Origin of the sequence: Rhodopila sp., from assembly GCF_965277825.1 — a bacterium.
In the GTDB taxonomy this organism is placed as follows: Bacteria; Pseudomonadota; Alphaproteobacteria; order Acetobacterales; family Acetobacteraceae; genus Rhodopila.
In genome coordinates, this window is record NZ_OZ255846.1 from 1799675 (window position 1) to 1915017 (window position 115343).

General features: G+C 63.6%; 96 protein-coding genes, 1 tRNA gene and 5 pseudogenes (2 of these 102 running past the window's edge). 40 read left to right on the top strand and 62 right to left on the bottom strand.

All coding sequences use genetic code 11. The features are described 5' to 3' along the window. A protein-coding gene (locus ACQY4T_RS09095; protein ID WP_428540476.1) for a chromate transporter crosses the window boundary here: on the bottom strand, window positions 1–58 show its start. 521 nt of this gene lie to the left of the window's left edge; only the first 58 of its 579 coding nucleotides appear in the window; the start codon lies at window positions 56–58; its stop codon lies off the left edge, out of view. Between the two features lie 166 nt (window positions 59–224). On the opposite strand from ACQY4T_RS09095, the gene ACQY4T_RS09100 reads away from it, so the two are divergent. After that, the gene (locus ACQY4T_RS09100) at window positions 225–989 is read left to right on the top strand and encodes an AraC family transcriptional regulator (RefSeq protein WP_428540479.1); all 765 of its coding nucleotides are present in this window, start codon (window positions 225–227) and stop codon (window positions 987–989) included. Between the two features lie 5 nt (window positions 990–994). Here ACQY4T_RS09100 and ACQY4T_RS09105 read toward each other — a convergent pair whose 3' ends face one another. The 5 genes from ACQY4T_RS09105 to ACQY4T_RS09125 form a co-directional block, all read right to left on the bottom strand. Next, a complete protein-coding gene (locus ACQY4T_RS09105; RefSeq protein WP_428540482.1) occupies window positions 995–1372 on the bottom strand; it encodes a hypothetical protein in 378 nt (125 codons plus the stop codon). A 221-nt stretch (window positions 1373–1593) separates the two neighbouring features. Continuing rightward, on the bottom strand, window positions 1594–2619 hold the full coding sequence (gene holA / locus ACQY4T_RS09110; protein ID WP_428540485.1) for a DNA polymerase III subunit delta: 1026 nt from the start codon (window positions 2617–2619) through the stop codon (window positions 1594–1596). Window position 2620: 1 nt separating this feature from the next. Further along, window positions 2621–3181, bottom strand: coding sequence for an LPS assembly lipoprotein LptE (gene lptE / locus ACQY4T_RS09115; RefSeq protein ID WP_428540488.1), 561 nt, complete (start codon window positions 3179–3181; stop codon window positions 2621–2623). 8 nt (window positions 3182–3189) lie between these two features. Continuing rightward, window positions 3190–5838, bottom strand: coding sequence for a leucine--tRNA ligase (gene leuS / locus ACQY4T_RS09120; protein ID WP_428540491.1), 2649 nt, complete (start codon window positions 5836–5838; stop codon window positions 3190–3192). Window positions 5839–5877: 39 nt separating this feature from the next. Beyond that, window positions 5878–6333: a DUF29 domain-containing protein gene (locus ACQY4T_RS09125; protein ID WP_428540494.1), complete on the bottom strand. Its 456-nt coding sequence runs from the start codon at window positions 6331–6333 to the stop codon at window positions 5878–5880. 144 nt (window positions 6334–6477) lie between these two features. Here ACQY4T_RS09125 and ACQY4T_RS09130 point away from each other — a divergent pair, with 144 nt between their 5' ends. Next, window positions 6478–7710: a serine hydrolase domain-containing protein gene (locus ACQY4T_RS09130; RefSeq protein WP_428540497.1), complete on the top strand. Its 1233-nt coding sequence runs from the start codon at window positions 6478–6480 to the stop codon at window positions 7708–7710. An 86-nt stretch (window positions 7711–7796) separates the two neighbouring features. On the opposite strand, the gene dnaA is transcribed toward ACQY4T_RS09130, so the two are convergent. The 4 genes from dnaA to oxlT all read right to left on the bottom strand — a co-directional run bounded on the left by dnaA (window position 7797) and on the right by oxlT (window position 12531). Further along, window positions 7797–9374: a chromosomal replication initiator protein DnaA gene (dnaA, locus tag ACQY4T_RS09135; RefSeq protein WP_428540500.1), complete on the bottom strand. Its 1578-nt coding sequence runs from the start codon at window positions 9372–9374 to the stop codon at window positions 7797–7799. Between the two features lie 437 nt (window positions 9375–9811). Continuing rightward, window positions 9812–10081, bottom strand: coding sequence for a 30S ribosomal protein S20 (rpsT, locus tag ACQY4T_RS09140; protein ID WP_428540503.1), 270 nt, complete (start codon window positions 10079–10081; stop codon window positions 9812–9814). Window positions 10082–10215: 134 nt separating this feature from the next. After that, window positions 10216–11115 carry a cation diffusion facilitator family transporter gene (locus ACQY4T_RS09145; protein WP_428540506.1) on the bottom strand — a complete coding sequence of 300 codons (900 nt, stop codon included), beginning with the start codon at window positions 11113–11115 and terminating at the stop codon, window positions 10216–10218. 126 nt (window positions 11116–11241) lie between these two features. Beyond that, window positions 11242–12531, bottom strand: a complete 1290-nt coding sequence (oxlT, locus tag ACQY4T_RS09150) for an oxalate/formate MFS antiporter (protein WP_428540509.1) — start codon at window positions 12529–12531, stop codon at window positions 11242–11244. Window positions 12532–12881: 350 nt separating this feature from the next. On the opposite strand from oxlT, the gene ACQY4T_RS09155 reads away from it, so the two are divergent. Further along, window positions 12882–13349, top strand: a complete 468-nt coding sequence (locus tag ACQY4T_RS09155) for a hypothetical protein (RefSeq protein ID WP_428540512.1) — start codon at window positions 12882–12884, stop codon at window positions 13347–13349. Window positions 13350–13535: 186 nt separating this feature from the next. Here ACQY4T_RS09155 and ACQY4T_RS09160 read toward each other — a convergent pair whose 3' ends face one another. The 3 genes from ACQY4T_RS09160 to ACQY4T_RS09170 all read right to left on the bottom strand — a co-directional run bounded on the left by ACQY4T_RS09160 (window position 13536) and on the right by ACQY4T_RS09170 (window position 17787). Then, complete coding sequence (locus ACQY4T_RS09160) at window positions 13536–14306, bottom strand: Bax inhibitor-1/YccA family protein (RefSeq protein ID WP_428540515.1); 771 nt, start codon at window positions 14304–14306, stop codon at window positions 13536–13538. A gap of 149 nt (window positions 14307–14455) precedes the next feature. Then, entirely contained in the window at window positions 14456–17053 is a 2598-nt protein-coding gene (locus ACQY4T_RS09165; protein ID WP_428540518.1) for an ABC transporter permease, read from the bottom strand. Then, the gene (locus ACQY4T_RS09170) at window positions 17053–17787 is read right to left on the bottom strand and encodes an ABC transporter ATP-binding protein (protein WP_428540521.1); all 735 of its coding nucleotides are present in this window, start codon (window positions 17785–17787) and stop codon (window positions 17053–17055) included. Before ACQY4T_RS09170 ends, ACQY4T_RS09165 begins: the two co-directional genes overlap by 1 nt. A gap of 55 nt (window positions 17788–17842) precedes the next feature. On the opposite strand from ACQY4T_RS09170, the gene ACQY4T_RS09175 reads away from it, so the two are divergent. The 7 genes from ACQY4T_RS09175 to ACQY4T_RS09205 all read left to right on the top strand — a co-directional run bounded on the left by ACQY4T_RS09175 (window position 17843) and on the right by ACQY4T_RS09205 (window position 25202). Next, window positions 17843–18469 (top strand): arylesterase, encoded by a 627-nt coding sequence (locus ACQY4T_RS09175; protein ID WP_428540524.1) that lies wholly within the window; start codon window positions 17843–17845, stop codon window positions 18467–18469. 10 nt (window positions 18470–18479) lie between these two features. Further along, complete coding sequence (thpR, locus tag ACQY4T_RS09180) at window positions 18480–19028, top strand: RNA 2',3'-cyclic phosphodiesterase (RefSeq protein WP_428540527.1); 549 nt, start codon at window positions 18480–18482, stop codon at window positions 19026–19028. 588 nt (window positions 19029–19616) lie between these two features. Then, the gene (locus tag ACQY4T_RS09185; RefSeq protein WP_428540530.1) at window positions 19617–20684 is read left to right on the top strand and encodes an ABC transporter substrate-binding protein; all 1068 of its coding nucleotides are present in this window, start codon (window positions 19617–19619) and stop codon (window positions 20682–20684) included. A gap of 10 nt (window positions 20685–20694) precedes the next feature. Next, window positions 20695–21627 carry an ABC transporter permease gene (locus tag ACQY4T_RS09190; RefSeq protein ID WP_428540533.1) on the top strand — a complete coding sequence of 311 codons (933 nt, stop codon included), beginning with the start codon at window positions 20695–20697 and terminating at the stop codon, window positions 21625–21627. Then, window positions 21620–22441 (top strand): ABC transporter ATP-binding protein, encoded by an 822-nt coding sequence (locus ACQY4T_RS09195; RefSeq protein ID WP_428540536.1) that lies wholly within the window; start codon window positions 21620–21622, stop codon window positions 22439–22441. Before ACQY4T_RS09190 ends, ACQY4T_RS09195 begins: the two co-directional genes overlap by 8 nt. 19 nt (window positions 22442–22460) lie before the next feature. Continuing rightward, window positions 22461–23996, top strand: coding sequence for an amidohydrolase family protein (locus ACQY4T_RS09200; RefSeq protein WP_428540539.1), 1536 nt, complete (start codon window positions 22461–22463; stop codon window positions 23994–23996). Between the two features lie 136 nt (window positions 23997–24132). Continuing rightward, a protein-coding gene (locus tag ACQY4T_RS09205) for an IS630 family transposase (RefSeq protein ID WP_428531896.1) occupies window positions 24133–25202 on the top strand; the annotation gives its coding sequence in 2 pieces (ribosomal slippage) (window positions 24133–24622 and window positions 24622–25202; 1071 coding nt in all). A 190-nt stretch (window positions 25203–25392) separates the two neighbouring features. Here ACQY4T_RS09205 and ppdK read toward each other — a convergent pair. From ppdK to ACQY4T_RS09245, 8 genes are all read right to left on the bottom strand, one after another. After that, on the bottom strand, window positions 25393–28062 hold the full coding sequence (gene ppdK / locus ACQY4T_RS09210; protein WP_428540542.1) for a pyruvate, phosphate dikinase: 2670 nt from the start codon (window positions 28060–28062) through the stop codon (window positions 25393–25395). Between the two features lie 11 nt (window positions 28063–28073). After that, the gene (gene glyS, locus ACQY4T_RS09215; RefSeq protein ID WP_428540545.1) at window positions 28074–30254 is read right to left on the bottom strand and encodes a glycine--tRNA ligase subunit beta; all 2181 of its coding nucleotides are present in this window, start codon (window positions 30252–30254) and stop codon (window positions 28074–28076) included. Next, a complete protein-coding gene (locus ACQY4T_RS09220; RefSeq protein WP_428540548.1) occupies window positions 30254–30649 on the bottom strand; it encodes a type II toxin-antitoxin system VapC family toxin in 396 nt (131 codons plus the stop codon). The genes glyS and ACQY4T_RS09220 overlap by 1 nt, the downstream gene beginning before the upstream one ends. Then, window positions 30646–30906 carry a type II toxin-antitoxin system VapB family antitoxin gene (locus tag ACQY4T_RS09225; protein ID WP_428540551.1) on the bottom strand — a complete coding sequence of 87 codons (261 nt, stop codon included), beginning with the start codon at window positions 30904–30906 and terminating at the stop codon, window positions 30646–30648. The genes ACQY4T_RS09220 and ACQY4T_RS09225 overlap by 4 nt, the downstream gene beginning before the upstream one ends. A 489-nt stretch (window positions 30907–31395) precedes the next feature. Beyond that, the gene (locus tag ACQY4T_RS09230) at window positions 31396–32259 is read right to left on the bottom strand and encodes a glycine--tRNA ligase subunit alpha (RefSeq protein ID WP_428542777.1); all 864 of its coding nucleotides are present in this window, start codon (window positions 32257–32259) and stop codon (window positions 31396–31398) included. Window positions 32260–32655: 396 nt separating this feature from the next. Beyond that, window positions 32656–33810 carry an ISNCY family transposase gene (locus ACQY4T_RS09235; protein ID WP_428538118.1) on the bottom strand — a complete coding sequence of 385 codons (1155 nt, stop codon included), beginning with the start codon at window positions 33808–33810 and terminating at the stop codon, window positions 32656–32658. Between the two features lie 472 nt (window positions 33811–34282). Beyond that, window positions 34283–35242, bottom strand: coding sequence for a D-2-hydroxyacid dehydrogenase (locus ACQY4T_RS09240; protein ID WP_428540554.1), 960 nt, complete (start codon window positions 35240–35242; stop codon window positions 34283–34285). A gap of 296 nt (window positions 35243–35538) precedes the next feature. After that, window positions 35539–36234 carry a glutathione S-transferase family protein gene (locus ACQY4T_RS09245; RefSeq protein ID WP_428540557.1) on the bottom strand — a complete coding sequence of 232 codons (696 nt, stop codon included), beginning with the start codon at window positions 36232–36234 and terminating at the stop codon, window positions 35539–35541. A gap of 227 nt (window positions 36235–36461) precedes the next feature. Between ACQY4T_RS09245 and ACQY4T_RS09250 the strand changes: the two genes are divergently transcribed. Then, window positions 36462–37394, top strand: a complete 933-nt coding sequence (locus ACQY4T_RS09250) for a LysR family transcriptional regulator (RefSeq protein ID WP_428540560.1) — start codon at window positions 36462–36464, stop codon at window positions 37392–37394. A gap of 11 nt (window positions 37395–37405) precedes the next feature. Here ACQY4T_RS09250 and ACQY4T_RS09255 read toward each other — a convergent pair whose 3' ends face one another. After that, complete coding sequence (locus ACQY4T_RS09255; RefSeq protein WP_428540563.1) at window positions 37406–37801, bottom strand: lysozyme inhibitor LprI family protein; 396 nt, start codon at window positions 37799–37801, stop codon at window positions 37406–37408. A gap of 3 nt (window positions 37802–37804) precedes the next feature. Further along, entirely contained in the window at window positions 37805–38698 is an 894-nt protein-coding gene (gene ypfJ / locus ACQY4T_RS09260) for a KPN_02809 family neutral zinc metallopeptidase (protein WP_428540566.1), read from the bottom strand. Between the two features lie 371 nt (window positions 38699–39069). On the opposite strand from ypfJ, the gene ACQY4T_RS09265 reads away from it, so the two are divergent. After that, window positions 39070–40509, top strand: a complete 1440-nt coding sequence (locus ACQY4T_RS09265; protein WP_428540569.1) for a 4-hydroxyphenylacetate 3-hydroxylase family protein — start codon at window positions 39070–39072, stop codon at window positions 40507–40509. A gap of 42 nt (window positions 40510–40551) precedes the next feature. On the opposite strand, the gene ACQY4T_RS09270 is transcribed toward ACQY4T_RS09265, so the two are convergent. Beyond that, entirely contained in the window at window positions 40552–41766 is a 1215-nt protein-coding gene (locus ACQY4T_RS09270; RefSeq protein WP_428540572.1) for an ABC transporter substrate-binding protein, read from the bottom strand. 232 nt (window positions 41767–41998) lie between these two features. Between ACQY4T_RS09270 and ACQY4T_RS09275 the strand changes: the two genes are divergently transcribed. Together ACQY4T_RS09275 and ACQY4T_RS09280 are read left to right on the top strand one after the other, a co-directional pair. Then, window positions 41999–43180, top strand: coding sequence for a 4-hydroxybenzoate 3-monooxygenase (locus ACQY4T_RS09275; protein WP_428540575.1), 1182 nt, complete (start codon window positions 41999–42001; stop codon window positions 43178–43180). Window positions 43181–43335: 155 nt separating this feature from the next. After that, a pseudogene (locus ACQY4T_RS09280) lies at window positions 43336–43698 on the top strand (VOC family protein); the annotation flags it as partial. Between the two features lie 184 nt (window positions 43699–43882). On the opposite strand, the gene ACQY4T_RS09285 reads toward ACQY4T_RS09280, so the two are convergent. From ACQY4T_RS09285 to ACQY4T_RS09300, 4 genes are all read right to left on the bottom strand, one after another. Beyond that, complete coding sequence (locus ACQY4T_RS09285; protein ID WP_428540578.1) at window positions 43883–44242, bottom strand: DOPA 4,5-dioxygenase family protein; 360 nt, start codon at window positions 44240–44242, stop codon at window positions 43883–43885. Then, window positions 44242–45864, bottom strand: a complete 1623-nt coding sequence (locus ACQY4T_RS09290; protein ID WP_428542780.1) for an acyl-CoA synthetase — start codon at window positions 45862–45864, stop codon at window positions 44242–44244. The genes ACQY4T_RS09285 and ACQY4T_RS09290 overlap by 1 nt, the downstream gene beginning before the upstream one ends. A gap of 41 nt (window positions 45865–45905) precedes the next feature. After that, window positions 45906–47078, bottom strand: coding sequence for an acetyl-CoA acetyltransferase (locus tag ACQY4T_RS09295; protein ID WP_428540581.1), 1173 nt, complete (start codon window positions 47076–47078; stop codon window positions 45906–45908). 653 nt (window positions 47079–47731) lie between these two features. Beyond that, entirely contained in the window at window positions 47732–48421 is a 690-nt protein-coding gene (locus tag ACQY4T_RS09300) for an alpha/beta fold hydrolase (RefSeq protein ID WP_428540584.1), read from the bottom strand. A gap of 187 nt (window positions 48422–48608) precedes the next feature. Between ACQY4T_RS09300 and ACQY4T_RS09305 the strand changes: the two genes are divergently transcribed. Next, the gene (locus ACQY4T_RS09305; protein WP_428540587.1) at window positions 48609–49499 is read left to right on the top strand and encodes an alpha/beta hydrolase; all 891 of its coding nucleotides are present in this window, start codon (window positions 48609–48611) and stop codon (window positions 49497–49499) included. A 32-nt stretch (window positions 49500–49531) separates the two neighbouring features. Here the strand turns inward: ACQY4T_RS09305 and ACQY4T_RS09310 are convergent, their stop codons facing one another. Beyond that, window positions 49532–50158, bottom strand: a complete 627-nt coding sequence (locus tag ACQY4T_RS09310; RefSeq protein WP_428540590.1) for a glutathione S-transferase family protein — start codon at window positions 50156–50158, stop codon at window positions 49532–49534. 345 nt (window positions 50159–50503) lie between these two features. Between ACQY4T_RS09310 and ACQY4T_RS09315 the strand changes: the two are divergent. The 3 genes and pseudogenes from ACQY4T_RS09315 to ACQY4T_RS09325 all read left to right on the top strand — a co-directional run. Next, window positions 50504–50737 (top strand): annotated as a pseudogene (locus ACQY4T_RS09315) (DUF3297 family protein); the annotation flags it as partial. 321 nt (window positions 50738–51058) lie between these two features. Further along, window positions 51059–51472 carry a cupin domain-containing protein gene (locus tag ACQY4T_RS09320; protein ID WP_428540593.1) on the top strand — a complete coding sequence of 138 codons (414 nt, stop codon included), beginning with the start codon at window positions 51059–51061 and terminating at the stop codon, window positions 51470–51472. Between the two features lie 174 nt (window positions 51473–51646). Beyond that, complete coding sequence (locus ACQY4T_RS09325; RefSeq protein ID WP_428540596.1) at window positions 51647–54457, top strand: phosphoenolpyruvate carboxylase; 2811 nt, start codon at window positions 51647–51649, stop codon at window positions 54455–54457. Window positions 54458–54491: 34 nt separating this feature from the next. Here the strand turns inward: ACQY4T_RS09325 and ACQY4T_RS09330 are convergent, their stop codons facing one another. Then, window positions 54492–55043, bottom strand: coding sequence for a TetR/AcrR family transcriptional regulator (locus ACQY4T_RS09330; RefSeq protein WP_428540599.1), 552 nt, complete (start codon window positions 55041–55043; stop codon window positions 54492–54494). A gap of 130 nt (window positions 55044–55173) precedes the next feature. Here ACQY4T_RS09330 and ACQY4T_RS09335 point away from each other — a divergent pair, with 130 nt between their 5' ends. Continuing rightward, window positions 55174–56067 carry a CmcJ/NvfI family oxidoreductase gene (locus ACQY4T_RS09335; RefSeq protein ID WP_428540602.1) on the top strand — a complete coding sequence of 298 codons (894 nt, stop codon included), beginning with the start codon at window positions 55174–55176 and terminating at the stop codon, window positions 56065–56067. Between the two features lie 39 nt (window positions 56068–56106). On the opposite strand, the gene ACQY4T_RS09340 is transcribed toward ACQY4T_RS09335, so the two are convergent. Further along, window positions 56107–56823: a GNAT family N-acetyltransferase gene (locus ACQY4T_RS09340; protein WP_428540605.1), complete on the bottom strand. Its 717-nt coding sequence runs from the start codon at window positions 56821–56823 to the stop codon at window positions 56107–56109. A 104-nt stretch (window positions 56824–56927) separates the two neighbouring features. Between ACQY4T_RS09340 and ACQY4T_RS09345 the strand changes: the two genes are divergently transcribed. Next, on the top strand, window positions 56928–58646 hold the full coding sequence (locus tag ACQY4T_RS09345; RefSeq protein WP_428540608.1) for an N-acyl-D-amino-acid deacylase family protein: 1719 nt from the start codon (window positions 56928–56930) through the stop codon (window positions 58644–58646). 7 nt (window positions 58647–58653) lie between these two features. Here ACQY4T_RS09345 and ACQY4T_RS09350 read toward each other — a convergent pair whose 3' ends face one another. Beyond that, window positions 58654–59169, bottom strand: a complete 516-nt coding sequence (locus ACQY4T_RS09350; protein ID WP_428540611.1) for an adenine phosphoribosyltransferase — start codon at window positions 59167–59169, stop codon at window positions 58654–58656. Between the two features lie 120 nt (window positions 59170–59289). Between ACQY4T_RS09350 and ACQY4T_RS09355 the strand changes: the two genes are divergently transcribed. The 4 genes from ACQY4T_RS09355 (at window position 59290) to ACQY4T_RS09370 (ending at window position 62965) form a co-directional block, all read left to right on the top strand. Continuing rightward, window positions 59290–60600 carry an aspartate aminotransferase family protein gene (locus ACQY4T_RS09355; protein WP_428540614.1) on the top strand — a complete coding sequence of 437 codons (1311 nt, stop codon included), beginning with the start codon at window positions 59290–59292 and terminating at the stop codon, window positions 60598–60600. A gap of 39 nt (window positions 60601–60639) precedes the next feature. Continuing rightward, window positions 60640–61392 carry an SDR family NAD(P)-dependent oxidoreductase gene (locus tag ACQY4T_RS09360; RefSeq protein WP_428540617.1) on the top strand — a complete coding sequence of 251 codons (753 nt, stop codon included), beginning with the start codon at window positions 60640–60642 and terminating at the stop codon, window positions 61390–61392. Between the two features lie 137 nt (window positions 61393–61529). Beyond that, window positions 61530–61604 (top strand) — tRNA-Val (locus ACQY4T_RS09365). Window positions 61605–61999: 395 nt separating this feature from the next. Continuing rightward, window positions 62000–62965 (top strand): glycosyltransferase family 2 protein, encoded by a 966-nt coding sequence (locus tag ACQY4T_RS09370; RefSeq protein ID WP_428542783.1) that lies wholly within the window; start codon window positions 62000–62002, stop codon window positions 62963–62965. Window positions 62966–63127: 162 nt separating this feature from the next. On the opposite strand, the gene ACQY4T_RS09375 is transcribed toward ACQY4T_RS09370, so the two are convergent. From ACQY4T_RS09375 to ACQY4T_RS09400, 6 genes are all read right to left on the bottom strand, one after another. Then, window positions 63128–64417: an oligosaccharide flippase family protein gene (locus ACQY4T_RS09375; RefSeq protein ID WP_428540620.1), complete on the bottom strand. Its 1290-nt coding sequence runs from the start codon at window positions 64415–64417 to the stop codon at window positions 63128–63130. Further along, the gene (locus tag ACQY4T_RS09380) at window positions 64414–65628 is read right to left on the bottom strand and encodes an O-antigen ligase family protein (protein ID WP_428540623.1); all 1215 of its coding nucleotides are present in this window, start codon (window positions 65626–65628) and stop codon (window positions 64414–64416) included. Before ACQY4T_RS09380 ends, ACQY4T_RS09375 begins: the two co-directional genes overlap by 4 nt. Continuing rightward, complete coding sequence (locus tag ACQY4T_RS09385; RefSeq protein WP_428540626.1) at window positions 65606–67759, bottom strand: GumC family protein; 2154 nt, start codon at window positions 67757–67759, stop codon at window positions 65606–65608. The genes ACQY4T_RS09380 and ACQY4T_RS09385 overlap by 23 nt, the downstream gene beginning before the upstream one ends. A gap of 102 nt (window positions 67760–67861) precedes the next feature. Next, a complete protein-coding gene (locus ACQY4T_RS09390) occupies window positions 67862–68482 on the bottom strand; it encodes an SDR family NAD(P)-dependent oxidoreductase (protein ID WP_428540629.1) in 621 nt (206 codons plus the stop codon). After that, window positions 68475–69854 carry an ANL family adenylate-forming protein gene (locus ACQY4T_RS09395; RefSeq protein WP_428540632.1) on the bottom strand — a complete coding sequence of 460 codons (1380 nt, stop codon included), beginning with the start codon at window positions 69852–69854 and terminating at the stop codon, window positions 68475–68477. The genes ACQY4T_RS09390 and ACQY4T_RS09395 overlap by 8 nt, the downstream gene beginning before the upstream one ends. Before the next feature lie 409 nt (window positions 69855–70263). Further along, window positions 70264–72198, bottom strand: a complete 1935-nt coding sequence (locus ACQY4T_RS09400) for an alpha/beta fold hydrolase (protein ID WP_428540635.1) — start codon at window positions 72196–72198, stop codon at window positions 70264–70266. Between the two features lie 27 nt (window positions 72199–72225). Between ACQY4T_RS09400 and ACQY4T_RS09405 the strand changes: the two genes are divergently transcribed. Further along, a complete protein-coding gene (locus tag ACQY4T_RS09405) occupies window positions 72226–73716 on the top strand; it encodes a hypothetical protein (RefSeq protein ID WP_428540638.1) in 1491 nt (496 codons plus the stop codon). Between the two features lie 62 nt (window positions 73717–73778). On the opposite strand, the gene ACQY4T_RS09410 is transcribed toward ACQY4T_RS09405, so the two are convergent. From ACQY4T_RS09410 to ACQY4T_RS09445, 8 genes are all read right to left on the bottom strand, one after another. Beyond that, window positions 73779–74807 carry a hypothetical protein gene (locus tag ACQY4T_RS09410; RefSeq protein WP_428540641.1) on the bottom strand — a complete coding sequence of 343 codons (1029 nt, stop codon included), beginning with the start codon at window positions 74805–74807 and terminating at the stop codon, window positions 73779–73781. A gap of 14 nt (window positions 74808–74821) precedes the next feature. Continuing rightward, entirely contained in the window at window positions 74822–76003 is a 1182-nt protein-coding gene (locus ACQY4T_RS09415; RefSeq protein ID WP_428540644.1) for a glycosyltransferase family 4 protein, read from the bottom strand. A 23-nt stretch (window positions 76004–76026) separates the two neighbouring features. Continuing rightward, window positions 76027–77241 carry a glycosyltransferase family 4 protein gene (locus ACQY4T_RS09420; RefSeq protein ID WP_428540647.1) on the bottom strand — a complete coding sequence of 405 codons (1215 nt, stop codon included), beginning with the start codon at window positions 77239–77241 and terminating at the stop codon, window positions 76027–76029. After that, window positions 77229–78308, bottom strand: a complete 1080-nt coding sequence (locus tag ACQY4T_RS09425; RefSeq protein ID WP_428540650.1) for a glycosyltransferase family 2 protein — start codon at window positions 78306–78308, stop codon at window positions 77229–77231. Before ACQY4T_RS09425 ends, ACQY4T_RS09420 begins: the two co-directional genes overlap by 13 nt. A gap of 67 nt (window positions 78309–78375) precedes the next feature. Beyond that, window positions 78376–79017 (bottom strand): hypothetical protein, encoded by a 642-nt coding sequence (locus ACQY4T_RS09430; RefSeq protein ID WP_428540653.1) that lies wholly within the window; start codon window positions 79015–79017, stop codon window positions 78376–78378. Then, on the bottom strand, window positions 79017–80423 hold the full coding sequence (locus tag ACQY4T_RS09435; RefSeq protein ID WP_428540656.1) for a pyridoxal phosphate-dependent decarboxylase family protein: 1407 nt from the start codon (window positions 80421–80423) through the stop codon (window positions 79017–79019). The genes ACQY4T_RS09430 and ACQY4T_RS09435 overlap by 1 nt, the downstream gene beginning before the upstream one ends. Further along, a complete protein-coding gene (locus ACQY4T_RS09440; protein ID WP_428540659.1) occupies window positions 80423–81286 on the bottom strand; it encodes a homoserine O-acetyltransferase/O-succinyltransferase family protein in 864 nt (287 codons plus the stop codon). The genes ACQY4T_RS09435 and ACQY4T_RS09440 overlap by 1 nt, the downstream gene beginning before the upstream one ends. After that, window positions 81280–82560, bottom strand: coding sequence for an O-acetylhomoserine aminocarboxypropyltransferase/cysteine synthase family protein (locus ACQY4T_RS09445; RefSeq protein ID WP_428540662.1), 1281 nt, complete (start codon window positions 82558–82560; stop codon window positions 81280–81282). Before ACQY4T_RS09445 ends, ACQY4T_RS09440 begins: the two co-directional genes overlap by 7 nt. A gap of 715 nt (window positions 82561–83275) precedes the next feature. Here ACQY4T_RS09445 and ACQY4T_RS09450 point away from each other — a divergent pair. Continuing rightward, the gene (locus ACQY4T_RS09450) at window positions 83276–83428 is read left to right on the top strand and encodes a hypothetical protein (protein ID WP_428540665.1); all 153 of its coding nucleotides are present in this window, start codon (window positions 83276–83278) and stop codon (window positions 83426–83428) included. Window positions 83429–83745: 317 nt separating this feature from the next. On the opposite strand, the gene ACQY4T_RS09455 is transcribed toward ACQY4T_RS09450, so the two are convergent. From ACQY4T_RS09455 to ACQY4T_RS09480, 6 genes are read right to left on the bottom strand one after another with little or no spacing between them, the layout of a single operon-like run. Next, window positions 83746–85275: an amidase gene (locus ACQY4T_RS09455; protein WP_428540668.1), complete on the bottom strand. Its 1530-nt coding sequence runs from the start codon at window positions 85273–85275 to the stop codon at window positions 83746–83748. Between the two features lie 18 nt (window positions 85276–85293). Next, window positions 85294–85998, bottom strand: coding sequence for an ABC transporter ATP-binding protein (locus ACQY4T_RS09460; protein WP_428540671.1), 705 nt, complete (start codon window positions 85996–85998; stop codon window positions 85294–85296). Beyond that, on the bottom strand, window positions 85995–86717 hold the full coding sequence (locus tag ACQY4T_RS09465) for an ATP-binding cassette domain-containing protein (protein WP_428540674.1): 723 nt from the start codon (window positions 86715–86717) through the stop codon (window positions 85995–85997). The genes ACQY4T_RS09460 and ACQY4T_RS09465 overlap by 4 nt, the downstream gene beginning before the upstream one ends. Next, window positions 86714–87754 (bottom strand): branched-chain amino acid ABC transporter permease, encoded by a 1041-nt coding sequence (locus ACQY4T_RS09470; RefSeq protein WP_428540677.1) that lies wholly within the window; start codon window positions 87752–87754, stop codon window positions 86714–86716. The genes ACQY4T_RS09465 and ACQY4T_RS09470 overlap by 4 nt, the downstream gene beginning before the upstream one ends. Further along, the gene (locus tag ACQY4T_RS09475) at window positions 87751–88617 is read right to left on the bottom strand and encodes a branched-chain amino acid ABC transporter permease (RefSeq protein WP_428540680.1); all 867 of its coding nucleotides are present in this window, start codon (window positions 88615–88617) and stop codon (window positions 87751–87753) included. Before ACQY4T_RS09475 ends, ACQY4T_RS09470 begins: the two co-directional genes overlap by 4 nt. Before the next feature lie 13 nt (window positions 88618–88630). Continuing rightward, complete coding sequence (locus ACQY4T_RS09480) at window positions 88631–89872, bottom strand: urea ABC transporter substrate-binding protein (RefSeq protein WP_428540683.1); 1242 nt, start codon at window positions 89870–89872, stop codon at window positions 88631–88633. Window positions 89873–90760: 888 nt separating this feature from the next. Between ACQY4T_RS09480 and ACQY4T_RS09485 the strand changes: the two genes are divergently transcribed. The 5 genes from ACQY4T_RS09485 to ACQY4T_RS09505 all read left to right on the top strand — a co-directional run bounded on the left by ACQY4T_RS09485 (window position 90761) and on the right by ACQY4T_RS09505 (window position 98260). After that, window positions 90761–92089 carry an amidohydrolase/deacetylase family metallohydrolase gene (locus tag ACQY4T_RS09485; RefSeq protein WP_428540686.1) on the top strand — a complete coding sequence of 443 codons (1329 nt, stop codon included), beginning with the start codon at window positions 90761–90763 and terminating at the stop codon, window positions 92087–92089. Window positions 92090–92452: 363 nt separating this feature from the next. Then, window positions 92453–93274 carry an FAD binding domain-containing protein gene (locus tag ACQY4T_RS09490; protein WP_428540689.1) on the top strand — a complete coding sequence of 274 codons (822 nt, stop codon included), beginning with the start codon at window positions 92453–92455 and terminating at the stop codon, window positions 93272–93274. Further along, window positions 93271–93753 carry a (2Fe-2S)-binding protein gene (locus tag ACQY4T_RS09495; protein ID WP_428540692.1) on the top strand — a complete coding sequence of 161 codons (483 nt, stop codon included), beginning with the start codon at window positions 93271–93273 and terminating at the stop codon, window positions 93751–93753. Before ACQY4T_RS09490 ends, ACQY4T_RS09495 begins: the two co-directional genes overlap by 4 nt. Then, window positions 93753–96044 (top strand): xanthine dehydrogenase family protein molybdopterin-binding subunit, encoded by a 2292-nt coding sequence (locus ACQY4T_RS09500; protein WP_428540695.1) that lies wholly within the window; start codon window positions 93753–93755, stop codon window positions 96042–96044. Before ACQY4T_RS09495 ends, ACQY4T_RS09500 begins: the two co-directional genes overlap by 1 nt. Before the next feature lie 1328 nt (window positions 96045–97372). After that, window positions 97373–98260 carry a LuxR C-terminal-related transcriptional regulator gene (locus tag ACQY4T_RS09505; protein WP_428540698.1) on the top strand — a complete coding sequence of 296 codons (888 nt, stop codon included), beginning with the start codon at window positions 97373–97375 and terminating at the stop codon, window positions 98258–98260. Between the two features lie 128 nt (window positions 98261–98388). On the opposite strand, the gene ACQY4T_RS09510 is transcribed toward ACQY4T_RS09505, so the two are convergent. The 3 genes and pseudogenes from ACQY4T_RS09510 to ACQY4T_RS09520 form a co-directional block, all read right to left on the bottom strand. After that, entirely contained in the window at window positions 98389–98568 is a 180-nt protein-coding gene (locus ACQY4T_RS09510) for a transposase (protein ID WP_428540701.1), read from the bottom strand. An 84-nt stretch (window positions 98569–98652) separates the two neighbouring features. Beyond that, the gene (locus tag ACQY4T_RS09515) at window positions 98653–99027 is read right to left on the bottom strand and encodes an IS66 family transposase (protein WP_428540704.1); all 375 of its coding nucleotides are present in this window, start codon (window positions 99025–99027) and stop codon (window positions 98653–98655) included. An 89-nt stretch (window positions 99028–99116) separates the two neighbouring features. Further along, window positions 99117–99479, bottom strand: a pseudogene (locus tag ACQY4T_RS09520) (IS66 family transposase); the annotation flags it as partial. Between the two features lie 34 nt (window positions 99480–99513). Here ACQY4T_RS09520 and istA point away from each other — a divergent pair. Further along, window positions 99514–100548, top strand: a complete 1035-nt coding sequence (gene istA / locus ACQY4T_RS09525) for an IS21 family transposase (protein ID WP_428538017.1) — start codon at window positions 99514–99516, stop codon at window positions 100546–100548. Next, window positions 100545–101390, top strand: coding sequence for an IS21-like element helper ATPase IstB (gene istB, locus ACQY4T_RS09530; RefSeq protein ID WP_428531136.1), 846 nt, complete (start codon window positions 100545–100547; stop codon window positions 101388–101390). Before istA ends, istB begins: the two co-directional genes overlap by 4 nt. Before the next feature lie 181 nt (window positions 101391–101571). Here the strand turns inward: istB and ACQY4T_RS09535 are convergent, their stop codons facing one another. The 5 genes and pseudogenes from ACQY4T_RS09535 to ACQY4T_RS09555 form a co-directional block, all read right to left on the bottom strand. Then, on the bottom strand, window positions 101572–102267 hold the full coding sequence (locus ACQY4T_RS09535) for an IS66 family transposase (protein ID WP_428540707.1): 696 nt from the start codon (window positions 102265–102267) through the stop codon (window positions 101572–101574). A gap of 126 nt (window positions 102268–102393) precedes the next feature. After that, window positions 102394–102741 (bottom strand): IS66 family insertion sequence element accessory protein TnpB, encoded by a 348-nt coding sequence (gene tnpB, locus ACQY4T_RS09540; protein WP_428540710.1) that lies wholly within the window; start codon window positions 102739–102741, stop codon window positions 102394–102396. Continuing rightward, window positions 102738–103052: pseudogene (locus ACQY4T_RS09545) on the bottom strand (transposase); the annotation flags it as partial. The gene tnpB and the pseudogene ACQY4T_RS09545, both read right to left, overlap by 4 nt. A 210-nt stretch (window positions 103053–103262) precedes the next feature. Next, window positions 103263–104332 (bottom strand): IS630 family transposase gene (locus ACQY4T_RS09550; protein WP_428531896.1). Its coding sequence is split into 2 segments (ribosomal slippage): window positions 103263–103843 and window positions 103843–104332, totalling 1071 coding nucleotides; the frame shifts between segments, so codons are not numbered across the junction. 927 nt (window positions 104333–105259) lie between these two features. After that, a pseudogene (locus ACQY4T_RS09555) lies at window positions 105260–105689 on the bottom strand (IS5 family transposase); the annotation flags it as partial. Window positions 105690–105739: 50 nt separating this feature from the next. Here ACQY4T_RS09555 and ACQY4T_RS09560 point away from each other — a divergent pair. Both ACQY4T_RS09560 and ACQY4T_RS09565 read left to right on the top strand, forming a co-directional pair. Beyond that, window positions 105740–106069, top strand: coding sequence for a transposase (locus tag ACQY4T_RS09560; RefSeq protein WP_428540713.1), 330 nt, complete (start codon window positions 105740–105742; stop codon window positions 106067–106069). Between the two features lie 197 nt (window positions 106070–106266). After that, on the top strand, window positions 106267–108339 hold the full coding sequence (locus ACQY4T_RS09565) for a carbohydrate-binding domain-containing protein (RefSeq protein WP_428540716.1): 2073 nt from the start codon (window positions 106267–106269) through the stop codon (window positions 108337–108339). A gap of 311 nt (window positions 108340–108650) precedes the next feature. On the opposite strand, the gene ACQY4T_RS09570 is transcribed toward ACQY4T_RS09565, so the two are convergent. Then, window positions 108651–108917 (bottom strand): hypothetical protein, encoded by a 267-nt coding sequence (locus ACQY4T_RS09570; RefSeq protein WP_428540719.1) that lies wholly within the window; start codon window positions 108915–108917, stop codon window positions 108651–108653. A gap of 164 nt (window positions 108918–109081) precedes the next feature. Continuing rightward, window positions 109082–110083, bottom strand: a complete 1002-nt coding sequence (locus ACQY4T_RS09575; protein ID WP_428540722.1) for a hypothetical protein — start codon at window positions 110081–110083, stop codon at window positions 109082–109084. A 96-nt stretch (window positions 110084–110179) separates the two neighbouring features. On the opposite strand from ACQY4T_RS09575, the gene ACQY4T_RS09580 reads away from it, so the two are divergent. The 5 genes from ACQY4T_RS09580 to ACQY4T_RS09600 form a co-directional block, all read left to right on the top strand. Continuing rightward, window positions 110180–111793, top strand: coding sequence for a hypothetical protein (locus ACQY4T_RS09580; protein ID WP_428540725.1), 1614 nt, complete (start codon window positions 110180–110182; stop codon window positions 111791–111793). A gap of 26 nt (window positions 111794–111819) precedes the next feature. Beyond that, a complete protein-coding gene (locus ACQY4T_RS09585) occupies window positions 111820–112713 on the top strand; it encodes a TauD/TfdA dioxygenase family protein (protein ID WP_428540728.1) in 894 nt (297 codons plus the stop codon). Window positions 112714–112838: 125 nt separating this feature from the next. After that, window positions 112839–113909: an alcohol dehydrogenase gene (locus ACQY4T_RS09590; protein WP_428540731.1), complete on the top strand. Its 1071-nt coding sequence runs from the start codon at window positions 112839–112841 to the stop codon at window positions 113907–113909. Then, window positions 113909–114928: an NADP-dependent oxidoreductase gene (locus ACQY4T_RS09595; RefSeq protein WP_428540734.1), complete on the top strand. Its 1020-nt coding sequence runs from the start codon at window positions 113909–113911 to the stop codon at window positions 114926–114928. The genes ACQY4T_RS09590 and ACQY4T_RS09595 overlap by 1 nt, the downstream gene beginning before the upstream one ends. A 56-nt stretch (window positions 114929–114984) precedes the next feature. Continuing rightward, window positions 114985–115343, top strand: partial view of an LLM class F420-dependent oxidoreductase gene (locus ACQY4T_RS09600; RefSeq protein WP_428540737.1) — the beginning only. 511 nt of this gene lie beyond the right edge of the window; 359 of the gene's 870 nt are visible here — the first part of the coding sequence; the start codon lies at window positions 114985–114987; the stop codon falls past the right edge of the window.

Genomic DNA, 115343 nt, shown 5'->3' on the forward strand with positions numbered 1-115343 from the left:
TGCCGACCGACCGCGCCATACCGCCCGCCGCCGCATCCTGGCCGATGTCGATCGACAATGTCCGCTCCTTCTCCCTCACACCGGCCCGACTCCCTCACACCGGCCCGAACCGCGTCTCGCCGGACAGATCATAGCAAGCTGATCTCGGCCTACTTTCGACAGCGGGCCAAATGCTATGAAGTCGGGCCATAACGAGGCAGGTTCGCGCAGAGCAGGTCGAAAGCGTGGCGCGACCGATCGTCGCCGTCGGCAACGACTACCCGAACGGACACCACCACCCGCCGCACCGCCATCGCCGTGCGCAACTGCTGTTCGCCGAACACCGCACGATGCTGGTGCAGAGCGCGCATGGCGCCTGGATGGCGCCGCCCAGCCAGGGCATCTGGATCCCCGCCGGCGTGCTGCACGCCATCATCATGCTGGGTCCGGTTGCAACCCGCAGCGTTTATCTCGACCCGGATCCAGCGCAGAGCCTGTCATCGCACTGCCGCGTGGTCGGCATCGCGCCGCTGCTCCGCCAATTGCTGATCGCGGCCGTCGACCTCCCGGCGGAATACGACGCCGAGAGCCGCGCCGGCCGGATCATGTCCCTGCTGATCAGCGAGATCGAGGCCGCGCCGGACCTGCCCCTCAGCCTACCGCTGCTAGCGGACGGAAAGCTCGCCCAGCGCTGCCGCCGCTTCATCGAGCAGCCGACCATGCGCGATACAATCGACACCTTGTGTCGGGATCTGGCGATGAGCCGTCGCCGGTTCACCCGCGAATTCCGTCATCAAACCGGACTGAGCTTTGCGGCTTGGCAGCGAAGGGCGTGCCTGCTGTCAGCCTTGCCCCGGTTATCGCGCGGTGATCGGGTCACAACGATCGCCTTCGATCTCGGCTACGCCCGTCCGGCCGCCTTCACCGCCATGTTCCGTCACGCCATGGGGATGACACCAGGCCAGTCCCGTCGGAGCGGGGGCTGGGGCGAGCCCGGGCCGCGGCATTAAACGATCTAATGCAGCGTGACCGAGTCCGGCGCCGCCCAGTCCGGAAACACCGCCAGCCGCACGCCAAGCACATTGACAACGTCGTTGAGCGAAGCAAAAACGCCGACCTCGTTCACCGCATCCCAATGCACCTGATCCAACCGGAAACCGAACGTCTCCCGGCTGATCATGAAGCTGGGACCCTTGGCGTCGTCACCGTCATCGGGCAGCACGATCATGAACGCTTCGTCGGCGCACATGCCATGCAGTTCAACCGACAGATCCGGCGCGATCTCCATCATCGCCTGCTCCATGAACGCGAGATCGGTCAGGCCGATCGGCCGCACACCCACGGTGAAGGCCATGTCCTGGATGGTCTGGAACCCGGGTCGCTTGATCGACATCGCACTCTCCCAGAAAGGCCGGCCCAGAACGGCTCGCTCAGAACCACTGGTCCAGAAACTCCGGCGTATAAACTGTCGCAGCGGCCCGCCCCAGAAACGACCCGGAGTCCAGCTGCTGCACCGAAACAAGAACGCAGTTGTTCTGACACACTGGGGAAACAAAATAAAGAATAATTAAACGGTCTGACACCAAAAAATGATACGACCCGTCTCTTAAAAAACTACCGTCTTGAGTTGCGCAACATCGCCGCCGACCGCCGCGCCAGCGTCAGAACCGCGTTCCGGCACAGCGCCTGATCCGGCAAGCCGGTCCGCTTGCAGCCGCGTTCGGCCTCAGCCAACGCCGCCATCGCCGAGGCCAGGGTCGCCGCCGGCCACACTCCCAACGATCGGGTGAACGCCCCCACCTTTTGATAGAACACCGGCGGCCGGATCGTCTTGACCGCATCGGCGGCGCCTAGCCCCTGCTCGTCCATCGCCAGCCTGGCCCGATGCAATTTGCCCAGATGGCCCAGCGCGGCACGCAGCACCTGCACCGGCGCCGCGCCCTCGGCCACCGCCGCCTCCAATGCTCGATCGGCGGTCGCCACATCCCCGGTGGTCGCGGCCATCAGCGCATCGTCCAGCGACAACCCCGCCAAATCGCCGACGCAGGTCATCGCCGCCGCCACATCCACCCGGTTGCCCGGGCCGACATACAGCGCCAGCTTTTCCAACTCCGCCCGCGTCGAAGCCCGATCGGCGCCGAGTTGCTGCGCCAGCCACGACAGCGCGTCAACGTCGATCCCAGCGCCATTGGCCCGCAACGTCTCCCGGATGGTCTCCTCCAGCGCCCGCCCCTGTTCGGGATAGCAGCCGATCGCCACGCCGTCGGCCGCCGCTTCTAGCGCGGTGCGGAGTTTCGATCGCGCCGCCAGCGTTGGCCCCTCCAGCACCACCAGCGCCGGCGCCTGTCTTTTCAGCACCAGTTGCACCGCATCGTTGGCTGCATCGGTGACGTCACGCACCCGAACCACCCGCCGTCCGCCCAGCAGAGACAATCCTGCCGATTCGTCGGGCAATCGCCTGATCTCCTCGCGCGTCAGTTCGGTCACCAGGAACGGATCATCCAGCGATCCGGCCACCGCCCGCACCAGGGTCTCGGCGCGGTCACGGATCATGCCGGCATCCTCACCGAACAGCAGCACCACGCGGCAGCCGGCGGGATCGCGCAAAAACGCATCGATCCGGGCCGGGGCCAGCTTCACGTTACGATCCCGCCTCAACCCGCTGGGCCGCCCGCCGGCGGAACCACACCGCCAGTTGGGTGGCGATCTGGGTGGCGATGTTCTCCGCGATGCGCTTCTGTTCCGTCTCGGTCTCCAAGTCGGAGGCGAAATACTGCGAATCGAAAACGTTCAGCCCATCGACCGCCCGCGCACTACCCGCGGTCAGGGCAGAGCGTTTGTCGTCATGACCAAGCAAGGTCCAGCTCGCGGTCCCGATAAACCGCACCCTTGTGGCGATGTTCGCGGGGTCGACGGCAATGCCTTCGCCGGCGATGCCGAAGGACACCCGCAGGTTATAGCTCGCCGGCGTACCCGAATCGTCGCCGAACCGCTCCTGCAGCGCCTGGCGCAGCAACTGCCCCGGTCGTTCCGGGATGATCTCGACGAACACGTTCGACAGATCGCGCTGCGCTACACCTGGCTTGTTCGAAGCCGTCGGCATGTAAACCGGCTGAAACCCGCATCCGGCCAGCGTCAGCGGGACCAGGACTGTCGCACCCAAGGCCGAGGCAGACCCGAGGCAGACCCGACGGCGACCCATCACCCGCGTCATCCCGCGACCACAAAGTTGATGATCCGGTTGGGGACATAGATCTCCTTGACGACGCGTTTGCCTGCCAACGCCTTGGCCACGTTCTCCTCGGCCTTGGCGACCGCGAGATTGGCCTCCCGCGGCGCATCGGGGGCGACCTCGATGGTGCCGCGCAATTTGCCGCCGACCTGCACCGCATAGGTGACGCTGTCGGCCGCCAACAGCCACGGGTCGGCTTCCGGCCAGGCGAGTTCCGCGACCAGATGGCCGCTATCGGGAAACAGCCGGGCATACACCTCCTCGGCCAGGTGCGGCATCATCGGGCTGGCGAGCCGGACCAGCATCTCCACCGCCTCCCGCCGAGCCCAGGCCAGGCCGGCCTCCGAACCCCCGCCTTGCACCGCTGCGCGTTCGGCCTCGGTGATGGCGTTGGCGAGCTCGTAAAGCCGAGCCACCGCGACGTTGAAGGCGAACCCTTCCAGCGCCTCGGTCAGCGCGGCGATCGCCCGATGCGTCGCCCGCCGCAGTGTGCGCCCGGCTGGGCCAAATCCGTCCGGCATGATTTCGGCACGCACCCCGTCCAGCGCCTCGGCCAGGCGGAACACCCGCTGAGTGAACCGGAACGCCCCGGCCGCCCCGGCCTCGGTCCATTCCATGTCGCGATCCGGTGGGTTGTCGGACAGGATGAACCAGCGGGCCGTGTCGGCGCCGTATCGAGCGATGATCGCGCCCGGATCGATGGTGTTACGGCGCGACTTGCTCATTGCCTCGACCCGCCCGACGACCACCGGCTCGCCGCTATCGCGCAGCACCGCGCTGCCGTCGGCGCGCTTTTCCACCTCGTCCGGATACAGCCAGCGATTGTCCGCCGAACGATACGATTCGTGGTTCACCATGCCCTGGGTGAACAGCCCGGCGAACGGCTCGTCTACCGAGATCTGCCCGGTCGCCTTCATGCCGCGGGTGAAGAAGCGCGAATATAGCAGATGCAGGATCGCGTGCTCGATGCCGCCGATATACTGGTCCACCGGCATCCAGTGATCGACTGCCGCTTTGTCCACCGGAACGTCGGCCAGCGGGCTGCAGAATCGGGCGAAATACCAGGCGCTGTCGACAAAGGTGTCGAACGTGTCGGTCTCCCGCGTCGCTGCCGCGCCGCAGTTCGGACAACGGACGTGCTTCCAGGTCGGATGATGGTCCAGCGGATTGCCCGGCCGGTCGAACGTCACGTCATCGGGTAGCCGCACCGGCAACTGATCGTCCGGCACCGCCACCACGCCACAGGCGGCGCAATGGATCACCGGGATCGGGCAGCCCCAGTAGCGCTGCCGCGATACTCCCCAGTCGCGCAGCCGCCAGTTGGTCAGTCCCTGGCCGACTCCTTCGGCCTCCAGCCTGGCGATCACCGCGCGCTTCGCTGCAGCGACCTCCAGCCCGTCCAGGAAGCCCGAGTTGAAAATCGTGCCCGGCCCGACATAAGCCTCGTTGACCAACGAGAACGTCGCCGCGTCGGCGCCCGGCGGCAGCACCACCGGCGTCACCGCCAGCCCGTATTTGCGCGCGAACTCCATGTCACGCTGATCGTGTCCGGGGCAGCCGAAGATCGCCCCGGTGCCGTATTCCATCAGCACGAAATTGGCGATCCACACCGGATAGCTGGCGCCGGCGATGAACGGATGGGCGACACGCACGCCGGTGTCATGGCCCAGCTTCTCCCCCGCTTCGATCGTCGCCTCCGACGTGCCCCGGCTGCGGCACTCGGCAACGAACGCCGCCACCTTCGGATCGCGCGCCGCCACCGCCGCCGCCAACGGGTGCTCCGGCGCGATCGCCAGGAACGACATCCCGAACAACGTATCCGGCCGGGTGGTGTAGACCTCGACCTTGTCGCCACCGCCCTCCAGGTCGAACGCCAGCCGCGCCCCCTCGCTGCGGCCGATCCAGTTCGCCTGCATCAGCCGCACCCGCTCCGGCCAGCGGTCCATCCGCTCCAGCGCATCCAGCAGTTCGGGGGCGTATTTGGTAATGCTAAGAAACCATTGGCTCAGCAGCTTCTTCTCCACCGGCGCGCCGGAGCGCCAGCCGCGGCCGTCGATCACCTGCTCATTGGCCAGCACGGTGCCGTCCACCGGGTCCCAATTGACCCAGCTCTCCTTGCGTTCGGCCAGCCCGGCGCGCAGGAAATCCAGGAAAAGCTTCTGCTGATGGCGGTAATACTCTGGCTGGCAGGTGGCGAACTCGCGCTCCCACTCCAGCGACAGCCCCATCCGCCGCAGCTCGGCGCGCATGGCGGCGATGTTCTCGAAGGTCCACTTGGCCGGATGCACGCCGCGTTCCCGCGCGGCATTCTCCGCCGGCAGGCCGAACGCGTCCCAGCCCATCGGATGCATCACCGAGAAGCCGCGCGCCCGCTTGTAGCGCGCCACCACGTCGCCCAGCGTATAGTTGCGCACATGCCCCATGTGGATCTTGCCGCTGGGATAGGGAAACATCTCCAGCACGTAGTATTTCGGCTTTCCGTCGGTCGGCACGTCTTCGACCCGGAAGCACGCTCGGTCCGCCCAGGCCTGCTGCCATTTCGGTTCGGCGGCGGCGAAATCGTAGCGCGGCCTACCCTCCGGTGGCACCGGCTCCTGCCGCGGCGGGGTCGTGCTGGTGTCGTTCATGGGCGGATGTATCGGGTCCCGGCGCGCGACGCGCAAGTATTATGCCGACGCGGGCAGGCGGCTGAGCAGGGCGTTCGTGTCATCCTTCAGCAGCTGATCCACGGTAAATGGATTTTCAGCCGGCACGCGAGCCTCAGGGTCACCTGCCCGGATTTGCTCGACCGCATCCGCATACAGCACCGCGATATCGACCCGTTGCCTCATCGAAGGGGCCAACCTGCGTTTTGCATTGTTACGGAAGGCTGCGATTTCGCCGCGCAAGTGGCCGCACGCCGGACTATCCGGCCAAACGTTCAGCTTCAGCAGATGCACCATCATCAGGTTGAGAAAACTCTCCACCGAATGCAATTCGGACAGACCCACGTCCTCGATCTCCTCGGCGACGTTGGCCCAGTCCACGTCATTCACCCGCTCCCCGTGCCCAAGCCGGCGCAGCAGGTCGGCCTGATGCTGCGACCAGGCCAGGACGTCACGCTCGTAGAGACCATCGGGCATGGCAACGACCTTACCAAAACTACGCTGCTATGCCAACAACCCGGCTTGCCATAATCTCGGCATTAGGCGGCACATGGGCCAATGTTGGCCGCCGGCCCGATTCGGACTCGCGCCACTCTGCCACCGCCAGGGGAACATGGGTCAATGTCGAACAACGCCTCTGAGCCGCACCTGATACGCGGGGACGGAACCACGACTGGGCACCTGCTCGCATCGGTGGACGTTCCGGGAATCGCGTCAGCCGTCATCCGCGACGGCCAGCTTGAGCGCACGATCTGCCACGGCATTCGTGACGTTCGCTCAGCCTTCCCCGTCGATGAGGATACCGTCTTCGACGCGGCCTCGCTGAGCAAGCCGGTGTTCGCTCATGCCATCCTGCAGCTCTCGGACCAAGGTGTTCTGTCACTCGACGCCCCACTTGCCAACTACCTGCCCGGATACATGCCTGGCGATCAGCGGGCGTCGTCGATCACCGCCAAGCACGTCCTCAGCCACACCACAGGTCTGCCGAACTGGCGCAACGACGACCTGCCGCTCAAGACATACTTCGCGCCGGGCGAGCGGTTCAGCTACTCCGGCGAGGGCTTCCTTTACCTCCAGAAGGCGGCCGAGGCGCTGACCGGGGAGAGGCTCCACAGTCTCACGGAACGGCTGGTCTTGCGGCCGTTTGCGATGAACCGATCCAGTTTCGTCTGGGACTGGCGCTTCGACCAGAATCGCGCAACCGCGCACGATGATTTTGGCAGGCCGGCAGTCGCATGGAAGCCGGGGGAAGGAAACGCGGCCGCTACGCTCCAGACGACCGCTGTCGATTACGCCCGGTTTCTCCTCCACGTGCTCGACGGCTCGCGGCTTCGGCCCGAAACATCCCACCTTTGGCTGCACCCGCATATCGAGGTGCGGCATGCGAGGCCTCAGTCGCTAGGGTCCGAGGTCGAAGAGGTCGCGACCGGCGTCGCTTGGGGGCTGGGATGGGGTTTGGAGCCAAACGAGAGAACATTCTTCCATTGGGGCAACAACGGTGCCTTCAAGGCATTTACCGTAGGATCGATGCACAGCCGGGAGGCGCTGGTGTTCTTCATGAACGGCGCATCGGGCCTCGCCCTCATGCCTGAGATGGTCTCTGCCCTGATGCCAGGAACTCGGCCTTCTTTGACTTGGCTCGATTACGGGCGCCATGACGCCCCGGCGAGACGGATGCTTCGCTCTGCCCGCACCGGCGGGGCGGCGGCGACTTGGATACAGATGAAGGACGCCGGCTTGAGCCCGACCGACCAACTATGGATCGCCCGAGGGCTGATTGCAGCGGGTCTGGACGAAGACGGCCTCTGGCTTCGCAAGCGGATCAAACAAGCTGTCAGCGACGGTTTCCCGTAACGCTGCCGATCCGGGTCAGGAGTCCGGTTTGCCAATGACAAGGCCGCATGTCCGCGGACTATTCATGGAACAGGTGACTGACACCCCTAGACCGCCTCCAGCAACCGCCGCAGCAGCTCCACATCCTCGGCGAAATTGCCGTCGCGCTGCATCAGTTCGCTAACCCGCGACACCGCGTGCATCACCGTGGTGTGGTCGCGGTTGCCGAACTTGCGCCCGATCTCGGGCAGGCTGCGACTGGTCAACTGCTTGGCCAGATACATCGCCACCTGACGCGGCCGCGCCACCGCCCGCGCCCGCCGCGCCGAGGACATGTCGGTCAGCCGGATACTGTAATGTTCCGCCACCTTCTTCTGGATCTCCTCGATCGTCACCCGCCGGTCGTGCGCCTTCAGGATATCGTGCAGCACCTCATGCGTGGTCTCCAGCGTGATCGGGCGGTTGAACAGGTTGGCGTGCGCCACCAGACGGTTCAGCGCCCCCTCCAGCTCGCGCACGTTCGAGGTGATCTTGTGCGCCAGGAACTCCAACACCTTCACCGGCACGGCAACCCCGGCGCGCGACGCCTTGGCCTCCAGGATCGAGATCCGCAGCTCATACGTGGTGGAGTGCAGGTCGGCCACCATGCCGCAACCCAGCCGGGTGCGCAGACGGTGCTCCAGCCCCGACAGGTCCGAGGGCGACTTGTCGGCCGAGACGACGATCTGCTTGCCCTGCTCGACCAGGTAATTGAAGGTGTGGAAGAACTCTTCCTGGGTGTTGTCCTTGCCGATCAGGAACTGCAGGTCGTCGATCATCAGCACGTCGACGCTGCGCAGGTTCTCCTTGAACTCCATGGTGGACTGGCTGCGGATCGCGGCGATGAAACGGTACATGAACTTCTCGGCAGACATATAGGCAACCGATACCGGATCGGCTTTCCGATCGGTCAGTTCCCAGGCGATCGCATGCATCAGATGGGTCTTGCCCAGGCCGACGCCGCCATACAGGAACAGCGGATTGAACCCCGGGCTGGACGGATGATCGGCCACCCGCCGGGCACAGGCGTAGGCAAATTCGTTCGGCTTGCCGACCACGAAGCCGTCGAACGTGAAGCGCGGGTCGAGCGGCGCCGCCAGATCCGAGCGGTGTTCCGCTCGATCGTCGTGCCAGCCGTTCATCGTAGCCGACGGCGCGAGGGGGGTCGCTGACGGCGGCGCGAAGGAGGTCGCCGCGGGCGGCGCGATGACATTCGCGCCGGGTACCCCCAGCGAATTTTCCGATGGCACGGCCGACGCCGGGCCCAGCGGCCCAGCGGCAAGCTGCGCCCCAGCTATCGTTGCCCCTGGTATCGTTCCTCCATTCGCCGCGACCACCGCCCCGCCCAGCGCCACCGGATGATCGGCACCACGGCCAACCCGAATATCGACGCGGCGGACCGAGGGGTTCTCCGACTGCCACATCTTTCGCAGCCGGTCGCCGTAGCGGCTGGACACCCAGTCACGCAGGAACCGCGTCGGCAGGGTCACAGCAACCTCGTCGCCATCGAGCCCCGCCAGGGTCATCTGACGCAACCAGGTCCGGTAATCCACCTCACCGACCTCGACCTGCAATCGTCCTCGTATGCGGGTCCACTGCAGCGCCAGTTGCGCCACGTCCACGATCTCAGGCTCCGTCGTGGTCATTCAGAAGTCCCCCCGCATTGACATCCCGTATCAGCTCGACGCCGCAGATTCACCAGTCGAACGGCTGGCCGGGCAATCGCTCAGGCAATCCTCCCAGGTCACCCCCCTCCAGGCATTCCCAGGTGCCCACGCGGCATGCAGATTCCCATCCCCTAAACTGGGCTCAGAATTCGTTGTCACTGCTGTCCGGTTGGCAGATCGAAGTATGTCAGACTGACCGTCAGAGGCAATCACAAACTGGCAAAGCCCAGTCGAATCTAAATAAACGAAATAACATTACCATGCCGGATTTACGCCGCGTCTGGCGCAGACACGCGACTAGACCAGGCGAATAAGCATTCGCCTGGTTGCTCAGAAGGCTTGACTTTGGCAATTGGTCCAGCGGCCCGCGCACCGGGCTTCGCGGTCGACCGTTTAAAACGTTGATCAGCCGACCATCAGGCGCTGGGCAGCGCCTTGATCCGAGCCGACAGACGCGACAGCTTGCGCGCCACGGTGTTGGCATGAATCACGCCCTTGCCAGAGGCGCGTTGCATCTCCGGCTGAGCGTCCCGCAGCGCCAACGCTGCGGTCGACTTGTCGCCGCTGGAGATCGCCGTTTCAACCTTCTTGACGAAGGTTCGCATGCGCGATTTGCGCGCCTGGTTTCGCGCCGTGCGGGTCGCTGTCTGACGGATGCGCTTGCGCGCCGATGCGGTGTTGGCCATGCCCTGCTTCGATCAAAACGTTTGGAAACCAGCCCTGACCCAGAGTCCGCGACCCGGAGCCGATCTGGCGGAAGACGCGGTTTCTACGCATCGGCCCCCGAATAGTCAAGGTGATTGGCCGCGCCTCGGCAGGTTCAGCCCCCCGGAACCCCGACCGGAACCCCGACCTGCTTGGCCTTCTCCTCCGGCTCCACGTGGATGGTGATCATCAGGTGTCCCATCTCCTGTTTCAGCGTATCTTCGATGCGGTCGCAGATCCGGTGCGCCGTCGCAACCGTCATGCTTCCGGGCACCACGAGGTGGAATTCCAGGAAGGTCAGCCGCCCGGCATGGCGGGTGCGCAGGTCGTGGACCTCGATCGCCCCGGCCGCGCTGTTGGCCACCAAATCCTTGATCCGGTTCACCACCGCCGGCTCCGGCGCCGCGTCCATCAGCCCGCTGACCGAGGACGAGATCATCCGCACCCCCGACCACAGCACATAAACACCGGTGGCGACCGCCAGCAGCGGGTCGAGCACCAACTGTCCGGTCAGCACCACCAGCCCGACGCCGGCGGCGATCCCGATCGAGGTCACCACGTCGGCCAGCAGGTGGCGCCCATCGGCACTCAGCGCCGGCGAGCGCAGCCGCCGCCCCGCCGCCAGCAGCACCCAGGACCACACCGCATTGATCACCGTCGCCACCGCGTTCAGCGCGATACCGTGCAGCGGCGCATCGATCGGATGCACCCGCCACCAGCTTTGCCACGCCTGTTCGAAAATCAGCAGCGCGGCGACGCTGATCAGCACGCCCTCGACCACCGCGGCGAAGAATTCCGCCTTGTCGTGCCCATAGGGATGATTGGCGTCCGCCGGCCGCGCGGCGAACCGCAGCGCGACCAGGGCGATCAGGCTGGCGGCGACGTTGACGATGCTTTCCAGCGCGTCGGAATACAGCGCCGCGCTGCCGGTCAGCCACCATGCCGCCGCCTTCAGCCCCAGCACCAGGCAGCCGGCGACGATGCTGCCCAGGGCGTAGCGCTCCGCGTTGCTCATGTCGACCGCGCCTAGCACATCGAAATCAGCCCGTCAGCCGATAGCGGGCAGCGCCCAGACCTGCGCGCCCCACGCCTACCGCCATGCGCCCGCCCCCATGCCTGCCATTTCGTCCGGCCGCCGCCTTCAGCCCTCGTGCGCGGTTTCCAGCCGGGCCAGCCGCATCCGGTTGGCGCGCATCGGCCGCAGCACGAACAGCGCCAGCAGAACCACCACGACATTGGTGACCGCCGCCACCTGGAATACCGCCTCCCACCCGCCGGTCGCCTGCTTCAAGACATTCGCCAGCGGCACCAGGAAGGCCGACGTACCCTTCGCGGTGTAAAGAAAACTGGCATTCGCGGTGGCGTATTTCGGCCCGAACGTGTCGGTGCAGGTGGACGGGAACAGAGAGAAGATCTCGCCCCAGGTAAAGAAGATCAGTCCGGCGCACACCACGAATGCCCAGGGCGTCTGCCCGGCAACCGCCAGCAGCCAGTAGCTCAGCGCGCCGAGGCTGAACGCCAGCGCCATCGTGCTCTCCCGCCCGATGCGGTCGGACAAGGCGCCGAAGAACGGCCGGGCGAGCCCGTTCAGCACGTTGTCGATCACCAGCGCCACGCTCAGTGTGCTGGCGCCGAACAGGATCGCCGTGTTGGAAATGCCAAAGTCCTTCGCCACCGGCGCAAGCTGGGCGGTCGCCATCAGCCCGCTGGCCGACACCCCAATGAACATCACATACAGCAGCCAGAACACCGGGGACCGCAGCATCTCGGCGCTGGTCGCGCTGCTGACGCTTTGCTGCAGCCCGGGGTTGGCCTTGTTGGCCAGCACGATCGCCCGCTCCGGCCCGCGCATGAACCAGGAAACGGCCAGGATGATGATCGCCTGGCCGAGGCCGAACCACAGGAACGCTTGCGCATAGCCGGCGGCATGGATGGTCAAGCGGATCGGAACCACGGTCAGCGCCGCGCCGGCGCCGAAGCCGGCGGCGGTCAGGCCCACGGCGAGGCCGCGGCGATCGGGAAACCACTTCACCGCGTTGCCGACACAGGTAGCGTAAATCGCCCCGGCGCCGGTCCCCGACATCGCGGCGCCGACATACAGCAGCAGCAGTGACCCGGCATAGGCGTTGATCAGCCAGCCGATGCCGACCATCAGGCCGCCCACAGCAATCACCAGCCGGGGGCCAAGGCGCGGACCCAAGCGATCGACCAGGGAGCCAGCCGCCGGGGTCAGCCAGGTCTCGGTGGCGATGAAGATGCTGAATGCCCACTGAATCCCGGCCACGCCCCAGCCGTGCGCCACGTGCATCGGATCGACGAACAGCGTCCAAGCGTATTGCAGGTTGGCGATCAGCGCCATGCAGAGCACGCCCAGCCATAGCTGGACCCAGCGCCCGCTCAGAGCGGGTGCCAGGGATGTGGTTTCGGACATCTCGATCCTCCCAGGATGCCGGTTAGGCATTCGTTCTTCTGCTTTTGCCCCGGTTCCGCGTAGGCCCCGTTCTGCTTCGGCGCGCTCGACTGCGTCGGCGGCGGACCGGTCACCCATGCAACCGGTCGAACTCAACGGCCGCCGCCGGCTATCTGCGCCGCCCAGTCAGTAAAGCGCAGCGGGTCGTGCTCGTCCAGGATTGATGCGATTGACCGGACAGGATGCAATTTGGCAGTGGCGGCGGCCGCTAAGCCGCGCTATCTAGCCGCCGGGGAATCGTGGTAAAGGAGAGGCTTATGCGCCGTCTTGTAAGTGCCGTCACCGCTTTGACGATGCTATCCGCGCAACCGGTGCTGGCGCAGCGGCAATGCCCGTCGGTATCCGACCAATCGACGTTCGAGATCCAGGCGCTGCGCAGCGAACTGATGGTATTGGCGACCGGCTGCCACGACGATGCTCGCTACAATGCGTTCATCCACCGCTATCAACCCGATTTGCAGGCCAACGAACGCGCGATCGACGCCTATTTCAAGCACCGTTACGGCAGGTCCGCGCAGGTCGAGCACGATCGGTTCGTGACCGATCTGGCCAATGCGATCTCGCGCGAGGGCAGCGACATGGGCGGCGATTTCTGCAGTCGGAACGGGCTAATCTTTAACGAGGTCCTGGCGCTGCAATCAGCCAACGAACTCACTGACTACGTCGCCGGAAAGGATCTGGTGCCGGCGTCGATGGAGATTTGTCCGCCACTGGCGACCAAGGCAGCGGCGCTCGAACGTAAGAAGCCCGCAATCCTAGCCAAGAAGAAAAAGAAGTAATCACATGACACCTGCCAACCTGAGGGCGCGGTCGGCAGGATCGATCATAGGGCGCGGTCGGCGGCATCATGCTGAATAAGGCCTTGCCAGGTCTCGGGCTACCAATTTCGGGCCACCGTTCCCAACCACGGCACCTGGAAAACTGAAGCGGGCGGCCTCGCAGCGCGCCGACCGCTTCACCGTAGCCTAACTGCTGGAGTTCCGATTGCCCAGCAGTTGCAGCAGCATCATGAAAAGATTGATGAAGTTCAAATACAAGCTCAGCGCGTCATACACGCTTCGCTTGTTCGCCCCGTCGGTGCCCTCGGCGTAAGCAAACTGCAGATAGCTGGCCTTGATACGCTGCGTGTCATAGGCAGTCAGGCCGGTGAAAACCACCACGCCGATGATGCTGACCGCGAACTGCAAAGCGGTGCTCTGGAAGAACATGTTCGCCAGGCTGGCGATGATGATGCCAAACAGGCCCATCATCAGGAAGCTTCCCATCCGCGACAGGTCGGCCTTGGTGGTGTAGCCATACAGGCTGGTGGCACCGAAGGTGGCGGCGGTGATAAAGAACACCCGCACGATCGAGGCATTGGTATAGACCAGGAAGATGTTCACCAGACTGGCGCCCATCGCCGCGCAGAACGCCCAGAACAGCGCCTGAGCCGCTCGGGTCGACAGCTTGCTCACCCCCATCGACAGCACCAGCACGAATGCCAACGGCGCGAAAATCGCGATCATCGCCAACGCCGTCGGATGATGCGCCAATCCGTATTGCGTCTGCACCAGCGGATAGAACGCGTTGATCAGACTGGTATGGGCAATCGCGAACGCGATCACCCCGGTCAGCAACAGACCGGAGGCCATCCAATTGTAGACCCGCAGCATGTAAGCCCGTAGCCCGGCGTCGAAGACGGCCGTGGTAGCGGCGGATGCCCGTGGATAGGCCCCGAATTGCGGACTGTAAGCCATGGTTCCCTGATTCCTTTCGAGCGTAAGCCCGCGTTGTTATAGCCGATCCTGCGCGCCGGTAACAGTCCAGCCCCGATCGGCGTTTGTTGCCCGATCGGCGTCTGTTGATCTTCCGTCAGCGGGGCCGGACGCAGACCAGTCGGTTTGCGCTACTCGTTCCTCAGAAGTGGCGCCGGCCTTGCCCGCAAAGCCGCTGCCGTTCCAGCGTAGCCGAACAGCAGCATGAGTACGAGCGCTCCCGCAAGAGTGCAAATGAGCGTCAGCGGGAGAAAAATCCAGTCGGTGTGCATTATGTAATGAGCGACCCCAAAGCTCGCGGCCGACCCGACCGCCGCGGCGATCAGCCCCGCCACCAGGCCCAGCAATCCGAACTCGGTCAGCCAGGCGACGCGGATCTGGCCGCGCGTGGCCCCAAGCGTCTTTAGGATCACCGCCTCGCGCACCCGCCGGCGCTGCCCGGCGGCGACCGCACCGATCAGCACCAGGGTGCCGGCCAGCAGGGTCAATGCCCCGGTCGCGGTCAGCGCCGCGGCGATCTGGTTCAGCAGGCCGGCGATCGCCGCCAGCACATCCTGCACCCGGACCCCGGTGACATTGGGCAGTGCGTCGGTCACCGCGCGCAACAGCCCGCCTTGGTCGGCGTCGGCGATCCGTACCGTTGCGATATGGGTATGCGGCGCATGCGACAGCAACCCCGGGCTGGCGACCATGAAGTAGTTGATCGACAGCGACTGCCAGGCGATGTCGCGCAGATTGGCGACCGTCAGATCGATGTCCCGCCCCAGCACATTGACCCGGATTATATCGCCGAGGCCGACATGCCAGCCCTTCGCCAGACCGGCGTCGAGCGACACCAGCTCCGGCCCCTGATAGTCCGCCGGCCACCACCGGCCTTCGACCAGCCTGGTGCCCTCGGGCGGCGTGGCGGCATAGGTCAGGCCGCGGTCGCCGCGCAGCGCCCACGCGGTGTCCGCCGTGGCCGCCACCCGTTCGGCCGGAACCCCGTTGACCGCGACGACACGGGCGCGCAGCGACGGCACCTGGTGCATCTGCTGAACGCCCGGTTGCGCGCGCACGATCGCCTCGAACCGATCGAGCTGGTCGCCCTGGATATCGACGAAGAAGAAACTCGGCGCGTTGCTGGGAAGCTGGTCGCTTATCTGGTGCTGCATGTTGCCCTGGATCAGCGCCACGGCGGCCAGCGTCGACAGGCCAAGCCCGGCCGACAGCAACAGCAACGGCGTCGGCGCCCCCGGCCGATGCAGGTTTCCCACGCCCAGGCGAACCGACGGCCAGCGCACCGCCGGCGCCCACCGCGCCACCCCCATCACGCCCGACCCGCCGGCTCGGAACAGCGCCAGCGTCAACCCGGCGCCGATGCAGAAATACAACGCGAAGGCGCGGTCGGTGGCGGTGGCCACCGTCAGCCCGACCAAAGCCGCCGCCAGGCCCAGGTTGACCACGATCAGCCAGGCGGCGGGCCGCGTCGTTAATGGCAGCAGCGCGTCACGGAACAGCGCTCCGCCCGGAATCCGCGCTGCCCGCCCGAGCGGCCACAGCGCAAAGCACAGCGCGATCAGCGCCCCATACGTCGCCGCCAGCAGCAGCGGACCCGGATACACCCCAAGCACCGGGGGCACCGGCAGGATCGGCGCGAGCAACGGCGCCCCAACCACCGGCAGAGCCGCCCCAGCCGCCAGCCCGACCACGATGCCCGCCGCCGACAGCGTCAACACCTGGATCAGGCAGACCGCGAACACCAGCCGCGCCGACGCACCCAGGCAGCGCAACGTCGCGATGGTCCTCGCCCGTGCGTGCAGCCACGCGGCAACCCCGTTGGCCACACCGATGCCGCCGACCAGCAACGAGGTCAGCCCCACCAGGGTCAGGAACAGCGCGGTCTGGTCTATGAAACGGCTGACCCCGGGGGCGGCATCGGTGGGGCCGCGGATCCGCCACCCCTGATCGGGGAACTGCCGCTGAATGCGCCGCGCCAGCCCGCCCGGGTCAGCCCCCGGCCCGGCCCCCGGGTCACTCACCGTCAGCCGGATCGCGTAGCGCACCATCGCCCCGGGCGAGATCAACCCCGTCAAGGCCAACGCGCGGTCCGAGATCAGCACACGCGGACCCAGGATCGATGCGGTGGCGACCCGGTCGGGCTCGTGCGTCAGCGTGCCAGCGATGCGAAACGTGGCGGTTCCCAGCCGGACATCAGCGCCCGGATGCACGCCCAGACGCTGCAGCAGGATCGGTTCGACCAGCAGCCCATACTTACCGTCGCGCAGCCGCAGCGCGTCGGCCACCGGCTCGGGCGGCTCGACGCCGGCCGCCCCGACCAGCGGCCATTTGTCATCCACCGCCTTCAGCTCGATCAACTGCCGCTCACCATTGGCGGCAACCAGCATCGACCGCATCTGGGTCACAGCCGAGATCGTGGCACCCTGTGCGTGCAACCAGTCACGCAAGCTGCCGGGCAGCGGCTGCGACCCGCCGTCGATCTCCAGGTCGCCGCCCAGCAGCGCGCGCCCGTCGCTGGCAAGACCGGCATCGACCGCTGCCCGCAAGGTGCCGACCGCGGCGATCACCCCCACGCCCAAGGCCAGGCACAGCAGCACGATCCACAGCCCGCGCACGCCGCCGCGCAATTCGCGCCGTGCGATCGTCAGCGCCAGCCTGATGCCGTGCGCCCCTCCGCCAGTCATCACGCCGCCAGTCATCACGCCGCCAGTAGCCACGCCGCCAGCCATCAGCCGGCCACCGCCCCATCCACCCGCCCGTCCGCCACCCGCCCATCCGAAAGATGCACCTGCCGGTCGCACCGTTCGGCCAGCGCGCGGTCGTGGGTGATCAGCAGCAGCGTCGCCCCGGTGCGCCGACGCAGCGCGAACAACAGGTCGATGACGCTCTCCCCGGTGGCGTGGTCCAGGTTGCCGGTCGGCTCGTCCGCCAGCAGCAGGGCCGGCTCCGGCGCGAACGCCCTGGCCAGGGCGGTGCGCTGCTGCTCACCGCCCGAGAGCTGGCCGGGCAGATGGGTCAGCCGATGGCCCAGCCCGACCGCCTGCAACGCCGCCCCGGCTCTGCCGTCGGCATCGCGCACGCCGGCCAGTTCCAGCGGGATCGCCACGTTCTCCAGCGCCGTCATGGTCGGGATCAGGTGGAACGCCTGGAACACGATGCCGACCCGTTCGCGCCGCAACCGAGCCAGCGCATCCTCGCCCAGCCCGGTGATCTCCTGCCCACCCAGCAAAACGCTGCCCGAGGTGGCGCGTTCCAGTCCGGCCAGGACCATCAGGAGGCTGGTCTTGCCCGATCCGGACGGCCCGATCAGACTCATCGCCTCGCCCTTGGCGATATCCAGATCGACCCCACGCAATATATTGACCGGCCCGGCAGCCGACGGCACGGTCAGGTGCAGGTTCCTGATCCGCACCAGCGGCATGATCGGCGTGGCTGATAGCGGAGAGCGCGGAATGGCATCCATGAACCCTCTATATTGTGGAGCGGCATGGCGGCGGAAGGCCTGGTGCGCCATTGCAATGGTGTTAGCCGTTACCTCCCTAGCCTCGGCCCCACTGAGTATAGCCGCACGGACGCCGGCCGCCGCGCCCAGGCTGCTGATCCTGGGCGACTCGCTGTCCGCCGGCTTCGGACTGCCGCACAGCGACGGCTTCGAGGCCCAGTTGCAGCAGGCGCTGAAGGCGCGCGGCCACGATGTCAGCATCGTCGACGGCGCGGTGTCCGGCGATACCAGCGCCGGCGGCCGCGCCAGGCTGGATTGGACGGTCGGCGACGGCGTCGATGCCGCGATCGTCGAGCTGGGCGCCAACGACGGCCTGCGCGGCCTCGATCCGAAGGCGATGCAGGCCAATCTGACGGCGATCCTGGACGACCTCGCCGCCCGCCATATCCCGGTGCTGCTGACTGGCATGTACGCGCCGCCCAATCTGGGGCCGGACTATCAGAAAGCGTTCCGCGCGGTGTTCGATACAATCGGCAAGCGGCCCGGGCTGCTCTATGATCCGTTCTTCCTGCAGGACGTCGCCCTGCACCCCGAGCTGATCCAGCCGGACGGACTACACCCGAACGCTGAAGGGGTAAAACGCGAGGTTGCGCGCCTTTTGCCGATGGTGGAACAATTGCTGGCGGAGATACATCCGGCATGAGGTCGACCGCATGAGATTGTTTGTCGGCCTCGATCTGCCCTGGACGCTGCGCGAGCGGCTGTCGATGCTGGCCGGCTCCGGCATCCCCGGCGCGCGCTGGGTGCCGGCGGTGAACTACCATCTGACGCTGCGCTTCATCGGCGAGACCCCGGGCCACCGAGCCGAAGACATCGACACCGCGCTGACCGGCCTACGTGCCCGCCGCTTCGCGCTGACCATGACCGGCGTCGGCACCTTCACCAAGGGCGCCCCCAAAGGCGCCCGCGGCACCGCGCTATGGGTCGGGGTGGAGCGCAATCCGCAGCTCGAGCACCTGCAGAGCAAGATCGAGACCACTCTGCAGCGCTGCGGCCTGGAACCCGAACGGCGCCGGTTCCAGCCGCATGTGACACTCGCCCGGCTCGACAACGTGCCGGAAGCCAGACTGATGGCCTACGTTCAGGCGCACAACCTGTTCCGCGCCGAATCGGTGGCGGTGGACCAATTCACGCTGTTCAGCTCCCGCCTGGGCAAGGAGGCTTCGGTCTACACCGCCGAGGTGGAATACGGGCTGGGGTGACGGCGCCCATTGACCGTCAGCGACGGCATCGCTTCGCGGCATGGTCACGGCGACGCTGCCCAGACGCGGCCCCGAACGCACCAAACGCTGATCGAACGTCAGGAAGCCCTCGCAGGCGGCGGCAGCGGCCAGATGCAGACTGTCAGCGAAATCCAGCCCTGCTTCGGCCCAATCGATCGCCCTGGCAATTAGCGCGGCGTCCTCGACCGATACGCCCGGAAGACCGGCCAACGCGCGTAGAGCCCGCATGATTGGCCTGCTTGGCATCTCGTAAACCCCGCGCAGCACTCACTCGACCTCAAGCAAAACGGTCCGCGACACGAACACCGGCTCGCGGCCGATGATGGTCCGCGCCTTGTCAGCCTGCGTCGGGTCATCACCGGTCAGCAGTTGCGCAACCACCAGATTGCGTACAATCCGTCCGCCGTGGTGACGCTACAACAGCTTCTGACCCTAACGCAGGCAGCAGCGGCAAACGCAATGCCGGAAATCAGGGCGAGTCGGTTGGCACGGCGATTGCGCTCCCCTTCCAGCGTTGTGACACCGCCTAGCCTACACCCGTCACACAGGCAGGAAGGAGGCACCGCCATGTGCCAGCATTGCGACCGCGGATTCCCAAACCTGCACGGCGTGCGTTTCGACCGAAGATCGTTGTTGAAATCCGCCGCGGCCGGGGTGGTGACGATCGGGCTTCCGTTTGCCGAGGCCGCGCACGCCGCGCCCGATACGACGGTCCCCGCTACCACTTTCAAGGGCACCCACGGCACCGGCTTCTGCAACAGCGCGTACTTCATAAGCCACATGCTGCAGCTCGCCAAGAATGACGGCGTGACGCTGCAGTTCGTCAACACCCCGACCAACGCCGACGCGGTGACGTTCTTCGCCACCGGCCAGGTGGACGTCAGCGTGCTGCCCTACACCAGCTTCCTCGCGCTGCACGGAGCCGGCGCGCCGGTGAAGATCGTCGGCGGCGGCGGCATCCAGGGATGCACGGTCATCGCGCAGCCCGGTCTGGACACACCGGCCAAGCTGAAGGGCAAGACCCTCGGCACCTTCCAGCTCGATACGCTGGAAGTGTTACCTTATGACTGGATGAAGATGCACGGCCTGTCGTTCAAGGACATCCAGGTCCGCTACCTAGGCTCGACGCCCGAGCAGGTGGAGGCGTTCAAGGCCGGTGCGATCGACATCGCCGGGGTGATCGAACCCTACGCGACCGCGCTGCTGAACGACGTCAAGGGCTCCGTCCTGCTGTCCGACGGCCTCGACATCTACGGCCCGCAATACACCGACTGCGTCCTGGCTGCCCGCACCGAGCTGATCGAAAAGAATCCGGACGGCGTGACCGCGCTGATCAAGGCGATGCTGCATGGGCAGTATCTGTTCGAGAGCGAGCGCGAGAAGATGCTGAGCGAACTGGTCGGCCCATACTATAAGTTGTCGCTGGAGAATGCCCGCATCGGTGCCACCAAGCAGCCGCCGAAGGTCGATCAGCGCGCCCAGACCGACTTCATCCTGACCCGCGTGCAGTCGGTGATCGAGATGGGCTACCTGAAGCAGGCGCCAAGTAAAGATGCGATCGATTGGCGCCTGCTGGAAGCCGCGATCAAGGACTCGCCGGACGTCTACTCCAAGCTGGAATACAAGTCGGCTTGAGGGTTTTCGCATGAGCGAAGCGGCCACCGACCTGCCCGGGTTGCAGCAACGCCACGCGGCACGGGCAGCGCCGCGTCGCGCGGATGCGATGCTGCGCTGGGGCCGTGACATGGCGCCGCGGCTGTTCTGGACCTGCGTGTCGATCGGCTTCTTCGCCGGGATCTGGGAATTGCTTTGGTCTATCGGCTGGGCCGATCCGCGCCTGCTGCCGCCGCCGCACATCTTCTTGGGGCATTTCGCCGAACAGGCGCAGTTCTTCAACACCGCGGAGCGCTGGCAGATCGGGGTCGATCCGAATTCCGGCCCATCTCCCGGCATGGCGGTGCTGATCACTTGCGCGGCCTCGATCATGCGGGTGCTCGCCGGGCTGTTTCTTGCCACCGTGGCCAGCCTCGCCGTGGGCATCGCCATCCGCTATTGGGCGCCGGTGGAGAAGCTGGTGCTACCCACCGTCACGCTGCTGGCGCCGGTGTCGCCGGTGGCCTGGCTGCCGGTCGCGATCTTCCTGTTCGGCATCGGCAACAAGCCGGCGGTGTTCATGGTTTTCATCGCGCTGTTCTTCACCATGGTGCTGGCGACGATCACCCAGATCGACGCAGTGAACCGCAACTACATCAACGTGGCGCGGATCATGGGCGCCAATCGCCGGCAGATCTTCCTGCGGGTGATCCTGCCGGCGATCCTGCCGGGGTTGCTGATCGTGCTGCGGCTGAACCTGTTCGGCGCCTGGATGGTGGTGCTGATCGCCGAAGCCACCGGCGTCGGCTACGGGCTCGGCCAGGTGATCATGATGGCGCGCAATACCTTCAATCCCGGCCTGGTGTTTTTCACCATCGTGCTGATCGGAGTGATCGGCTTCGTGTTCGATTTCGCGCTGCGCTCGATGCAATCGCGCATCCTGTATTGGGTGCCGCGCGGACAGGGGAACATGGGCGGTGGCTGACGGTGTAATGGCGGCAGCCCACGCTGCCGTTTCGTGCCGCGGCGTGGGCAAGACCTGGGCCGCTGGAACGACACGCGCGCATGAGGCGCTGCGCGGCATCTCGCTCGACGTCGCCCCCGGCGAGTTCGTCTCCCTGCTCGGCCCCTCCGGCTGCGGCAAGAGCACGCTGCTCTATCTGGTGGCCGGGCTGGAACAACCCACCGAGGGCCGCATCGACGCCCATGGCGCGCCGGTGTCCGGGCCGGGGCCGGAGCGCAGCCTGATCTTTCAGGAAGCCTCGCTGCTGCCCTGGCTTTCGGTCTGGCAGAATGTGACCTTCGGCCTGACGCTGCGCGGCGCGAGCGTGGCCGAACGCACCACCGTGGCGCGCGAGGTGCTGGCGCGCGCTGGGCTGTCGGAGGCGTTCGACAAGCGGCCGGATGAGCTGTCGGGCGGCATGCGCCAGCGCGTCGCGGTGGCGCGGGCGATGGCGATGCGCCCCAAAGTGCTGCTGATGGATGAACCGTTCGCCGCATTGGACGTGCAGACCCGCGCCAAGATGCAAGGCTTCCTGCTTGACGTGTGGCACGCCACCGGCGCCTCGGTGCTGTTCGTGACGCACCACATCGACGAGGCGATCGCGCTGTCCGACCGCATCGCCGTGTTCACCGCGCGTCCCGGCCGGATCAAGGCCACGATCGCGGTGGACATGCCGCGGCCGCGCGACCTGGAAGGTCAACAAGCGATCGCGCTGCGCCGCCAACTCACCGCGCTGCTGCAAGACGAGGTGGACCGCGCCTTCGCCGAACAGGAAGCGCTGAGCGGAGCCGGCTGATCATTCGAGGAAACCGCCGATGCAGAGTATCATCCGAGGCAAATACGTCATCACCCGCGCGCTGGACCGGCACGGTTGGGAGCAGATCGAAAACGGCGCGGTGCTGCAACGCGACGGTGTGATAACGGCGATCGGGGCGTTCGATGACTTGATTCGCCAGCATCCCGACACTGCCGTGATGGGCAGCGGCAACGAGGTGCTGCTGCCCGGCTTCGTCAACGGCCACCACCATGTTGGTCTGACGCCGCTGCAGCTCGGTTCCCCCGACATGCCGCTGGAACTTTGGTTCGGCACCCGAATGGTAACCCGCGATATCGATCTTTATCTCGACACGCTTTACTCGGCGTTCGAAATGATCGCCTCCGGCATCACCACCGTGCAGCACATCCACGGCTGGATGCCGGGCAAGCTGCCGGCGGTGGAGGCGCGCGCCGAGCAGGTCATCGGGGCCTACGAAAAGATCGGCATGCGGGTGTCGTATTGCTTTGCACTGCGCGACCAGAACCATCTGGTGTACGAAGCGAACCAGGATTTCCTGGCCCGGGTCCCGGCCGAAGTAAAGCCGCTGCTGGCGCGCTATTTCGACCGCTTTGAACTGGACGCCGAAGACAACATCGCGCTGTTCGGCAGCCTGCACGGCAAGCACCGCGACAAGGACCGCGTGAAGATCCAGTTGGCACCGGCAAACCTGCACTGGTGCTCCGATCAGGCGCTGGAATTGCTCGCGGCGACGTCGGAACGCTACGACGCACCACTGCACATGCACCTGGTGGAGACGGCGTACCAGAAGGAATACGCGCGCCGGCGCGGCGGCGGCACCGCGCTGGACTACATCGCGCGCTTTGGCCTGCTGGGACCGCGACTGACTTTGGGGCACGGCGTGTGGCTATCCGAATCCGACATCGAGAAGGTCGCCGAAACCGGCACCCATGTCTGCCACAACTGCAGCTCCAACTTCCGGCTACGCTCCGGCGTGGCGCCGCTGAACCGCCTGGAAGCCGCCGGCGTGAACGTGGCCATCGGGCTGGACGAAGCCGGCATCAACGACGATCGCGACATGCTGCAGGAAATGCGCATGGTGCTGCGCGCGCATCGGGAGCCGGGCATGGACGATCGGGTGCCGACCATGGCGCAGGTGTTCCGCATGGCCAGTGAGGGCGGCGCGCTGACCACGCCATACGGCGCCAGCCTGGGCCGCCTTGAAGTCGGGCGCGGCGCCGACATGGTGCTGATCGACTGGAACCAGATCAGTTTTCCTTATCTCGACGCCGAGGTGCCGGTGCTGGACGCCGTCATCCAGCGCGCCAAGGTGGAAGGCGTGCGCGCCGTGCTGGTGGCGGGTGAGGTCGTCTACCGCGACGGGCGCTTCACCCGCATCGATCGCGACGCGGTGCTGCGCCAGATCAGCGATATGCTGAAGCGGCCGCTCAACGACGACGAAATGGAACGTCGCCGTCTGTCGAAAGCCGTGCTGCCGCATTTGCGCGCCTTCTACGACAGTTACCATGCGCCGGAGCGTCACGTGCCGTTCTACCGCCAGAGCTCGAAGGTTTAGACAAGCGAACGTTTCGTCTTATACCAGCCGCCACTGAAGACGACTCTCGCTAGATTTCTCGGCCCCCCGATTCTCAAGACCGCGAAAGTACGATTCGCTCTCGCTGCGGCATCGATTCGCTGCATTGGAGGACGCGATGAGCGCAGCGATCAAAATTACTCGCATCGACCACGCGCCGGCGGAACTGCGTGCCCTGGCGGCGAAGAGCGACGACGCCGGCCAGGCCCGGCGGCTGTTGGCAATCGCGATGATCCACGACGGGGTCTCGCGGCTTGATGCCGCGCGCCAGGCGGGCATGGACCGTCAGACCCTGCGCGACTGGGTGCATCGTTATAACCATGCCGGCCTTGACGGCCTGGTGTCGCGCAAGCCACCGGGGGCGCGCGCCAAACTGAGCGAGGCGCAGATGGCGGAACTGCGCGAGCTGGTGATCGCCGGGCCTGATCCGAACATCCATAAGGTCATCCGCTGGCGCTGTGTCGATCTGCGCGCCGAGGTGACAAGGCGGTTCTCGGTCACCGTACCCGAACGCACGATCGGCAAGTGGCTGCACAAACTGAAGCTCACCCAGCTGCAGCCGCGGCCGTATCATCCCAGGAAGGATGCGGCGGCGCAGGAGGCTTTTAAAAAAACTTCGGTGCCAGCCTGAAGCAAGCCCTGAACGGCTGCACCGCGGCCACGCCGGTGGAGATCTGGTTCCAGGATGAGGCCAGGGTCGGGCAGAAAGGCTCGCTCAGTTATGTCTGGGCGCCGGTCGGTTCGCGTCCGCCGATGCTGCGCGACAACCGCCACGACACCGCCTACATCTTTGGCGCGATCTGTCCGGCACGCGGTGTCGGCGCGGCGATCATCGCGCCAGCCGCCAACATGGAATGCATGAACCTGCACCTCGCCGAGATCAGCACGCAGGTCGCGCCCGGCTCGATCGCGGCGATTATCTGTGACGGCGCCGGGTGGCATCAGCGCGGCGGCGACATCAAGCTGCCCGACAACATCGTGCTGTTGCCGCTGCCGCCCTACGCCCCGGAACTCAACCCGATGGAGAATGTCTGGGATTACCTTCGCGCCAACAAACTCTCCGCCTGCGTCTGGGACAGCTACGACGAGATTCTCGAGGCTTGCGCAGAGGCCTGGAACTGGCTGGTCGATGATCCAGATCGAATTCGATCCATTGGCACCAGGGAGTGGGCAACAGTCAGTGTCTAGGGCGGCTGGTATTAGTAAGAACTGCTATGTTTTACCGTCAGGGGTCCCTCGGCGGGGCGGCAAGGGGATTCGGCGTTCATATGCCGTTCGCCTGAAGCAGCTGACGCGCCAACGCATCGACCGACAGCCCGTCGTATGCGATCCGAGAGTCCCTGATGACGGAGCGTCCCCGGAATCCGCGCCGTACGGCTCAAGCCGTGCGATCACTCCCCGCCCCCAACGCCGCCTGCGCCGCCGCCAGCCGCGCAACCGGCACCCGGAACGGGCTGCACGAGACATAATCCAGCCCGACCTGCTCGCAGAACAGGATCGAAGCCGGATCGCCGCCATGCTCGCCGCAGATGCCCAGCTTCAGGTCATTCTTCGCCGCCCGCCCCTTCTCCACTCCGATCCGCACCATCGCCCCGACGCCGTCGACATCAATCGACACGAACGGGTCCTTCGGCAGGATGCCGGCCTCGACGTAATGCGGCAGGAACTTCCCCGCGTCGTCGCGCGACAACCCGAACACCGTCTGGGTCAGATCGTTGGTGCCGAAACTGAAAAAGTCCGCCGCCCCGGCGATCTGGTCGGCCAGCAGCACCGCCCTGGGCAGTTCGATCATCGTGCCGACGCTGTATTCGATCTTGCTGCCGGCCTCGGCGAACACCTCTGCGGCGATCTTGTCCACCTGGGCGCGAGTGATCTCCAGTTCCTTCTTCATGCCGACCAGCGGGATCATGATTTCCGGATGCGGCGCCTTGCCGGTTTCCTTGGCAACCGCGAGCGCGCCTTCAAAGATCGCGCGCGCCTGCATCTCATAGATCTCCGGATACGACACCCCCAACCGGCAGCCGCGATGGCCCAGCATCGGGTTGGCCTCGGCCAGTTCGTCGGCGCGCTGGCGGATGGTGGCGATGTCGGTGCCCAGGCTGTCCGCCACCTCCTGCATTTCCTGGTCGGCATGCGGCAGGAATTCGTGCAACGGCGGGTCCAGCAGCCGGATGGTCACCGGCAGCCCGGCCATGATGGTGAACAACTGGCGGAAATCCTCGCGCTGGAACGGCAGCAGCCGGCTCAGCGCGGCGCGGCGCCCGGATTCGCTGTTCGAGATGATCATCTGGCGCACCGCCAGGATACGCTCCGGATCGAAGAACATGTGTTCGGTGCGGCACAACCCGATGCCCTCGGCACCGAACTTGCGCGCGGTCTCGGCATCCATCGGGGTTTCCGCATTGGCCCGCACCCCCATCCGGCGGTGCTTGTCGGCCCACGTCATCAAAGTGCCGAAATCGCCCGAAACCGCCGGCTCGATCATCGCCACCGAACCCACGAACACCTCGCCGGTGGCGCCGTCCAGGGTGATCACCTCGCCGGCCCGCACCTGCTTGCCGCCGGCCGCCAGCACCTGAGCGTTGTAATCGACGCTGATGCCGCCGGCACCGGCGACGCACGGCCGGCCCATGCCGCGCGCCACCACCGCGGCGTGGCTGGTCATGCCGCCACGCGTGGTCAGGATGCCTTGTGCGGCGTGCATGCCGTGAATATCCTCGGGGCTGGTCTCGATCCGCACCAGGATCACCGATTCACCCTTGGCGGCGCGACTCTCCGCCTCGTCGGAATTGAACACCACGATGCCCGAGGCAGCGCCGGGGCTGGCCGGCAGGCCCTTGCCCAGCAAGGTGCGCGGCGCCTTCGGATCCAGCATCGGATGCAGCAGCTGATCCAGCGATGACGGGTTGACGCGCATCACCGCCTCGGCTTCGTCGATCAGCCCGTCGTGGGCCATTTCCACCGCCATGCGCAACGACGCCACGGCGGTGCGCTTGCCGTTGCGGGTCTGCAGCATGTACAGCTTCTTCTGCTGCACGGTGAACTCGATGTCCTGCATGTCCTTGTAGTGGGATTCCAGCTTCTCGCGCACCGCCATCAGTTCGCGATAGGCTTCCGGCATCGCCTGCTCCAGCGGGATCTCGCCCGACTTGGCGACCGAGGACGACAGCGGCTGCGGCGTGCGGATGCCGGCGACCACGTCCTCGCCCTGGGCGTTCACCAGGTACTCGCCGTAGAACATGTTCTCCCCGGTGGACGGGTCGCGGGTGAAGCAGACGCCGGTGGCGCAGTCGTCGCCCATGTTGCCGAACACCATCGCCTGCACGTTGACCGCGGTGCCCCATGCGGCCGGGATGTCGTGCAGCCGCCGATAGGTGATCGCGCGCGGGTTCATCCACGATCCGAACACCGCCCCGATGGCGCCCCAAAGCTGCTCATGCGGCTGCTGCGGGAATGGCTTGCCGGTCTCCTGGTGCACCAGGTCCTTGTAGCCCTCAACCACCTGGCGCCAATGCGTCTCGGTCAGCGCGGTGTCCTCGATCACGCCGGCGTCCAGCTTGGCGTGCTCGATCAGTTCCTCGAACCGGTGATGATCGACCCCCAGCACCACGGAGCCATACATCTGGATGAAGCGGCGGTAGGAATCCCAGGCAAAGCGCGGATCGTCGGCGGCCTTGCCCAGCCCCTCCACCGTTGCGTCGTTCAGCCCGAGGTTCAAGACGGTGTCCATCATTCCCGGCATCGACACCCGCGCACCCGATCGCACCGAGACCAGCAGCGGGTGCGCCTTGTCGTCGAATTTCAGCCCGACCGCCTTCTCGACGATCGCCAGCGCCGCCTCGACCTGGCCCTTCAGGTCGTCGGGATAGTTCTTCTGGTTGTCGTAGAACGCGGTGCAGACCTCGGTCGAGATGGTGAAGCCCGGCGGCACCGGCAGCCCGATCGAGGCCATTTCCGCCAGATTGGCGCCCTTGCCCCCCAGCAGGTTGCGCATATCCGCTCGGCCTTCCTTGTGACCGGCGCCGAAGCTGTAAACCCACTTGGACATGCGGACCTCACCTAGCCTTCAATTCGGGAAAAATCGGCGATCTGATCCATGATAGATCGCACTTGATTGAGCAAGCGCAAACGGTTGCCGCGCAATTCCGCTTCAGCGGCGTTCACGGTGACTTTTTCGAAGAACGCGTCCAACGACGTGCGCAGCCCGGCCAGTGTGGTCATCGCCGCACCGTATTGCTCCTGGTCCAGCAGCGGGCCGACCCCGTGGCACGCTTGCAGAGCGCGATCCAGGTCGGTTTCGGCCGGTTCGCGGTAGAGTCCCGGCTGTGGCGGCTGGTCGAACGGACCGTCCTTGCGTTCCTCGATGCGCAGGATGTTGGCGGCGCGGCGATAGGCGGTCAGCAGGTTGGCGCCGTCTTCCGACCGGAGCAGGGCAGTGATCGCGCCAGCCCGCGACATGGTTCGAACAAGGTCGTCGTCCCAATGAGCGCAGAGAATTGCCTCTAGAACGTCATGGCGCAGTCCGTCAGACCGAAGTTGGACCCTAAGGCGTTCCTGGAGAAACCCGAGCACGTCGAGCGCTATCCGATCAGTTCGGCGGTCGGATCCGGGCACCGTCGCTTGGTTTAACGACACTGCCAATCCCGTCGAGCCTCCGCTCAGGCCGTTTCGCCGAGCTTCCTGACGGGCTGCGTCCAAGACCCGATGTTGTTGGGTGCGCATGCTCTCGTAAACGCGAGCCACAGCAACTTCACATATGTCCAACAATCTGAGGCGCAAGCCGTTGTCGCGGATGATGCGGATCACGCCCAGCGCGGCGCGGCGCAGCGCATAGGGATCGCCCGACCCGGTCGGCTTCTCGCCGATTGCAAAGAAGGCGGTCAGCTGGTCGAGCTTGTCGGCCAGCGCCACCGCGACCGACACCGGCGCGCTGGGCGCCGGTTCGTTCGGTCCGCGTGGTGCGTAGTGGTCGCGAATGGCGTCGGCGACCGCGGGCGGTTCGCCGTCGTGCAGCGCGTAGTAGCGCCCCATCACCCCTTGCAGTTCGGGGAACTCCCCCACCGTGCCCGACACCAGGTCGGCTTTCGCCAACTCGGCGGCGCGCGCCGCCATCGCCGGATCGGCACCGACCAGCGGCGCAATGGCGGCGGCGAGCGTCCCCAGCCGGCGCACCCGTTCGCCCTGGGTGCCGAGCTTGGCGTGGAACGTCACCTTGTCGAGCGCCGCGATCCGCTGATCCAGCCTAGTGGCGCGGTCGAGGTCCCAGAAATGCCTGGCATCGGCGAAGCGGGCGCGCAGCACCCGCTCGTTGCCGGCGATGATCGCCGCACCGTTGTCCTCGGCCTGGATGTTGGCGACGAAGCCGAACCACGGCGCGGCGGCGCCATCGGGCTCGCGCAGCGCGAAGTAGCGCTGGTTGACCCGCATCGAGACCTGCATCACCTCGGGCGGCAGGTCCATGTACGTCTCGGCGATGCGGCCCAGATGCGGCACCGGCCATTCCACCAGCCCGGCGACCTCGTCCAGCAGGGCGGCATCCTCCACCACCGCCAGCCGCCGTTCCGCCGCCAGCCCGGCGAGGCGTTCGGCGATCACCCACTTGCGGTCGGCGGCATCCACCAGCACGCGATGTTCGGCCAGCTTGCCGCGCCAGTCGGCGGCGGAGGCCACGGCGAAGGCGCCGGGGGCGTGGAAGCGATGCCCCTCGGTCAGCGCGGCGCTGGCCAGACCGTGGCCGTCATCGGCGCCGTCGCGCAGGTCGAACGCCACCACCGCGCCATCCAGCAGACAGACGATGCGGCGCAGCGGCCGCACCCAGACGAAGCCGCTGCCGGCGCCCCAGCGCATCGATTTCGGCCAGGCAAAGCGGCGCAACAGACCCGGCATGGCGCCGGCGATCAGCGCGGCGGCAGACACCGCGGCGGCGGATTTGTCCAGCACCCAGTAGTCGCCGTCCTGACGCAACTGCTCGCGGCTGGCGTTGTGCTTGCGCAGGAAGCCGGCCAGTGCCTGCTCCGGCGCGCTGGCCCGAGGCCCGCGTTCGCTGCTGCTGGCGGCCTGGACTTCCGCGGCGACCTCGGCGCGCAGGGCGATACGGCGCGGCCCGAACCAGCTAGTGAGGTTGCCGGGGTTGATCGCGGCCAAGGTGGTGGCGATCGCCCGCTCCAGCTCCGCCGCCGCGCCGCGCTGCATGCGGGCGGGGATTTCTTCGCTGAACAGTTCCACGAACAGTTCGGCCATCAGTCTTTCAGCGCCGGCTCGATGTCGGTGCGAGCAAAATCGTTGCCCTTGAACAGCAGCGGCTCGCGGGTCTCCTTGGCCAGTGCGTAGGCGAAGCAGTCGCCGTAGTTCAGCCTGGCCGGGTGCACGCCGCGGCCAAACGTCCGCCACGCGAGGCGCGCGATCGCTGCCTGCGAGACCGACACCGGCATCAATTCGATTGCTGCATTCAACATGAATTCCTCAAGGAAGTTCACAGCAAGCGCGTTGCCGCGGCGATCCACCACCATGGTTACCTCAAGCCAATTCGAGACCGACATCCTGCGATGCTCGCCGTCTAATACGGCCGTAAGATATCGCCGACCATCAGGCTCTCGCAAAACGATCGCGAGTATCGCCGATGAATCGATGATCACCCCGGCAGGCCGGTCTCCTGGTCGTACAGCCAGCCGTGGTCAGAGGTCATATCGTCCGGCATGTTGGCCTTTATCTCGCCGGCGATCGACCAGAGTTTCTCCTCCAAGGCGGCTTTGTCGCGCCGACGCTGTTCGCGATCGAGTTCCGTTCGCAGAGCTTGAGTCACCACCGTGGTGAGGCTTTCCCCGGTCAGTTCCGACAGTTGGGATGCCAGACGGTAGGCATCCTCACTTTTGATGTTAAGTTGCGCACCCATGGTCTCGCCTTGGTAGAATAACTGTGACAATGGTAGAACTACAACAAAAGCCCGTGCATGTCATGAGCTTTCAGCAAGGTTCGCGCCTGAGAGGAGAAGGTGTTTCGATGTTCCTCAGGCTCGTCAAGATCCACGATCACAGAGCAAGACCCGTCTCGTCGTCATAAAGCCAACTATGATCGGAACATGGCGGGTGATCAGCCATCGCGGCGCGGGGATCGGCGGTTATCGCGCGGATCCGGCGAATGCGTTCATCGTCGGTGTGGGTTTGCGCTTGCCAATCCGGCGGTTCGCGAAAAGCCTCTGGCACGACCGTCGCAGACTCTCACCGGTCAGTTCGGAGGACCGCGGCGCCGAACGATAGGCGTTCTCGCTTTTGATGTTCAGTTGCGTTCCCATTGTCGTGCCTCGGTAGAACAAACTATGCGGATGGTAGAAATAGGACGTGAGCGGGGGAATGTCATCGGCCTTGCTTTGGCGTCGGGCCGGTCATTCCGCCTCCCCGCCCACCCAGGCGTCGCAGCAGCCCCTCGCCAGCGCCCGAACCCGGGCGATGTAGCTGGCGCGTTCGGTGACGCTGATCACGCCGCGGGCGTCGAGCAGGTTGAACAGATGGCTGGCCTTGATGCACTGGTCGTAGGCTGGCAGCGCCAGTTTGCCCGTCAGTAGCGCGGCACATTCGGCCTCGGCGTCGGCGAAGTGGCGGGATAGCATGGCGGTACCGGCGAACTCGAAATTGTAGGCGCTGTATTCGCGCTCGGCGCGCAGGAAAACGTCGCCGTAGGTCACCCCGGCGGCATTGAAATTCAGGTCGAAGATGTTGTCCTTGTCCTGCACATACATCGCTAGACGTTCCAGCCCATAGGTCATCTCAAAGCTGGGAAAAGTCACCGGAATGCCGCCGACCTGCTGAAAATAGGTGAACTGGCCGACCTCCATTCCGTCGCACCAGACCTCCCACCCCAAGCCCCAGGCCCCGAGCGTCGGGCTTTCCCAATCGTCCTCGACGAAGCGGAAATCGTGCAGCAGGGGATCGAGGCCGATCTCGCGGTACGACGCCAGCAGCAGCTCCTGAGCATCGGCCGGGCTCGGCTTCATGATCACCTGGTATTGGTAATAGTGCTGCAGCCGGTTGGGGTTCTCGCCGTAGCGGCCATCAGTCGGACGTCGGCTGGGCTGCACATAGGCGGCACGCCAAGGCTTGGGACCAAGGGCGCGCAAGGTGGTCGCCGGGTGGAACGTGCCAGCGCCCATTTCGACGTCATAGGGCTGCAGGATGACGCAATCCTGAGCCGCCCAGAACTGGTGCAGGCGGAGGATAAGATCCTGGAAGCTGGGGCCGGCGGCGATCATCGTGGTCCTGGCGGTATGGTGCTGCTGCTGTTCCGCAGCCGGATAAAAGCCGCTGGGCAAGCGCTGCAGGGATGCGAGCGGCGGGACAGCATTAAGCATTCTCACCGATCGGCGACAAGCCGGACCTGGACGGCGGCCGAACCAGGCGGCGGACGCGCATGCTAGCAGCTGCCATTCAGATGAAGCGGCCTCAAGTCGTGGGTTTGAACCGGGCCCGTATCCTTATCGGGGTCGACGCGCAGTCCTCACTTTTCCGCTGCTTCCGCCACCGCAAAAGAACAGATCGCGGCCATCGGATTCGAACCTGTCCGTGACGCGTGAAGATGTCCGCCTGATAAAACAAATCAAATGTCCATCTCGGTGGTTTTTGATGCGCCGGAGTGTTGAATGGCATGGTCATGCGGCGGCCCTCGGAACGGTTGGTTGGATGGCTACGGCGTCGCGGTCATAGCGGCCCAAGCAGCGCGGCCCATCGAAGATCGCCAGACCGCCATCAGGGTATTCATGCACCCGGATCGTCGCCCGGACGTAGTGATGGCGGTGTGTCTGCTCGGGGATCTGCAGCGTTTTGCCGCGCCATGACACGCAGTTGTCCCGCCCGACACGGCGATCCTCTTGCAGGCACAGCGTATCCGCCAACGGAGCGCCGACATAGGCGACAAAGGCGGATCCTGCCTCGGATGCCGCGACGCCGAAGCGGGCATTGAAGTCGGGCATGAAGACCTCTCGTAGATACACGTTCGCAACCTCGGCGCTGGCCAGCCCGCGGATCCGCAGTTGCTGAGGAAGACGACCTTGCAGCGTGCCGAAAGCCCGCTCCATGCGACCGCGCGCTTCGGGCGAATAGGACGGGATGTGGCGGATGCCGAGCTGTGCCAGGGCGCGGCCGACCTGGGTGAGGTTCTGTTTGTCGACTTTGCCACTGGCCTCCGGCGTCAGGAAATAATGCGAGCCGCGATCGGTGTAGAACGCCCCGAAAAGCCCGTGCCGCTGGATCGTTTCAGCCAGTCCCCGCAGGCTCGACATGGTGCCTTCTTGCTCGGTCAGGAAGATCGAGGTGATGTGCCCGGTGGCATCATCGAGGGTGACGATCAGGTCCTGCTGGGCGGCGGTGCCGGGTAGCCAGCAATGCGTCGAGCCGTCCTGGAACAGCAGCATGCCAGGCAGCGGCCGCCGCTCGCGCTTCTTGCGGTGCTTGCCCCGCAGCGTCGCCTTTTGCACCAGTCCAGCCGATTGCAGCGCCAGCCGGGTGACCGTGTAACAGAGCTTGTAGTTGTGCTCGCGGCGCGCTGTCTCGTGGAAGTGCTTGACCGAGAAATCCCGATATCGGTCACGATACAGCGCGCACATCCGACCGATCTCCGTGGTGTCAGCACGCCGCGGCGACGCCGTCCCTAGGCCCCGGTCGCGCAGTCCCTCGACGCCTTCGTCGTCAAACCGGACGCACATACGGCGGAACTGCCGACCCGATACACCAAGCAGGTCCCCGGCCTGATCGGCGCTCAGACGCCGATGGCGAAAGCGCTCCAGCGCGGCCTCGAACCGGCTCACGAAAACACCCCACAAAGCCCGTTGTCGCCGCATGTCCTACCTCTCGAACAGGCGGCGAACATTCCGGACATTTCACGCGCTAACAAACACGGACAGATCACGCGCTCCCAACACCGTGCCGCCGGGGCGCCGCGATGAAGCGCACTGTTGCGCCGTTGCGCACATTCGTGGGACCGCCGATAGGAACCGCCGCTGGGAACCGCCGCTGGGAACCGACGCTGGGGACCGCCGCTAGGGGAACCGACGCTGGGGACCGCCGCTAGGGGAACCGCCGCTGGGGGAACCGCCGCTGGGGGAACCACCGCTGGGGGAACCACCGCTGGGGGAACCACCGCTGGGGGAACCACCGCTGGGGGAACCACCGCTGGGGGAACCACAGCTGGGGGAACCACCGCTGGGGGAACCACCGCTGGGGGAACCGCCGCTGGGGACCGCCGTCAGGGGTCGGCCCTCTGACCAAGGATCGCGGAGGTCAGTAGCCGGCGGTGCGGTCCACGACCTGGGTCAGCGGCTGGTCATTAAGGAAGCGTTCCAGGTTCGCGACGAACAGGCCGGCGACGATGCTGTCACGGTCCGGGTGGGGCCCGCCGATATGGGGCAGCACGAGGATGCCATCGGTGGTCCAGAACGGGTGCTGCTTCGGCAACGGTTCCTCGCGGAAGACATCCAGGATCGCGCCGGCGATCTGTTTGGCGGCCACCGCGGCGACCAGGTCGTGGTCGTTGATCAGGTGGCCGCGGCCGAAATTCAGCAGCCATGCCGACGGCTTCATCTGGGCAAGTCGTTCGGCGTCGATGAAATTATCGGTCTCGGGCGTGGCGGGCAGCAGCAACAGCACGAAGTCGGACTGCGCCAGCACCTCGGCGGTGCGTTCGGACGGCAGCACCTCGGCCACGTCGTGCATCGGCGCCGGCCGGCGCCGGGTGCCGATCACCCGCATTCCGAGTGCGCTGGCCAGCCGCGCCACGTCCTGACCGATCGCGCCGAGGCCAAGAATGCCGAGCGTCTTGCCGTTTAGCGGGGTGGCGACGCGATGGCGCCACAGGCTTTGGCGCTGATCCTCGGCGATCCCGGCATAGGACTTGGTAATGTGAAACAGCGCGCCGAGGATGTTCTCTGGCATCGACTGGCGGTGGGTGCCCCTGGCGCAGGTCAGGGTGAGGCCGGCGGGCAGGTCGGGCAGGCCAAGCCAGCCCTCGACCCCGGCGGTGAGCGACTGCGCCCAGCGCAAATTCGGCATCGTGCGCAACAGCCCGGGCGGGACGCCGGCGGCGAGCAGGACGTTGGTTTCCGCCCGCTGCGCATCGGATGGTGTGGTTTTGCGGGTCAGCGGATCGATCAGCACGCGATCGGCCAGGCCGGTCGCGGCGATTGCATCGGCATAGTGTTGGGACGCGTCGGTCCACAGCAGCAGGCGAGGCAGGTTGCGCATCAACGGGCTCCTGAGATGTGAGCCGAGGTTAGCCCGGTCGCGGCAAGACGCCTATCGCAGGCGCCTCGGGGCGGCGGGTCCGCCGGGCATGTGGTGCCATTCGGGCCGCGCCATGCGGGTAACGCTATTCGGATCGTGCCATCCGGGCCGCGCCATGCGGGTAGCGCTATTCGGATCGTGCCGCCCGGGCCGCGCCATGCGGGTAACGCTATTCGGATCGTAGTGTTGGGGCGGAGCAGCCGACGCCCCGGGGGCGGCATGGTGCGCGGGCCGGTCCGCTCAGCATGCCGCGCGGTTCAAGCCGCGTTGGGGTAGTTCGACGGGAACATCGCGCGCTTGGCGTCGTTGTCCATCTCCTGTTTGAAGCTGTGCTCGGAGCCGACTTTGCGGGCACGCGCCACGGCGGGACGGGCGTCGATCGCCTGGAACCAGCGTTTCAGGTTGGGGTAGGGCGCCAGCGGATCGCTGCCGCCGAGCACGACGGGGGCGCGATCGAGCCAGCCCCAGGCCGAGATATCGGCGATGGTATAGCTGTCGCCGACGATGAACGTGCGTCCCACCAGGTGTTGCTCCAGCACCTGGTAGTGACGTTCCGCCTCGCGGCGATAGCGGTTGATGGCGTAGGGCAGTTGTTCGGGGGCGGCACGCTGGAAATGCACCGCCTGGCCGGAATAAGGGCCGATCCCCGAGGCGATGAACATCAGCCACGACAGCAGTTCGCCGCGATCTGCTGGGGAGCCGGTGAACCGGCCGGTTTTTTCCGCCAGGTAGATCAGGATGGCGGTCGAATCGAACACCCGGATCTCCTTGCCGCCGTCGGTGTCGACGATGGCCGGCAGCTTGCCGTTCGGATTGATCGCGCGAAACGATGCCTCGTGCTGCTCGCCTTGCCGGGTGTCGACCGGCACGAGTTGGTATTGCAGGTCGGCTTCCTCGAGGAACAGGGCGACCTTGGCGGGGTTTGGCGTCGGGTGAAAGTAGAACCGGATCATGTTGAGCCTTTCGCGGGCTTGTTGGAGGTCTGGTCGGGCTTCGGCTGCTTCGACCGACGCGCCGGTCGCTGGAACCGTGGCGGTGGCGCCAGGGCTGGAGGCTAGTGGTTGGTCGTGCCGGCCGGATCGCCAGGCAGCACGTACCGCGCGCGGTAAACAGCGTGTTGCATGCGCTTGCATAAGGGAAGTCCGCTTGGTTGGATAGGAAGCATACGTTCGATGTATGAATGAGGCGCCCAGTGGACCTGCTGTCGGGCATGAAGCTGTTCGTTCGGGTCGCCGAGACGGGTGGCTTCAGCAGCGTGGCGCGGGAGCGGGCCAGCACGCAGCCGACGGTCAGTCGGACCGTGGCGGCGCTGGAGGCCTATCTCGGGGTTCGGCTGCTGAACCGGTCCAGCCGAGCGGTGACGCTGACCGACGACGGGCGGGCGTTCTACATCCAGGCGATGCGAGCGCTGGAGGCGATCACCGAGGCCGAGGCCTGCGTCGGGCGCCGGCACGGCCAGCCGACCGGATCGCTTCGGCTGGGCGCGCCGGTGGCCTTCGGGCGGCTGCACGTGGCGCCTCGGATGCCGGCGTTTCTGGCGCGGTATCCCGAGGTGGAGGTCGAGTTGGCGATGAACGATGCGTTCGTCGATCTTGTGGGCCAGGGGCTGGACCTGGTGATCCGGGTTGGCATGTTGGCGGACCCGTCGTTGATCGCGCGCCGGATCGGCACCACGCGGCGGGTGACGGTGGCATCGGCCGAGTATCTCGGGCGGCGCGGGCGGCCGATGACGCCGGCCGATCTGAAGCAGCACGAGTGCGTGGTCTATACGCGTCTGGCGACCGGCAACCGGTGGCATTTCGGCGGTCCGGACGGGCCGATCAGCGTCGATGTGCGGGGGCGTTTGCGGGTCGACAATTCAGAGGCGGTGCGCGAGGCGGTGGTCAACGGCGCGGGCATCGCGGTGATCCCGGTGTGGATGTTTACCGATGAAATCAGTTCCGGGCGCGTGCAGATCATTCTGGATGCGTTCGAACCGAGTGCGCTGCCGATCCATGCGGTGTATCCGTCGCGTCGGCAGGTCTCCGCCAAGGTGCAGGCGATGATCGATTTCCTGGCGGCGGCGTTCGCCGGATCGCCGCTGTTGCGGGGCGAGGCGCTGGTGGGGGAGTAGCGCTTCGGTGATCAGTGCGGGCCTTCGCGTTGCAGCTCGATCGCCCGGTCCTGGGTCATGTCGCGGTGACAGGCCGCCACTTCGATCATGCGGATGGTGCCGGTTTCGGTCTGGTAGAACGCGCAGTTGTCATCGCGGTAGCGCAGCCATGATCGCTGAGCGGCGCGCAGTGCGGCGGCTCTGGCCGGTTCATCCTGCAGCATCGTCAGCACCTGCCGGTAGGCCTGGTTGAGCCGCTGGTCCCAGAGCTTTGCGCGGGTGTCGATGCAGGTGGCGATATCATAGGTGGTGCTCTGCTGGTTGCAGGTGTCGTGGTCTTGGGTCCATCGTTCGGAGGCCGGAGCGGGACCGCTGGGCATCAGCGCCGCGATGGCGCACAGCGATACGACATGCTTCAGGTTGGCCACCCGTTATGGCTGCTGCGCGGAAAAGGTATCGCAGCTTCTGATGGTTCCGCTGCGCAGGCCGGTGGTCAGCCAGCGTACCCGTTGGGCGGAGGAGCCGTGGGTGAAGCTGTCGGGCACCGCCACGCCGCGGGTCTGTTGCTGCATCCTGTCATCGCCGATCGCGGTTGCCGCGGTGATCGCCTGGCGGACGTCGGCGTCATCGATGTTGGCGTGGCGCTGGTTCATCTTGTTGGCCCAGACGCCGGCGAGACAATCGGCCATCAGTTCGTTACGCACCGACAGCGCGTTGGCGGTGGCCTGGTTCGGCGCATTGCGTTGCGCCGCCTGCACCTTGGACAACAATCCGAGCAGGTTCTGCACGTGGTGGCCGATTTCGTGGGCGATGACGTAGGCGTCGGCGAAGTCGCCGTCGGCCCCGAAGCGCCGCTTCATGTCCTGGAAGAACTGGGCGTCGAGATAGACCTTTCGATCGTTTGGGCAGTAGAACGGTCCGGTGGCGGTCCGCGCCGTGCCGCAAGCCGATGTGGTGGCGCCGGAGAACAGCACCAGGGTGGGTTTCTGGTAGGCGACGTTGGCCTGAGCCGGGAGTTCCTTGGACCACACGTCCTCGGTCTCACCGAGGATCCTGGCGACGAAGACGCCGGTCTTGTCGTTCGGCGCGGTGTGGCGCGCGGACGGCTGCGTCATTGGGGCGGCGCCGCCGCCGGCGACCATTTCGGCGCCGCTGATGAGCACGGCGGGATTGATGCCGAGCGCCCAACCGATCAGGCCGAGGATGACGACGGTGCCGATGCCGAGACCGCCGCGGCCAATCGGCATGCGGCCGCCGGCGATGCCGCCGCCTTGGCCGCGGCGGTCATCGACGTTCTGCGAGGCTCTGAGGTCATCTTCCCGCATCGGGCTTCTCCGTTCCGCGCTGGTGTCCCGAGTCTGAAATTCGCCATATCGAGCGAACATCGGTCGCGCGACGCTAGCGCTCTATTTTCAGTAGCCTGCTGATCGGAGAAGTCCGCCGCGTGATGCGGCGGTCTTCCGGGCAGGACACCAGATCGGCGTTGCCGCCGCACGGTGGACAGGGGGCGTCGATGCGGGAGTGTGCCCGCGTCCGGTGTGCTTGAGCAGTCACGACGTCGTGCGGCTGGGGGTTGGTTGCGGCGGCGGCGGAGTGGCTGCTTGGTGATGGCGTGGCGTGGCGTCGGGAACGGAGCTATCAGTTGTGATCTCGCCGGCGGGCCTTCTTCAAGCGGCGAAACACGCAGGAGATAGCCATGCCAGCTCGGTCCGGTGCAGAGTTTCTTCGCGGTCTTCGAGATCGGCGTGCGCTGTGGGTCGGCGGCCAGCGGGTCAGCGATCCGATGGAACATCCGGCGCTGCGCGGCGCGGCGGAACAGGTCGCCGCGGTCTACGACCTGCACCACCAGTATCCCGACGACTGCCTGATGGCGGACCCCGAGACCGGCGAGCCGGTCGCGGTCAGCCATATCATTCCGCGATCGAAGCAGGACCTGCTGCGGCGGCACAAGGCGCTGCGCCGGGTGGCCGAATTCTCGGTCGGCCTGATGGGTCGGACGCCGGACTACATGAACGTCACCTATGCCGGGTTCGCTGGGCGCAGTGACGAATGGGCAGCCAACGGCAACGAGGAGGGCGCGGCAAACCTGGTGGCGTTCCAGAAGCAGTTGGCCAGGCAGGACCTGAGCCTGACGCACACGCTGATCCATGCGATGTCGGACAAGTCGAAGGGAAACGTGCCGGCGGGGCTCGACGAGACTCAGTTGCACACGGTGGAAAAGACCGCGCACGGGATCCTGGTGCGGGGTGCCAGGGTGCTGGCGACATTGGCGCCGTTCGCCGACGAGATCGCGGTGTATCCGAGCCAGCCGATGCCGGATGCGAGCCGGCGGCATGCGCTGTCGTTCTGTATTCGCATGGATACCCCGGGGCTGAAATTCATCTGTCGCGACAGCGTTTCGCTGCCGGACAACCGGTTCGACCATCCGCTGTCGGGGCGGTTCGACGAGCAGGACGCGTTCGTCATCTTCGACACTGTGGAGGTGCCCCGGGACCGGGTGTTCATCGACGGCAACCTGGCGGTGTACAACTCGGTGATGTCGGCAAGCTGGCGGGCCAACGCGATGCACCAGACGATGGTGCGGGCGTGGACCAAGCTGGAGTTCGCCTGGGGCCTGGCGTGCCGGATGGCGGAGGCGGTCGGTGCTTCGGACCCGGCGACGCTGCAGATGCTGGGGGAGATCTGGAGCTATGCGGAGCTGACTCGATCGGCGGTGCGGGCGGGCGAGGAGGGCGCTTATCATCACGGCAACGGCGCGTGGTTCCTGGATGGACGGCCGATGGATGCGCTGCGCACCACGCTGCCTTACTGGTTCCCTCGGGTGAACGAGATCATCCGGCTGATCGGATCGCACAATGTTTTGGCGACGCCGGCTTCAGCGGCGTTCGCCGATGCCGGGCTGCGTCCGCTGATCGACAAGTATTTATGCGGGGCGGGTGATACCTCGGCGGTGGAGCGGGCGCGGATCTTCCGGCTGGGCTGGGACTTCGCCGGCAGTGCGCTGGCTAGCCGCAACGAGCAGTATGAGCGGTTCTACCTGACCTCGGGCGCGCGCAACCGGCAGAACGTGCAGCTGCGGGCGGAACGCGCCGAGGCGGACCGGCTGGTAGATGGGTTGCTGCGGACGATGGTTTGAAGCGGTTTTCGTTGTTTGGTCAGAAGGCGCCTGGGGTGCGGGTCAGGTCGAGGCGCCTTCGATGATGTCGCCAAACAGGTCCCAGGTCTTGCCGGTCCAGCGCATCAACTGGAGCTGGCGCACCGGGTGATAGTTGGTCGGGCCGGTGTTGAGCTTGATGCCGGGCAACAGCACCGGATTTTCCAGGTCGTGCAGGCTGGTGGCCTGCTTCATGATGTTTTCCCGCGACAGGTCGTTGCCGCACTGGGCCAGCACGTGCAGCATGGTGTGGGTGAAGGCGAAGCCGGAGACGTTGCCGCCGTCCTTGAGGTCGCCGTCGGGATAATATTTTGCCATGAACGCGCGCCATTGCTTCATCCCGGCATCGTTGTCCCAGCGCTGGTCGGTGGGATCCTTCAGGTAGGCCGAACTGATGATGCCGACGCCGTTTTCCGGTCCGGCCGGGATCATCACCGCGCCGACCGAGACCGAGACGCCGGTCAGCACGTGCATCGGCTTCCAGTTCATCTGGGCGACCTTGCGGATCGACTGGGCGGCGAATTTCGGGGTGGCGATGGTCATCAGCACGTCAATGCCGTCGGCCTGCAGGCTGACGAGCTGGCTGTCGATGGTTGCGTCGGTCACCTCGAACGAGACGGTCTTGACCTGCTTTTCGTAATTGCCTTTCAGCACGTCGCGCATGCCGGTCAGGTAGTCTTTGCCGAAGTCGTCGTTCTGATACAGTATGCCGATCTTGGCGTCGGGTTTCTGCTTCAGGATATACTTGGCATAGACCTGGGCCTCGGTGACGTAGCTGGGCTGCCAGCCGATGGTCCAGGGGAAGTGCTTGTAGTCGCCCCATTTGTCCGCGCCCGTTGCCAGAAACAGGTGCGGCACCTTCTTCTGGTTGACGTAGCGCTGGATCGCCGAATTGGTCGGGGTTCCGAGATCGGCGAATAGCGCGGCGACCTTGTCTTCCTCGATCAGGCGGCGGGTCTGCTCGAAGGTCTTGGGCGGGCTGTAGCCGTCGTCGTAGGAGATGAATTTGACTTTGCGGCCGGCGAAGCTGCCTTCGTCGTTGGCCATCTTGAAGCGGGCGGCGATGGCTTTGCCGATGGTGCCGTAGGCCGAGGCGGGGCCGCTGTAGGGCATGGTGTTGCCGAGGCGGATTTCGGTTGCGGTCACGCCTGGGGTTTCGGCGGCGCGAAGGATCGCCGGGGCGGCCGGGACGAGGGTCGCGGCCCCGATCGTGGTTAGCAAGGTGCGCCGATGCAGCATGAAACGTGTCTCCCGTTGAGCGGCCGTCTGGTGAGCCTGGTGTTGTCACGCCGCGTGCAGTGCCGCGGCGTGGCCGCACCGGGATGATCTGGCGCGGTTCGCGGGCAATGTTGCTGACTCGGCGGGTTCGGGATACCTGAAAGCCGTGGTCCGGATCGGCGCGTGATGTCACATCTGTGCGAGGTGGCTAGCTCGGGATTCGCCGGGGCCGGCGCGGGCAGGGGGCGGGCAGGTGCGTGTTCAAGTCGGGATTATCGGCGCCGGACCGGCTGGATTGTTCCTGGCGCATCTGCTGCACCGGGATGGCATCAGTGCCGTCGTGCTGGAATCGCGCAGCCGGGACGAGGTGGAGGGAACCGTGCGCGCCGGGGTGCTGGAGCATTGGGTGGTCGAACTGATGCAGCAGCTTGGGCTTGGCGAGCGGATGCTGCGCGAGGGCCATGTGCATGACGGGATAACGCTGCAGTGGAACCGAGCGCGGCATCACCTCGATATTGCTGGGCTGACCGGGGGCAAGCGGATCATGGTGTATCCGCAGCAAGAGGTTTTGAAGGATCTGATTGCGCATCGCCTGGCGCATGGCGGGGAGATCATCTTCGGGGTCGGCGGCACGACCATCCGGGGGATCGACGGCGATCGCCCGGCGATCGATTTCCGGCGCGACGGCAATGGGCCGGCGGAGACTGTCGCGTGCGACTACGTGGTGGGGGCCGACGGGTTCCATGGACCCGGGCGGCAGGCGATCCCGGCGGCGCGGCGTGGGGAATACCAGAAGGTCTATCCGTTCGGCTGGCTTGGTATCCTGGTGCGGGCGCCGCGGTCCTGGCACGAACTGATCTATACCCATCAGCAGGACGGGTTCGCGTTGCTGAGCACGCGCTCACCCGACGTGCAGCGGATGTATATCCAGTGCGACCCGAACGATGACATCGCCGACTGGTCGGATACGCGGATCTGGGAGCAGTTCCACGCCAGGCTGGGCACCGATGACGGGTGGTCGCTGACCGAGGGGCCGATCGTGCAGAAGGGCATAATCCCGCTGCGGTCGTTCGTTTGCGAGCCGATGCAGTACGGGCGGCTGTTCATTGCCGGGGATGCCGCTCATATCGTGCCGCCGACCGGTGCCAAGGGGCTTAATCTGGCGGTTGCCGACGTGGTGGTGCTGTCGCTTGCATTGGCGGAGAGCTACCGCGGCGGCCGGTCGGATCTGCTGCAGCGTTACAGCCAGTTTTGCCTGCGGCGGGTGTGGAAGGCCGAACGGTTCTCCTGGTACATGACGACGATGCTGCATAGAAACGAAAATGAGAGCGATTTCGAGCAGCGCATGCACTTCGCCGATCTCGATCTGGTGCGGACCTCGCATGCGTCGGCGGTTTCGTTGGCGGAGAACTATGTCGGGTTGCCGTTTGATTGAGGGTGGCGGTGGAATCCCGCGGCACACAGCCTATCTGAATGCGATCGCTGTGTCGGTGAGGGGCCATGAGTTTATCTGGGAAAGCGCGTGCCGTCGGCTTCAACCATGTTGCGCTTGAGGTGGGCGACATCGAGGAGGCATAGGCGTTCTACGCGCGGATCTTCGAATTCTCGCTGCGTGGCAAGAGCGAGGAGATGGCGTTCATCGATCTGGGGGACCAGTTCCTGGCGTTGCAGAAGGGACGCCGGCAGGGGCCCGACGATGGCCGCCACTTCGGTCTGGTGGTGGATGACAAGGAGGCGGTGCGCCGGGCGCTGACCGCGGCCGGGGTCGAACTGGTGGCGGGGCCGTTCCTGGATTTTCGTGACCCCTGGGGCAACCGCTTCGAGATCGTCGGCTATGACAACATCCAGTTCAGCAAGGCGCCGAACGTGCTGCGTGGGATGGGACTGACGCGGCTTTCGAAGAACGAGCAGGCGGTCAAGGAGCTTGCGGACAAGGGGATGGCACCGGATTGAGAGCGGGGGCGTCGCGGTCTGGGGCCCCTGGGTGATGTTGGTGCGGGCTTTTGGTCCGGTTTTAACACGGAGGCACGGAGTTACTGCGTGGTGGCGGGGGCGCTGCGTCGTGGGTCTGGGCCGGAGGCGTGATGGCTAGGCCCGAACGGCGGGTGGGGCCTCAGCGGCGCATGCGGCTTTCGGATCAGTCGGTCTCGCGCAGCACGTCAGTCTTGACCGGCAGCACGGCGCCCATCCAGGTCGCGTTTACCGTATGGTCGTCGCGTGGGCGGCCGGATTGTGGATGCAGCAGCACGGTCAGGCCCATGCGGTTCATCATCACGAAAGGCACCAGCGTGGGGAACAATTCGGGGGCGAACTGGACCTGATACATCCCGACCACGTGTGGGCCGACCGGTTCATCGTGCCAGCTTCCCATGCGCACGCTGAAGCGTTGTTCTATCCATTGTCGTAACGTTGCAGCTCGATCGCGGCTTTCGGGATCGTAATAGACGTGGATATGGTAGTCGCTGATCCGGGTCGGTTCGACGGGTGAGGGCGGCATCACAGGTCCTTTTGCAACAGTTGTTTGACGTCGCGCTTGGTTACCTTGCCATAGCCGGATTTCGGCAATTCCGGCCAGAAGACGAAGTGTTGCGGCCATTTGTACTTGGCCAACCGGCCGTCGAGGTGGGACAGCAGTTCCGCCTCGGTCGCCTGCGCGTTCGGCTGCAGCACCAGCACCGCGACACCGGTTTCGCCCCATTTGTCGTGCGGCATGCCGACGATGCAGGCCTCCGCCAGCGCTGGGTGCAGCAGCAACGCTTCCTCGATTTCGCGCGGATAGACGTTGGAGCCGCCGGAGATGTACATGTCGGAGGCGCGGCCGGTGATGTAGACGAAACCGCTTGCGTCGATGTGGCCGAGGTCACCGGTGTGGAACCAGCCATGCGCGGTGGCGCGGGCGGTGGCGTCGGGGTCGGCGTGGTAGCCGGCGAAGACGCCGGGACCACGGACGCAGATCTCCCCGGTGGTGTCGGGCGGGGCCGGGGTGCCGGATTCGTCGAGGATGGTGACGTCCATGCCGGTGCGCGGGACGCCGCAACTTCCAACCGGCATCTCGGCGTCGTTTTCGCTGTGCAGCGCCGGTGGCAGGACGGTGATGTTGCCGGTGACCTCGCCCATGCCGAAATACTGCACCAGGACCTTGCCCAACTTGCGCAGGGCGTGGACCTGGTCGGCGCGATACATCGGCGCGCCGGCGTAGATCACGTATCGCAACGAACTGTGGTCGTAACGGTCAACCGATTCGTGCCGGGTCAGAATGGTCAGGATGGTCGGCACGGTGAACATGTTGGTGACGCGATGCTGTTCGACCAGGGCCCAGGCTTGCTCGCAGTCCAGCCGTTCGCCGGACAGCAGGATGCTGGCGGCGCCGCGGGCGACCTGCGGCAGGGCGTGGATGCCGGCGCCGTGCGACAGCGGCGCGACCACCAGCGAAACGTCCTGCTCGGTTGTGGCGGGCATCAGGTCGCAGAGATGGTTGCAAACGATATAATCCATCTGGCCGTGCGTCAGCATGCCGGCCTTGGGTCGGCCGGTAGTACCGGAAGTGTAGAAGAACCAGGCCGGATGGTCGCGCTCGACGTCGGCGGGGCGGTCGATCGAGGCGGCGGACCCGGCGAATGCTTCCCAGTCGTCGGGGCCTTCGCCGCCGATGGAGAGCATCAGCCGGCAGGCTGGATTGGCGGCGGCGGCGGCGGCGGCGTGTTCGGCGAAGGCGGTGTCGAAGATATGCGCGGCGGCGCCGGAGGATTGCGCCAGATAGGCGACCTCGGGCGGGGTCAGGCGGAAATTGGTCGGCACCCAGACCGCGCCGAGCATCCAGGTGGCGAACATTGATTCCAGCACGGCGTTGCCGTTGCGGGCGTGCAGCAGCACGCGGTCGCCGTGGCGCACGCCGCGCGCGGCCAGCGCCGCGGCGGCGGCCCGGACCCGGTCTCGGACGTGGGTCCAGGTCCAGGTGGTGTTGCGCCACACAATCGCCGGGCGGTCGGGAAACCGCCTGGCGGTCTGGATCAGCAGGGAGGCGAGGTTGGCGGTGGGGATCAGCCCGGGAGGACTCAGCCCAGGTTGGTTCGGGCCAGGTTGGTTCGGACCAGGTGGGTTCAGCGCCGTTGGATTCAGCCCCGTTGGATTCAGCCCCGTTGGATTCAGCCCCGTTGGATTCAGCGGAGTGGCTCCAGGATCGAGACATAGTTGGCGACCGCGGCGCCCCCCATGTTGAACACCGCGCCGAGATCCGCCTTCGGCAATTGCATGCCGACCGGTGCTTCTCCGACCAGTTGCATCGCGGTGATGGCGTGCATCGATACGCCGGTGGCGCCGATCGGGTGGCCTTTCGCCTTCAGGCCGCCGGAGGGGTTGACCGGCAGCCGGCCGTCTTTCGCGGTCCAGCCCTCCAGCACCGCGCGGGCGCCCTGGCCGGGAGCGGTAAGGCCCATGGCTTCGTATTCCAGCAGTTCGGCGATGGTGAAGCAGTCGTGCGATTCGACGAACGACAGGTCTTCCAGCTTGCGGTCGGCGACGTCGAGCGCGCGGGCCCAGGCCTGCGCGGCACCCTCGAAGCCGGTGATGTCGCGCTTGCTGATTGGCAGGAAGTCGTTGACCTGCACGGCGGCTTTGAAGCGCACTGCTTTGCCCATGGCGCGGGCGGTTTCCTCGTCGGCCATGATCAGCGCGACGGCGCCGTCGGAGACCAGCGAGCAGTCGGTGCGCTTCAGCGGCGGGGCGACGTATGGGTTCTTGTCGCTGACGGTGCGGCAGAAGTCGTAGCCGAGGTCCTTGCGCATCTGGGCGAACGGGTTGTCGACGCCGTTCTTGTGGTTCTTCGCCGCGATCGCGGCCAGCGCGTCGGACTGATCGCCATAGCGCTGGAAGTATGTTTCGGCGATGCGGCCGAATACACCGGCGAAACCGGCGGGAATGTCGGACTCTTCCTTTTGGTAGCTGGCCTTGAGGAGAATATCGCCGACCTCCTTGCCGGGGGTCGCGGTCATCTTCTCGACGCCGATGACCAGGGCGAAGCGGCCGCGGCCGGCGAGCAGGAAATCGCGTGCGCCGTAGACCGCGGCGGAACCGGAGGCACAGGCGTTCTCGAACCGGGTGATCGGCTTGAAGCGCAGTTCGGGGACGTGCTGAAGCACCAGCGAGGCGGGGAAGTCCTGCGCCGAGAAGCCGTTGTTGAACAGGCTGAGGAAGCTGGAATCGAGGTCGTGCGGGGCGATGCCGGCATCGGCGATGGCGGCGCCGGCGACGCGGCCGATCAGGGATTCGATATCGGGGTCTTCGAGCTTGCCGAATGGGGAATGGGCCCAGCCGACGATACACGCTTCGGTCATGATGGTTCCTCCTCGGAGTGCCGTTAGTTCATGAGCTTAGCGGATCGGCATGGAGATAGCGAGGCGGATGGCCTGTTGCTCAGAGGGAGTTGGGAGATGAATTTGGTTCGGATAATTCGATGTGCCCAATGTCAGGACGGTGAGTGGGTGCGTATTGGGGTTGGTTAACGGTCACGCACTCCGGATCGATGTTTGTGCCATTTGTTTGGTCTGATTTAACACAAAGACACGAAAACACGAAGTCTACGGTGCTGTGGCCTTCCAGCGCGGCTATGCCGATTTGCTGTTTGGCCTTGCCTGCGACTGCATACTTTAAATGAGCGTCTGATTGAGCCGCAGGCTGCGGATTGCGGCGACGATAAGTTGGCGATGATAGTTCTGCCGACGAGGCGTGACGGAAGAGCTTAAATCTGGCGATCGTTAATCAAAGCTACTTCTTTTCCTGTTATTCGTTAGGATACTGTTTGCATCAGAATTTATCGGACTGAAGGCCGAGCTATGCTCTGGGATTCCGGGTTGGTTGTGTCGAACCAACGTGCATCGTCTGCATGTCCGCTGGCGGTCAGGACCAGGCTTTGACCGTTTCAACGCGCAGCCCGGCCCTTTGCAGTTGGCATATTGTAGCGAAATCGAGACGAGATTGGATGCGGTTATTAGACGGTCAAGATTAGGGCCGCCAGTGCCTCGGGTTTCGTCAGCATCGGGTAGTGTCCGGTGTCGAGTTCTTGCCATCGCGCGTTCAAGGTTTCGGCGGCGCGTTGCTGATGGCTGAGCGGCGGGTTGGCGCTTTGGCGGCACCAGATCACTGTTGCGTTCCAGTGCTGGCGCCAGAAGCTGTCGAGCTTCACCGGCGCCGTCATCGCGGCGACCGGGTGGGGGGTGTAGCGGGCCATCGCCCAGGCTTTGGTGGGTTCGTCGAGCGAGGCGAACATGCGGTTGGCGGCGTCTTCCGGGGATGGGCCGGTGGCGAGGTCGGTGGTCACCGCGGTCGGGCGCTTGACGTGGTCGGCCACGGTCTCGCCATCGAACAGCGCCAGGGCGTCGGCCAGCACGATGCGCCCGATGCGGTCGCGGGTGGTTTCGGCGACGCGGGCGGCGACCATGCCGCCGCAACTGGTGCCGACCAGGATGATGTCGTGCAGGTCCTGGAAGAACAGCATTTCCGAGATCTCGGCGGCCTGTGATTCGGTGTCGATGCCGGGGCGCAGGGCGTGGCGGCGTTCGGCGCAGCCGTCCAAAGTGGGGGCGAACACGGTGTGGCCGGCGGCGCGCAGATGCGGCGTCACGCGCTGCCAGATCCAGCCGCCCTGGTAGGCGCCGTGCAGCAGGACGCAGGTTGCCATGTCGGTTTTCTCCGCTTCATTGTTGCGTGCCAGTGTCGCGGTTCGGGCGTGCGCCGTATCAGGCGAACATCCGCCTCGCGGCACCGGCTTTTTGTTTCAGTGGCCTGCTGATCCCGGACGTCCGCCGCAAATTGCGGAGAATTTCTGGGGCAGGCCATCAGATCAGCACAGGAACCGGAGAAGCGCCATGCCGAGCCAGGCGGTGAATTTTTATAGTGAGGGGACGCGGCTTGCGGGGGATCTGTTCCTGCCGGATGGGCTGGGGGCGAATGACAAGCGTGCCGGTATCGTGCTGTGTCATGGCTATACCGGGGTCAGGGACCTGTATTTGCCGGACACCGCCAAGCTGTTGACCGCGGCGGGGTATGTCGTGCTGACGTTCGACTACAAGGGCTGGGGCGACAGTGACGGGCCGAAAGCGCGGCTGTCGCCGTATGGGCGGGTGCTGGATTCCCAAGCGGCGCTGACGTTCCTGGGGGCGCAGGCAACGGTGGATGGCGATCGGCTGGGGCTGTACGGCACCAGCTATGGCGGGGCGACAGTAGTGTGGACGGCGGCGGTCGATCCTCGGGTGAAGGCGGTGGTGTCGGTGGTGGGGATCGGGCACGGCGGGCGCTGGATGCGCAGCGTGCGCCGGCCGGACGAGTATGCCGACCTGCTGGTTCGGTCGGAGGCGGACCGCATCCGCCGGGTGATGACTGGAGAGTCCGCGTTCGCCGATCGCAACACGGTGCTGCTGCCGGACCGTCAATCGGCCGAACTGGCGGCCGCCGCGCGGGCCGGCAATCCGGCCGCGGTGGGCGAGATCCCGCTGGAGTTTATCGACGATACGCTGGGGTTTCATCCGGAATGGATCGTCGACAGGATCGCGCCTCGGCCGGTGCTGTTCATCACCAGCGATGACGATCGGCTGGTGCCGGCGGAGCAGAGCGAGGCGTTATACGCCCGCGCCGGCGAGCCGAAGAAGCTGGTGGTGCTGCGCGGGGTCGGGCACTACGAGGTCTATGCCGGGGAGCCGTTTCGTCAGGTGATCGAGCCGACGCTGGCTTGGTTCGCGCAATATATGCCGGCGGGTTAGGTCCCGGCGCGGCCAGCGCCGGACCCCGGGGCCTACTGCGCAAAGCCGTAAGGGCCGCCGCGGGCGATGGCGGCCTGGTAGGCGGGGCGGGCCTGGAAGCGCCGCACCCAGGCATCGACGTTCGGGTAGGCGGCGCGATCGGCGCGTGCGCCGGCGATTTCGCCGACGAAACTGAGCTGGACGTCGGCGCCGCTGAGCTCGCTTCCCATCAGGTAGTCGTGGCCGGCGAGGCTTTGGTTGATGTAGCCGAGGTGGTTGGCGATCTCACTTTCGATGCGTGGCGACAACGGCTTGCCGGCGTCACCCAGCATCGAGACGTAGAGTTTCAGCAAGAGCGGCAGCATCGCCGAACCCTCGGCGAAGTGCAGCCACTGCTGGTAGTCGTCATAGGCCGGGCTGGCGGTGTCGGGCTGTAGCCGGCCGCCGCCATAGTGGCGGATGATGTAGTCGATGATGGCGCCGGACTCGATGATGACCCGGCCGTGGTCGGAGATGACCGGGGATTTGCCGAGCGGGTGGATCGACTTGAGTTCAGGCGGGGCGAGGCGGGTCTGCTTGTCGCGCTGATAGGGTTTTATGTCGTACGGCAGGGCGAGTTCCTCGAGCAGCCAGAGGATGCGCTGGGAGCGTGAGTCGTTGAGATGATGCACGGTGATCATGGGTGGTTCCTTCGGCTGGGTGAAGCCCGGGGATACGGGAGGCGGTGCTGATCGGTCCAGGTGGTCAGGGTAATCGCGTTTGGATTTTCTGTCGGCGCTGTTTGCCGGACGCGGTGTGACCGAAAGAAGCGGTTGGGGACCACGGATGCACACCGATAGGAGTTAGGCTGAAAATTGGTTTCAAAGACCTTGCATATGCTTTCCGCATCCGTGGTTCAGCATCGTCGGTTTGAGGCAAATGCAATAGCCCTGAGCCTAGGCGGTGTGGGTGGCGGGCGCTATCCGGCATGGACAGCGTGGCGCGGGATGGGTATCGGGCAGCGCTTGATCGCTTTGAGGTTCCTGATGTCCGATGTCCCGCCCGATCGACTTTGCAATGACCCCGGCAGCAAGTTTTACGACGAGGCGGCGCTGCGTCGCGGCGTGGGCATTCGGTTCAAGGGTGTCGAGAAGACCAATGTCGAGGAATATTGCGTCAGCGAGGGCTGGATCCGGGTGGCCGTCGGCAAGACGCTGGACCGGCGCGGGAAGCCGATGACGATGAAGGCGAGCGGGCCGGTCGAGCCGTATTTTCGCGACGCGGCGGGGCGTGATGGCGCCGGGAGCGAAGGTGCCCAGGGCGAGGGTGTCCGGGGCGAGGGTGCCCAGGGCGATGGCGCAGGGGGCGATGGCGGTGGGCGCGAGGCAGCCGGCGGTGTTGGTGCGACGGAACAAGGGGCAACGGAATAGGTTGCCAGGGGCGGCGGAGGCCATTGGTGGGCGGCGGCGCGATTGTCCGCGGTTGCGCCGTCGGCGGGATGGGCTGTTGCTGCTCGCGTGGCTTGAACGGATCGCTCTGCGCGATCATGCTGTGTTGATTGCGCCGATCAGCGTGGCGCGGCTCGTGGGAGGCGAATGAACATGAACGACGTGGTGGGAACCGACGGCGGCAAGCTGGCGCATGCGACGCTGGAGAACGCCGACTATCTGCCGGGGCGGCGGTCGTTTTTCAAGTACCGCGATCTTGGGGTGACCCGAGCGACCGGGGGCAAGATGCGGGCGCAGGTGACCACGGCGACGCAAGGGATGGGTGAGCCGACCGGGTGGCACTATCACCTCTGCGAGCAGCAGTTCGTCTATCTGCTGAAGGGCTGGGTCGATCTGGAGTTCGAGGACGGCACCGAGGTGCGGCTGAAGCCTGGGGAGTCGCTGATGATTCCGGGCGGGATGCGGCATAACGAGACCGGGACGGCGGATGAGCTCGAATTGCTGGAGGTTTCGGTGCCGTCGGAGATGAAGACCGTGGCGTGTGACCCGCCGGCCGGGATGAAGTAGCGGCGGCGCAGGTTTCGTCGGCGGCGGCAGCCGTTAGTTTCGCCGCTGACAGCGGCGGGCGTTTTGCTGGTATGGCGGAGTGCTGCGGGGTCCTCTTTGAAATCGGCGTTTGCCGTGTGAGATGCGCCCGGGCTGGTGCTTGCTGCGTTGCACAAAGCGGGTCACACTCGGTTCATGCCGGATGTTTCAGCCGCGCCGTCGACGACTGTCCTGGCCCAGGAACTCCTGGACCTGACGGGCCGACTGGGTGCGCGGGCGGAAGAGGACCCGTTCGGCAATCCGGTGTTGTTGGTGTCGCTGGCGATCACTCGGCGGCTGGACAACGCCAGCCTGAGCGAGGCCGATATCGCCGGCCTGATCCGGTATTTGCGCGATGCCGCGTTCCATGATCGGGCGGCTCGGATACAATCGTATGTCGGCGGCATCGACACGGCAGCGAACGAGGGCATCCTGGCGACGCTGGCCCGGCATCTGTTGCGGCCCGATCCGGACGACAGTCCGGTGCGTTGGGCGGAGTATCGGGCGTTGACCGAGCGGACGCGGTTTGCCGCGGTGTTCACGGCGCATCCGACGTTCTCGGTGCCGTTGGCGGTGAACCAGGCTCTGGCGGAAGCGGCCAGCGGTCGGCCGGGCGGGGATTTCGAATCGCATCGTCCGCCGCCGATCAATCTGCGCAGCGAGTTCGAGCAGTCGGTGGCGGCCATTGCCAATGGGCGGGACGCGATCGACCGGTTCAATACGGCGTTGATTTCGGTGGCGCGCGGTGCGTGGGCCGACCGCTGGACCGAGTTGACGCCGAGCCCGGTGATCCTGTCGACGTGGGTTGGCTACGATACGGACGGGCGGACCGATATCGGCTGGTGGGATACGCTGCGGCTGCGGCTGGAGATGAAGCGGCTGCAGCTTGCTCGGTTGCGGGCGCGGGTGTCGGGGCTGCCGAAAGCGTCGAGCAGTGCGGGGCCGCTGAGCGAACGGCTGGGGGAAGCGCTGGGCGCGGTCGAACGGCAGATCGAGCTGTGCCCGGATCAGCCGGAGCCGGCCAAGGTTTCGGCCTTCGCACATGCTTTGGTGGGTGGCCGGGACGCCGCGTTGACATCGCCGGCGCCGCTGCTGGGGCTGTTCCGTTCGGCGATCGCGGGGGCCTCCGATGACGACAAACTGGCGCTGACGGTGGCACGTGCGGGGCTGGTCTCGCACGGGCTGGCGCTGGCGCATACGCATACGCGGCTGAACGCGGCGCAGATCCACAATGTGGTGCGTCAGCGGCTGGGGATTGCCGATCCGCCGGAGGATCCGTCGCGGCGGCGGGCGTTGTTCGGCGCGATAAACGCCGCGTTGGACGCGGTGCGGGCCGAGCCGGTGGATTTTGGGGCGCTGATCAGCGAACAGGCGTCCGCGGCGCGGCTGATGATGACGGTGGCGCAAATCGTCAAGCACATCGACAGTTCGGTTGCGGTGCGGTTCCTGATCGCGGAGACCGAGACCGGTTATACGCTGCTGGCGGCGCTGTGGCTGGCGCGGTTGTTCGGGATCGAGCGCAATGTCGAGATCTCGCCGCTGTTCGAGACGGCGGATGCGCTGGAGCGTGGGTCGATGGTGCTGGAGGAGGCGCTGCGCAGTCCGCACTACCGGGCGTATCTGAAGCAGACCGGCAAGCTGGCGCTGCAGTTCGGATATTCTGATTCGGGGCGCTATGTCGGTCAGCTTGCGGCCAGCTATCTGATCGAGCGGCTGCGGCTGAAAATCGGGCAGACGCTGGAGCACCATGGGGTCACCGGGGTCGAGGTTATCCTGTTCGATACTCATGGCGAGAGTATCGGGCGCGGGGCGCATCCGGGGTCGCTGGCCGATCGGCTGAAGTATCTGTCGCCGACGGCGTGCCGGCAGGCGCTGGGGCGGGCGGGACTGAAGGTGCGGGAGGAGGCGGCGTTCCAGGGCGGCGACGGGTATTTGCTGTTCGGGTCGCCGGAACTGGCGCTGGCGACGATCACTCGGATCGCCGAACAGACCTATCATCCGGCGGCGGGTCCGATCGAGGATCCGGTGTATGCTGACCCGGACTTTGCCGCCGACTTTTTTGCCACGATTCGCGGCGGCATGGAGGGGTTGGTCGAGGATGCCGGGTATGCCGCGCTGCTGGGTGCGTTCGGGCCGGCGCTGCTGGATCGGACCGGGTCGCGGCCGTCGGCGCGGCAGTCGGATGGGATGGGCGGGGCGGCGCGGATTCGCCATCCGAGCGAATTGCGGGCGATCCCGAACAACGCGATCTTGCAGCAGGTGGGCTGGTGCGCGAACACGCTGCAGGGGATCGGCGCGGCGGCGTCGCGGCATCCGGAAACGTTTACCGAGTTGCGCCATAGCAGCCGGCGGTTCAAGCGGGCGATGGATTTGGCGAGCCACGCGCTGGCGCATTCCGATATCGAGGTGTTGCGGGCCGTGATTGCCAGCCTGGATCCGGGGACGTGGTTGGATCGGGCGGCGCATACCAGGCGGCCGGGGCGGCGCGAGGCGCTGGTCGCGGTCGCCAAGGCGCTGGAGCGGCTGGATATCTGGGCGGCGGCGCAATCGATGTTCCGGCGCATCTCGGCCGATCATCTGGCGTTGCGGGTGACTTGGCCGGATGTGCCGCGGATGGCGAACCGGGAGGTGTTGCTGCATGCGCTGCGGCTGGCGCTGATCCATCGGATCTGGCTGCTGGCGACGGAGATTCCGGATTTCTCGCCGCGCCACGGGGTGACCCGGCTGGCGCTGGAGGCGGCGATCCTGCGGCTGGATATCGATGCGTCGCTGGCCGTGCTGGCGGAGATTTTTCCGGCGGCGGCGGATGCTTCGGCGGGGTGCGATTATGGCGAGCCTTCGCCGCCTCGGGGGGGTGATGCGTATGCGCGGGAGCATGAGGAGATTTTTGCGCCGATGCGGCGGTTGTTTGGGATGGTGCGGGAGATCGCGACGGCGGTGACGCATGAGGTGGGGGCGTTCGGGTAGTGGGGCGGCCAGGCCGTGCGTTCGGGTTGGTGGCCTAATTCTGGATGCCCGCCGCCTGCATCAGCACGTTGGCGGCGTTTCGCGCGTGGTGGGCGACGGCGGGGTCCTGTTGCACCAGCATGGCGGCGATCGCGCCCTCGAACAGCAGCGCGATCTGGCTGGCGAGGGTGTCGGGGTCGGGGGCGCCGGCTTGGGACAGCAGGGATGCGATGTGATGGCGGCGATCGGCTTTGAAGTCACGCGCGATGGCGCGGGCGGTGGCGCAGTCCTCGGCCAGTTCGGTTACCGCGTTGACGAACGGGCAGCCGCGGAAATCGCCCTCGGCGAAGCGCGCTTGCAGACGGTCGAACAGCGCCAGGATCTGGGTGGCCGGCGGCTGGTCGGATGGCGGCACGGGTTGGATGCGCTGGCGCAGGTAGGCGGCGACGAGGGCGTCCTTGGAGGCGAACGTGTCGTAGAGTGAGCGCTTGCTGATGCCGGCCTCGGCGGCGACGGTATCGACGCCGACGGCGCGGATGCCCTTGCGGTAGAACAGCCGGTCGGCCGCCTGCATGATGCGCTCCGCCATGGGAGCTCGTTCGGTCACGCTGATCAGTTCCTGTTCGCGGTGAAAAATTTAACTTGCCGATGGGGGAGTGTACACCAAGTTGGGTTCCACACCGATCGGTGTGTCGATATCAGTGGCGCGGATGCGATCCGCAAGGAGGACAGGTATCATGGACGCGGTCAGTTCCGTTTCTGAGGTCAGTGTTTCTGAGGCCAGTGTTTTTGGGGCCAGTGTTTCTGGGGCTGGGGAGCCGGCGGTTGCCGGTGAGGTGGTGTATCTGGCGAGGACGGCGGACAAGCCGTACGTCTACACCTATGAGCCGCCGGACGGGGTGGCGAAGAGCAACCTGGTTGCCGAGGCGCATACGGTGCCGATTTTCGACATGCGTCCGATCGCGGGCGGGCTGGGGCTGGATGTGCAGGGTTTCGCGCTGGTCGAAGCAGCCACCTCGGTGGCGGATTTTTACGACGAGGGCGCGGTTGAGGCGACGTATTATCCGGAAGCCGAGCGGCTGGTGAAGCAGGCGACCGGGGCGGCGCGGGTGGTGGTGTTCGATCGCACGATCCGGCGGCGGGAGCATGGCGTGGAGGATCGCGCGCCGGGCACGCCGCGTCAGCCGGTGACGCGGATTCATGGAGACTATACGGAAGTTTCTGGTCCGCAACGTGTGCGCGACCTGATGGGTGCCGAGGCGGAGGTGTTGTTGCAGCGGCGGTTTGCCATCGTCAATGTGTGGCGGCCGATCCGCGGGCCGCTGCATGACGCTCCGCTGGCGGTGTGCGATGCCGGGTCGTTGGCTGAGGGCGATCTGGTGGGGCAGGATCTGATCTATCGCGACCGCACGGGCGAAATCTACGGTCTGACCTATAATCCGGCGCATCGCTGGTACTATGCGCCGGCGATGCGGGCGGATGAGGCATTGTTACTTAAGTGTTTCGATTCGCTGAAGGATGGCCGAGCGCGGTTCATGCCGCACACGTCGTTTGCTGATCCGAATGCGCCGGCGGACATGTTGCCTCGGGAGAGCATCGAGTTGCGGACGCTGGCGTTCTTCGACGAGTGAGAAGGTGTCGGTCAGGGTCGTTGCTTTGACCGGTGTCGGTCAGGATAGGTGCTTTAACCAGAAGCGGTTGGTGGTGCCGGCGGTGAAACCGAGCGAATGGTAGAGGCCGATGGCTGGCGCGTTGGCTTGGGTGACTTGGAGGCCGGCGATGTCGGCTTGCTGGTCGGCTGCCCAGGACAGCAGGCCAGTCATGACGGTTCGCGCGCCGCCGGTTTGGCGGCCCTCGGTGATGGTCGCCACGCATTCGGCCACGGCACAGTTGAAGCCGATGACGCAGAGTGCGGTCGAGATGATCCGGCCGTTTTGGCGATGGGCGAAAAACCCGCGCGGGCGTGGCACGGCGCGCAAGATTTCGCGGTTCACCAGGCGGCGGCTTTCGGTGATGGCGCCGAGGTAGACGTCGCACCACTCGTCCCAGGCGTGGTCGCGGCATTCGACGCTGGGCGGGGCGGTGGTGGGTTCGAGTTGCTTGAACATCGTTAGCGTTGCTTCGCCTTCGGTATAACCTCGATCGCACAGGTGGGCGGCGAGGCCGGCCGGGGCGGTTTGGTCGAAGGTTTGGAAGCGCGCCGGCATCGCCGCTGCGTGGTAGCGCGCCTCGACGGAATCGATCGCGGCGGCGGTGTCGGTTGCGGTGAAATCGATGGTGGAGACCGAGTTGGCGCGCTGTGATCCGCCGCCGGATGATCGCCATAACCAGCCGTCGATGACGGCAGTGTCTTGTGCCGGCCATGCCAATACGTGGGCACGCTCCATCCGCACTTGATCCTGGCGACTGATCCGCATCCGGAAGGCTCCGAAACTTGCCAGCCGGGGCAGGCTGGATCAGGATCAGTGCCAAGCATGAAGGAGAAAGTCCAATGCCAGCATATGATCTGGTCATTCGTGGCGGTACTGTCGTCGATGGCACCGGAGCGGCGCCGCGGGAGGCCGATGTTGGGATCATCGGCAACAAGATTGCAGCGGTGGGCGCGGTTTCCGGCGGCGGGGCGGAAGAGATCGATGCCAAGGGCAAGCTGGTCACGCCGGGGTTTGTCGATATCCACACCCATTATGACGCTCAGGCGGTGTGGGACAGCCATATGGCGCCATCGTCCTGGCATGGCGTCACCACGGCGGTGATGGGCAATTGCGGCGTCGGGTTTGCGCCCTGCAAGCCGGCTGATCGCGAGCGGCTGATCGAATTGATGGAAGGCGTCGAGGACATCCCCGGCGCGGTGATGCACGAGGGGCTGAAATGGGAGTGGGAGTCGTTTGGCGGCTACCTTGACGCGCTGGACCGCAAGCAGCGCGACATCGACATTTGCGCGCTGTTGCCGCATGCGGCGGTTCGGGTGTTCGTGATGGGCGACCGAGCGATCAACCTGGAGAATGCGAACCAGGCGGATATTGCCGAGATGCGCCAGATTGCTCGGCAGGCGATGGCGGAAGGAGCGTTCGGGTTCTCGACCTCTCGCAGTCTGTCGCACAAGACGTTGAGGGGCGATCCGACGCCGACGCTGCGGGCGCAGGAGGATGAGCTGCGCGGCATCGCGCTGGGCATGAAGGATGCCGGGTCGGGGATGCTGGAGATGGTCTCGGAATGGGCGCCGGACCATAACGCGGAGTTCGCGATGTTGCGCCGGGTGATCGAGGCGTGTGGGCGTCCGGCGGTGTTCACGCTGACGCAGCGGCATTCTCGGCCGGAGGTTTGGCGCGATCTGATTGGGCATGCCGACAAGGCGGCGCGTGACGGGGTGCCGATCCGCCCGGTGGTGGCGCCCCGCGCGATCGGCGTGCTGCTGGGGTTGGCGGGGAGCCAGAACCCGTTCTCCGGCACGCGGACATATCGGGAGATCGCGCATCTGCCGGTCGCCGAACGGGCGCGGCGGATGAGCGATCCGGCGGTGCGGGCGCGGATTCTGAGCGAGGATCCGAAGGAGGGGAATACCTTCCCGCTGTTCCACCGGATGTCGTTCGAGTTCATGTTCCGCTTCGGCAACCCACCGAACTATCAACCCAAGCTGGAGGACAGCATCGCGGCGATCGCCGGACGGCAGGGCAAGAGCGCGCCGGAGGTCGCGTATGACATGTTGGTGGAGGATGACGGCGGGAACTTCATCTATCACCCGCTGGGCAATTATGCATATGGCGACCTGTCGATGCCCGAGACGCTGCTGGACAACCGCAACTGCATCATGGGACTGGGCGATGGCGGCGCGCATGTCGCGTTCATCCTGGATGCCGGCTACCAGACCTGGCTGCTGACGCACTGGGGGCGGCAGGAGAAGCGCTGGGACGTTTCCGAATTGATCCGGCGGCTCACCTCGGATACCGCTGGGGCGGCGGGGTTGCATGATCGCGGCGTGTTGGCGGCAGGCAAGAAGGCCGATGTCAATGTGATCGACTGGGACCGGCTGGGATCGGATGCGCCATACGTGGTCAGCGACCTGCCGGCTGGCGGCAAGCGGTTGCTGCAGACGGTGCATGGCTACGATGCCACGATCGTTTCGGGACGCGTGACGTTCCGTGGTGGGGAGGCCACCGGCACGCTGCCGGGCAAGCTGGTGCGCGGGCCGCAGGCTGAGCTGGTGTCGTAACGGCGATTCAGTCTTCGTACGAAACAAGGGCCTCGCACGGTATATCGAGGCGGCCGCGGCCGTTAAGGAAGCTGAGTTCGATCAGGGCGGCCGCGGCGGGCACCACGGCGCCGACCTGGCGCAGCAGGGCGATGCCGGCGGCCATGGTGCCGCCGGTGGCGAGGAGATCGTCCACCACCACGACGCGCTGGCCGGGCTGGACGGCGTCGGCCTGGATCTCCACTCGATCCTCGCCGTATTCCAGGGCGTAGTTCAGGCCGACGGTTTCGCCGGGCAGCTTGCCGCGCTTGCGGATCATGATGAAGCCGCAGCCGAGTTTCAGGGCGAGGGGAGCGGCGATCAGGAAGCCTCGGCTTTCGACGCCGGCGACGAGGTCGGGCATGTAGGCGCGCACGGCGCGGGCCATGCGGCCCATGGCCACCTGCCAGGCATCGGCGTCGCGCAGCAATGTGGAGATGTCGTAGAACAGGATGCCGGGTTTTGGGAAATCCGGAATACCGCGAATGTGGTCTTTCAGGTCCATCGGCGGGGGTCCTTCACTACTCAGGTGAGGCACACTATCGCGGTGGCGGAGGCACCGCCAGGGTGCGGATTGCGTTGCGGCGGGGCGGTGCGCACAGTGGATGCGCGGGGAGGAGGGGACATGGGCGGGACCGGCTTGCGCAACACCGACATCGACGCGGCGCTGAACGAGGCGAGGGAGGGCTATGTAACCGGCGCGCCGGCCAGCCTGGCGCGTTATGTCGAGGCGACGACGGTGATGCCGGGCGGTAACACTCGGACAGTGCTGCATTATGCGCCGTTTCCGCTGGCGATGGCGCGGGCGGACGGTTGCCGGATGTGGGACCTCGATGGGCGCGAGTTCGTCGATTTCCTGGGGGAATATACCGCGGGTTTGTATGGGCACTCGCATCCGGTGATTCGGGCGGCAGTGGAACGAGCGCTGGATGGGGGCATCAGCCTTGGGGCCTGCAATATGGTCGAGGCCAGGTTTGCCCGCGCGGTGTGCGAGCGGTTCGGGTTGGGCCGGGTGCGGTTCACCAACTCCGGCACCGAGGCGAACCTGCTGGCGATGTCGCTGGGCCGGATCTTCACTCGGCGCAACAGGGTGCTCGTGTTCAACGGCGGGTATCATGGCACGGTGTTTGGCTTCGCCGGAGGCGGATCGCCGATCAACGTGCCGTTCGACTACGTGCTGGCGCGGTATAACGATGTTGCCGGGACCCAGGCGTTGATCGCGGACCATGGCGAGGACCTGGCGCTGGTGATCCTGGAGCCGATGATCGGCAGCGGCGGATGCATTCCGGCGTCGTCTGACTTCCTGGCCATGCTGCGGCAGGAGACGACCCGGGTCGGGGCGTTGCTGGTGCTGGATGAGGTGATGACGTCTCGGCTTGCGCCCGGCGGGTTGCAGTCGGCCCTCGGGGTGAAGCCGGACCTGACGACGTTGGGGAAGTATATCGGTGGCGGCATGTCGTTTGGCGCGTTCGGCGGCCGGGCGGAGATCATGGATTTGTTCGATCCGCGGCGCGTCGATGCGCTGCCGCACGCGGGGACGTTCAACAACAACGTGCTGACGATGTCGGCCGGATTGGCTGGACTGACGGATGTCTATACGCCGGCGGCGGCGGCGGCGCTGAACGGCCGCGGCGACCGGCTGCGTGGGCAGCTCAACGCGGTGTGCCGGTCGGCTGATGCGGCGATGCAGTTCACCGGGCAGGGGTCGATGCTGGCGGTGCACATGCTGCGGGGTTCGGTGCGCAGTCCCGAGGATGCGGCGAACGGTGATGCGAAGCTGAAGGAACTGTTCTTTTTCGACATGCTGGCGCGCGGAATCTGGCTGGCTCGGCGCGGGATGATGACGCTGTCGCTGCCGATCGATGATGTGGAATGCGACGCGCTGCTGGCGGCAGTGGAGGAGTTTGTTTCGGCCAGACGGTCGTTACTTGAGTGATGTGCCGTCGTCGGGCGGTCAACAACGGAGGAGGCAGTCATGCGTCTGGCAGACAAGGTTGCCATCGTAACTGGAGCGGCGTCGGGGATGGGCGCGGCGACGGCGCGGCGGTTCGGCACGGAGGGCGCCAAGGTGGTCGTTGCCGACATGCTGGAGCAAGAGGGCAGGGCGGTTGCCGACAGTATCGGTGCAGCGGGCGGAACGGCTGTGTTCATGGCGCTGGACGTCACCGATGAAGCCGGCTGGAAGGCGGTGGTGGAGCAGACCGTGCGTGCCTTCGGGCGGCTGGACATCCTGGTGAACAATGCCGGCATCAGCGGCAGCGCGACCAACGACCTGCTGGATTCCGGATTGTGGGAGCGGGTGATGGCGGTGAACAGTACCGGCGTGTTTCTCGGCACCGCGGCGGCGGTGCGGCAGATGCGGCAGAACGGCGGTGGGTCGATCGTCAATCTGTCGTCGATTTCCGGCGTGGTCGGCCAGAGCATGGTTCACATGAGCTACAATGCCGCGAAGGGCGCGGTGCGGATCATGACCAAGTCCACCGCGGTGCAGTTCGGCAAGGAGCGGATTCGTTGCAATTCCGTGCATCCGGGGGTGATGCCGCCGATGCGCACCTCGGGCGCGACCGCCGATCCGGAGGTGCGTGCCAAGATGCTGCGGGCAGTTCCGCTTGGGCGGTCGGGTGAGGTTGACGAGGTAGCCAACGCCGTTCTGTTCCTGGCATCGGACGAGGCGTCCTATATCACTGGGGCCGAGCTTTATGTGGATGGCGGGTATTTGGCGATGTAGGTGGTCAGGGGGTGACGAGGGCGAAATTGGCGTTCAGTGGCTGGGTTATGGGCGTGCATGGTTCGGCATCTCGGCAGGGTCCTTGGACGGTCTTGCGGTGCGGCGGGGTTTTGACTACGAAGCCGGCTTTCCTGGATGGGCGCGTAGCTCAGCGGTAGAGCATCGCCTTCACACGGCGGGGGTCACAGGTTCAATCCCTGTCGCGCCCACCATCCGGGGCAATGGGGTGGCTTTCAACCGCCGCTTGTGATTGCCGGGGTGCCAGGTCAAATAGCGGTGAGGATCTGGAAACAATCGGGGGATCCATGCAGGGGGGGACATGTCGGCGCACGATCTTACGCCGGGGAATCTAGCCGCGCCGTGGTCGATTTTTAGGACTTCGCGACCTTCAGATGCACTCACACAGAGCTTGAACCGAGACTTGCCCGCGTCGGGGCAAGGCAGTGTCCGGAGTTTGCCCTGTCGCGAGGCGTCATGCTAAAGCTGATAAAGAGCAAAAAGTCCGCACTCTAATAATCTCGGCAGGGCGGCGCAGACCACAGAAGAATAGCTGACCACTGACACGAGCATACTATTGACGCCCAAGGGACATCGGGGTTTGGGCAAAATGCCTAAAGTGGATTTCCTGGTCATCATTCCGACTCATAATCGGGTTATTCCATTGCGTGCGGCCATTGGAAGCGCCGACGCACAGACCGGCGTAAGCAAGACAATCATCGTTGCCGACGATCATCCTGAAGCTACCGCACATGATGTCGTGCGCGATTTCCCTGAAGCGATTTACATGAGAAATCCGGTGCCAACCGGCGGTTGGCCGGGCCGGGTCCGGAATTTGGCCTTTGAGCAGTCGCGTCTTATGGGGATCGAAGCCGATTACGTGCATTTCCTGGACGATGACGACACGGCTCCGCCGAACCATTATGCAACCATCAAGCAGACCTTTATGGAGCATCCCAACATCGGTGTCGTGTTTGGAGTGTTGCGACCTTTCTGTGCGTTCTCCGCCAGCCCGGAGGTGCGGCAACGACAGGAACTGCAGTTACAGAGTATACGCCAGTGGCGTTCGACCGCAACCCGGTTTCCATGGTTGTATCAGCGGCTCGGGACGAGATGCCCTAGACTGGCGAAATGGCTGCTAGATTTGCACGCTAGATTTGGCTCCGAGATGTTTCTATGTAGTGGCGGCAGCATTCGTTATCAATCTGTCATAGAGATCGGTGGATTTCCTGACATCCGCATCACGGAGGATTTCGTCTTCTTCACGCAAGCAATACGTCGCTACGGCGGTTGGTTTTTGGAGCGCGAAACGGCGGGCTATGGCGTGGGGGATTCCGGAGCGATGTGGAATCCGCTTGACCAAGATGACGTCGCGAAAGCCGCCCACAGCCAAGAATGGTCCGCACAACTCACCCTCCGCCAAAAAGCGCTAAAAGCGGAGATGGGAACCGCGCGATTCTACATTAGCAAAATCGCATTCCGGCTAGGCAAGAAGGTAATAACCAGCCTTGTCATTCCGACTTTGGATCGGAGAGGTTATTTCCGCGACTTGGATCGGCTGATAGGCCTGAGCTAGTATCAGGCATCGCCCCGATAGCGGCGGCCGGCGAAATTGAATTGCCGGCCCAGGGATTATGGCCCTCACAATCTTGGCCACGTTTGTAATCCGACGATGCGGTAGGATAAAAGCGCGCACACACTACAGTCATCATGTCACGATATTAAAACGATACTGCCTTCAGCGGTCAAATGCCTTGGAACGGCACAGCATCAGGATTTCGCTGCGAGACGAGCAAATGCAATCGAGGAACTTCACCCCACTGACATTAGAGAAAATAAAGATTGTTGCGATGGCTTGCATGAAATAGGCGATGGTGGTGGCCCACGCCGCACCCAGTCCGCCGTATCGCGGCACAAGCCCTACGATCAGGAGCACGCTGACGATTGAACCCCACACCTGTAAGAGAGAGGTGCGTCCTGGATATCCGATGCTGTTCAGTCCAGTGCCCAACAAGTATTCCACCACGTTGGCCCCCGTGCCGATTAACAATATTTGTGCCATCGGCACGGCTGGAGTAAAATCCTTGCCGAAAACGAGCGGCAAGACATACGGAGAGAGCAAGATAGCAGCACCGCACACGGGGAGAAGGCCGAGGAGCGACAACCGGCATGCTTGAGGGGCAAACTGCGACGCATCTCGTCCGGAATTGAAGATTAGCCCGGCAACCGCGCGGGCGGCGGCGGTCGGCAACTCAGCCAACGACACGGCAACAGCGTAATAGCCTAATTGTTCGGCTCCGGCGATCGGCATCATGAGGGCTTGGTCAATGCGCATAATCAGAAAGCAGCTAATGGTGCCCAGCGCCGTCGAGCGTGCATAGCGGAGAACCTCGGTCACGCGGACCGTGGTCGCAGTCTGTTCGGTTGTCCGCAGAAGCGCCGGGATCAGGCTTGCTGACGCAAGAATGCCGCTCAATACAGTTGTCCATACGGCGAGCGTCGGATTGAGTAGGCCAAAAACAAACAAGCCGATTAACACAGCCAAACGAAGCCCCACCCCAACGAACTGTTCTGTATTGATGAATTTAAAGCCCTGGCCGCCGTAGACGATGCCGCGCAGCGCCGCAATGCTCAGGGTGACCGGCAGGGTGATCGCCAGCAGGTCGTATTGAAAGAGGTATGCGCGGGCGTCTCCCTTGAGCAGCCATGGACCGATTAGAACCAGCCCGGCTGAGCCCAGCAGACCAGAGACTATGCCGCCAACCAAGGCCAGGCGCACGGCATCCACATGGCTGACGCGCCCTCGTGCGATGTGCCAGTTGATGGATTCCGGCAACCCCATTGTGAACATCAGGTTGGCCAACGAAACCGGGACAAGCAAAGCGGCCATGATGCCGCGCCCTTCCGGGCCCAGTGCGCGGGCCAAAATCGGTCCGGTAATGATTGCCGATACTGGCAACGCGAGAAAAGCCGCGCTCCCGGCGAAAAACTGTCGGATCAATGCGGGCCGCGACATTGCTTCGTTCACGTGAGGCGCTTTGCTGGCAGATAAACCAGCCAAAGACAGAACGCGGAGAACGTCGGCACAAAAAACTGGTTTTCGAACAGTAGGGCGGTGAGGATATAGGCGCCAACCCATGCCTCGATTGGTCGCGGTCGAGACCATAGGCGCGCTGCGTGCCGACAGCACTGGATCAGGACCAACAGCATCAGCGGCCAGCCGGCGAGCATGGCGAGCTGCGCCCAGCCGTCATGGGTCGCATCGATCCCTGTCCTTTGCTGCAACATCGACTCGTAGCGCGATCCCACTCCGAACGGGTTTTCAAATGCAATATCAAAAGATGCACGCGTGGTGAGTTCGCGATCTTGCATCCCGGATGCAAAGTCGGTGGCCCGGCCGAATAGCCCCTGCTGAGCGGCGGGATCATCAACCTTGACGGTTGCCGCGACCGCAAACACCAAGCCGATGGCGACGATCGTAGCGAGGGCATGAAACCAGGACCGACGGACGAAGTACCAGCCCATCAGAGCGATCGCGATGCCCGATTCAGCTCGACTCTCGGTGGTGAAAAATATGCACCCGATCATGACGGCTGCCACCGCCAGCAGCCCGCGCGGGACGCGTCCTTCGTCAACCAGGCCGAGGATCAGAGGCACGGCCAGAAGCACGGTGGCCGCCGCGGCGTTTGGATGTGAGAAGATGCCGGTCGCACGCCGTGTGTCACCCAAATAGGCAACCTGCTCTTCGGCGAACGCATCGGGCACATGCGCCATCGCATTGAAAAACGCGTAATCCCAGATGACCGTAAGCAGACAGATGAGCAGACCGATCAGCAAACCAACGGTAACGAGGGTCCGCCAGCGGCGATCCTGCATTAGTACGATCAACCAGTAGGCGGTTGGCACGCTCATGAGCCAGCGGACCAGGATCATCCGCGATTGCACGCTTCCCAAATGGAGGGACAGCGCGGAAATTTCGTCAAAGATCCAGAACGTGCTCAGGGCGACGGCGATCAACAACGCGCCGACAGCGCGATGCAGGGATAGTCGTAGCAGAAGACTTGCGAGAAGCGCGACCAGGGCCGCGGAATTGACCAGCTCCGTCGCTCGCGCTCCATTCCCGAGGCCAGGGATCATAACTGGCAGCGTGACCAGCGCGGCCATGCCAAGCACGATCAGTGCTGGAAGGAATCGCTGGCCGGGTCCGGCGGCGACATCAACTTTGATAGTAGTTCCCATGCTCGTAAAACACTCCGGAGTCACTGTAGTGGTCAGCGGCGTGTTCCCGAACGTTCACCTGGGTGAGCACGAGACCGGCGATGCTGATTCCGGTGTCCCGCATGCGTTCGATCTCGGCGGCTACCAGCCCGCGATGGGTTTTGTTCCAATGCACGACAAAGATGGTCTCGTCGCAGCAGCGGGCCACGACGCGTGCGTCAGCCACGGCGGCTGCGGGCGCGCTGTCCACAACGATGAACTCGTAGGCGCTGCGCCACGCTTGCATGCTCTGCTGCATCGTTATCGAGGACAGCAGGCGGATCGCGTCCACGTTGGTGCCTTCGCCCGCCGAGACGATATGCAGCGCTGAGCCGGTGTCGTTTTGCGGGACTGATGCCGCTGTGACGCGGTTCTCCAGCACATCGATGAGCCCTGGAGATTTCATGCAGCCGACTGCTTTATGCAGCGTCGGGCGTCGCAGATCAGCATCTATCAACAGCGTCCTGATGCCCATGTTGGCCGCCAGCCGAGCGAGGGCAACCGCGGTGGAGCTCTTACCTTCATTGGGCAGAGCCGAGGCGACCAGAAGGCTACGAGGGCCCGACCCTGAAGGCAGCACTGTGGTCAGGATACCACGTAGTGATTCAGCAAAGGCTGATTGCGGGCGCTCGATAATATACTTTGATGCCGTGGTTCGACGTGGAAGCTGAGGTATCAGCCCCAATGGCCGCACGCTCAACGCTGGCGCAACCTCATCCATGCTTTTCAAGCCGTCGGATTTCCTTTCGAACAATATGCTCAGTGTACAACCGGCTGCCGCCGCAACGATCGCCGAAACAAACAAGAAGATCTTGGTCAGCGGGTAGGCATGGTGAAGCGGAACACTGGCCGGCGAGAGAACCGTTGCGTCCGCCTGCTGAAGGGCCTCAACCGAGCTCACTTCCTGCTGCCGATTGAGCATGGTTCCCAGCAGGGTGCGGGCGACCTCTGCCTCACGCTCCAGCGCATGCATCCGCACTTGGGCGTCATAACTCTGGCCGAGCTGTTGGCGTAATTGGGTGATCCTTGCCGTCAAGGAAATTTCGTTCAGCCGCTGCACGACCGCTTCGGTGCGCAGTGAGGCGGCGATTTTGTCGATCTCGGTCTTAATCTTCCGCCCGGTTTCGGCAGCCGCCTGCCACAGTTGAACCGCCCGCGCACCTCTCGGCCCGACCGTGGTTTCCGCCTCGATCGCCTTGGCGGTCAGATCGCTTTCCTGTTCCTGCAGCCGGCTGACGAGCTGACTGCCCATTACCTCGGGCAATGACTGCCGCTGCGATGGATCGGCGGCCTGTTGGGCACGCGCCTCGGCTTCTGCATGTTTGAGATGCACGTTAGCGAGTTGCGTCGTTGCTTCTGCGATTTGTTGTTCAACGAGCAAGGTGCCTTTGGTTCCCTCAAAAAGTCCGGCCCGTGCGCGATAGGAGGCAACCGCCAAATCGACTTTTTTCACATCGTCGCGCATCTCGTCGGCCTGGGTGGTGAGAAAGTCGTTGGCGCGATGAGTGGCTTGCAATTTGACGTCGATCTGATCCTTGACGTATGTATTAACAATCGCGTTGACAATTGCCGCGCTCAAAGCCGCGTCTTCCGTGCGCACAGAAACATTGATGGCACGCGATCGGCCGATCGGTTCAACCGTAAGTTTTCTTTCCAGCAGATCGATTGCCAGAGCCCGTTTATCCAGTGGTGCAGGTGCGGTCGAATATAGCACCGACGCAATCTGGTCCTTGACCCAATTGCGGAATTGCTCGGCCAGGGTTGGCTTTTTGAGTTCCGGATTGAATTCCGCGTGCTCGACAAGATTCAATTGATCGACCACTTTACCGGCCAGATCGCGGGATTTGAGCACCTGGACCTCGCTCTGCACGGCTTCCAGATCGACGGGCATGGCGGACAAGACCTGCTGGAATGACATAACCCGGGCTTCACGGTCGTTGATCATGACCGTGCTTTGCGCGAAGTACAGTGGTGTCAGCGAGAAAATGACGGCGGCCAGGATGGTAAAAACAATCAGTCCGGTAACAATCGCAGTATTGCGGCGGCGCAGGATCTTACGCCAAATTTGCTGGGATATGAGGGGTTGCATGGCGCCCACTGCAAGTGTCGTCATCTCACAAACTCCCCGTCCGACTTTGCAGCAGAGCTACACCAGCAAGCCGCTCGTCCATCCCAGGCACAAGTGGCGATCGGCCTTCAAACATCTCGGGCTTAATCATGCGGTGTTTCCCGCATCCACGGTGAGAACCGTTCCGGTGACGTTTAGCGCTCGATCGCCGAGATGGAATTCAACCGTGTTCGCAACATCCTGCAGGTTGGCCATTCGATGCAAGGCGCTACGGCGCTCGATTTGCTGGCGTTGCTTGTCGTTCAATCCATGGGTCATATCGGTGGCAATGAAGCCAGGAGCCACGGCGTTCACGGTGATCCCAATCACACCGACCTCGCGGGCCAGCGAGCGCGTAAACCCGATCATCGAGCGTACAAGATACTTGGTCAGCGTAATCGGTGAGACTACATTCATCGTCATCAAGTCGACGATTTGCGCATTCGGCATGGTGGAAAGGATTCCCGAAGTTCCGATGCCGGCATTGTTGACCAATCCGTAAATCGGACCGGTCTGGCGCAGTCTAAGGGACAGCGCCGAAAGCGTGCCGATGGCCGACAAGTCCCACTCGACATAAGACCAAGCATTGGGATGGGGGCGGATTGCATCCGCTAGTTCCTGGCTGAGCGTGCGGGCCACAGCAACGACCCGGTAGCCGGCGCGGACAAGCGATTGGCAAACTCCCAATCCAATTCCGCGACTGCCGCCCGTGACGACGACGTTACGCACCGCGGGACAACTTCCCCGAGGCTGACATCTCTATCTTTTCCACCCGATGCCATGTCGCGGGGACTTTGTGGCGGGGCAAAGCGGACTGGCAGGCAGACTTCATGGAATTGATGATGGTTGCCGTTGCTTGGGGGTCATTTGGTGCCCGCAGGACCACGTCGGCCGCGACGACTGCCCCAGTGATCGGGTTTTTCCGAGACCAAACCCGCGCCATGATGACATCCGGATGACGAGTGATGATGTCCTCGATTTCTTCCGGGTAGACCTTCTGTCCGCCCACATTGATCACGCCTTCGCGGCGCCCCCTGAAGTAAAACCGGTCGCCCCGCCGCTCCACCAGATCGCCAGTGTCGATGAAACCATCATCCGAGCGCGGCAAGTCGGCCCCGAGGTAGCGGTTGGCCACGCGGCTTGAGCGTAGCCACAACGTGCCGTCCACTAGCTTCATCGTCATTGTCTGATTATCGTTCGGATGCGGAATGAAACTGACGGGAAATCCGGCCAAGCCATCACGCACATCGAATCCCACGCCAGCCTCGGTGGCGGCGAACGCATGGGCGATATTGGCGTTCGGGTATTGGGCGCGCAAACGATTGAGAATTGCCTGGTCGGCGATCTCGCCCGACAGCCGCACATAGGCCGGCGAGACAAGCCCTGAGAACGGGCTGAGCAGGGCGTTGCGCCAGTGTGAGGGGGTTCCGGAAATATGGGTCACGTTGGAGCGCTGAAGACGTCCCATGAAGTCGCTGACCGGCTCAGACGCACTGGATAGAACGATCGAGCCACCGCCGATCAGTGCCCGCAAGAGTATTTGCAGACCGCCATAGCGACGAACGTCGTAGAACGTGCTCCAACGGACGCCGTCCGGAATTGACACCCCGTCATTCAACGGCCCGCTCAGGCTGGGGAGGGTATGGACCACCATTTTTGGACGTCCCGTGGTGCCTGAGGTCAAGAGCACCCATTCAGTGTCAACTTCAGGTTGGGTTTCGAACTCGCGGCAGGCCGTGACCGCGATCGGCATCTGGATCAACGGCAGGCCGAGGCGGGTCAAAGTTGGCGCGAACGCTGCATCCGTGAGGATGATGTCTACTTGGCCCAGTTCGATTAGACCTGACAGATGCGGGGCAAGGTCGGGGGTGGCAAGCACGATGCGTCTGGCCACGCCATCGAGTTCGAGCAGCGCCAGAACGGTCGGAAGTTGGGTTTCAGTGGCAATCAATATACAACGGCCGCGCACTTGCTCAATGGTTTCTGAAGCCAACGGCGAACCGGCGCGCAGATCGGCGATGCTGATGGTCGACCGATCACTAATGATATCACGCCCAGGGATGTCGTGCCCGAGTGTGATCCCGAGCAAGGATTGTCTCATGGCTTTAACTCCGCCCGCGAACTGGGAATAACCTCTTTGACTTCAGCATTGAAGTCGCTTTTCGGGCGGGGGTGGGGATTACCCCGATTTTGCCATATCATTACACAACAGGAATTCCGGCATTTCCATCACTCGCTGACTGTGCACTGTCGTCACCCCACGTGCGACGTCGAATGGATGCCGGCGTTCCCAGCCGCTTCCGCCCTTGGATATTTTCAGACGGGCCCAGCCGAATGCCTGGTGTCCGGTGATCATCGACACGACGGTCGTGAGCGCTCCGTGCATGAGCCACTTTGGTCGCATCGTCACTCTCCGTCAGATCACGGCAGCGTGTTCGTAGACTTGGATAAGTTCTCCCACTGTCGTAGGCAGCACCACGCTGTCATTGCTGAACGGGTCGACTTCGAGTTCATCGTCCAGGCTGGCGACGAGGATTGCTATGCACAGTGAATCCAGACCGGATTCGAGCAGCAGAAGCTCGTCGGTCAGCGGCACAAGCTTCTTGTTCTGCTGCTCCGCGACCAGGTGGATTTGCTGAATGACAGTGGCTCGAATAGTCATGGACTTTTGTTCTCTCATAGTTGCAAACGAAATCGAGCATGATCGGCATAACCATGTTCTGGATGGCCAGGCTGGTGACCGAGTGATCCATTCGGGCAACGGTTTGCGCCGTCGCCCCCTGGTAGTTCGACAGGTCAACAAATCCCGGACCGAACTCTTGTTCAAGGATGTTCGCGCCGCGATCATCGGGCGCGACCATGAACAACGTTTCGACACCGCGCCGCTGCAGCTCCGCCATGCTGCGCCGGGGCCCTTTGGGGGCTATCCGCAATATCCGTTCGGTCAGCCGTTGGCCGCGGTCACGCACCAGCAGAAGTCGCCGTCTTACCTGCGCGCGCGCGATGCTGGGCAGATCGAACTTACCCTGAATGAGGGACAGCCAGACTTCCTTCTGCCGCAGCATGGCCAGGTAACGGTCTGGTCTGGAGGTGAGCCGTTGGACGAATTCAACCGTGTCACCCTTCTTCCATTCAAAGGCCGGGAGATTGAGCAGCAGAAGCGCCTCGATGCGCTGATCGCGTAATGCGGCATGCCAGGCGTGGTACGCGCCCGCGCACAAGCCATTGACCACGAACCGCTTATATCCACGGGCTTGCAGCAGGTCGAGCGCAGCCTGGAAATCCGACAGACGGTCGGTTTCGAACATTGATCCGGGTACCGTTTCCAAACCGGGATGTCCGCGGCTGTCTCCGAATCCGGCGAAGTCGATCCGCAGCGAGGCAATACCTTGGCGAGCCAGGGCGCGGGCAAAGTTGGTCCCGAAGCGGCCGGCGCCGTAATGTGGGTCACGACCAGTGTTCGCAATGATCACGACGAGCCCGGCTGGCCGACTGTCGGGCTCGCACATCATGCCGAACAGATCGCGTCCGTGGGCTAGAGGTGTTTCCACCCAACCTGGTTCGGCAAGCATGACCGGCGTCGGAGGGCGTGCTTGCCTGCATACCGGACGCAACCATACCGGAAGCAACGGAGCCGCGTCTTGCAGCCATTCGAGAATGGCGTGGAAATCGAATGGCTGTCCGTCGCCCTGCTCATTATGCGCCAGCATTGTTTCAAGACCACCGAAATCCGTGCTGACGGTAACAATCAGACCGCGCCGCGACCAAAGACGGGCACAATCGACGAGTTGTTTAGTCTGCGACTGCGCAACGATAAAGCATCGATGATGGGTAGGCAGCGGCAAATTTCGTAAATCAACCTCGGCAATCTGCGCCAGAGTTACGGCGTCAATCTGCAATTCATGGTATACGAGTGCATCACTTGGCGGGGAGCCATGCAACTGAGCCTCAATCTGTAGCTGGCGGACGTAGGACCGGCCTCGCACGACCGGCGCAAGGAGCACCGACGCGATGACATCAGTGCGGTGGGCAGCCGTCGTGGCGGCGATTGTTGCCCCAATGCGCAGGCCAATAAAAACCAAATGACTGGCGCCGGTCGTCGCGCGTATCCATTCAGCCGCGGCATCAGCGCATTCGTTCCAGTGATGCCAATGATCGCCCGAAATATCCAGGGAATCACCAGTTCCCGGATAGTCAAACCGAATTGTTGGATAACCAGCATCGGCCAAAGTATTTGCCATTAGCCGAAACGCATGATGCGAGTCGAGCGCATCGCGAAGCAAGGCTGGGCACAAAACGACGGCCACGTCGTGAACGAGCCCTTGTTCACATGCATGATACCAACCGAAGCAGCCGTTAAAACTGACCGCTATCATAGGCCGGGGGAAGGGTGTTTGCTTATCATTCGAGGCGAATTTACCGCGTCGGTCGGAACCGTGATACATCTAGTCTGCCGCCACAGGAAGAAGTTCATGATGCTTGATTTTTACTATCTGGTCAACTTGATAACGGCCCTTGCGGTCTCTGGTCTCGGCTACCGAACCGTGGGGATGGAACCAACTGCTATTACGACTTCGCCCGTGGCCCGGCTTGCCGGTGATTTTACGAGTTCTTTAAGTATCCAGGTCCATATGAATTATAATGCGGCCTCGGGGCATCCCAATTCACCGTACGGCAGCAACACCATGGTTGCCGATGCGTTGGCATACCTCAATCCCGGCGGGATTGGCACCGGCATCGGCACAGTCCGTGATACCGCATTTTATTCCAATGCCATCCCCGGCCTCGATTATATAGCCGGCCTTGGCTATAGGCTTGATCTCTACATGAGCTACGACGCCCAACACAGCGACTACTCGGCACAATACGCGGCGTTATCGAGATTCGTCTCATCGGGCTTCGTCCGCGTCATCGAAGGCGGCCTTGAGGTGGACGGTTTCCGTCTAGTCAGAGATGACACCTATACTGGGCTCAATGGCACACGTTACACTGGTTGGCAGGCTGCGGTCGCGATGCAAATGGATTTGTGGAGTCGGTTTCATTCCACTGTTCCGGTGGCCCTGTTTAGCCTGGCAACACCCTCCAACGGTCACGCCAACTCCCCGGCCGTGGCGGCCGCGAAGAAGCTTGGAACGTCGCTGACCGAGATTGCCAATTACGGCAATGTACATTTCTATCAAGCCAACGGAGATGCGCCGGCGTCGCCGTCCGGTGGTCAGCTTGCGGGGGTCATAGCTAGCGAAACCGGTTACACACCCGGATTGCCCTTCATGATCACCGAAACCGGTTTCAACGACATTCATGCCGCAGGCTACGCTGGCACCCCGCTTGTCGATGCCAAATATACCATGAACTTGCTCTTGAGCGCTTTCATGGCGGGCTGTGCGTTGACCAATTACTACGAGCTGTTCGATGAAAACCAAGGCTATTCTGGATCCGAGGATTTTCAGGATCACTGGGGCCTGTTCAACGACAACGGCACGCCAAAGCAGAGTGCAGTTGCGCTGCATAATTTCCTCTCGGTGATCAGCGACAGAAAGGCAGCCTCTTTCAAGCCTGGCTCGCTAAAATATCAAATCAGCGGCCTATCCCCCTTAAATGGCCATTCGCTGCTGTTTCAGAAATCGGATGGTTCATTTGTTCTTGCCTTGTGGGCCGAGGCAAATATCTACAGCAACGCGGTTCCGAGGACAGCAACTACGCAGACCGTCACGGTGGCGTTGCCTGGCATCTATGAAATCGACGTCTATGACCCGATGCTGAATGCCGCTGCACTGGCCGGGCGTCAATCTTTCCTAGTAGATGCGACGGATTCCGGTCACCTGACCACAACACAGTCAAATACGGTCAAAGTCTCGGTCGTCGATCATCCGATCCTGATCCGGATTACCGACAAGACCGCGGTCACGCCAACCTCGCCTCCTGGTCGCGATCACCTCGGCCTAACCGACATTCAGAAATGAATCCATGGGCCCGACAACCTGCAGCGACGCCGGAGGGGCGCTTGGTGCTCGTGAATAGGCACTCACCTCTGGTCCTCGTATCTGAAAACAACGATGGATGTCGGCGTTGAGCGGGCCCTACATTGTTGTCTCTGTCGAAGCAGATTGCTCCAGCGCGTCGTATCCTCGCTCCACCGAATTGCGGGATCATAGCCCATGACGAATTTGCCTTTTGGACAGGCTAGATAGTGGGCGCGCAGTGTCTGGGTCAGCAGGAACCATGCGGAGCCACCGTTGTCCTGGGTAGAGGCACCATCGGTGTAATACAGGTGGTCTCCCCAACGCAGACATAGAGCGTAGGCGGTGCAACGGTTTTGGAAGTAAACCCACGAAACGCTGATGTGTTGGCGCAGCATGACTAAGCGACGTAACAGGGTAAATCGCCACGACCCGATGGCCAAACCCTTGCGCTCAAAGACGTCGTGGCGTAACGAAATCATTTGCTTCAGATTAGCCGCCGAGGGAAAGCCCTTTTGCGTCTCGATGCGTATCGCCGGATCAGCCTTGACGGCTTTGGCCACGTTACGCTTCGCATTTGTGCTCATCGACCGGTGATAATGATCCCAGTCTCCGAAGTCTGCGAAGTCAACACTCATCACCCGCCAGGCCTCGGTGCTAATGAGCGTCACGCCTGGCAGGGAAGCCAACTGTTCATCGCGTGGCTCTTCGGCGTTCCACACCGAGCCATAAACATAAACTCCCGCACCGAGCAGATGCAGCACGGCGGTCATCGCGTCGGCCCAGCGGGCTTTATGCTTCGGCTTCAGTTGTATAGCGTCCAAGAATGTGCCTTTGGCTTTGCCGGGAACACGCGAAACGGCCACGGCGCATTGGGCAACCTTCTCGCTCGCGGCGAATACTTCAAACAGATGCACTCGATGCGTGAAACGGTGCGGACGTATATATGCCCGGGCGCAGTAATAGCTCGCCAAACACGCTTGTGCAAAGTGATCCCAATCGTTGCGGGTGCGCAGCCTCCCTACGGGCAAGCTGCGGATCGTCAGTGGAGAAAGGGTGAGGGCGTCGGCCGCAGGGTCGTCTACAACGATCATAGCAGCATGGCCGTCTATGCCACCTGCGCCCGTTGCGCGGCGTAGACACGCTCCAAAGCGGCGGCGGCAATGGACCAGTCGTGATTCTGTACGGCAAAGTTCCGAGCGGTCTCGCCCATTCGCTCGGCTCGCTGTCGATCGCGCAACAGAGATGCCAAAGCCTGCGTGATTTCGTCCGGGGTCTCTCCGTGACGGTAATGCACGCCGTCTTCAACGTTCAAGCCGGAGACTCCTTGTTGCGTGGCGACCACTGGCAGGCCCGATGCCATTGCTTCGATGACCTTCAGCTTCGAACCGGCGCCGGCCCGCAGCGGCGCGACGAACACGCTACTTTCGGAATGTGCATCGGTGACACGGGACACAAAGCCGGAAAATGACACGCGTGGATCAAGCCAACGCTTGCGCCATTGCTCCGGCAACTCAAAACCGCAAACCGATAGCTTAACCTCTGGTTTTTGTTGCCATAACCTAGGCATTATGTCATCGCAAAGCCATTCCACAGCCGACACGTTTGGGGGGTAACGGTAATTGCCAATGAACAAAACCCGATCTGCGTTACGGTCAGGCAGTACTTCGCGATGCGCCGATGTGTCAATACAGTTGGGTACAACGGCCGTCCTGGCACCAAGCGTTTGAAAGAATTTCTCCTCGTCCTGGCTAACCGCCACGACGCAGGACGCCTCGCGGACCGCGGTTTTTTCCCAAAATTGGTATCGCAATCGATCAACCAGGCCGAATGCCCGCAACGGAGCCGGGAAGCGACTGTATGGAACCTGCGCAACCCTACTTTCCACGTTGTGTTCGGTTAGGATGAACGGCAGTCTATGCCGACGCAACGGCGTTCGGAGCGCCCCGAGCGCATAGCTGTGTTCAATCTGCACGATGTGGAAGTCTTGTTGGATCAGGTTTTCGAACTTGATCCGAAAGAGCAGTGAAGCCGCGTTGATACTGGTGATCGCCGGCCGCCGCGATAGCAAAGCTTTGGAAAGCGAAATTGGATGAGCTAGCTTGCGGCGCGGGGCGATCTCAACCCGGTCAAGGAATTCTCTTACGCCCTCTAGAACAGCTTCGGAGGGCGCCTCGTGGGTCAACGACAAGACAGTAATGCGGTGTCCACGAGCGCTTAGTGCCCGCAGCAAGGCATCCTGCCGCGCCATTCCCCCGTTGCGCACGGGCCACGGGAAATAGGGGATCACCCAAAGTATTCGGTACGCGTCCATTATTTTCCCGTGCCAGTCTTTTCAAGACTACGCGTGTATAGGGCGAGATATCGCTGTCCCATGACGTCGATCGTAAAGCGTGATGCGGTTTTCGACGCGCCTTGCGAGAGGTTTGCTGCCAGTGCGACGTTGTCTTGGATTTCACAGGCTGCTCGCGCAAATCCCGCAGCGTCCCCTGGTTCCACCAGCAACCCATTGACTGCGTGCTCAACAAACTCGGGAATGGCCCCGATGGCGCTGGCGATAGCCGGGACGCCGTGCATGAACGCCTCAACCAGAACCACGGGCGCGTTTTCTGTCCACATTGACGGGAATAGCAAAGCGTCGGCGCGGTCAAGCAAACCATACTTCGCTTCGCGTCCCACGAAGCCATGTAAAATCATTCGCGGGTCACCCGCCGCCACTTTCTCCAGTTCGCCGATCAAAACCCCAGCGCCCGCGACATGAAGACGCGCATCCGGCGGCAAGCCGGCCAAGATCTCGGGCAGAAGATGAGCACCTTTTTCGCGGCGCAACTGGCCAAGATAGAGCAGTTCAAGCGGCCGTCCAGGTGGGCGCGGCAGCCGAACAACCGGGTCCTCCGGCAAGCCATTCGGTACAACCAGAGTACGGTCGCTCGCGCCCAAGGCCAACGCGTGGCGATCGCCTACGAATTGTGACGGGCTGCATATCAGAGAGACCGAGCTGGCGCAGGCTGCGTGCCAACGACCATGCAGCTTGCAAACCCGGCACGGCTTGGCGCAGTCAGCCTCTTGCCGGGACATCGTTCCTAACCGGCAGATCAGATGATAATCATGGGCAGTATGAACGATTGGGATCCCCATGCGCCGCGATTCCCGCCAAATCGCGGGCGACATCCCTTTTATATTATGAGTATGCACGACCTCCGGGCGGACTTGCTGGAGAATATTGCGAAAATATCGAGCGGATGCGCCGTTCCAGTAGTCGCGCAGACGCCATCGCGCCCGGGCAAGCCTGCCGCGGCGGTCGTTTGCCGCGAAACGCTCGAAGTTCCACCAGAGATTAGGAGGAAAGTAACGAATTACCCGTACGCCGTCGATGCAGTCCTCTGATCCACTGCCCGAGTCGCAGGTGGTGACAACGGTGATATCATGGCCGGCCTTGGTCAGCCAATTCGCCAGGTGTGCGGCAATCAATTCCGCACCTCCAACGATATAGGGAGGATAGAAATTACTGGCTATCAGGACTCGCATGGGTCGCCAGGCAACAGTGCGGTTATGGGCAATTCAGCGCTGATGTTCGCGGCGTTCGGCGGCCAAAGTGCCGAAAAATACTGCGGATTCATTGCGACACGATTCCTGATGAACGGCGGCAGAAGCTGCTCGCGGTGTCCTAGACGGTAGGCCACCAACTTAATGATTGTTCGCAGCATTGCTTCCGGGATGCGGAGCGGCGTGTGCTGCCATAGATAGCGCAGTTCGGACAAAACGAAACGCTTTCCCTCCTTGTCCGGCATCGCAAACATTTTATAGATGTGCGCGTGATATTTGTGCGCCACTCCGATGTCGAAATAACGACCGAATTCTTCCATCAGAGAATATCCATGCGAATGCTCGACCACCGCGTTACCATCATAAACAATGGTCCAACCCTTGAGCAGAGCACGCGCGACGGCTACGTGGTCCTCACCCATGATGATGCGCGTGGGAAAGCCGTCTATTCCTTCCAGTAGGGCACGGCGATATGCCGAAAATGCATTGGAATTCGACAATACCTTGAATCCGAATTTAGGGGCGTCGGCTAACGTCCGCGTATTACTTGTCGCCGGATAATTGAACAGACGGCCGTGGCGCTCGATCGCCCTGGCCTCAATACGCGGGAGCTGCCGCCCGCCGACAATTCCGACTGATGGATTTTCAAATCGGTCCAGCAATTGCGCAAAACACTCACGGTCATGCGGCAACGTATCCTGGGTGAGGAACATGACGACGTCGGTGTCGCACATCCGCCATCCGAGATTCCGGGTTGCCCCATGGTCAAACGATTTCTGCTTAATTGTTACGACCGTAAAACCCGCCTGCCGAAAACGCTCAGGTGAGCCGTCCGTCGATTCAGAGTCGATGATGATGACACGCTGAGCCTGTCGTGTTTGCCGCTTCAACGCTCGGATCAGCCTATTAGCGTATGGCAATGCATTTCGTACCGGGATCACAACCGATGCAGTTATTGACTGGATCGGCGTTTCGGCGTGCGTGGCGACAACGTCTAAGTCACTGGCAAGTGATGGCAGTTCCAAAAGCCCATTGTGTTTCGGGTCCATTTTGCTTCCTCTGCGCGATCTGCGCAGCCCCCTTTTTGGGTCGTTTTTTTGTGCATTTAATCGGAGGTCAATCGAAAGACGCCTGGTTAGGAACTGCGACCAGCAGCAAGTCGCGGAACGCGACCCACATCGGCCGGATCCTCGCGTCAGGCAGGAAGTGCCGAATCAAAGCTCCGTGTCCTTCTTCTGGATGACTGTCAAAAGCGATGTGCTTCTTGAGAAAATGTCGGAAGCTCGCCAGCAGTGGCGTGTCCAAGTGCTTGGCTCGCAGCATGGCCGAAAATACCGCCTCCAGACCACCGCATTCATAACTGGCGATGGTCATCGCCTTGTAGTAGTCGTCCATCGCGCGTGTAGTCGCCAGATACCGCTCGCCCGCGTCTCGTAGTTTCGACTGGACAGCTAGACTGATCGGCGAAAGCGTCAGAGTGCGGCGCATAAATTCGTCATGGTTCATCGCCTCTTTCGCTTCGGCGACGCCGGGCCAGGGCGACAAGTTTGCCGTTGCACACTCTTCACGGTCGAGCCGTCGCAACTGCTGATCTTCCGGATGCAGTCTGAGCGCGACTTCAAGACATTCGCGGAACTGAATTGAGAAGAAGTAGTAGGCCCAGGCGACTGCCGTCATCTCGTCTTGGGTGAATTGCTCCCAGTCACGGCAACAAATCTCTTCGACGACGGATTGAAATCCAATGGTAATTTCGTCCATTATTGAGTCTCCAAGTGAACCAACTTTTCGGCATCGACCAAGGCGTCGACCAGAATGGCAACGTCGGCGGCTGTCGTCAGACCGCTGGTGATACAGGCTCTGACAACCGTGCGGCCCTGGAACCGAGCCACCGAGACCCAGGCCTGGCCTGATGCGAGGACACGCTCGACCAGGGCACGGGTCGAACATGGTCTGCCAGGACTCATGCAGGCCACGCCGACCGGAGAGCGGTTAAGAACAATCCACCCCTCGTTAACGATCTGAGCCTTCAACCGTTCGGCGAGCAACAGTGTGTGCTCGACATGCCGGGCGTAGCCGTCCCACCCTGCCGCGGCGAGGGCGAGGAACAGGCGTAGTCCGGCAAAGCGTCTCGACCATTGGATGCTGCTGGTGTAGGGATCAGCCGGCGTTGTGGAGGGCATATAGCCGGTGGTAGTCCGGAAAGTGCGATGTAGCGCGTCGTTGTGGCTGGTCAGAAAGATGCCGCATCCCATTGTGGTGGCGAACCATTTATGTGCATCAATGGTTACGGAGTCCGCCAACTCAATCCCGCAGAGCAACGTTCTCCGCGCGGCCGAGGCGATTAAGGCTCCGCTCCAGGCGGCATCGACGTGGAACCAAAGACCCGTCTCGCGCGCGATCCGTGCACAGGCTGGAAGTGGATCAATCATGCCGGCATTGGTCGTTCCGGCCGTCGCCGCAACCATTACCGGGACACGTCCCGCCAAGCGATCTTGCTCGATGGCCGTCCGCAGCGCCTCAGGGTCGAGACACCCCTCTGGGTCGGTGGCTACCAGGTTGACCGCGGATAGTCCTAGACCCGCCTGCCGGGCGATCTTAAGCCAGGCAAGGTGGCTGTCCTCCGAGACATAGAACACCGGCTGCCCGGGGAAAGCCCGCACTCCATCTTCGTTGAAACCCGGGCAGCCTTCAGCTAAGGCTAGGATTACCGCCGTATAGTTGGCCTCGCTTCCCCCCGTCGTGAAATGCCCGGTCGCCCCGCTCGGCAAGCCGGCCCGCTTGGCCACGGAGGCAACCACATGGGCTTCGATGGCTACGGCGGCAGGCGAAGTGGTTGCCGTCGCGAGTTGTGGGTTAAAGGCGGCAGTAATCTTGTCGGCACACTGGGCAGGGTAATTCGGGGTTGGGTTGAACAGACCGAAGTAGCGGGGGTGAGTGACGTGCACCAAGCCGCACTCCATTTGCGCGATTGTCCAAGTCAACGTTTCTTCAAATGGCTGCGGGCGATGAAAATCGAACTGTGCAAGCTGCTCGCTGAACGCAGCGGCGTCGAACGTTGGAGTCACGGAACCGGCTTTTACGCGCTCACACGCGTTTCCCAGCGCACAAGTGAGCGTCTCGTCGATTGCATCCCGGATATTGCGTGGTGGGAACAGTTCATTCATCACGCGGAAACCATGCTTAGTTTCTCATTCTGCATAGTGAGCAGATAATTCAGCCAGTTGTGGTAGAATTCGACGGCGAATGGCTCCCACTCATTGCGGATCTCAATATTATCCCACTCCGAGTAATTAGCTGCTTCCGCTCTCTGGAGCTGGAGCGCGAATTGTCGATCGAAGTAGTTTTTTGGTAGATCAGGGGCCGTTGCAGTTTGACCCGAGGCATAGCGGGCTACATCGCGGCGATATTCTCGCAGTAGAGTAGCAGGTTCGTATTCCGGATGACTCTGAACGAAGACGAATAAACTCTTTTCAAACCGTTTGCAGAATATATCAGCTCCTGCTTCTCCCGAATGGGTCAGCAAAGTGTAGCCGCTGGTCACCAACTCTTTCTCGGGGAGGTCGTTCCAGCGCGAATGAGGTACGCGCCAAGACGCTTGCACATTCTGCATCAGCGCGTGCTCGGTCAACTTCACCGAGTCAAACAGGCCAAAGATCTTCGCACGTTGCGATTTGCGCTCGACGCTATCCAGATACAGCACTGCGGCGTGGGCGGCCAGGCATGACCAGATCACCGACGAAGTGCGCCGCGTTGCCCACTCGATTGTCTTTGTCAATGCTGGCCAGAATGGTTCGTCCGATAAAGCGGATGCTTTCGGTTCTGTTCCGGTGACTATCAATCCATCGAGCTCGCTGGCCCACAGCTCGTCAATCGTCTCATAGTTGAGCGGCCGCGCCCCCGCCAAGCGGAACCGACGCAATTCAAAATGCACTCCCTTCGCGGCTTGCGACAAGATGCGATCGAACTGTCGTTCTGTCCCAGGAAGCGCAGCAGGGGCCATGTTATTCAAAAGACCAATCGTCAGCACAGTCGCGCTCCTTCGAGAGCCTGCTTGAGATCGGCAATGATGTCGTCTGAATGCTCGATGCCAACGCTCATGCGGATCATCTCCGGAGAGACGCCTGCCCTCTTCTGGGATTCCGCCGACATTTGCCGATGAGTGGTGGATGCTGGATGACAAGCCAGCGACTTGGCATCGCCCAGATTCACGCAGCGCACAATCAGTTCAAAGGCATTGTAGACTTTGGTGCCGCCATCCAGGCCACCCTCGACGCCAAACGTAATCAAAGAACAGGCGCGGCCGCCGAGGTATTTCTGCACAAGTCCATAGTAGGGATTGTCGTCAAACCCAGCGTAGTTAACCCATTGAACCTTGGGGTGTTGCTTCAGAAACTTTGCGATGATGGCGGCATTCGCGACGTGCCGTTCGACCCGCAGAGCAACAGTCTCAATGCCTTGAAGCAACAAGAACGCGTTGAACGGGGACAACACGGAACCCGTTATACGCTGATAGAAGCTGCGGCAACGTTCGATGAAGGCAGTGCGGCCAAAATGCGCCGAAAAGATCAAGCCGTGATATGACTCGTCCGGAACGCTGAACATCGGATATTTGTCCGGATACTTATCCCACGGGAAGTTGCCGCTGTCTACGACCGCTCCACCCATGGTAGTGCCGTGACCGCCCATGAACTTTGTAAGTGACTGTACAACGATATCTGCGCCCCAATCCATTGGTCTTAATAGAATCGGGGTGGCGACTGTATTATCGACGATTAACGGAACGCCATGCTTGTGTGCGATTTGAGCAATATCCTCGATATCGCAGATATTGCCGGCTGGATTTCCAACGCTTTCAATAAAAATCGCCCGCGTCTTGTTATCGATCAGCCGCTCCAGCTCGGCCGCTCGATCAGTTTCCGCGAATTTTGCAGTAACCCCGAGCTTCGGGAGTAGAAAGGAAAACAGGGTGTGGGTCGTACCGTAAAGCTGAGGAACAGTGACAAGGTTGTCGCCAGCCTCAACTATATTGGCCACCGCATAATGTAGTGCGGCCTGACCACTAGCAACACAGAGTGCGCCGACACCGCCTTCCAGTACCGCGACGCGCTGTTCGAGCACGTCCGTGGTTGGATTCTTGATCCGGCTGTATCGGAAACCCTCTGCCTCCAAATCGAACAGAGCCGCGCCGTGTTCGGCGCTGTCAAAAGCGTATGCCACTGTCTGGTGAACTGGCACAGCGATCGATTTGGTGCCGATGTCGGGTCGGTAACCCCCGTGCAGAGCAAGTGTCTCACTGCGCATTACTTATTCTGTCCCTTCGAGACACCGGTAGTTCTTGACCATATGCTTCGTCTGTATTGCAGCGGTTGCAACCAGGCCCGCACCGCGCAAGGTGATTTGCGCTCAATGAGTTTTGGATCGGGTGGCTGGCACGGCTTCTTGTTCAATCTTTACACGTCCGGCGAATAGTGCAGCTCGATCGCGGCACGACTAGACTTACTACGCAGAGCAACATCTAACACTTTTGGGTTTGTCGGCAGGGAAGACTGAAGCACAAGGTTGCTGCAAAGACATTTACTATTTTGGGGTAAGCCGACGTGTCTTGGAAAATCATCCTCGTATTAGAGCGCTTGATGGCTCATTCAAGCGCGTTGTTGAGTCTGAGGAAGGGGGCCTAGCTAGTGGTGGTTGCCGCCGTGGCAGCGTTGGGCTGGTGCCAATCCAGCCGACTTTACGTGGCAGCCGGGCAATCCACCGGCGCCTGTGCCTTGGGACCTACGAGTGTGGCTGAAGGGCGTTCTTTAGGGTTTGCCGCGACCTCATAGAAGGGTTTTCCACTGGAAAGGACTTCCGGGATCTACCTAAAGCGCTGAGGCGTGTCCGCCCGGGGTTGGCGCTTTGTGGGTACCCCCAATCCTGCTCGTATGACCTGATTCCGGGGCCAACTGATTTTCATGGTGCTGGCGCGGAATCGTGGGGTTGCTGCCTTGCTATCGTCGGACACTTCCGTCCAGCCGTGGATGAAGTGGTCTTCCCGATGGCCGAGCGCCGGGTCGTCGGCGGCACCGAGGCGAGGGTGCGCGATCGCGGCGCCCTGGCGTGGGCGTCGAGGAAAAGATCGATGAACAGCATCTTGAAGGCGTCGGTGTCGGCGGCAATGCTGACGTAGCGAGTCGGTTCCGCCCTGCTGGTTCCAGGCGGTTCATCCAGGTCGCGCCCGTCTCCCGGTCTTGGCGCCGTTCGTCGCGGTCGTTGAGGCCTTCATAGCCGAGCGCAATGCCGACGATCCATTGCCTCACTGGGAGGGTGCAGGCTGTACTCGACGAAGGGTCAGATCAACGCGGTCCGTAAGGCAGGCGGTGAATCGCGGCAGCTCGGAGACCCGACCGGCAGCGGCGAACAGGCGGTGTTCCGGCAGCGCCTGGTCGCAGCCGTTCCGCTGCCGGCGCAGGTGGGCGGCGCGTGGCGACCCGCCCGCCCGCAACTTCAACCGCGGATCGACTTCCAGTCGACCCCACGCTCGAAGGCCGCAGCGGCGCGGTAGATCGTCGCCTCGTCCAGCATCCTGCCGACCAGCATCAGTCCGACCGGCAGCCCATCGACCATGCCGCAGGGGATGCTCATGGCCGGGTGGTGGGTGCAGTCGAACGGTGCGGTGTTGGGCAGGATCTCGAACGCGCGCTGGATGATCTCCGCAACCGGCGCATTGGCCGCCGGCAGCTTGGTCGCGGTCATCGGCAGAGTCGGCATCAACAACAGATCGTATTTCGCCAGGACATCGTCGTAGGCGCGGCGCAACGTGCGCACCAGGTTCTGTGCCTTGGCGTAATAGCGGCCACGGTGCCGCGTGGTCATCGTGTGTCCCAGCAGCATCGTGTTCTTCAAAGTGTCGGACAGCTCATCCGCCCGGCTGCGCCAGCCGGCATGGGCATCCAGCAGCGAAACGATATACTGCCCCTGCCAGTTGAAGCCAAAACCGTTGCCCGCCATCATCTGCACCGTCGCCCCTTCGGCCGCGATCGGCAGCCAGATCGCCGGACCCAGCAGGTGCATTGGGATCGAAACGGTCTCGACGGTCGCCCCGAGGCCACGCAACCGGTCGGCAGCCTCGCGCACCACAGCATCGGAGGCTTCCAGCGATTGGCCGTGGCCGAAGCCTTCCTGCACGACGCCGATGCGCAGGCCCTGCGCGCCGCGGCCCAGCGAGTCGCGGTAGGCGACGATTGGAGCGCCGTATTGGCGCGGATCGAGCCCGTCCGGCCCGGCCAGCACCTCCAGCATCAAGGCGTTGTCCTCCACCGTCGCGGTCATCGGGCCGGTGTGGTCCAGCGTCAGCTCGATCGGCATGATGCCGGTATAGGGCACCAGCCCGTGCGTCGGCTTCATGCCGTAAATGCCGCAGAACGACGCCGGCATGCGGATCGATCCGCCCTGATCGCCGCCCAGCGCCATCGGCACCTCGCCGGCGGCGACCAGCGCGCCGCTGCCCGAAGAAGAGCCGCCGGCCGAATAGCCGTGACGATGCGGGTTGTGCACCGGCCCGGTGGAGCTGGTGTGACTGCCGCCGGAGAAGCAGAAATACTCGCACACGCTTTTGCCGACAATGGTGCCGCCGGCGTCCAGAATGCGCTGCACGACGGTCGCATCGAGGTCCGGCACGTAGCCCTCCAGCGTCGAGGCGCCGTTCGTCATCGGCACGCCGGCGACGCAGACATTGTCCTTCACCGCGACGGTCTTGCCTTTCAGCTTGCCGCTGGGCGCGCCCTCGATCCGGGTCTTGACGTACCAGGCGCCGTAGCGATTTTCCTCGGCCGATGGGCGCTGGCCGGGCATCCGCGGATAGCGCACCGGCGGGATGTCGTCGGGCAGCCGGTCGACGATGTTGTAGGCCGCGAAGCCGGGCTGCAGGCACTCCAAGTGCGCGGCGAGTTCGGCATCCCCCATGCTGAAGCCGAGCGAGCGGGCAGTGTCGCGAAGCTGGTCCAGTGTGGGGATCTTCACAGTGTCCATTGTCATTGTGGTTGCCTCCTTGTGTCAGGCCATGCCGACGAACTCGTCGATCATGCTGCGGTCGCGCGCGACCTCGGGCGGGATCTCCCGGGTGACCTCACCCTTCTGCAGGATCAGGATGCGGTCGGCCAAGGCGGCGATAAAGTTCAGGTTCTGCTCCACCAGCACCATGGTGACCGGGCGGCGGCGGCGGATCGCCAGCAGGGTCTCGGCGATTTCGTCGATGATCGACGGCTGGATGCCCTCGGTCGGTTCATCCAGCAGGATCAGTCGGGGATGGCCGCACAGGCAGCGGGCCAGCGCCAACAATTGCTGCTCGCCGCCCGACAAGGTACCGCCCAGGCGGTCCACGAGCCGCGCGAGGCGGGGAAAGTCGCCCAGCACATCCTGGATGGTGCGCGCCTCATCCGGCTGGCGCAGGCTGCCCATGCGCAGATTCTCCGAGACCGACAGCGTCGCGAAGATCTCCCGCCCCTGCGGGACGTAACCGATGCCCAACCGCGCGCGGGCGGTGGGCGACAGGCGGGTGATATCGGTTGCGTCAAACTGGATGGCGCCGTCGGTGACCGGCAGGTAGCCCATCAGCGTGCGCAACAGCGTTGTCTTGCCCATGCCGTTATGGCCCAGGATGCCGACGATCTCGCCTTCGTTGACCGTAAGACTGACGCCGGCCAGGATCGGTATGCGGCCGTAGCCGGCGCGCAGGCGGGACACCGTGAGCAGGCTCATGCGGCCTGCTTTCCCAAGTAGACGTCGCGCACGCGCTGGTCGGCGAGCACATGGCCGACATCGTCCTCGATCAGCACCCGGCCCTGGTTGAAAACGGTGACGGTGCGGGCGATCATGCGGATGAACTGCATGTCGTGCTCCACCACCACCAGGGCCTGGGTGCGGTTGATCTCGCGGATCAATTCGGCGGTCCGCTGCACCTCGGCGTGGTTCATGCCGGCCGCCGGCTCGTCCAGCAGGATCAGGTCGGGCTGTTGCGCCAGCACGGTGGCGATCTCCACCCATTGGCGCTGCCCGTGCGCGAGCTGCCCGACCAGCCGGTCGGCGATCAGGTCGAGCTGCAACCGCGCCAGCGTCTCCGCCACGATGCTGCGCGCCCGGCTGGCGGACTTGCGGCGGGCGGCGCCGATGAACACGTTTTCACGCACCGACAGCCCATTGAACACATTCGGCACCTGCGTCTTGATGCCGACGCCCAGGCGGGCGATCGCGTGCGGGTTCGACCCGGTGATGGTCTTGCCACGGAACAGGATGGTGCCCTCAGTGGGCACGAGCTGGCCGGTCAGCATCTTGAAGAACGTGCTCTTGCCAGCGCCGTTTGGGCCGATCAGGCAGCGTAGCTCGACCTCTTGCAGCGTCAGGTCAACGGACTGCACGGCGGTCACGCCGCCGAAACGCATGGTCGCGCCACGCACCTCCAGCAGCGGGGGACCGTTCACCGGTGAAGGTCCGCGGTCTTGGGCACCGGGCGCGCGGCAGATGCCCGGGATTGGCGTAGCATCGGCAGCAGCCGGTCGCGCACCAGCGGCACCAGGCCCTGCGGCACCAGCAGCACGAAGGCGACCAGGACGATGCCAAGGCCGAGGTTGGCGTCGACGAAGTGCTGAGCACCGGCCAGGTTGATCAGGTACTGGATGCCGACCGCGCCCAGGATCGGGCCAACCAGCGTGCCCAGGCCGCCGACCAGGACGAAGATGATGACCTGCGCCGACATGGTCAGGCTGAACACGGTCGGGCTGATGAAGCCGCCCCAGTTGGTGAACAGGCAGCCGGCCAGCCCGGCCACGCCGGCGGCGATCATGAAGGTCAGCAGCTTGTAAAGCCGCGGATCATAGCCGATCAGCATCGCTCGGGTCTCATTCTCGCGGATCGCCACGACGACCCGGCCGAAGCGGCTGGCCAGGATGGCGCGCAGCACGACATAGACGCCGATCAGCGAACCCATCGCGGCGTACCAGGTCTGCACCGGATCGAGCTGACTGGACGGATCGCCGGGCAGGTTCAGCGGCGGGACGCCGGGGATGCCGTTGAACCCGCCCAGCTCGGCCTGGCCGATGTGGTAGGCGTTGCCGGAGGTGGAGTTGATCAGCTCGAACAGGATGACCGAGACAGTCAGTGTAATGACACCGATATAGGCGTCAGTAATACGGCCGTAGAACATGAAGTAGCCCAACAGGGCCGCAAACAGCATCGGCACCACGATCGACAGGACGACCGGCAGCGTGCTGTCGCCCAGGTTGATCACGGAGACCGCATAGGCGTAGCCGCCCAGGCCGAAAAAGGCAGCCTGGCCGAACGACATGATGCCGCCGTAGCCCCACAGGAACCCCTGGCTGAGCGCGAACATCGCCATCGCGACAAAGACGGTCATCTGCACGATGCCGAACAGGTCGAGCACTTGCGGCAGGCCGAATAGCAGCAGCAGCCCGACGCCCAGCATGGCCAGGAAGCCGGCCCAGCCGGCGGCGATCTTCACAGGCTGCGCCTCAGGAAGCGGCCGGTGATGCCCTGCGGCAGCAGGCGGATCATCAGCACGGCGGCAGCCAGCAGGGCGACATCGCCGATCACCGGTGTAGTTTCAAACGATACCAGCGAGTTGATCGTGCCGAACAGGGTGGCGGCCAGTCCGGTGCCGGTGATGATCGCCGGGCCGCCACCCAGCACGGTGATGAAAGCACGCGAGATATAGGCCGCCCCCATGCCCGGCGAGATGCCGGACACTGGCGCCAGCACGCCGCCGGCCAGCCCCGCCAGGGCGGAGCCCAGGGCAAAGGTGGTCATGTAGATGGTGGGCGGAGAAACGCCGAGGGCCGCGGCCATGTTGGGGTTCTGCATCGTAGCGCGCAGGATCAGCCCGAATCGCGTGAGGCGCAGCAGCGCCAACATGCCCAGCAAACCGGCGAGGGCGGCGGCGATGATCACCAGGCTGTATTGGCTGGCGCCGTAGCGGCCGATCGCGAAGCCGCCCGTCGGCACCGGCACCGCGCGGGTGTTGTTGCCGAAGATCGTCGTCATCAGTCCGATCAGGCCCAGGCTGGCGCCCCAGGTCGCCAGCATCGTGTCGATGATGCGGCCATACAGGAAGCGGATCAGCGTGCGTTCCAGCACCAGGCCGACGATGCCGACCAGCAGTGGCGACAGCACCAGCATGGCGATCCAGATGTTGACGCCGGCGCCGACCGCCACGACGGATGTATAGGCGCCTAACATCATGAACTCGCCATGCGCCAGGTTGATAACGCGCATCATGCCGTAGATTACGCCGAGGCCCAGGGTGATCAGCGCCAGCGTGGCGATGCCCGAGACGACGTTGAATCCGAGCAGCCCGATCAGGTCCACGCTTGTCTCTCCGCTAGATACTTGGCTCGAATTGTTTGTCGGTACGCGGGTTTTTTATCAGATCGCAGGCGCCCCCTGTGTCCCCCGGATACTGCTCGGGATAGGTCGCCATGATGTCCCAGCTCCGGTTCTTCGGCTGCGCCAGGTAGGCGTTGCGGACAGTGTGATGCGTCTTTGGGTCCATCGTCACCTTGCCGGACGGGCCGTCGATAGTGATGCCGGATTCGAGCGCGGCGATGACCTTCTGCTGCGCGACCGAACCGGCTTTCTTGACGCCTTCGGCCCAGATCATGATGCCCTCGTAGGTCGCCGAATCGAGCTCGCCCAGGTCGGTGACGCCGGCCCCGTATTTGGCTTGCATGCCCTTGACGAATGCATCGCTGGCCGGAGTGCCGATGTCGTTGTACCAGCCGTAACAGGTGACGATGCCGTCGGTGGTGGCGGGCTCCATGCTGGTCAGCTCGTCGCTGAGGCCGAACACCGTCGAGGCCATCGGGATCTTCGGCTTCATTCCGGCCGCCGCCCATTGGCGGTAGAACCCGTTATGGTTGGCGCCGACCAGCGCCGACAGCAGGAAATTCGGGCCGGCCTGCTGGATGCGGCTGATGGCGGAGGAAAAATCGGTGACATCGAGCGGGAAGAAGTCGGTCCGCGCGACGCTGCCGCCGCCGTCGCGGACGAACTTGGTCATCCACTTGGCGGTGATCTGCCCGTAGTTATAGTCGGCGGCGATGATGTAGGCCTTCTTGCCCCAGGTCTTCATTGCGTAGGCGACGACGTGGTCCACGGTCTGCGCCGGTGTCGTGCCGGTGCAGAAGACATTGCGGTCGCACACACCGCCCTCGTATTGCGTATTGTAGAAATAGAGTGTCTTGAAACGATCCAGCGTGGGACGGATCGCCTCGCGGGAGGCTGAGGTGATGCCGCCCTGTACCACGTCGACCCGGTCCTTCAGCACGAGTTGCTGCGCGTACTGGGAATAGAGCTGCATGCTGGATTGGGTGTCGTAGTTGATCAACTGGATCTGGCGGCCCAGCAAACCGCCGGCGGCGTTCAGCACGCCGACGGCGTACTGCGTCGTCTGGATCATGCGCGCACCGCTGATGCCGATCGGGCCGGAGGCGTCCAGCAGGCTGCCGAGCTTGATTGGCGGTTCGGCCAGGCCATGGCGTGAAACGAACGGCATCGCCAGGGCGGCAGTGGAAAGTGACCCCAGGGCGAGCGCCGAGCGGCGGGTGATGGCACGACGCGTCATCAAACGACTCCGTAATGGGTGACGAGCTGCCGCGGCTGGCGGACAAGCGTCTCGGACGGCGGGCTTGCAAGCGCGGTGCCAGGAAAGGGGTTTTTCTTTGAACAGCAACCGAGCCAGTTTGCGGCGGTTTATGCTTTGTCGCGGGGGATATCGAAGCGGGGGGCGCTGGTTTCTGGCTGGTTGCAACGATTGGGTCGGCTGCCTGCGCCTGTATGCTCAGCAAAACATCAGCGGTCCGCCCGGGCTGCCCAAACCGCGCCCCACGGGTTCGTTAGGACGGGCAGTCGGCTGCCACTGCCAAGTTGGGATTGCGACGCCGCGACGCTCGCATGTGCCGGAAACTCACCGCGCCGATGGCCGAAATAAGCGTGATGAAAGCGCGCGCGCGGGCCGGAGGTCCGACGGCTGAGCAGCCACGCCGGGATCGACGGCGCGGTGCCGCTGCAATGGCGGAGCAGATGGCTAGTGGCCACCGTTGACGCATGTGACGGGCCAATCGCCTGTTCCCATGGCACATCCCTTGCTATGTTATGATCATTGTTTAGTGGGCCTGACGATTACATAGTGAGAAGTGTGACAGGATGTTGTCTCGCCGAGCGATCCTGCACGGCGGTGGGGGCGCCTTTCATCTGTCGCGTGGACCGCGAGCCGCTTCCATGCACACGGTGCGCCTGACCCTGCCGAGTTCATATCCTTCAAGCGCGGCCTAGGGTGCTATATCCTGCTCGCCGGGTTGCGGGCCGAAACCGCGCGCATATTCGCCGCCTCGATCCTATTGTGCGGCATCGGCCTTGGGGCATAGGCATCATCGCCGCGGTGGAGTGGCGGGTGAAGCAGGCGTGGCGTGGATGAGCGATCCTGATTCAGAGCATGAGGGAAGTTAACAGTATGAACGCAACAATATTGCCACGGCTCGGTGCCTGCGATCTTGTCCTGAAGGGCGCTAGGGTCATCGATCCGGCCACCGGCACAGATGGCATGCTGGATGTCGCCATTGCCGGCGGCAAAATCGCCGGGGTTCGTGCAGACCTGCCGGTCCCGGACGGTGCCCAACGCATGGACTTGGCCGGCGCCATCGTCACGCCTGGCCTGATCGATACGCACGCGCACATCTACGAGCATGTGACGGGCGATTTTGGCCTCAATGCCGATCTGGTCGGCGTCCGCGGCGGCGTCACCACGGTGGTCGATCAAGGCGGCCCGTCGGCACTGACCTTCGGCGGTTTCAAGCAGTTCATCGTGGAGCCGTCGCAGAGCCGCGTGCTGTGCTTCCTCTCGAGCTACCTGGCCGGCGGTCTTCTGGGGCACCGCTACGTCGATCTCTATGGTCCGACCGGTATCAATGTCGCTGCTATCGTCAAGATGGCCCGTCAGCACCCGGACCTGATCAAGGGGATCAAGGCGCATGCGGAACCAGGCGGCTTTTCCCGCTGGGGTCTGGAGTCCTTGAAGCTGGGTAAGCAGGCGGGGCGCGAACTTGGGCTGCCGACCTACGTCCATCTCGGCACGCTGTGGCCGCAGAAGGAAGGCAGCGGCGACGTCAACCCACGGGAGATTATCGAGCAGGTCGTTCCGCTGCTGGATGCCGGTGATGTGCTGGCGCATCCGTTCACCCGGTATCCGTCCGGCTTTGTCAATGCGGACGGCTCGATCCATCCGCTGGTGTTCGAGGCGTTGGCCAAGGGCGTCACCATCGACGTCGGGCGTGGCGCGCATTTCAGCTTCGACAACGCGCGTGCGGTGCTTGATGCCGGTATTCTGCCGACCACGCTGGGGGCCGACCTGCACGGCTACAACATCAAGTATCCGGACGGTGGCCGGTGGTATCGCGGCATGTTCACCGACACGCAAGACGTGGTGCCGTCCGAGGACATGGCCGATGACGCCGCCCTGCCGTTCTCGACCCCGTATGGGCTGCACCACGCCATGAGCGAGTTGATGGCGCTGGGCGTCACCCTGCCTCAGGTGGTTGCGATGGCGACGTCCCACGCGGCAAGGCTGTTGCGGATGGAGGAAACGATCGGCGCGCTGAGGATCGGGATGGACGCCGATATCTCGGTATTCCGGGTGCTGGAAGGGGAGTGGACGTTGCAGGACTCGAACGGCAAGCAAGTCGTCACGAAGCAGTTGCTGCATCCGCAATGCGTGGTCCGAGCGGGGAAGGTCGTTGCCACTGATAGCCCGCTGTTGCCGGATGTGGCGCAGCTCGCGGCGTGATCGGCGGGTGGACAGCCGGCCATCCTTGAAGAACCGGATCGCCGCCTATCGAAATGTCTGCCCGCACCTGGGTATCGAGCTGGACTGGAGCCGAAGCGGCTGCTGACCCGGAGCGGGCGGTTTATGCATTGTAACGGGCATGGTGCCCCGATTCGCTCCGGCCAATGGGATAGTGTGTCCGCGGGCCTTGTGAGGGCGAATTGTTGACCGCGCTGCCCGTTCGTGTCCAGAACGAGATGGTGGTGCTGGATGATTGCAGCGCAACGACATTGCCGTGGTGATGGTGACCGCGGTCACGGCCGGCCGCAGGTTGGCACGGAGCTATTGCATTGCGTCCGTCCGCTCAGCGCTAGGAGCCTTGCCATGCTGGTTGCGTTACGCTCGCGCCGACAGATTGCACCGTTCACCCTGCACCGGCCGGTATCGGCGGCCGAGGCGCTGGCACTTCGCGCCGAACCGGGCAGCAGCGCCTTCCTGGCCGGCGGGATCGACCTGATCGATTGGCTGAAACACGGCCATCCGGTCGACCGGGTGATCCGCCTGGACGGCATTCCGGGGCTGACCGACATCGCCGGGGACGCGACGTCGCTGCGCATCGGCGCCATGGCGACCCACGCTGCCATCGCCGCCAGCCCTCTCATCCGCCAGGTTTTGCCCGATCTGGGGGCGCTGTGGCTGGGGGTCGCCAACCCCAGGGTCCGGTTCACCGGGACGATCGGCGGCAATGTCATGGCAGGCAAGCCGGACTATGACGGGCTGCCGGCGCTTATGGCTTTAGGCGCGGAGGCTGACATCGCGATGGGCCACCCGATCAACATCGATGGGCTGGGTGCGGGATCGCTGGTCAGCGGCTTCGTGGTTCCGGAGCCGGCACGCCTCCGGCTGTTCGCCGACCGTTCGCTGCGCCCGGCGGTATCGGTTTGGCTGAGCCTTTCCGAGGCAAACGGTCGGGTCGCGGCGCTGCGGGTGGCGGTTGTGATGGCTCATCCCAAACCGGTCTGCGTCAGTCTGCCGGTCGATCTGCCGGTCGCCTCACTTGGTGCAGCGGCGGCCGCGATCGCCGACCAGGTTGCCGGTAGGCTGCCCGAACCCATGAGCGACGGCAGGGCTGGGGCCACCTATCGCCGCGGCATGGTAAGGGTCCTGACCCGGCGGATCTTGCTACGAGCCGGAGACAGCGCATGAGCACTCGTGAGCGCAGCTACACGATCAACGGCGTGACCCGTCGCCTTGTTGTGGCTGACGAGCAGACCCTTGCCGAGATGCTGCGTGAGCAGCTTGGCCTGACGGGGTGCAAGGTGGGCTGCGACCAGGCTGTCTGCGGCGCCTGCACGGTGCTGGTGGACGGCATTCCGGTGACTGCCTGTGCCTGCTTCGCTGCCATGGTCGAAGGTGCCACGATCGAGACGATTGAAGGGCTTAGTCCGCGCGGGCAACTCGACGCGGTGCAACAGGCGTTCGTCGAGTGCGGCGCGGTGCAGTGCGGCTTCTGCACTGCCGGCATGATCATGTCGGTGCATGCGCTGCTGCGGCGCGACGCCAATCCCGACGAAGCCACCATCCGCCATTGGCTGGAGGCGCATGTCTGCCGCTGCACCGGCTATTCGGCGATTCTGGACGCGGTGCGGATTGCGGCGCGGCGCATGGCGCGGGAGGCCGCGTGATGGAGGGCTTGATCCCGACCGCTCCAGCCGCGGCGCGCGACCGGGTTACGGGTAGCACCACCTACAGCTTCGACGTGGCGCTGCCGCATATGCAGCACGGCAAGCTGCTGCGCAGCCCGCACGCCCATGCCCGCATCCGGCGGATCGATACGGCCGCCGCGCGGGCGATCCCTGGCGTGACGGCGATCCTGACCGGCGCGGATACGGCGGGGCTCGCCGACCCATTCTATGGCGTGGGGCTGCGCGACCAGCCGGTGATCGCGACGGATCGGGTGCGCTATGTCGGCGACACCGTCGCGGCGGTTGTTGCGGTGGACGAGCTCACGGCGTTCCAGGCGGCACTGGCGATCGTTGTCGACTATGAACCGCTGCCGGCGCTGATGACCCCCGAGGCAGCGTTATTGCCAGGCGCGCCGGCGTTGTTCGATGCGCCGGCGGGTGGGATGATTCCGCCGGTCGGTTCGGCGTCCAGCAATGTCGCCGAACCGGCGAACAACGTGCTGAGTGAATACAACTTCGGCTATGGCGATGCCGACGCCGGTTTCGCTGCTTCGGCGCATGTGTTCACCGATCGCTTTGCCTTCACCCGCATCCATCACTTCCATCTGGAGCCGCACGTGAACGTCGCGCGATGGACGGGCGATCGGGTGGAACTGTGGTCGTGCAACCAGGACCCATTTGTCATCCGCGCCGATATCGCCCGCGTGTTCGGCATGCCATTGCACAGTGTCTGCTTCCACACGCCGGCGGTGGGTGGCGGCTTCGGCGGCAAGTCCTATTGCAAGATGGAGCCGCTGGTGGCGCTGATGGCTCGTGCCGCCGGCGTGGCGGTGCGTTTGGGGCTGACGTTCGACGAGAGCATGCTGACGACGACCAAGCACGCTGCGGTGCTGACCCTGACGTCGGGGGTGGATGCGGGTGGCCGGCTGACGGCGCGGCGCGCCGATATCGTGTTGGACGGCGGTGCCTATTCGGACGCCTCGGTGACGGTCGCGATCAAGGCCGGGTATCGTATCGGCGGTCCGTATCGCTGGGCGGCGATCGACAGCAAGGCGCGCATCGTGCGCACCAATTGCATCCCCGGTGGATCGTTCCGTGGCTTCGGTGGAACGCAGGCATCATGGGCCGGCGAGCGGCAAATCGACATGATCGCGCGGCGCATCGGCGTCGATCCGCTGGCATTGCGGATGCGCAACTTCCTGGCACCGATGGAGCCGTTCGCGCCCGGCGACAGCGGCATGGACAGCGATCTGCGGGCCGGCATGACCGAAGTCGCGGAGCGTCTAGCCGTCAGCGGTGCCTGTCCGCCGGACCGCGGCCGGGGTTATGCGGTCGGGCTGAAGGATGCGGGGGGCACCGGGAACCACGCACAGGCGATCCTGAAGCTGACCCAGGGCGGCGAGGCTATGCTGAGTGCGGCGGTCGTGGAGATCGGCCAGAATGCCGGTGCCGCGTTGTGCCAGATCGCCGCCGATGTGCTGGGGTTGCCGGCGCACAACGTCGCCTATGCACGGATCGATACCGATCATACGCCGCCGGACAACGGAACCCATGTCAGTTGCGGCACCATCGTCACCGGCCTGGCGGTGGAGCAAGCCGCGCTGGAGGTCCGCCGGCAGCTTGTCGGTTTTGTAGCGGAACGTCTTGGCTGTTCGCCCGACGCGGTCACTTTGGACGGCTGGACCGCTCGGGTTGGCAATCATGTGCATGCGCTGGAGCCGATGATCCGCGGCCATTACGGTGGCATCGGCTGGGAGTTTGTCGGTCGTGGTGCCTTCAAGGAGCCGTATGACACGACTGCTCCGTTACTTGCAAGAAACATGTGCTGGATGCCCTGCTGGTCGGCGGCGGAGGTGGAAGTGGACCGGGAGACCGGCCGCGTGACGGTCCACCGGCTGATCGTCGGGGCGGATGCGGGCCGAGCGGTAAGCGTGCAGGCGTGCCATGGGCAGATCGAAGGGGCGGCGGTTCAGGCGCTGAGTCAGGCGATGTTCGAGGAACTGCGCTACGATGGTCCGAATCCGGAAAACGCGACCCCGCGAGGGTATCGGGTGGCTCAGGCCTGTGATCTGCCGCTGGATTTTCAGAGTGTGGTGTTTGAACACGGCCTGGGCCGTGGCGTTGGCAAGCTGAAGGGGATTGGCGAGGCCGGCATTCTAGGGATCGCCGCTTGCATCGCCAACGCCATCGAGGACGCCTGTGGTGCCCGGCTGACGAGCCTGCCGTTCACGCCTGAAAAGGTGCTGACGGCGCTGGAGGCTGCGGCGTCAAACCCGCCGTCCCGGATCTGATTGCGCCGTTGTGTTTTTCGCTTCCAGTGGGGGTGGAGCCTGGCTCTTTCACGCGGTAGGGGATGGACGTGACGCATGGCCTGCGCGCGTCGGCATGCGCAACTGTTGAGTAATTGACGTAGCCGCATAGCGCTGTAGTATTGCGGCGTGATGAAGCTCGGCTTCTTCTCCGGTAAGCAACCGAATGCGGTGAGGCCGCCACAGGCTTGTTCGGTGAGACTGGTTCTGCTTCTCTATCATTTTCTGAATGCGGACTTATATTTATTGCTGGCCGCCGCAGTACCGACGGGTCAGCTTTGGGGTGTGCCGCAGGCAGGCTTAATTGTGCGACAGGGGTTCGTTTGCCTCAGTTTCCCCTTCGTCGGGGCATTTGCGGAGGGATTCAATGGACTGTACATGTTGGTCCAGTGCCAGCAAGCGTAGGTTCGGATCCTGGGGCAGGGCAGAAATCGCATGCAAAATGTAGCTCTCGACCCGAGCCAACCGGCTGTTCTCAGCTTTCACGCGATCTTCAGTGTTTGTGCCCGCTGGGCGTTGCCGCAACACGCACCGGATCGCTTCGCGTGCCTTTTGACATTCACGCAGAGTACGTTTCAGTGAACGTTCTCCTTCCTTGATCGCTGTATCCATTACGGTTCTTGGCACAGGAGCCTCCGCCGGCAACGGGTCATCCTGCTTACACTGCCGTGGTCCCGGGAGACAATCTCTAGCAATCTCCCGGCACTGCTCCGTAATCTCCACTGGCTGGCGGTGCCGCGAAAGGAGATCGTACTTTTGGTGTCCGCCCTGCGCACTGGGGACAAGTCGGTTGAGCGCATTCAACCGGCCCTGGAACCTGCCGCTTGTTCGGCGCGCTCCTGCGACTGGGTTGGGCCAGCACGGCGCCGGTCTGCCGGGGTCAAACAGCAACGGATCGTGCGTGACGGGGATTTGGAGGGCTTCGCCAAACAGGGCTCGGTGACAGTCGAAGCCATCCCGGGGGCAAGACCCAAAAGATCCTGGCACCGCAGGCATCCGTCTTTGCGCTTAATCATTTATATTCAGTGTTGTGTTGAATAGCTGACACGACCGCGTGACATCCACCTAGATTGCCTTGACGGGAAGAGTCACTTTGCTAAAACGTGGCCAAATAATGGCGTCTGATCCATCATTTTGATATATGCTTTGACTTGCTTTGGTGCCTGCCCGATCAATCTTGCTTATGCTATGTTATCAGCTAATTGTACCTTATTTAGGGTATTGATATAGCCGTTCTTTTAATTCGTTGAAATTTGACCGAAAGAACCCCGAAATGCCGTGTGTGGGTAGGCGTAAAAGGAGTAAGTCTTATGGCGCGCGCAAATCTTTTGAATGATGCTGCGGCACCGATGGCACACTCTCCCGCCTCGGGCAGCGCTCCGGCTGGTGATATTGCCGGTGAAAGCGTTACTGTAGCAACCCAGGTCTCGCAGCTTGCCAACTTCAAACCGCGCGCTCGAAAGTATCACAATATAGTCCCCGTTGTTCTGGTCGATAGAAGCCCGCTTCTACGTGCCGGACTGAGGCGGGTGTTGAGCGGAAGCCGTTTCCGCGTGACGGCAGATTACACCAGCCTTGAAGACGTTCCGCCGGAGGGATTTGGTCTGACGGCAAGTATTGTCATGTTAGGACTTGACCGTGATGTGGATGCGGTCTTAAGAACTGTTCGGGCGCTGAAGGAGCGTCACCGCGAGCTCCGCGTCGTCATGCTCAGAGAGCGGCTGGATCCGGAACAGCTTGTTGCCGCAATCGAGGCCGGGGTCGCCGGTTATCTTTTGCGCGACGAGGTCAGCCCGAATACAATTTTGAAGTCCCTTGAAATGATCCTGGCCGACGGGGTCGTCGTTCATCAAGGGTTTACCAAGTTTTTGGGTATTACGGCACAGCGTGTAACTACGGTGTCAATAGATGCGCCGCTTGCAGACCAGTCCAACATCCTAGAGTCGGTCCGGACGTCGGCGGTCGTGTCAGACAGCACAACACCAGCGAACAGCGATCTGGCACGTTTATCGGACCGTGAACGTCTGATCTTGAACCACCTAACACTGGGTGCATCAAACAAGCAGATCGCCCGCTCGTTGGATGTCGCTGAGGCTACCGTCAAAGCCCACGTCAAGAGTCTGCTGCGCAAGCTCCGTATCACCAACCGGACTCAGGCCGCGATGTGGGCGATTAATCAGGCTCGGCTGGTTGAGTAAGCTCCTACTCCGCAGTACCTTGTTCATGTCGGCTCAAGCCTCCAACTCGCCGGATCCGCACCAGCGCACCGATCTTCAGCAGCTTGTGTAGGATCGTGCCGCGCGTGGCGGCGGCAAACCGGGTTGCGTCAGGCCCGGTGTAATCCGCCAAGCAGAGCATAGGCTAGCGAGGCAAACCGTAGCCGGAACTGGTTGGCTCGCATGGGCGCTCCCGAAGTGCGGTCGGCCGGCAGCTCGGGCTGGCCCTTCTTGATGCGGTCGTCCATCTCGCCCCAGGCACAGTAGATCGTCTCGGACAGCTCTTGCATCGGCGGCGGGCAGCAAGGCGACGTTGAACCGCAAATTGGCTTCGCCATGATCCGTTGTAAGCGTCGCGCCAGCACCACAGGGCGCTAAGCCGAACTGATCGTCGCTGGCATGCACGCCGGCTTCCAGTTCCACGGCAGCGGCGTGTGCAATTCGTTCCGCTTGGTTTGTCCTGATACGATGCGTTCAAGGACATCGGTCGACCAGGCCAGCGGATCGAGTTTGTTCAGCTTTGCCGTCTGGATTAGCGTTGCGGCCAGCGCCCAATGTTCGCCTCCACTATTGGCGCCGGCGAACAACGCGTTTTTTCGTCCAAGGGCAACCGGGCGCATGGCCCGCTCGACAGTGTTGGTATCAAGCTCCAGGCGACCGTCATCCAGGAACAAGACCAATCCGCTCCAGTGATTGCGCGCATAGCGGATGGCCTGGGCAAGGGCAGAGCGGCCGGAGATGCGGTCCAAGGTCTCTGCCAGCCAAACCTGCATCGGCCGCGGATATCGGCTTCGACCGCATACAACTCGGCGATCCGCTGCAGGGCTTGCTCGGCGAGCGGCAACTTCGTTGCAACGTGGATGTTGTAGAACTTGCGCCGCGTGTGCGCCCAACAGAACGCCAGTTGCACCCCATCATCCGCCGCTGCCTTCACCAGACTGCCAAACCCGGCATAGCCGTTGACCTGAAGCAGTCCGCGGAAACCTTTCAGATGGCTGGCCGGATGCTCTGCCTTGCGATCCTCGCTATAGGCATAAGCGGCAACCGGGTGGCCGGGTCCCTGCCAGGGGCGGTTGTCGACCGCATAGCACCAGAGACGTCCGGTCTTGGTGCCGCCGTTGCCGGGGTCGAGCACGGGCAATGTCGTGTTGTTGCCACCGCTGGAAAACTGACCCACCCCGCCGGTTGAAAACTGACCCATGTGTTTAGTGTGGTGCGCTTTGCCGGAGGGACCTGTGGTTCTGGCGGAGAGCGCGATGGAGATCCGGATTTTGAAGCGGCAGGGCTTGAGCGTGCGGGAGATTGCCCGCCGTACCGGCGTGTCACGCAACACAGTGAAGCGTTATCTCAAATCGACGGAGGACCCGGGCTACACGGCGCGTCCAGCGGTTGAGGGGAAGCTTGACGCCCACAAGGTGTTTTTGTCGGAGCGCATGGCGGCTGCAGATCCGGATCGGGTTCCTGGCATCGTGCTGCTGAGCGAATTGAGGCTGCGTGGCTACACCGGCGGGATCACCATCCTGCGTGAGCATCTGGCATCCTTGCGGCCCGTGGCGGTTCCCGACCCGGTTGTTCGGTTCGAGACCGAGCCAGGTCGGCAGATGCAGGTCGACTGGGCGGTCATGCGCCGCGGCGCGGATCCGCTGTCGGTGTTTGTCGCGGTGTTGGGTCACAGCCGGATGGCCTACGTGCAGTTCGTCACCGACGAGCGGCTGGAGACGCTGATCGCCTGCCACGAGGCGGCGTTCGCATTCTTCGGCGGCACGCCGCACGAGGTGCTGTACGACAACATGCGCACGGTCGTGATCGGCCGGGATGCGTATGGTCCGGGCAAGCATCGGCTGCAACCGGGGTTCCGCGACTTCGCCCATCACCATGGTTTCCTGCCCCGACTGTGCCGCCCGTACCGGGCGCAGACCAAAGGCAAGGTCGAACGTTTCATCCGATACTTACGCCACAGCTTCTGGGTGCCGCTGGACAGCCGGTTGCGTCCGCTCGGCGTCAAGGTCGATGCCGCGACGGCCAACATCGAAGGCCGCAAGTGGCTGCGCGACACGGCAAATGTGCGGCTGCACGGCACGACCGGGCGGGCTCCGGCGGAGCTGCTTGCGGAGGAACTGGAAAGGCTTTTGCCGCTGGCGGGTCCGTGGCAGGGCGATGTACCCCGCTCGGCGCCTGTTGTGTCGATCAGACAGCCTTTGGAGACCATCACGATCCAGCATCCGCTCAGCGTCTATGAGGCTCTCCTGGCCGCGCAGGCGGTTCGGTGAATCTCCAGCACGAGCGGCTGACCCAACTTTGCCTGGACCTGCGGCTGAGCGGGGTTGCGCTGAGCTACGCCGCCGCGGCGCAGACCGCGGCCGCGACCGAGGCATCCTTCACCGACTTCCTGGAGACGGTGCTGCGCGGAGAGTTGGAGACCCGCCGGGCCCGGGCGCGGACGATGCTGTCGCGGGTTGCAGGCTTCCCGGCGATCAAGACACTGGACCAGTTCGACTTCGCGTTTGCGGTCGGTGCGCCGAAGCAGCAGATCCAGCACCTGGCAGGACTGGGCTTCATCGATCGCGCGGAGAACGTGATCCTGCTGGGACCATCGGGGGTCGGCAAAACCCATATCGCCATCAGCCTGGGGTACCTGGCGACACAGGCTGGGATCAAGACGCGGTTCATGCCGGCGGCCGATCTGGTGCTGTTGCTGGAAACCGCGCAGCGCCAAGGTCGGTTAAAGGAAGCCTTGCATCGGGCCGTCTCGATGTATCGGCTGCTGATCATCGACGAGATTGGCTACCTTCCGCTGTCGCGCGATCAGGCGAACCTGCTGTTCCAGGTGGTCGCCAAACGGTATGAGCGCGGGTCGATCGTGCTGACCTCGAACCTGACCTTTGGCAGTTGGGATCAGGCACTTGCCGGGGATGCCGTGCTGACGGCCGCCATGCTCGATCGACTGATGCATCACGCGACCGTCGTGCAGATTGGCGGCGACAGCTACCGGCTGCGCGACAAGAGGAAGGGCGGCATCATGCCAAAGTCCGCGCCTCACCCACCGTCACAGGTCGATGCGGCAACTACGGCTCTCCCAGGGCCGATCGCCGAGAACCGGCCGAACCCATGATCCCGCCGTCGGTCGCCGACCTCAAGCCCGGCGTCTGCGACGCCCCGCTGCGCGGCTGCGGGGCTTGACCTCGGCGCCCAACAGCGAGGCAGGCTTACATGCCGTAACGCACCACTGCGTCCTGAGGCAGCCGGGTGGGTCAACTTTCAACCGGCGCCCCACGCCACCGGTGGGTCAGTTTTCAACCGGCGTTGACAGTGTCGTCAGCAAACACTTTGGGCGACGATAGAACGGTGCTCAGCATCAGCTCGTGCAGAGGGGCGAGCCACCAGCAGGCACGACCTACCCAGTTGCACAATGTGGAACGATCCAGCTCGATGCCCTGACGGGCAAAGATCTGCGACTGCCGACACAGCGGAAGATGGTCGCCGTACTTGCCGATCAGCACCTGCGCTATCAGCGCCTCGGTCGCCATGCCGCCGTCGATTGGACGGTCGGGTGCGGCGGCCTGAACGACAGCATTTTCGCAGACGCGGCAGCCGTAACGCGGTCGGCGGATCAGCCGAACCCGGAACTGAGCGGGGACGTAGTCCAGCATCTGAGCCTGGTCTTCGCCGATCCGATGCAGCGAACCGCCACAGCAGGCGCAGGCTTTGTCTTCCACGTCGACAATGACGCCGACCCGCGGCAAATGGGCGGCCAAGGCGCCGCGATTGCGCTTGGGCGACTGAGCACGCGAAGGAGGGGGCTCGCCGGCAGATGGCCTAGTCTTCGCTTTGCTCGCCGCCTCCAGGCCGGCCATCTTCTCGGCCACGGACTGTTCCAGATCCTCGCTCGCCTGTCGCACCGTCTCGTCGGCCAGCTTCTCCGATCGGCGGCCGAAGCGATTGCGCTGCAGGCCAGCAAGTTGAAACTGCAGCCGCTCGATCTCGGCCAACGCCGCGCGCAGGATCGCTTGCAGCGCGGCGGGATCCTCGGGCAGGTCTGCGGGTGCTTCGAACACCCGCGCAGGCTGAAACGTCGTTGCAAATCGGGTCCAATGAATCTGGCGTGAGCATCGCCGTCAACTCGCCAGTTCCGGACGCCGGGCGCGAGAAGGCATGCGCCAGTCGATGCATTCCAGTAACATCGAGAGCTGGGCGGGCGTCAGCGATACCCGCCCGATGTCGGTGACCGGCCACTGGAAGTGGCCTTTGTCCAGACGTTTGCTGAACAGGCAAAGACCCTGTCCGTCAAACCAAAGCAGTTCAATCAGTCCGCCACGTTTGCCGCGAAAAGCGAACAAGGTGCCGCTGAAAGGGTTCTCTTGCAGCACCAGCTGGGCCAGCATCGCCAGTCCGTCCATCCCTTTGCGCATGTCGGTGTAGCCGCATGCCAACCAGACACGCGCGCCCGATGGCAGAACAATCATCCGCGCAGTGCCGTCAGCACACGGCGCAAGGCACACGGATCGATCCCGGCGTCGACGCGAACCGTCGTGCCGTCGGACAGCGCGATCTCGACCAGACCCGGCCGCGCTGGGATAGCCAAGGGCGCCACCGGCTGAGGTGCCACTTCAACGCGGGCAAAGCGTCCGAACGCTGCATCAGGCTGCGCCGCCCTCAGGGCGTGCCGCCAAGTATAAAGTTGACCCGTGCTAATGCCATGTTGCGGCGTAATGTTCGTGGGTGATGCCCCAGGGGCTAGGCTCTGAGCCGCGATCGTCTGCTTCTGCTCGATTGTCCAGCGGCGCCGGTAGTCCGCGCGGGATCAAATCCACCCGAAGGGTCGGAGCGCTCTTACGACTGGTCGTATGGGCGCTCTCTGCTGATGCCACTGTCTCGGCAGGGGTCGCGTCCGTGTCCATAAGGGGAGGCAACCATACTCAACCCCTGGAAAGCCATGTGGATGCCGCGCAACGCTTACGATCCATTCCATATTATACCAGCCGCCCTAGACACTGACTGTTGCCCACTCCCTGGTGCCAATGGATCGAATTCGATCTGGATCATCGACCAGCCAGTTCCAGGCCTCTGCGCAAGCCTCGAGGATCTCGTCGTAGCTGTCCCATACGCAGGCGGAGAGTTTGTTGGCGCGAAGGTAATCCCAGACATTCTCCATCGGGTTAAGTTCCGGGGCGTAGGGCGGCAGCGGCAACAGCACGATGTTGTCGGGCAGCTTGATGTCGCCGCCGCGCTGATGCCACCCGGCGCCGTCACAGATAATCGCCGCGATCGAGCCGGGCGCGACCTGCGTGCTGATCTCGGCGAGGTGCAGGTTCATGCATTCCATGTTGGCGGCTGGCGCGATGATCGCCGCGCCGACACCGCGTGCCGGACAGATCGCGCCAAAGATGTAGGCGGTGTCGTGGCGGTTGTCGCGCAGCATCGGCGGACGCGAACCGACCGGCGCCCAGACATAACTGAGCGAGCCTTTCTGCCCGACCCTGGCCTCATCCTGGAACCAGATCTCCACCGGCGTGGCCGCGGTGCAGCCGTTCAGGGCTTGCTTCAGGCTGGCACCGAAGTTTTTTTAAAAGCCTCCTGCGCCGCCGCATCCTTCCTGGGATGATACGGCCGCGGCTGCAGCTGGGTGAGCTTCAGTTTGTGCAGCCACTTGCCGATCGTGCGTTCGGGTACGGTGACCGAGAACCGCCTTGTCACCTCGGCGCGCAGATCGACACAGCGCCAGCGGATGACCTTATGGATGTTCGGATCAGGCCCGGCGATCACCAGCTCGCGCAGTTCCGCCATCTGCGCCTCGCTCAGTTTGGCGCGCGCCCCCGGTGGCTTGCGCGACACCAGGCCGTCAAGGCCGGCATGGTTATAACGATGCACCCAGTCGCGCAGGGTCTGACGGTCCATGCCCGCCTGGCGCGCGGCATCAAGCCGCGAGACCCCGTCGTGGATCATCGCGATTGCCAACAGCCGCCGGGCCTGGCCGGCGTCGTCGCTCTTCGCCGCCAGGGCACGCAGTTCCGCCGGCGCGTGGTCGATGCGAGTAATTTTGATCGCTGCGCTCATCGCGTCCTCCAATGCAGCGAATCGATGCCGCAGCGAGAGCGAATCGTACTTTCGCGGTCTTGAGAATCGGGGGGCCGAGAAATCTAGCGAGAGTCGTCTTCAGTGGCGGCTGGTATTAGTAACTATTTGATCGCGTCGGCGTCGGCCGCAATCTTGGCCGAGCGGGTAGCTTAGCGCGAGGCGGTTGAGTGTGCGTTTGCCGGCCAACGCCGCGCAGTCGCTGCGTCGGGCGGCAAGCTTGCCGGGCACACCGCAACCACCGGATCAGGGCGCAACTTGTTGAAGTGGATCGGTCTCGGCCGTCAGGGGGGGGCCGTCGTCGTCACACATCGACGCTCGGGTTTTCTAGGACGGCACGTTGTTTGACATTTTACAACAAATCAGGCGGACAATTGCGTTTTCTATCGGTGATCGAGGATTTGACAGAACGACACTAGAGTGGCCGATGAATGATCCGACAGCGAACCTCACTTGTCTTAGCCGTTTTGATACTGCAGCAATAATCGATGGCTGCTTGCGAAGGTGCATGAGATTTGCTCGCGCGACACGCAAGCAAGCTCAAGACGCGCAGCCCGGTGGCACGTTGTGGCACTAGGAGGCGGCAGGCCAGTTCGATAGGGCGACCTCGCCCGTTTAGAAGGCGTGCCCCGCTGGAGGCGCACAGTTTTCTGGCGCAAAGATTCGGTTTCCGTACCGGTTGGCCCCAGGCGATGGTAGGTGGCACGCAGTCCGGCCTGGGATCGGTTCATCTTTGGCGTTGTCCTTCGGCCCGGCGTCAGGTAGTGCCACATCTCGCTCGCGCCACTGCCCCGTCATTAGGGTTCGATGGCACCCTGACGCGAGATGGTCTCGACTGATCCACCCGCAGCAGTCGCAAGACGAGGTCTCGCTTGCGGACGGCCTTAGAGTCTGTCCGGAAAGTTTAGGCATCAGTCGGATCGAAGCAAGTTTGATGAAGGTGAGGGCGTTACGGCTCAGGTTCTCGAAATCCTTGGCCAGGCGTCGGCATCGGTTGAGCCAAGCAAGGGTCCGTTCCACGACCCAGCGTCTGGGTAAAATCTCGAAGCTGCTGGCAATATCGGAGCGTTTGACGATTTCCACCGAGAGCCGTGGCAGCAGCTTGGCCAGTTGCTGGCGGAATTGCGGGCCCCGGTAGCCGGCATCAGCGAACAGCTTTTTCAGGAACGGGAACAGCCCGAACAATGTCGCCAACACCAGCACGCCGCCATCGCGATCCTGGAGGTCGGCCGGGTGAACCACGGCGTGCCATCAACAAGCCCTCGGTATCGACCAGGATATGTCGCTTCTTGCCACTGACTTTCTTCCCCGCATCATACCCCTTGGGATCGATGCAGGCCGCGCGGTGTCGGCGCGGCGATCATCGCGCCAGCCGCCAACATGGAATGCATGAACCTGCACCTCGCCGAGATCAGCGCGCAGGTCGCGCCCGGCTCGATCGCGGCGGTGATCTGTGATGGCGCCGGGTGGCATCAGCGCGGCGGCGACATCAAGCTGCCCGACAACATCGTGCTGTTGCCGCTGCCGCCCTACGCCCCGGAACTCAACCCGATGGAGAATGTCTGGGATTACCTTCGCGCCAACAAACTCTCCGCTGGCGTCTGGGACAGCTACGACGAGATTCTCGAGGCTTGCGCAGAGGCCTGGAACTGGTTGGTCGATGATCCAGATCGAATCCGATCCATTGGCACCAGGGAGTGGGCAACAGTCAATGTCTAGGGCGGCTGGTAATGAGCCGTCAAGAAATCAAGGTCTAGCATCGTCCTCTGCTGGAAATCATGGCGCCTGCTTGAGCGACCGTGAGTATTGGCCAGCATTACCCCTTCGGTCTTGGCGTTGCAACAAAAAGAAATAATTGCTATGTTGCAAGAACCTAAGGAAAATGCAATACCAGGCGTCGTTTGTTGGGAGCTGTTATGAGCGAGTTTATACCAGTAGCCGCTAAGAATTCTGCAGCGTTTGCAAACACTCTTGGGGTACAGATCCATCTGAATTACAACGCCGCCTGGGGCAAACCGAATTCACCATATGCAAGCATAGCCACCGTACAGGCGGCGCTGTTATACCTTAACCCACAGGGTGTTGATACTGGTATCAGTACGGTGAGGGATACTGCATTCTACAGTAACGCACTTTCGGGTTTGCAGACGCTCGGCTCTGCGGGGTACAAGTTGGACTTGTACATGGGTTATGATGCGGCCCATACGAGCTATAATGCCGAGTATTCCTCGATGCAGTCCCTCATCAACTCCGGCTACGTGCGGGTAGTTGAGGGGGGGTTGGAAGTTGACGGGTTCGGGCTCGTGTCCGGCGACACTTACACGGCTCTGAGCGGAAAATCCTATACAGGTTGGCAGGCTGCCGTGGCGATGCAGCAGGATCTGTATAGCCAGTTTCATAGCAAAGTGCCGGTGGCTCTTTTCAGCTTGTCCATGCCGGCGGACGGCGCGGCAACAAGTGCCGCGGTGCAGGCAGCCTCGCAGCTTGGAACAAGTTTGCCATCTATCGCAAACTATGGAAATGTCCATTATTATCAGCATAATGGGAACGCTCCGGCAGCCCAGACAGGGGGCGAACTGGTTGGAACGGTTCAGGCGGAGACCGGTTATTCGGCGCCCGGGCCCTATATGATAACCGAAACTGGCTTTAACGACAGCAATCAATTGGGGATAAATTATTTCGGAACACCTGCAGTCAACGCGAAATATACCCTGGATCTCGTGCTAGACGCGTTCAAGGCGGGCAGTTCTCTAACCAGTATCTATGAACTGTTTGACGAGAATTACGGCTATTCTGGCGGAAACGCATTTGAAGATCATTGGGGGTTGTTTAACGCCGACGGTACGCCGAAGCAATCGGGCGTGGCGCTGCACAATATGCTGAATGTCCTCAGTGACAACGGCGCCAATGCTGCGAAGTTCACGCCCGGTTCGCTGAGTTACGGGATAACCGGGTTGCCCGCCTCCGGCAATTCCCTGCTGCTGGAAAAGTCAAACGGCGTTTTCGACTTGGTATTATGGAACGACGCTAATATCGATACGAATGGTTCGTTGTCTACAGCAGTGGCACAAAGCGTGTCCGTTTCGCTTGGCAACGCGGCATCTGTGCAGGTTTTCGATCCCATGCAGAATGCCGCGTCCGAAGCTGGAAAGTCGGATTTTGCTGCTTCGACACCTACCTTGCAGGCGACGGCGACCTACGAGAATGCTACGTCCGTGCAGATTTCGCTAACTGATCATCCGATTATCCTTCAGATTACTCCCTCAGCCATAACCCCAACCCCAGCGCCCACTCCCACCCCAGCGCCCACTCCCACTCGTACTCCAGCGCCCACTCCCACTCCTACTCCAGCGCCCACTCCCACTCCCACTCCCACTCCAACTCCCACCCCAGCGCCGTCACCGGACAATACGGTCCTCCACGCCGGATCGAACGGTGCGATAATTGACGCGAGTAGAGACGCATGGACCATCACGTCCACGGGCACTGTAAATGAAAATGGCAGACCGGCTGGCTATACTTACAACGTCAAGGAGTTGGCGTACGAAAAGGGCGCGATTTGGCAGGAAAATGGCGCGGGACTGTGGTGGCAGTGGTCCAATAATAGCTGGACCCCGACTGGGGGCACCAGCACAAGCCCGCTACCATCAACGGTCTCGACTGATACAATCAGTCTGGTGCTTTCGGGCGACTCCTATCAGGGCAGTCCACAATTTGTCTTGCTTATGGATGGCAAGCAGATTGCCGGTCCGACACCAGTCACTGCGTCTCATTCGACTGGGCAGGATCAGACGTTCAGTTTCTCCGGCCAATTCGGCGCGGGAAATCATACGCTAGGCATCAGCTTCGTGAACGACTTGTACGCTGGCACTGAGGTAACCGATCGTAACCTTTATATCGATCACGTCTCCTATAATGGCGCGTCCGTGCTAGGCCAGCCAGCCTCTCTCTATTCCAATGGTATCTACAACATTACCGTGCACAACTGAGGCAAGGGCGAACAGCCCGCTTGTGAAATGGATTTGCTTGGCCGGACAGGTGGCGGCTTGCACAAGCTCGGTTCCGAGCGTTTCAGGCTGCCAATCTCTCCGTCGACGGTATGCCATTTGCCTGGCCAGGATGAACGGGTCTCTGACCTTGGGAAATGGTTGCCAGGACCAAGGCCGGCGTAGACGGCCAGGCTTTGCAGTAAATACGCCAAGTCAAGCAGTCGCCAATACTTTAGTTCCTCTGCCTTCGACGGATTGGACACACCTCGTGCAACGTTTCGAGGCACGCGGCCTCGACCGCGGACAGGCCATCATTCAGCACAATGGTGAGGATTTTGAACCATTTGGCGATCGCAATCGCCGGTGCCCGAAAGCGTGCGGCGGACCCGTTCCAGCCCGGCGGCCAGAATCCAGCCCCCGACCGGGGGAACGTAGTGCCCGGGATCAAAAATTGTCTTGTCACGCCCGAAGTCGCAAAGTGATTGCCGACAACCCGATCGTCCTGATTTGTTCGCGGTCTCTCCTTCGCTGGCGTCACGAATGAAACGTGCGATATCGACCGATGTGGGGTTACGCACCGAGCGCCATCCAAAGGATCGGATTCGTGTGGCCGTTGAGGCGACCGATGTCCGATTGGACGGTCAGAGGTTTCTCAGGAAAGCTCCTCCAGCGCGACCTCAAAGGTTGGATCCCTGTCGCGCCGACCCACCCTGGTCAGCGTCCCCTGGTCAGCGTCCCCTGGTCAGCGTCCCCTGGTCAGACGTCGCACCCGGTGATGTTCGCTGTCGGCGATCAGCACGCTGCCGTCGGGGGCGGCCAGGGCACCGTGCGGGCGGCCCAGGCCGGAGGCGATGGTGGTTATGATCCAGCTCTGGGCATCGATCCGCCTGATGGCGTGGTTTTCGGTGTCCACCACGTAGATGTTGCCGCCGGCATCGACCGCCATTTCCTTCGGCGCGTCGAACACCGCGTGGCGGGCGTCGGCGCCGTCGCCGGCGTAGCCTCGGGCGCCGGTTCCGGCCACGGTCTGGATCACGCCGTGATGGATGCGACGGATGCAACTGCCTTGGCGCTCCATCACGTAGAGCGAACCGTCGGGGGCGAAGGCGACGGCGCGGGCGCCGAAGATGGCGGCCTCGGCGGCTGGTCCGGCGTCACCGTCGTGGCCGGGCTGGCCGGTTCCGGCGAAGGTTTCGATGGTTTGGGTGGTCAGATCGACCGCGCGCACGCGGTGTCCGGCGACATCGGCGATGAACAGACGGGACTGGTCGGGGCTGAGTGCCAGACCGTTCGGTTCGGGAATGCCGGCGAGCGGCGCGGGGGCGCCATCGCCGCTGGACTGGTCGGAACCGTCGCCGGCCAGGGTGGTGATGACGCCGCTGGTATCGATGACCCGAACCCGGCGATTGAGGCGGTCGGCAAGGAACACCTGGCCGGAGCGGTCGATGACGATGCCGTAGGGCTGGTTCACCTGGGCGTGCGCGGCTTGTCCGCCGTCGCCGCAATATCCGGCCTCGCCAGTGCCGCAGATCGTCGATATGACCGAGCTGACGGCATCGATGCGGCGGATGCAATGATTGTAGGTATCGGAAAAAACCAAGCTGCCTTCGGGGGAAAACGCCAGATCGAAGGGATTGTTCAGTGCTGCGGCAAGGGCGCTTGATCCGTCTCCGGAATATCCCTGCTGGCCGGTGCCGGCAACGTCGGTGACGGTCCACTCGGACGCGGATTGCGGGTTGTTCATGCGGAAGTTCCCCCTGCGAACCGGCACGATGGTTGTCGCCGCCATCATGTCAAGCGTAGGATCGATTGAATTGACCGACAGTTGGAGGAAGCCCGGATGGATACGCACGTCGCCTCGGAGAGCAAGCGCAGCAGCGTGGTCCGCGGCCTTTACGACAAGCTGGAGGATCGCTGCCTGATGCGCGACCAGAAGGGCGCCAGCGACGTGTTCTACGAATTGGTGCATGCCAACCGGCCGCTGACCGAGATTGTCGCCGAGGGCGTGCGGATCCATGCGCCGTTTACGCATGTGCCGTATCACGAGCGGATCGACGACGGGTATCCGAATTTTGTCAACAACGACCACTGCCTGTTGAGCGCGCGTGCGACGTTGAACCTGAACCGCATGCTGCCGCCGCATCTGGCGATGCTGCCGATGGCGCAGACCATTTGGTATATTCCGACCGGCCTGGATATCTGGAACCAGAAGATCGACAAGGCGCCTGGTCATTACACGCGTCACCGCGGCAACCAGGGCGAGATCGAAGCACCGCCGGCGCCAGTGGTGTTCTGGCCGGATCAGGAGCCGCTGGCGCAGAGCGGACCGTTGAAGGAACGGTTGAATAACTGGATGACGCTGGTGCATCGCGGCCAGGTGATCGAGGCGTATCGGCTGTTCCTGGGGCTGATGCAGAATCCCACCGAACGGCGCGAGGTGCTGGCGGAGATGGTGTTTGCCGGGCTGATGGATGTGCAGGACAGGCTGTTGCATAACCGTTCCTACACCACCGGCCACAAGGCCTATCGCGCCAGGTCCACGGTGGAGATCGGCAATGCGTTGGGGTGGGACCATGCGCATCAGGTGGTCTATGCCGGCGCGCTGGATATCGCGGTCGGGCCGCGCTGGTATTCCACTTATGAGGTCGCCTGCAACTACATCAAGATGATGATCGAGGGCGAGGCGCTGCGCGCGGTGCCGTATGGCGGGGTCAGCGACGCTGAACTGGCGATACTGCGCAACAATGGGCCGGTGAACCAGCAGGAGGCGGTTGAGCTATCGAACACGGTGCTGCGGCAGGGCGAGATCGAGACGCTGGAGGCGGTGACCAAGCTGCTGAAATCCGGCAAGGACCCGCGCCGCATCCTGGACGTGCTGCAGATCGCGGTCGCGCGGTTGGTGCTGGAGACGCGCGACCCGAACGCGTTCAACATGCCGCACCATTGCTACGAATATCACAACACACTGGCCTGGTTCTGGGACAATTTCGATCATCCGCGGCGGCTGCGGCTGCTGTATGTCGCGGCGATGTTCGCCAATCGGGTGGCGTACAACCAGCAGGGCCTGGGAGAGGTGCATCCGGTGTCTGCTCAGGTGCCATCGGGCGCCGGGTCGCTGAGCGCGGAGCAGATCCTGGACCGGGTGGATCATGCGATCGTTGCACTGCATGGCGATGAGGCGATCGGCTGGACCCAGGCGTACTGCGACGGCGGTGCGGACCGGGACCGCCTGGTGCAGCGGATTGCCGTGGCGGCCTGCAAGATGGGCAACGATCCGCACAACCAGGAGATCGCCCAGTGCATGCTGATGGATTTCGGCACCAACCGCCAGCCCGACCGTGACCTGCTGCTGCTGGCGGCGGCTTATCATACCGCGATGCACCGCAAGTACGGCGATCCGCAGGAGCCGTCACGTCGGTTCGGCCATGCGATGGGGCTGGCGGAACTGCACTGAGGCTGCGCGCTCGCGGGAGGTAATTCATGACAGTATCGATTCGACCAATCGATCCGGTGTCCCGGCCGTTTTTCGTGGCCGAGGTTTCGGGCATCGACATCACTCGCGCGTTGACCGCCGAGCAGGCTGGCGCGATCGAGCGGGGGATGGATCAGTACGGCGTGCTGGTGTTTCACGACCAGCGGTTCGACGACGATACGCAGTTGGCGTTCTCGGGCAATTTCGGTGAACTGGAGGAAGCCAGCGGTGATCTGAACTGGGGCAAGAAGCGGCGGATCGGGTCGGCGCTGGTGAACGACATCTCCAACCTGGACAACGACAACCAGGTGCTTGCGCGTGACAACCGGCGGCGGCTGTTCAGCCTGGGAAACCGGCTGTGGCACTCGGACAGTTCGTTCAAGGCGGTGCCGGCGAAGTTCTCGTTGTTGTCGGCGCGGCTGATTCCGTCGGCCGGGGGGAACACCGAATTCGCTGACATGCGGGCGGGATACGACACGCTGGATGAGGAGACGAAGGCGGAGATCGAGGATCTGGTTTGCGAGCATAGCCAACTGTATTCGCGGTCGTTGCTTGGGTTCGGCGACTTCACCGATGACGACCGCGCGCGTTTCAAGCCGGTTCTGCAACGTCTGGTCCGGCGTCATCCGTCGACCGGGCGGCGATCGCTGTATCTGGCGTCCCATGCAGGCGCGATCGTGGGATGGCCGGTGCCGGAGGCGCGGGCGCTGCTGCGTGACCTGATCGAGCATGCCACGCAGCGGCGGTTTGTCTATGCACATGCATGGCGGCAATGGGATCTGGTGATGTGGGACAACCGAGCCACGATGCACCGCGCCAGGCCGTTTGATGCGACGCAGGTGCGCGACATGCACCGCACGACGGTGGCCTGCGAACGCTCGACGATGGCAGAGGCGGCTTAGCCCCGGGTCTTTGCTTGACCGGGCCTTTGCTTGATCGGGCCTTTGCTTGATCGGCCTCCCGCGCTATCCATCCGGCAACGCCGGGAAGCGGGTCATTTGGTAACGCCGGAAAGCAGGAGAACAAAATGCGCGCATGGGCCGTGGTGGAAAATGGGCAGCCGCTGAAGGAAATCGAGTTGCCGACGCCGGAGCCGACCGGCAGCGAGGTGCTGCTGGAGGTGACGCATTGCGGCGTTTGCCACTCCGACCTGCATATCTGGGAGGGCTATTACGACGTCGGCGGCGGCCAGAAGATGTCGCTGATGGACCGCGGCGTCACGCTTCCGCTGGCGATGGGGCACGAGATCGTCGGGCGGGTGGTGAAGCTGGGGCCGGATGCGAAGGGGGTGAAGGTCGGCGACCTGCGCATCGTGTTCCCGTGGCTGGGCTGCGGCAAGTGCGATAAGTGCCTGGGCGAGGAAGACAACATGTGCTCGGTCGCGGCGCGCAGCCTTGGAGTTTACCAGAACGGCGGCTACGGCACCCATGTCGTGGCGCCGCATCCTCGGCACCTGGTTGATCCGGGCAGCATCGATCCGGCGGTGGCGGCCACCTATGCGTGCTCCGGTATTACGGTTTATTCGGCGATCAAGAAGGCGATGCCGTTGGCCCCAACGCAGCCGATCGTGCTGGTGGGCGCCGGCGGCCTGGGGCTGAACGCGATCGCCGTGCTGCAGGCTCTGAGTCACCAGAACATCATCAGCGTCGACGTCAGCGCCGAGAAGCGCGAGGCCGCGCTGAAGGCCGGTGCCACCAAGGTGGTGGACGGCAGCGGCGACGGGCGCGCGGTGACCAAGAGCATCGTCGAAGCGGCCGGCGGGCAGGTGCCGGCGGTGATCGATCTGGTCAACGGCACCGCGACAGCGCGTTTCGCGTTCGCCGCGCTGGCCAAGGGCGGCAAGTTGATCCAGGTAGGTCTGTTCGGCGGCGAACTGATGTTGCCGTTGCCAATCATGGCAATCAGAGCGCTGACGGTGCAGGGCAGCTATGTGGGCAATCCGAAGGAATTGCGGGAACTGGTGAAGCTGGCGCAGGACGGCGACCTGCTGGCGTTGCCGGTATCCAGCGTGCCGCAGAGCCAGGCGCATGATGCGCTGATGCGGCTGCGCGACGGCAAGGTCACCGGGCGACTAATACTGAAAGCGGAGGCGGCGTGATGCCCAATTCTGGTTCGCGCCGTTCGGTGGTGCTGAAACGACGGCCGCGTGGCGAACCGTCGTCGGCTGACTTCGAGATCCGCGAGGATGCCATCCCCGAGGCCCGCGCGGGCGAGGTGGTAACGCGGACACTGTGGCTGTCTATCGATCCGTATATGCGCGGCCGGCTGCGTGAGGAGCAGACCTACGCGGTGGCGATCCAGATCGGCGAGGTGATGACAGGGGAAAGCGTGGGTGAGGTCGTCGCGTCGTCGCATCCCGGGTTCGCCGCCGGCGACATCGTCGTGGGCTCGCGCGGTTGGCAGACGCATTCGGTGACGCCGGGCGATCAGTTGGTGAAGATCAGCCGCGGGGGGGCGCCATTGTCGGCCTATCTTGGCGTGCTGGGCATGCCCGGGGCGACGGCCTATGCGGGAGTGACGGAAATCTGCAAGCCGAAGCCCGGCGAGACGTTCGTGGTTGCCGCCGCGTCCGGGGCAGTGGGTTCGGTTGCCGGGCAGATCGCCAAGCGGGCCGGTGCGCGGGTCGTCGGCATTGCCGGTGGGTCGGAGAAGTGCCTTTGGGCGCAGGACAGCCTGGGGTTCGACGATTGCGTCGATCACCGCACGATGGACCTGGGGCGGGAGTTGCGGGCGGCGTGCCCGAACGGCATCGATTGCTACTTCGAGAATGTCGGTGGCGCGGTGCAGGCGGCGGTGTTCGAGCAACTGAATGCATTCGCTCGGGTGGCGATGTGCGGCATGGTTTCGCAGTACAACGAGCACACCATGCCGCCCGGTCCTAACCTGGGTTTCGTGGTCGGCAAGCGGATCCTGATCCAGGGCTTCATCGTTTCCGACCGGCCGGCCCGGATGACCGAATGGCGGGCGATGGCGGAGAAGCTGGTGGCCGATGGCAGCCTGGTTCACCGCGAGGATATCGTCGACGGGCTGGAGAACGCGCCGGATGCGCTGACCGGTATTCTGTCAGGGCGCAATTTCGGCAAGTTGCTGGTCAGGGTCTCGGCTGAACATGGGTAGAGCGGTTTAGGCATGATCCAAGCGCTGTGCGCGATCATGCCTTGGAGGCATGGGCGATGAAATTCGGCGCATCGATGTTCTTCACCGATTATTCAATGACGCCGACGGCGTTGGCACGGGCGCTGGAGGAGCGCGGGTTCGACACTCTTTGGGCGCCGGAACATTCGCACATCCCGCTGTCTCGCAAGACGCCGTTCCCGTTGGGGTCGGAGTTGCCGAAGCGCTACTACGACGTGATGGACCCGTTCGTGACGCTGACCGCGGCAGCGGCGGTCACGACCCGCTTGCGGCTGGCGACCGGGGTTTGCCTGATCACACAGCGCGATCCGATCCAGACCGCAAAGTTGGTGGCTTCGATCGACCAGGTTTCGGGCGGACGGTTCTTGTTTGGAATAGGCAACGGTTGGAACCAGGA

What these genes read in the sequence shown, in the direction of transcription:
- ACQY4T_RS09105 (WP_428540482.1), bottom strand. Translation starts at nt 1,372, where the DNA reads ATGTCGATCAAGCGACCCGGGTTCCAGACCATCCAGGACATGGCCTTC.
- lptE (WP_428540488.1), bottom strand. Translation starts at nt 3,181, where the DNA reads ATGGGTCGCCGTCGGGTCTGCCTCGGGTCTGCCTCGGCCTTGGGTGCG.
- leuS (WP_428540491.1), bottom strand. Translation starts at nt 5,838, where the DNA reads ATGAACGACACCAGCACGACCCCGCCGCGGCAGGAGCCGGTGCCACCG.
- ACQY4T_RS09125 (WP_428540494.1), bottom strand. Translation starts at nt 6,333, where the DNA reads ATGCCCGATGGTCTCTACGAGCGTGACGTCCTGGCCTGGTCGCAGCAT.
- ACQY4T_RS09130 (WP_428540497.1), top strand. Translation starts at nt 6,478, where the DNA reads ATGTCGAACAACGCCTCTGAGCCGCACCTGATACGCGGGGACGGAACC.
- dnaA (WP_428540500.1), bottom strand. Translation starts at nt 9,374, where the DNA reads ATGACCACGACGGAGCCTGAGATCGTGGACGTGGCGCAACTGGCGCTG.
- rpsT (WP_428540503.1), bottom strand. Translation starts at nt 10,081, where the DNA reads ATGGCCAACACCGCATCGGCGCGCAAGCGCATCCGTCAGACAGCGACC.
- ACQY4T_RS09145 (WP_428540506.1), bottom strand. Translation starts at nt 11,115, where the DNA reads ATGAGCAACGCGGAGCGCTACGCCCTGGGCAGCATCGTCGCCGGCTGC.
- oxlT (WP_428540509.1), bottom strand. Translation starts at nt 12,531, where the DNA reads ATGTCCGAAACCACATCCCTGGCACCCGCTCTGAGCGGGCGCTGGGTC.
- ACQY4T_RS09160 (WP_428540515.1), bottom strand. Translation starts at nt 14,306, where the DNA reads ATGGCTTACAGTCCGCAATTCGGGGCCTATCCACGGGCATCCGCCGCT.
- ACQY4T_RS09165 (WP_428540518.1), bottom strand. Translation starts at nt 17,053, where the DNA reads ATGGCTGGCGGCGTGGCTACTGGCGGCGTGATGACTGGCGGCGTGATG.
- ACQY4T_RS09170 (WP_428540521.1), bottom strand. Translation starts at nt 17,787, where the DNA reads ATGGATGCCATTCCGCGCTCTCCGCTATCAGCCACGCCGATCATGCCG.
- ACQY4T_RS09175 (WP_428540524.1), top strand. Translation starts at nt 17,843, where the DNA reads ATGGTGTTAGCCGTTACCTCCCTAGCCTCGGCCCCACTGAGTATAGCC.
- thpR (WP_428540527.1), top strand. Translation starts at nt 18,480, where the DNA reads ATGAGATTGTTTGTCGGCCTCGATCTGCCCTGGACGCTGCGCGAGCGG.
- ACQY4T_RS09185 (WP_428540530.1), top strand. Translation starts at nt 19,617, where the DNA reads ATGTGCCAGCATTGCGACCGCGGATTCCCAAACCTGCACGGCGTGCGT.
- ACQY4T_RS09190 (WP_428540533.1), top strand. Translation starts at nt 20,695, where the DNA reads ATGAGCGAAGCGGCCACCGACCTGCCCGGGTTGCAGCAACGCCACGCG.
- ACQY4T_RS09200 (WP_428540539.1), top strand. Translation starts at nt 22,461, where the DNA reads ATGCAGAGTATCATCCGAGGCAAATACGTCATCACCCGCGCGCTGGAC.
- ppdK (WP_428540542.1), bottom strand. Translation starts at nt 28,062, where the DNA reads ATGTCCAAGTGGGTTTACAGCTTCGGCGCCGGTCACAAGGAAGGCCGA.
- glyS (WP_428540545.1), bottom strand. Translation starts at nt 30,254, where the DNA reads ATGGCCGAACTGTTCGTGGAACTGTTCAGCGAAGAAATCCCCGCCCGC.
- ACQY4T_RS09225 (WP_428540551.1), bottom strand. Translation starts at nt 30,906, where the DNA reads ATGGGTGCGCAACTTAACATCAAAAGTGAGGATGCCTACCGTCTGGCA.
- ACQY4T_RS09230 (WP_428542777.1), bottom strand. Translation starts at nt 32,259, where the DNA reads ATGATCGCCGCCGGCCCCAGCTTCCAGGATCTTATCCTCCGCCTGCAC.
- ACQY4T_RS09240 (WP_428540554.1), bottom strand. Translation starts at nt 35,242, where the DNA reads ATGCGCAACCTGCCTCGCCTGCTGCTGTGGACCGACGCGTCCCAACAC.
- ACQY4T_RS09245 (WP_428540557.1), bottom strand. Translation starts at nt 36,234, where the DNA reads ATGATCCGGTTCTACTTTCACCCGACGCCAAACCCCGCCAAGGTCGCC.
- ACQY4T_RS09250 (WP_428540560.1), top strand. Translation starts at nt 36,462, where the DNA reads ATGAGGCGCCCAGTGGACCTGCTGTCGGGCATGAAGCTGTTCGTTCGG.
- ypfJ (WP_428540566.1), bottom strand. Translation starts at nt 38,698, where the DNA reads ATGCGGGAAGATGACCTCAGAGCCTCGCAGAACGTCGATGACCGCCGC.
- ACQY4T_RS09265 (WP_428540569.1), top strand. Translation starts at nt 39,070, where the DNA reads ATGCCAGCTCGGTCCGGTGCAGAGTTTCTTCGCGGTCTTCGAGATCGG.
- ACQY4T_RS09270 (WP_428540572.1), bottom strand. Translation starts at nt 41,766, where the DNA reads ATGCTGCATCGGCGCACCTTGCTAACCACGATCGGGGCCGCGACCCTC.
- ACQY4T_RS09285 (WP_428540578.1), bottom strand. Translation starts at nt 44,242, where the DNA reads ATGCCGCCCTCACCCGTCGAACCGACCCGGATCAGCGACTACCATATC.
- ACQY4T_RS09295 (WP_428540581.1), bottom strand. Translation starts at nt 47,078, where the DNA reads ATGACCGAAGCGTGTATCGTCGGCTGGGCCCATTCCCCATTCGGCAAG.
- ACQY4T_RS09300 (WP_428540584.1), bottom strand. Translation starts at nt 48,421, where the DNA reads ATGGCAACCTGCGTCCTGCTGCACGGCGCCTACCAGGGCGGCTGGATC.
- ACQY4T_RS09305 (WP_428540587.1), top strand. Translation starts at nt 48,609, where the DNA reads ATGCCGAGCCAGGCGGTGAATTTTTATAGTGAGGGGACGCGGCTTGCG.
- ACQY4T_RS09310 (WP_428540590.1), bottom strand. Translation starts at nt 50,158, where the DNA reads ATGATCACCGTGCATCATCTCAACGACTCACGCTCCCAGCGCATCCTC.
- ACQY4T_RS09320 (WP_428540593.1), top strand. Translation starts at nt 51,059, where the DNA reads ATGAACGACGTGGTGGGAACCGACGGCGGCAAGCTGGCGCATGCGACG.
- ACQY4T_RS09325 (WP_428540596.1), top strand. Translation starts at nt 51,647, where the DNA reads ATGCCGGATGTTTCAGCCGCGCCGTCGACGACTGTCCTGGCCCAGGAA.
- ACQY4T_RS09335 (WP_428540602.1), top strand. Translation starts at nt 55,174, where the DNA reads ATGGACGCGGTCAGTTCCGTTTCTGAGGTCAGTGTTTCTGAGGCCAGT.
- ACQY4T_RS09340 (WP_428540605.1), bottom strand. Translation starts at nt 56,823, where the DNA reads ATGGAGCGTGCCCACGTATTGGCATGGCCGGCACAAGACACTGCCGTC.
- ACQY4T_RS09345 (WP_428540608.1), top strand. Translation starts at nt 56,928, where the DNA reads ATGCCAGCATATGATCTGGTCATTCGTGGCGGTACTGTCGTCGATGGC.
- ACQY4T_RS09350 (WP_428540611.1), bottom strand. Translation starts at nt 59,169, where the DNA reads ATGGACCTGAAAGACCACATTCGCGGTATTCCGGATTTCCCAAAACCC.
- ACQY4T_RS09355 (WP_428540614.1), top strand. Translation starts at nt 59,290, where the DNA reads ATGGGCGGGACCGGCTTGCGCAACACCGACATCGACGCGGCGCTGAAC.
- ACQY4T_RS09360 (WP_428540617.1), top strand. Translation starts at nt 60,640, where the DNA reads ATGCGTCTGGCAGACAAGGTTGCCATCGTAACTGGAGCGGCGTCGGGG.
- ACQY4T_RS09370 (WP_428542783.1), top strand. Translation starts at nt 62,000, where the DNA reads ATGCCTAAAGTGGATTTCCTGGTCATCATTCCGACTCATAATCGGGTT.
- ACQY4T_RS09380 (WP_428540623.1), bottom strand. Translation starts at nt 65,628, where the DNA reads ATGGGAACTACTATCAAAGTTGATGTCGCCGCCGGACCCGGCCAGCGA.
- ACQY4T_RS09385 (WP_428540626.1), bottom strand. Translation starts at nt 67,759, where the DNA reads ATGACGACACTTGCAGTGGGCGCCATGCAACCCCTCATATCCCAGCAA.
- ACQY4T_RS09395 (WP_428540632.1), bottom strand. Translation starts at nt 69,854, where the DNA reads ATGAGACAATCCTTGCTCGGGATCACACTCGGGCACGACATCCCTGGG.
- ACQY4T_RS09400 (WP_428540635.1), bottom strand. Translation starts at nt 72,198, where the DNA reads ATGTATCACGGTTCCGACCGACGCGGTAAATTCGCCTCGAATGATAAG.
- ACQY4T_RS09405 (WP_428540638.1), top strand. Translation starts at nt 72,226, where the DNA reads ATGATGCTTGATTTTTACTATCTGGTCAACTTGATAACGGCCCTTGCG.
- ACQY4T_RS09410 (WP_428540641.1), bottom strand. Translation starts at nt 74,807, where the DNA reads ATGATCGTTGTAGACGACCCTGCGGCCGACGCCCTCACCCTTTCTCCA.
- ACQY4T_RS09420 (WP_428540647.1), bottom strand. Translation starts at nt 77,241, where the DNA reads ATGCGAGTCCTGATAGCCAGTAATTTCTATCCTCCCTATATCGTTGGA.
- ACQY4T_RS09425 (WP_428540650.1), bottom strand. Translation starts at nt 78,308, where the DNA reads ATGGACCCGAAACACAATGGGCTTTTGGAACTGCCATCACTTGCCAGT.
- ACQY4T_RS09430 (WP_428540653.1), bottom strand. Translation starts at nt 79,017, where the DNA reads ATGGACGAAATTACCATTGGATTTCAATCCGTCGTCGAAGAGATTTGT.
- ACQY4T_RS09435 (WP_428540656.1), bottom strand. Translation starts at nt 80,423, where the DNA reads ATGAATGAACTGTTCCCACCACGCAATATCCGGGATGCAATCGACGAG.
- ACQY4T_RS09445 (WP_428540662.1), bottom strand. Translation starts at nt 82,560, where the DNA reads ATGCGCAGTGAGACACTTGCTCTGCACGGGGGTTACCGACCCGACATC.
- ACQY4T_RS09455 (WP_428540668.1), bottom strand. Translation starts at nt 85,275, where the DNA reads ATGACAATGGACACTGTGAAGATCCCCACACTGGACCAGCTTCGCGAC.
- ACQY4T_RS09460 (WP_428540671.1), bottom strand. Translation starts at nt 85,998, where the DNA reads ATGAGCCTGCTCACGGTGTCCCGCCTGCGCGCCGGCTACGGCCGCATA.
- ACQY4T_RS09480 (WP_428540683.1), bottom strand. Translation starts at nt 89,872, where the DNA reads ATGACGCGTCGTGCCATCACCCGCCGCTCGGCGCTCGCCCTGGGGTCA.
- ACQY4T_RS09485 (WP_428540686.1), top strand. Translation starts at nt 90,761, where the DNA reads ATGAACGCAACAATATTGCCACGGCTCGGTGCCTGCGATCTTGTCCTG.
- ACQY4T_RS09490 (WP_428540689.1), top strand. Translation starts at nt 92,453, where the DNA reads ATGCTGGTTGCGTTACGCTCGCGCCGACAGATTGCACCGTTCACCCTG.
- ACQY4T_RS09495 (WP_428540692.1), top strand. Translation starts at nt 93,271, where the DNA reads ATGAGCACTCGTGAGCGCAGCTACACGATCAACGGCGTGACCCGTCGC.
- ACQY4T_RS09500 (WP_428540695.1), top strand. Translation starts at nt 93,753, where the DNA reads ATGGAGGGCTTGATCCCGACCGCTCCAGCCGCGGCGCGCGACCGGGTT.
- ACQY4T_RS09505 (WP_428540698.1), top strand. Translation starts at nt 97,373, where the DNA reads ATGGCGCGCGCAAATCTTTTGAATGATGCTGCGGCACCGATGGCACAC.
- ACQY4T_RS09510 (WP_428540701.1), bottom strand. Translation starts at nt 98,568, where the DNA reads ATGCAAGAGCTGTCCGAGACGATCTACTGTGCCTGGGGCGAGATGGAC.
- tnpB (WP_428540710.1), bottom strand. Translation starts at nt 102,741, where the DNA reads ATGATTGTTCTGCCATCGGGCGCGCGTGTCTGGTTGGCATGCGGCTAC.
- ACQY4T_RS09560 (WP_428540713.1), top strand. Translation starts at nt 105,740, where the DNA reads ATGAACCTGCACCTCGCCGAGATCAGCGCGCAGGTCGCGCCCGGCTCG.
- ACQY4T_RS09565 (WP_428540716.1), top strand. Translation starts at nt 106,267, where the DNA reads ATGAGCGAGTTTATACCAGTAGCCGCTAAGAATTCTGCAGCGTTTGCA.
- ACQY4T_RS09575 (WP_428540722.1), bottom strand. Translation starts at nt 110,083, where the DNA reads ATGAACAACCCGCAATCCGCGTCCGAGTGGACCGTCACCGACGTTGCC.
- ACQY4T_RS09580 (WP_428540725.1), top strand. Translation starts at nt 110,180, where the DNA reads ATGGATACGCACGTCGCCTCGGAGAGCAAGCGCAGCAGCGTGGTCCGC.
- ACQY4T_RS09585 (WP_428540728.1), top strand. Translation starts at nt 111,820, where the DNA reads ATGACAGTATCGATTCGACCAATCGATCCGGTGTCCCGGCCGTTTTTC.
- ACQY4T_RS09590 (WP_428540731.1), top strand. Translation starts at nt 112,839, where the DNA reads ATGCGCGCATGGGCCGTGGTGGAAAATGGGCAGCCGCTGAAGGAAATC.
- ACQY4T_RS09595 (WP_428540734.1), top strand. Translation starts at nt 113,909, where the DNA reads ATGCCCAATTCTGGTTCGCGCCGTTCGGTGGTGCTGAAACGACGGCCG.